At 75.8% G+C, this 93,869-nt stretch carries 76 protein-coding genes and 2 tRNA genes (1 of these 78 cut by a window edge); 54 read left to right on the plus strand and 24 right to left on the minus strand.

Translation table 11 applies throughout. The features are described from left to right. On the minus strand, positions 1-376 hold the 5' portion of the coding sequence (locus tag U5M74_RS10120; RefSeq protein WP_410908648.1) for a 5-formyltetrahydrofolate cyclo-ligase. 275 nt of this gene lie to the left of the window's left edge; the window shows 376 of its 651 coding nt (coding positions 1-376); it begins with the start codon at positions 374-376; its stop codon lies off the left edge, out of view. A 79-nt stretch (positions 377-455) separates the two neighbouring features. Between U5M74_RS10120 and U5M74_RS10125 the strand changes: the two genes are divergently transcribed. The 3 genes from U5M74_RS10125 to U5M74_RS10135 all read left to right on the plus strand — a co-directional run bounded on the left by U5M74_RS10125 (position 456) and on the right by U5M74_RS10135 (position 2,646). Beyond that, positions 456-1,088: a GNAT family N-acetyltransferase gene (locus U5M74_RS10125; RefSeq protein ID WP_410908800.1), complete on the plus strand. Its 633-nt coding sequence runs from the start codon at positions 456-458 to the stop codon at positions 1,086-1,088. 89 nt (positions 1,089-1,177) lie between these two features. Further along, complete coding sequence (locus U5M74_RS10130) at positions 1,178-2,494, plus strand: hypothetical protein (protein WP_410908650.1); 1,317 nt, start codon at positions 1,178-1,180, stop codon at positions 2,492-2,494. A 79-nt stretch (positions 2,495-2,573) separates the two neighbouring features. Continuing rightward, positions 2,574-2,646: transfer RNA gene (locus U5M74_RS10135), tRNA-Ala, on the plus strand. A gap of 245 nt (positions 2,647-2,891) precedes the next feature. Here U5M74_RS10135 and U5M74_RS10140 read toward each other — a convergent pair. Next, on the minus strand, positions 2,892-3,497 hold the full coding sequence (locus U5M74_RS10140) for a dihydrofolate reductase family protein (RefSeq protein ID WP_410908652.1): 606 nt from the start codon (positions 3,495-3,497) through the stop codon (positions 2,892-2,894). A gap of 209 nt (positions 3,498-3,706) precedes the next feature. Between U5M74_RS10140 and U5M74_RS10145 the strand changes: the two genes are divergently transcribed. Further along, positions 3,707-4,369, plus strand: coding sequence for an arginase family protein (locus tag U5M74_RS10145; protein ID WP_410908654.1), 663 nt, complete (start codon positions 3,707-3,709; stop codon positions 4,367-4,369). Between the two features lie 73 nt (positions 4,370-4,442). On the opposite strand, the gene U5M74_RS10150 is transcribed toward U5M74_RS10145, so the two are convergent. Then, positions 4,443-5,018 carry a CGNR zinc finger domain-containing protein gene (locus tag U5M74_RS10150; RefSeq protein WP_410908656.1) on the minus strand — a complete coding sequence of 192 codons (576 nt, stop codon included), beginning with the start codon at positions 5,016-5,018 and terminating at the stop codon, positions 4,443-4,445. 52 nt (positions 5,019-5,070) lie between these two features. On the opposite strand from U5M74_RS10150, the gene U5M74_RS10155 reads away from it, so the two are divergent. The 6 genes from U5M74_RS10155 (at position 5,071) to U5M74_RS10180 (ending at position 12,231) form a co-directional block, all read left to right on the plus strand. Further along, positions 5,071-6,636: an MFS transporter gene (locus U5M74_RS10155; protein ID WP_410908658.1), complete on the plus strand. Its 1,566-nt coding sequence runs from the start codon at positions 5,071-5,073 to the stop codon at positions 6,634-6,636. A 111-nt stretch (positions 6,637-6,747) separates the two neighbouring features. Further along, positions 6,748-7,833, plus strand: coding sequence for a LacI family DNA-binding transcriptional regulator (locus tag U5M74_RS10160; RefSeq protein ID WP_410908660.1), 1,086 nt, complete (start codon positions 6,748-6,750; stop codon positions 7,831-7,833). A 52-nt stretch (positions 7,834-7,885) separates the two neighbouring features. Then, the gene (locus tag U5M74_RS10165) at positions 7,886-9,256 is read left to right on the plus strand and encodes an ABC transporter substrate-binding protein (RefSeq protein WP_410908662.1); all 1,371 of its coding nucleotides are present in this window, start codon (positions 7,886-7,888) and stop codon (positions 9,254-9,256) included. Between the two features lie 68 nt (positions 9,257-9,324). Further along, positions 9,325-10,275 carry a carbohydrate ABC transporter permease gene (locus U5M74_RS10170; protein ID WP_410908664.1) on the plus strand — a complete coding sequence of 317 codons (951 nt, stop codon included), beginning with the start codon at positions 9,325-9,327 and terminating at the stop codon, positions 10,273-10,275. Then, the gene (locus tag U5M74_RS10175; RefSeq protein ID WP_410908666.1) at positions 10,272-11,228 is read left to right on the plus strand and encodes a carbohydrate ABC transporter permease; all 957 of its coding nucleotides are present in this window, start codon (positions 10,272-10,274) and stop codon (positions 11,226-11,228) included. Before U5M74_RS10170 ends, U5M74_RS10175 begins: the two co-directional genes overlap by 4 nt. Before the next feature lie 109 nt (positions 11,229-11,337). Continuing rightward, positions 11,338-12,231, plus strand: a complete 894-nt coding sequence (locus tag U5M74_RS10180; RefSeq protein ID WP_410908668.1) for an SDR family oxidoreductase — start codon at positions 11,338-11,340, stop codon at positions 12,229-12,231. Positions 12,232-12,334: 103 nt separating this feature from the next. On the opposite strand, the gene U5M74_RS10185 is transcribed toward U5M74_RS10180, so the two are convergent. Then, positions 12,335-13,105: an SDR family oxidoreductase gene (locus U5M74_RS10185; protein ID WP_410908670.1), complete on the minus strand. Its 771-nt coding sequence runs from the start codon at positions 13,103-13,105 to the stop codon at positions 12,335-12,337. Between the two features lie 93 nt (positions 13,106-13,198). Next, positions 13,199-13,465 (minus strand): hypothetical protein, encoded by a 267-nt coding sequence (locus U5M74_RS10190; RefSeq protein WP_410908672.1) that lies wholly within the window; start codon positions 13,463-13,465, stop codon positions 13,199-13,201. Between the two features lie 284 nt (positions 13,466-13,749). Here U5M74_RS10190 and U5M74_RS10195 point away from each other — a divergent pair, with 284 nt between their 5' ends. The 6 genes from U5M74_RS10195 (at position 13,750) to U5M74_RS10220 (ending at position 19,173) form a co-directional block, all read left to right on the plus strand. After that, on the plus strand, positions 13,750-14,850 hold the full coding sequence (locus U5M74_RS10195; RefSeq protein ID WP_410908674.1) for a ScyD/ScyE family protein: 1,101 nt from the start codon (positions 13,750-13,752) through the stop codon (positions 14,848-14,850). A gap of 138 nt (positions 14,851-14,988) precedes the next feature. Beyond that, entirely contained in the window at positions 14,989-15,654 is a 666-nt protein-coding gene (locus U5M74_RS10200; protein ID WP_410908676.1) for a DsbA family protein, read from the plus strand. Continuing rightward, positions 15,651-15,818 (plus strand): hypothetical protein, encoded by a 168-nt coding sequence (locus U5M74_RS10205; RefSeq protein ID WP_410908678.1) that lies wholly within the window; start codon positions 15,651-15,653, stop codon positions 15,816-15,818. The genes U5M74_RS10200 and U5M74_RS10205 overlap by 4 nt, the downstream gene beginning before the upstream one ends. 15 nt (positions 15,819-15,833) lie before the next feature. Next, a complete protein-coding gene (locus U5M74_RS10210) occupies positions 15,834-16,013 on the plus strand; it encodes a hypothetical protein (RefSeq protein ID WP_410908680.1) in 180 nt (59 codons plus the stop codon). 113 nt (positions 16,014-16,126) lie between these two features. Beyond that, entirely contained in the window at positions 16,127-17,611 is a 1,485-nt protein-coding gene (locus tag U5M74_RS10215; RefSeq protein ID WP_410908682.1) for a hypothetical protein, read from the plus strand. Then, positions 17,608-19,173: a family 20 glycosylhydrolase gene (locus U5M74_RS10220; RefSeq protein WP_410908684.1), complete on the plus strand. Its 1,566-nt coding sequence runs from the start codon at positions 17,608-17,610 to the stop codon at positions 19,171-19,173. Before U5M74_RS10215 ends, U5M74_RS10220 begins: the two co-directional genes overlap by 4 nt. 10 nt (positions 19,174-19,183) lie before the next feature. On the opposite strand, the gene U5M74_RS10225 is transcribed toward U5M74_RS10220, so the two are convergent. Continuing rightward, positions 19,184-20,842 (minus strand): dolichyl-phosphate-mannose--protein mannosyltransferase, encoded by a 1,659-nt coding sequence (locus U5M74_RS10225; RefSeq protein ID WP_410908686.1) that lies wholly within the window; start codon positions 20,840-20,842, stop codon positions 19,184-19,186. A gap of 32 nt (positions 20,843-20,874) precedes the next feature. Here U5M74_RS10225 and rsmI point away from each other — a divergent pair, with 32 nt between their 5' ends. Further along, positions 20,875-21,765, plus strand: coding sequence for a 16S rRNA (cytidine(1402)-2'-O)-methyltransferase (gene rsmI / locus U5M74_RS10230; protein ID WP_410908688.1), 891 nt, complete (start codon positions 20,875-20,877; stop codon positions 21,763-21,765). Between the two features lie 168 nt (positions 21,766-21,933). On the opposite strand, the gene U5M74_RS10235 is transcribed toward rsmI, so the two are convergent. Together U5M74_RS10235 and U5M74_RS10240 are read right to left on the minus strand one after the other, a co-directional pair. Then, the gene (locus tag U5M74_RS10235; protein ID WP_410908690.1) at positions 21,934-22,509 is read right to left on the minus strand and encodes an isochorismatase family protein; all 576 of its coding nucleotides are present in this window, start codon (positions 22,507-22,509) and stop codon (positions 21,934-21,936) included. Between the two features lie 77 nt (positions 22,510-22,586). Next, positions 22,587-22,838 carry a hypothetical protein gene (locus tag U5M74_RS10240; protein WP_410908692.1) on the minus strand — a complete coding sequence of 84 codons (252 nt, stop codon included), beginning with the start codon at positions 22,836-22,838 and terminating at the stop codon, positions 22,587-22,589. 186 nt (positions 22,839-23,024) lie between these two features. On the opposite strand from U5M74_RS10240, the gene U5M74_RS10245 reads away from it, so the two are divergent. The 8 genes from U5M74_RS10245 (at position 23,025) to U5M74_RS10280 (ending at position 33,685) form a co-directional block, all read left to right on the plus strand. Continuing rightward, positions 23,025-24,419: a PQQ-dependent sugar dehydrogenase gene (locus tag U5M74_RS10245; RefSeq protein ID WP_410908694.1), complete on the plus strand. Its 1,395-nt coding sequence runs from the start codon at positions 23,025-23,027 to the stop codon at positions 24,417-24,419. A 44-nt stretch (positions 24,420-24,463) separates the two neighbouring features. Then, on the plus strand, positions 24,464-26,086 hold the full coding sequence (gene metG / locus U5M74_RS10250; protein WP_410908696.1) for a methionine--tRNA ligase: 1,623 nt from the start codon (positions 24,464-24,466) through the stop codon (positions 26,084-26,086). A gap of 3 nt (positions 26,087-26,089) precedes the next feature. Continuing rightward, entirely contained in the window at positions 26,090-27,058 is a 969-nt protein-coding gene (locus U5M74_RS10255) for a TatD family hydrolase (RefSeq protein WP_410908698.1), read from the plus strand. Continuing rightward, on the plus strand, positions 27,055-28,458 hold the full coding sequence (locus U5M74_RS10260; RefSeq protein ID WP_410908700.1) for a ubiquitin-like domain-containing protein: 1,404 nt from the start codon (positions 27,055-27,057) through the stop codon (positions 28,456-28,458). The genes U5M74_RS10255 and U5M74_RS10260 overlap by 4 nt, the downstream gene beginning before the upstream one ends. Positions 28,459-28,685: 227 nt before the next feature. Next, the gene (locus tag U5M74_RS10265) at positions 28,686-29,957 is read left to right on the plus strand and encodes a transglycosylase family protein (protein ID WP_410908702.1); all 1,272 of its coding nucleotides are present in this window, start codon (positions 28,686-28,688) and stop codon (positions 29,955-29,957) included. Between the two features lie 402 nt (positions 29,958-30,359). Then, positions 30,360-31,718, plus strand: a complete 1,359-nt coding sequence (locus tag U5M74_RS10270) for a G5 domain-containing protein (protein WP_410908704.1) — start codon at positions 30,360-30,362, stop codon at positions 31,716-31,718. 64 nt (positions 31,719-31,782) lie between these two features. Beyond that, positions 31,783-32,739, plus strand: a complete 957-nt coding sequence (rsmA, locus tag U5M74_RS10275) for a 16S rRNA (adenine(1518)-N(6)/adenine(1519)-N(6))-dimethyltransferase RsmA (protein ID WP_410908706.1) — start codon at positions 31,783-31,785, stop codon at positions 32,737-32,739. Between the two features lie 7 nt (positions 32,740-32,746). Next, a complete protein-coding gene (locus tag U5M74_RS10280) occupies positions 32,747-33,685 on the plus strand; it encodes a 4-(cytidine 5'-diphospho)-2-C-methyl-D-erythritol kinase (protein WP_410908708.1) in 939 nt (312 codons plus the stop codon). Between the two features lie 4 nt (positions 33,686-33,689). On the opposite strand, the gene U5M74_RS10285 is transcribed toward U5M74_RS10280, so the two are convergent. After that, entirely contained in the window at positions 33,690-34,694 is a 1,005-nt protein-coding gene (locus U5M74_RS10285; protein WP_410908710.1) for an acetylxylan esterase, read from the minus strand. 179 nt (positions 34,695-34,873) lie between these two features. On the opposite strand from U5M74_RS10285, the gene U5M74_RS10290 reads away from it, so the two are divergent. From U5M74_RS10290 to lat, 9 genes are all read left to right on the plus strand, one after another. Continuing rightward, positions 34,874-36,070 (plus strand): ROK family protein, encoded by a 1,197-nt coding sequence (locus U5M74_RS10290; RefSeq protein ID WP_410908712.1) that lies wholly within the window; start codon positions 34,874-34,876, stop codon positions 36,068-36,070. 154 nt (positions 36,071-36,224) lie between these two features. Continuing rightward, positions 36,225-37,583 carry an extracellular solute-binding protein gene (locus U5M74_RS10295; RefSeq protein WP_410908714.1) on the plus strand — a complete coding sequence of 453 codons (1,359 nt, stop codon included), beginning with the start codon at positions 36,225-36,227 and terminating at the stop codon, positions 37,581-37,583. Positions 37,584-37,586: 3 nt separating this feature from the next. Further along, positions 37,587-38,525: a carbohydrate ABC transporter permease gene (locus U5M74_RS10300; RefSeq protein WP_410908716.1), complete on the plus strand. Its 939-nt coding sequence runs from the start codon at positions 37,587-37,589 to the stop codon at positions 38,523-38,525. Then, positions 38,525-39,385, plus strand: coding sequence for a carbohydrate ABC transporter permease (locus U5M74_RS10305; protein ID WP_410908718.1), 861 nt, complete (start codon positions 38,525-38,527; stop codon positions 39,383-39,385). Before U5M74_RS10300 ends, U5M74_RS10305 begins: the two co-directional genes overlap by 1 nt. A 77-nt stretch (positions 39,386-39,462) precedes the next feature. Further along, positions 39,463-42,519, plus strand: a complete 3,057-nt coding sequence (locus U5M74_RS10310; RefSeq protein ID WP_410908720.1) for an alpha-mannosidase — start codon at positions 39,463-39,465, stop codon at positions 42,517-42,519. A gap of 51 nt (positions 42,520-42,570) precedes the next feature. Continuing rightward, positions 42,571-43,755 (plus strand): glycoside hydrolase family 76 protein, encoded by a 1,185-nt coding sequence (locus U5M74_RS10315; protein WP_410908722.1) that lies wholly within the window; start codon positions 42,571-42,573, stop codon positions 43,753-43,755. 78 nt (positions 43,756-43,833) lie between these two features. Beyond that, positions 43,834-45,663: an ABC-F family ATP-binding cassette domain-containing protein gene (locus U5M74_RS10320; RefSeq protein WP_410908724.1), complete on the plus strand. Its 1,830-nt coding sequence runs from the start codon at positions 43,834-43,836 to the stop codon at positions 45,661-45,663. Further along, positions 45,660-46,157: an Lrp/AsnC family transcriptional regulator gene (locus U5M74_RS10325; protein ID WP_410908726.1), complete on the plus strand. Its 498-nt coding sequence runs from the start codon at positions 45,660-45,662 to the stop codon at positions 46,155-46,157. The genes U5M74_RS10320 and U5M74_RS10325 overlap by 4 nt, the downstream gene beginning before the upstream one ends. A gap of 83 nt (positions 46,158-46,240) precedes the next feature. After that, positions 46,241-47,578: an L-lysine 6-transaminase gene (lat, locus tag U5M74_RS10330; RefSeq protein ID WP_410908728.1), complete on the plus strand. Its 1,338-nt coding sequence runs from the start codon at positions 46,241-46,243 to the stop codon at positions 47,576-47,578. 33 nt (positions 47,579-47,611) lie between these two features. Here the strand turns inward: lat and U5M74_RS10335 are convergent, their stop codons facing one another. Continuing rightward, entirely contained in the window at positions 47,612-48,193 is a 582-nt protein-coding gene (locus U5M74_RS10335; protein ID WP_410908730.1) for a GNAT family N-acetyltransferase, read from the minus strand. A gap of 39 nt (positions 48,194-48,232) precedes the next feature. Between U5M74_RS10335 and U5M74_RS10340 the strand changes: the two genes are divergently transcribed. Further along, positions 48,233-48,826, plus strand: coding sequence for a hypothetical protein (locus tag U5M74_RS10340; protein WP_410908732.1), 594 nt, complete (start codon positions 48,233-48,235; stop codon positions 48,824-48,826). A gap of 83 nt (positions 48,827-48,909) precedes the next feature. Next, complete coding sequence (locus U5M74_RS10345; RefSeq protein ID WP_410908734.1) at positions 48,910-49,290, plus strand: hypothetical protein; 381 nt, start codon at positions 48,910-48,912, stop codon at positions 49,288-49,290. Positions 49,291-49,310: 20 nt separating this feature from the next. Here U5M74_RS10345 and U5M74_RS10350 read toward each other — a convergent pair whose 3' ends face one another. After that, on the minus strand, positions 49,311-50,414 hold the full coding sequence (locus U5M74_RS10350; protein WP_410908736.1) for an RDD family protein: 1,104 nt from the start codon (positions 50,412-50,414) through the stop codon (positions 49,311-49,313). Positions 50,415-50,542: 128 nt separating this feature from the next. Between U5M74_RS10350 and lepB the strand changes: the two genes are divergently transcribed. After that, entirely contained in the window at positions 50,543-51,265 is a 723-nt protein-coding gene (gene lepB, locus U5M74_RS10355) for a signal peptidase I (protein ID WP_410908738.1), read from the plus strand. A gap of 101 nt (positions 51,266-51,366) precedes the next feature. On the opposite strand, the gene U5M74_RS10360 is transcribed toward lepB, so the two are convergent. Together U5M74_RS10360 and U5M74_RS10365 are read right to left on the minus strand one after the other, a co-directional pair. Further along, the gene (locus U5M74_RS10360) at positions 51,367-52,332 is read right to left on the minus strand and encodes a hypothetical protein (RefSeq protein WP_410908740.1); all 966 of its coding nucleotides are present in this window, start codon (positions 52,330-52,332) and stop codon (positions 51,367-51,369) included. Between the two features lie 258 nt (positions 52,333-52,590). Then, positions 52,591-53,607: an LD-carboxypeptidase gene (locus tag U5M74_RS10365; RefSeq protein ID WP_410908742.1), complete on the minus strand. Its 1,017-nt coding sequence runs from the start codon at positions 53,605-53,607 to the stop codon at positions 52,591-52,593. Between the two features lie 132 nt (positions 53,608-53,739). Here U5M74_RS10365 and U5M74_RS10370 point away from each other — a divergent pair, with 132 nt between their 5' ends. Further along, on the plus strand, positions 53,740-54,636 hold the full coding sequence (locus U5M74_RS10370; RefSeq protein ID WP_410908744.1) for a type 1 glutamine amidotransferase: 897 nt from the start codon (positions 53,740-53,742) through the stop codon (positions 54,634-54,636). Here the strand turns inward: U5M74_RS10370 and U5M74_RS10375 are convergent. From U5M74_RS10375 to U5M74_RS10385, 3 genes are all read right to left on the minus strand, one after another. Then, positions 54,584-55,771, minus strand: coding sequence for a CynX/NimT family MFS transporter (locus tag U5M74_RS10375; RefSeq protein ID WP_410908746.1), 1,188 nt, complete (start codon positions 55,769-55,771; stop codon positions 54,584-54,586). The two genes, U5M74_RS10370 and U5M74_RS10375, sit on opposite strands and share 53 nt — an antisense overlap. A gap of 182 nt (positions 55,772-55,953) precedes the next feature. Further along, on the minus strand, positions 55,954-56,472 hold the full coding sequence (locus U5M74_RS10380) for a MarR family winged helix-turn-helix transcriptional regulator (protein WP_410908748.1): 519 nt from the start codon (positions 56,470-56,472) through the stop codon (positions 55,954-55,956). A gap of 64 nt (positions 56,473-56,536) precedes the next feature. After that, positions 56,537-58,006 carry a Wzz/FepE/Etk N-terminal domain-containing protein gene (locus U5M74_RS10385; protein ID WP_410908750.1) on the minus strand — a complete coding sequence of 490 codons (1,470 nt, stop codon included), beginning with the start codon at positions 58,004-58,006 and terminating at the stop codon, positions 56,537-56,539. A 218-nt stretch (positions 58,007-58,224) separates the two neighbouring features. On the opposite strand from U5M74_RS10385, the gene U5M74_RS10390 reads away from it, so the two are divergent. The 6 genes from U5M74_RS10390 (at position 58,225) to U5M74_RS10415 (ending at position 75,921) form a co-directional block, all read left to right on the plus strand. Next, complete coding sequence (locus tag U5M74_RS10390; RefSeq protein WP_410908752.1) at positions 58,225-59,412, plus strand: glycosyltransferase family 4 protein; 1,188 nt, start codon at positions 58,225-58,227, stop codon at positions 59,410-59,412. After that, positions 59,409-60,614, plus strand: coding sequence for a hypothetical protein (locus tag U5M74_RS10395; protein WP_410908754.1), 1,206 nt, complete (start codon positions 59,409-59,411; stop codon positions 60,612-60,614). The genes U5M74_RS10390 and U5M74_RS10395 overlap by 4 nt, the downstream gene beginning before the upstream one ends. After that, positions 60,602-61,687: a glycosyltransferase family 4 protein gene (locus tag U5M74_RS10400; protein WP_410908756.1), complete on the plus strand. Its 1,086-nt coding sequence runs from the start codon at positions 60,602-60,604 to the stop codon at positions 61,685-61,687. Before U5M74_RS10395 ends, U5M74_RS10400 begins: the two co-directional genes overlap by 13 nt. Then, complete coding sequence (locus U5M74_RS10405) at positions 61,684-62,955, plus strand: hypothetical protein (protein WP_410908758.1); 1,272 nt, start codon at positions 61,684-61,686, stop codon at positions 62,953-62,955. Before U5M74_RS10400 ends, U5M74_RS10405 begins: the two co-directional genes overlap by 4 nt. Positions 62,956-63,261: 306 nt before the next feature. Further along, complete coding sequence (locus tag U5M74_RS10410) at positions 63,262-74,463, plus strand: PA14 domain-containing protein (RefSeq protein ID WP_410908760.1); 11,202 nt, start codon at positions 63,262-63,264, stop codon at positions 74,461-74,463. Positions 74,464-74,850: 387 nt separating this feature from the next. After that, positions 74,851-75,921, plus strand: coding sequence for a maleylacetate reductase (locus tag U5M74_RS10415; RefSeq protein ID WP_410908762.1), 1,071 nt, complete (start codon positions 74,851-74,853; stop codon positions 75,919-75,921). 51 nt (positions 75,922-75,972) lie between these two features. Here the strand turns inward: U5M74_RS10415 and U5M74_RS10420 are convergent, their stop codons facing one another. Then, complete coding sequence (locus U5M74_RS10420) at positions 75,973-76,572, minus strand: TetR/AcrR family transcriptional regulator (RefSeq protein ID WP_410908802.1); 600 nt, start codon at positions 76,570-76,572, stop codon at positions 75,973-75,975. Between the two features lie 239 nt (positions 76,573-76,811). On the opposite strand from U5M74_RS10420, the gene U5M74_RS10425 reads away from it, so the two are divergent. The 9 genes from U5M74_RS10425 (at position 76,812) to U5M74_RS10465 (ending at position 85,677) form a co-directional block, all read left to right on the plus strand. Then, positions 76,812-76,883 (plus strand) — tRNA-Gln (locus U5M74_RS10425). 23 nt (positions 76,884-76,906) lie between these two features. Then, entirely contained in the window at positions 76,907-78,481 is a 1,575-nt protein-coding gene (gene glmU / locus U5M74_RS10430; RefSeq protein WP_410908764.1) for a bifunctional UDP-N-acetylglucosamine diphosphorylase/glucosamine-1-phosphate N-acetyltransferase GlmU, read from the plus strand. Then, complete coding sequence (locus tag U5M74_RS10435) at positions 78,481-79,464, plus strand: ribose-phosphate diphosphokinase (protein ID WP_410908766.1); 984 nt, start codon at positions 78,481-78,483, stop codon at positions 79,462-79,464. The genes glmU and U5M74_RS10435 overlap by 1 nt, the downstream gene beginning before the upstream one ends. Positions 79,465-79,775: 311 nt before the next feature. Beyond that, positions 79,776-80,378, plus strand: a complete 603-nt coding sequence (locus U5M74_RS10440) for a 50S ribosomal protein L25/general stress protein Ctc (protein ID WP_410908768.1) — start codon at positions 79,776-79,778, stop codon at positions 80,376-80,378. A gap of 142 nt (positions 80,379-80,520) precedes the next feature. Beyond that, complete coding sequence (gene pth / locus U5M74_RS10445) at positions 80,521-81,123, plus strand: aminoacyl-tRNA hydrolase (RefSeq protein ID WP_410908770.1); 603 nt, start codon at positions 80,521-80,523, stop codon at positions 81,121-81,123. Between the two features lie 71 nt (positions 81,124-81,194). After that, complete coding sequence (locus tag U5M74_RS10450; RefSeq protein WP_410908772.1) at positions 81,195-81,806, plus strand: DUF4190 domain-containing protein; 612 nt, start codon at positions 81,195-81,197, stop codon at positions 81,804-81,806. Positions 81,807-81,988: 182 nt separating this feature from the next. Next, positions 81,989-82,609, plus strand: a complete 621-nt coding sequence (locus tag U5M74_RS10455) for a DUF4190 domain-containing protein (protein ID WP_410908774.1) — start codon at positions 81,989-81,991, stop codon at positions 82,607-82,609. A 138-nt stretch (positions 82,610-82,747) separates the two neighbouring features. Beyond that, positions 82,748-84,370 carry a hypothetical protein gene (locus U5M74_RS10460; RefSeq protein WP_410908776.1) on the plus strand — a complete coding sequence of 541 codons (1,623 nt, stop codon included), beginning with the start codon at positions 82,748-82,750 and terminating at the stop codon, positions 84,368-84,370. Beyond that, the gene (locus tag U5M74_RS10465) at positions 84,367-85,677 is read left to right on the plus strand and encodes a glycosyltransferase (RefSeq protein WP_410908778.1); all 1,311 of its coding nucleotides are present in this window, start codon (positions 84,367-84,369) and stop codon (positions 85,675-85,677) included. The genes U5M74_RS10460 and U5M74_RS10465 overlap by 4 nt, the downstream gene beginning before the upstream one ends. Here U5M74_RS10465 and U5M74_RS10470 read toward each other — a convergent pair. Genes U5M74_RS10470 through U5M74_RS10495 form a run of 6 tightly spaced genes read right to left on the minus strand, consistent with a single transcriptional unit; the run spans position 85,559 to position 92,616 of the window. Continuing rightward, positions 85,559-86,809 (minus strand): glycosyltransferase, encoded by a 1,251-nt coding sequence (locus U5M74_RS10470; RefSeq protein WP_410908780.1) that lies wholly within the window; start codon positions 86,807-86,809, stop codon positions 85,559-85,561. The genes U5M74_RS10465 and U5M74_RS10470 overlap by 119 nt on opposite strands. Then, on the minus strand, positions 86,806-87,813 hold the full coding sequence (locus U5M74_RS10475) for a glycosyltransferase family 4 protein (protein ID WP_410908782.1): 1,008 nt from the start codon (positions 87,811-87,813) through the stop codon (positions 86,806-86,808). Before U5M74_RS10475 ends, U5M74_RS10470 begins: the two co-directional genes overlap by 4 nt. Next, positions 87,810-89,048: a glycosyltransferase family 4 protein gene (locus U5M74_RS10480; protein WP_410908784.1), complete on the minus strand. Its 1,239-nt coding sequence runs from the start codon at positions 89,046-89,048 to the stop codon at positions 87,810-87,812. The genes U5M74_RS10475 and U5M74_RS10480 overlap by 4 nt, the downstream gene beginning before the upstream one ends. Next, positions 89,045-90,457: an O-antigen ligase family protein gene (locus U5M74_RS10485; RefSeq protein ID WP_410908786.1), complete on the minus strand. Its 1,413-nt coding sequence runs from the start codon at positions 90,455-90,457 to the stop codon at positions 89,045-89,047. The genes U5M74_RS10480 and U5M74_RS10485 overlap by 4 nt, the downstream gene beginning before the upstream one ends. After that, entirely contained in the window at positions 90,454-91,401 is a 948-nt protein-coding gene (locus U5M74_RS10490) for a glycosyltransferase (RefSeq protein WP_410908788.1), read from the minus strand. The genes U5M74_RS10485 and U5M74_RS10490 overlap by 4 nt, the downstream gene beginning before the upstream one ends. Positions 91,402-91,452: 51 nt before the next feature. Further along, on the minus strand, positions 91,453-92,616 hold the full coding sequence (locus U5M74_RS10495; RefSeq protein WP_410908790.1) for a glycosyltransferase family 4 protein: 1,164 nt from the start codon (positions 92,614-92,616) through the stop codon (positions 91,453-91,455). A gap of 123 nt (positions 92,617-92,739) precedes the next feature. On the opposite strand from U5M74_RS10495, the gene U5M74_RS10500 reads away from it, so the two are divergent. Continuing rightward, positions 92,740-93,651 carry a glycosyltransferase family 2 protein gene (locus U5M74_RS10500; protein WP_410908792.1) on the plus strand — a complete coding sequence of 304 codons (912 nt, stop codon included), beginning with the start codon at positions 92,740-92,742 and terminating at the stop codon, positions 93,649-93,651. 10 nt (positions 93,652-93,661) lie between these two features. On the opposite strand, the gene U5M74_RS10505 is transcribed toward U5M74_RS10500, so the two are convergent. Beyond that, the coding region (locus U5M74_RS10505; RefSeq protein WP_410908794.1) for a hypothetical protein at positions 93,662-93,869 on the minus strand (208 nt) is incomplete at its 5' end.

Genomic DNA, 93,869 nt, shown 5'->3' on the forward strand with positions numbered 1-93,869 from the left:
CCGGCGGGCGGCCGGGCGCCCGCTCGCGCAGGTCGTCCGGGCCCTTGTACTCGGCCCAGTCGCGGGCGAGGCCCGCGCCGAGCACCGGCAGCAGCACGCGGGCGCCGCGGGCGGCGAGCCGCTCGAGCAGCACCTCGGTGCCCGGCTCCGTGGGGCGCGCCGCGTAGGTGGCCACGCAGCGGGCGTCGCGCACCTCGGGCAGCTCGGCGAGGGCGTCGGCGAGGGCGACGGCGGCCTCCGCGCGCAGGCGCGGCGGGCGGGCCTGACGCTGGGCACGGATGGCGCGGCGGAGCTCTTCCTTGGCGTCGGCAGGCTCCATGCCCGGCATCACGGGATACGGCTGGTTCCGTGGAGGGCTGTTGGAGTCGCGACGCATGGGCACATTGTGTCAGTGTCCGTCCGGAACGCCGGGCTGCCGTGCCCGGCCGCGGGAGGCACGGGTGGCGCAGGGACTGATGAAGGAGTGGGCGACGGTGAGCAGGTCGTGGCCGGTCACCCTGCGGGACGACTCCCCGCGCGGGTCGGTGGTGCTGCGGCCGCTGCGCCGCCGGGACTCCCAGGCGTGGCTGCGCCTGCGCCAGGACAACCGGGCGTGGCTCGAGCCGTGGGAGGCGACGTCGCCGGGGTACCGCGCCGAGCCGGCCGCGACGTTCGCCGAGTACGTGCGCGCCCTGACGCAGCAGGCGCGCGCCGGCACCGCCCTGCCGTTCGCCGTCGAGCTGGACGGGGCGCTGGTGGGCCAGCTGACGGTCTCGTCGATCGCCTACGGCTCGCTGTGCTCGGCGTCCATCGGGTACTGGGTCTCGCGCGAGGTGGCCGGCCGGGGCGTCATCCCCACCGCGGTCGCCATGGCCACCGACTACTGCTTCGCCGTGCTGGGTCTGCACCGCATCGAGGTGAACATCCGCCCGGAGAACGAGCGCAGCCTGCGCGTGGTGGAGAAGCTGGGGTTCCGCGACGAGGGCCTGCGGCGCCGCTACCTGCACATCCAGGGGGAGTGGCGCGACCACCGCACGTTCGCGCTGACCACGGAGGACGTGCCGGGTGGGCTGCTCGCCCGCTGGCAGGCGACCCGCGACGCCGTCTGACCACGACGGACGCCGTCCGGGGACGAATCTTGACGGACACGCCGCGAGTACTCCGCGCGTGGTGGCCCCGGCTCCCCTAACGTCGTGGCGTGGAATCGTCGGCAGCAGGTCTCGCAGCTCTCGCGCTGTTCGTCCTGTGGCTGGGTTACTGGGTGCCGCGGAAGGCCCGGCACCGTCAGCAGCTGGGCGAGGCCCGCGTCGAGGACAGGTTCTCCGGCGGGCTGCGCGTGCTGGCGGTGGCCGCCGGCCCCGTGACGGGGGGGCCGATCGAGCCCCGGTCGACCGTGCCGCTCCTGGCTCCCGGCCACGGGGGCGTCCGGGCGCGGCTGCTCGAGCGCACCGGTGCCTCCGACGACGCACTCGCACCCGCCCCCGGCAGCGGCGCCGGACGCGGGCTGACGACGGACACCACCGCCAGGACGGACACCCGACGAGGGGAGCATGCGATGCAGGACAGCCGCGAGTCCCGCCTGGCGGTCATCGAGGAGCGTGCCCGGCGGGCGCGTCGGCGGCTCGTCCTGACGCTCGTGCTGCTGGTCGCCACGGTGGCCGGCTGGGTCGCCGTCGCGACCGCGCTGGTGGTGTGGTGGGCGGCGCTGGTGCCGACCGCGCTGCTCGCCGTCGTGCTGGTGCTCGGCCGGCTCGCCGCGAGGTCCGCGCGCAGGGCCGACGAGCGCTGGGCCGCCGAGCGGCGCGCCGCCCAGCGCAAGGCCGTCCAGGCGCGGTCGCTGGCCGCCGGCGGCCCGCGCGCGCCGCGCAACCGGCCCCGGGTGACCGGCATCGCCGTGCGCGGCTCGGAGACCAGCACGCAGATGATCCCGCGCGTGGTGCAGGAGGCGAAGGGCGCCGACGGTGAGCGCGGGGGTGAGCGCGGTGGTGAGCGCGGCGGTGACCGTCCGGCGCGCGTCGCCGTCACGTCGATCGCGGGGGAGCCCGCGGTGAGCGCGCCCGTCACGGACGAGGGTGCCGCCGACGACAAGCCGGTGATCGAGGTCGCGGTCGTCGAGGTGGCCGAGGAGAAGGCGGCGGACGCTGCCGAGCCGTCGACGACGGAGGCGTCCGCGGACGGCGGCTCCTGGGACCCGCGCCCGCTGCCGCTGCCGACGTACGTGACCAAGCCGGCCGCACCGCGACGCGAGCCTCGGCCGCTGATTGACGCGACGCCCGTCGTCGCCTCGACCGGCTGGGCGGCGCGTCCGTGGCAGCGTGCCGAGGCGACGGGCGGGCGGTCGCTCGAGGTCGTGCAGGAGGTCGCGACGGTCACGGCCGGGGCCGTCACGGTCATCGAGGCCGTCGACGTCGTCGAGGTGGCCGAGGAGGCACCGGCCGACGCCGCGCAGCCCAGCACCGAGACGCTCGGCCTGCCGCTCGAGCAGATCCTGGCGCGCCGCCGCGCGGCGGGGTGACGTGCCTCTCTCCGTGCCCTGGGCGCCGAACCCGATTTGCCCTCCGGGCCCGGCGGGGTGCTAATCTAAGGCACGCCTTGGGGCTATGGCGCAGTTGGTAGCGCGTCTCGTTCGCAATGAGAAGGTCGGGGGTTCGAATCCCCCTAGCTCCACCTCCAGAAGGTCCCTGACCGGGTGAATGCCCAGGTCAGGGACCTTCGTCTTTCCGGGAAGTCCCTGCGCGGAAGCAGGTGAGCCCCGTGAGTCCTCGGATGCCATGGTGGCCGGGTTCTCCCCGGCGGAGCGGCGACGGCTGCAGTCGGGTCTCTCCGCGTGCGCCGACGCGCTGGGGCCCTAGGACGCCTGACGGCGCCGACGGACCGTTTCGGTGCCCGGTCTGCAGCGCTGCCGGGCGGCGTCACGCAGGGGCGCCGAGGGGCGGGTGCTCGAGCACGCGGGGCTCGTACTCGACCAGCTGGATGCGGCCGTCGAAGGTGCGGTGCTCGATCATCTCGAGGGCGACGTCCGGGTAGCCGTCGTAGATGCGTTCCTGGCCCGTGGCCCCGGTGATGACGGGGAACATGGCGACCCGGAAGCGGTCGACGAGCCCGGCCCGGAGCAGGGACCGGCACAGGCTGAGGCTGCCGATCGTGCTGAGGAGCCCCGAGCCGCTCGACTTCATGGCGCGGACCGCTTCGACGGCGTCGTCGCGGACGAGCGTGGAGTTGGCCCACGTCAGGGGCTCCTCGAGCGAGGAGGAGAACACCACCTTGGACGCTCGCGTGAGCCCGTCGACGGACGCTTCTTCCTCGGCCCTGAACTCGTCCTGGCCGCTCGGGACCTCGCCGGCGGCGAAGCCCGACATCAGGCGGTAGGTGTTCGCACCCATGAGGTAGGTGACCTCGGGCTGCTCGCCGAGCCAGGCGAGATACTCCGGGCCTTCGAGGCCCCAGAACCCGGGCCAGCCCTCTCCCGACGCGTATCCGTCGAGGGAGGTGATGAAGTCGACGAGAAGCTCCGACATGGCGGTGTCCTTTCCTGAGGCGTCAGGAGGGTGGACCGGCCGGGAGCCGTGACCTCATCGGCGGCGTCGTGGGGTGGTGAGGAACCGCGACGAGCCGGCAGCTGCGCGACGGAGCCGGGCCCAGCGCTCGGTCGTCACCGAGGCGGCGAGGCGCGCGCCGGCCGCGACCGCCCGTTCCGGCGCCGTGCCCACGTGGATACGTTCGACCCATGGCGCGCAGCACCGTTCGGACCGCCGCGGGGGATGAGCGGCCGGCTGACGCGGTGGCGGCCGCGGTGTCCGCGGGGCGGTTCCCGCTCGTCTTCGGCGGAGACTGCTCGGCCCTGCTCGGTTCGGTGCGCGGTGCGCGCGACGCGGCGGGATCCGTGGGGCTCGTCCATGTCGACGGTCACGAGGACACGACGCCGATCGACGCGTCCGAGGACGGCGAGGCCGCGAACTGCGAGATCGGCATCCTCCTCGGCATGGCCGGACGGAGCATGTCGGCCGCGGCACGTGCCGGGCTGCCCGCTCTTGCCATGCCCGCGCTCGCCCTGGTGGGTCAGCGCGACGACGCATGGCGTCGCGGCCTGAACCTCGGCTCGCTCGCGCAGCTGGGGGTGTGGAAGCGCGACGGCCTCGAGGTCGCGGCCGACCCCGAGGAGTTCCCGGCGCAGGGGCTCCCGGAGCATCCCGACGAGCCCGGTGGCCTGACCCGCGACGAGCTGCTGCGGCTGGTGCGCTCCGCCGCCGCCGAGCGCGGGTGCGTCGGCGCGAGCATCGCGATCTACGACCCGGAGCAGGACCCCGACGGATCGGGCGCCCGCTTCGTCGTCGACCTCGCCCGCGCGCTCGTCGAGCACCTGGGCGGCTGGCTCGGCAGCCAGGCGTAGGTCGGCCGTCTCGGACGCGACGGCGACCGTCGGCGGCCGGTGAGCCTGATCGTCGCGCGCCGCCGTTCCCGGCTCAGTCCCGAGCGTCCGCGGACGAGCCCTCCGCCCGCGCCCGGTGGGCGCGACGCATCTTGACGATGTTCCCGCAGCCCGCCATCGAGCACCAACGCCCGGAGCGGTTGCGCGACGCGTCGTAGAACGCCCACCGGCAGGTGTCGCGGGCGCACACCTTGAGCCGCGCCCACTCGTCCGGCGGCGCGGCGACGACGTCGCCGAGCACCGCGGCGACGGCGTGGTGCGCGGGACGGTCGTGGACGGCGCGCAGCGCGACCGGGCCGTCGCCGAGCCGAGCGGTCAGCGGCACCGTGCGCAGCAGGGTGTCGAGGTCGGGCGGCGGGGGAGAGTCCGGCCGGGGGTCGTCCTCGGCGTGGCCGGCGTGGCCGAGCAGCACGCACCGCAGGCCCTCGCGCACGCCCACGAGCAGCGCCAGGTCGTCGGTGTCGACGTCTTTCCCGGTTGCGACCAGGCCCAGCCGCTGCAGGACCTCGGCGGCCTCGCCCGCCACCAGCTGGTCGGTCCCGAGCTGTGGCTCGGCCGTGTTGACGAAGTCGCGCACCCGCAGCACCCGGGGAGACGGCTCGGTACTCATGACACCACCGTAACTGCTTGACTGGTGTCAGGCCAGGGTGCACGCTCGAGAGGTGGAGCCCTCACCGGAGAGCGTGGCGTCACCCCGGCCGGCCCGGCCGCGGGACTGGGCGGGCCTGGCGCTCCTGGCCGTGCCGTGCGCGCTGATCTCGGTCAACTCCAACCTGCTGAACCTCGCGATGCCGGCGCTGGCGGCCGAGCTGCGGCCGTCCACCGCGCAGCTGCTGTGGGTCTCCGACGTCTACGTCTTCCTGGTCGCCGGCCTGCTGCTGCCGATGGGGCTGCTGGCCGACCGGTTCGGCCGACGCCGGATGCTGCTCGCCGGCGCCGCCGTGTTCGGCCTCGCCTCGGTCGGTGCCGCGCTGGCATCCACCGCGGGGGTGCTGATCGCGTTCCGCGGGCTGATCGGGGTGGGGGCGGCGATGCTGGGGCCGTCGACCCTGTCGCTCATCCGCTCGATCTTCCAGGTCCCCGCCCAGCGGGCGACGGCGCTAAGCATCTGGACCGCCAGCTTCGCCGTGGGCGGGATCCTCGGCCCCCTCGTCGGCGGCCTGCTGATCGAGGTCGTCTCGTGGCGCGCCGTCTTCGCCGTCACCCCGCCCGTGATGGTCGTCCTCCTGATCTTCGGGCCCCTCCTCCTGCCCGAGCACCGCAGCGCCGACGTCCGCCGCATCGACGCGGTCGGGACCGGGACGGCGATCGCCGGGCTGCTGGCCACCGTCTACGCCGTCAAGCAGCTCAGCGCGCAGTCCACGCCGCTCGCGGCGGTCGCGGTCGGCGTCGCGGGCGTCGCGCTGCTCGTCGCCTTCCTGCGCCGCCAGGCCCGCGTGCCCGACCCGGTCCTGGACCTGTCGCTCTTCGCCGACCGGGCCTGCTCCGTCCCTCTCGCGGGCAACGCGCTCGCCTTCGCCGTGCTCTACGGCACCCAGCTCCTCGTCGGCCAGTACCTGCAGGCCGTCCTCGGCCTGACACCGCTGGCCGCGGGCCTGTGGACCGTCCCCGGCGCCGCCGCCTACGCCGCGGGCGGGCTGGTCGCGCCCCGGCTCGCGGCACGGCACGGCGCGCGCCGGGTCCTCGCCGCCGGCCTGGCCGTGTCGGCCGCGGGCTTCGCCGTCGTCGCCGCGGTCGGGACCGGCAGCGGGCTGCTCGCGTTCGTGGTCGGCAGCGTCGTCTACTCCGTCGGGCTCGCGCCGGTCTACCTCGTCACCACCGACGCGAGCGTCGCCGCCGTCCCGGCGGAGCGGGCCGGGGTCGCCGGCGCCACCCTCGAGACCGTCACCAACCTCGGCGGCGCCCTGGGCATCGCCCTCTTCGGCAGCCTCGCCGGGGCCGTCTACCGCGCCGGCGCCGCGAGCGCCGGCGTCGACACCCAGACCGTCGGCGACGCCGTCGGCCAGGCCGCGGCGCTCCCGGCGCCGCAGGCGGCCGACCTCCTCGCGAGCGCCCAGGCCGCCTTCGTCGCCGGCTTCCGTCTCGTGGAGGTCGTCGGCGCCGCGATCCTGCTGGTCAGCGCCGTGCTCACCGCGCGCCTGCTGCGTCGGACGGACCGCCGACGCGACGTCGCGGCGGCCGTCCGCGCGGACGACGCGGCCGCGGCGACCGAGCCCCGGCCGCGCTGACGGTCGGGGCGGCGGGGCGGTCCGGCGGGCCGGCGCAGGTCACCGCTGGGTGACGATCCGGCCGAACCCTTGACACCGCGACGGCCGACTCCTTGACTGCGTTGTCAACGCATGCATGCGGACGAGCTGTCGACGGAGATGGCTATGGCGGACGGTGTGCAGCAGGACGTCGGGCGTCAGCCCGTGATGGCCGACGTCGCGCGCCTGGCCGGGGTCTCGCAGAAGACGGTCTCTCGCGTCGTCAACGGCGCCCCCAACGTCCGGCAGGTGGTCCGCGAGCGGGTCCAGCGCACCATCGTGGAGCTCGGCTACCGCCCCAACGCCGCCGCCCGCGCGCTGGTCACCCAGCAGAGCCGGGTGCTGGGCGTCGCGATGCCGGGCACCACCGACTACGGACCCTCGGCGCAGCTGTTCGGCGTCGAGACCGCGGCGTGGGACCTCGGCTACTCGGTGGTCGTCGCCTCGGCGAGGCCGTCGGCCGAGAGCTTCGCGAGCGCCGTCGGGCGCCTCGTCGACCAGGGCGTCGACGGGCTGATCCTCAGCTACCCCTACGTCGACCACGGCCTGTCCGTGCGGGACCTGCGCCGCATCCCCGCGGTCACCGTCGGCGAGGCTCTCCTGGAGGACCTCGGCTGGCCGAGCGCCACCGTCGACCAGGAGGACGGGGCCCGCCAGGCCGTGGAGCACCTGCTGGGGCTGGGGCACCGCACCGTCCACCACCTCGCCGGGCCGGCGGACCAGGGGGCCGCCGTGCGCCGGGCCGCCGCGTGGCGCGAGGCGCTGGTCAGGGCGGGCGCCCCCGTGGTGGAGCCGTTGGCGGGGGACTGGTCGGCCCGGTCCGGCTACGAGGCCGGCCGGCGCCTCGCCGCCGACCCAGAGGTGACGGCGGTGTTCGCCGCCAACGACCAGATGGCCGTCGGCGCGATGCGGGCGTTCCTCGAGGCCGGCCGCGAGGTCCCGGCCGACGTCTCGCTGGTCGGGTTCGACGACGCCCCCGACTCGGCGTACCAGGTCATCCCGCTCACCACGGTGCGCCAGGACGTCGCGGCGGTCTCCCGCCGCGCGGTGACGGCGCTCGTGGCCTCGATCGAGGGCTGGACGGGCCTGCAGGGCACGCTCCGACATCCCGTCAGCCTGGTGGTCCGGGCCAGCTCCGGCCCGGCACCCGCCAGGCACACCGCCGGTCACGGTCCCTGACCGCCCCTCCCACAGCGAACCCATCCCACCCACCGTGAAAGTTGGTCCGACGATGCACCGATCCACACACCGGCCGGTCCTCCGGCTGGGCGCCGCCGTCGCCGCCGGCGCGCTGCTGCTGACCGCCTGCACGGGCGGGAACGGGGGTGGCGGGGCAGGCGGCGAGTCCCCGGCGCCCGAGGAGGTCTCCCAGGAGCAGGTCGACGAGGCGCTGTCCACGCCGACCAAGCTCGTCTTCTGGACCTGGGTGCCGGACATCCAGAACCAGGTCGACCTGTTCATGGAGGAGTACCCCGAGATCGACGTCGAGGTCGTCAACGTCGGCCAGGGGGCACCGCACTACCAGAAGCTGCGCACCGCGCTGGAGTCCGGCGAGGGCGCCCCCGACGTCGCGCAGGTGGAGTTCCAGTACCTGTCCTCGTTCCGCCTTGGCGACCACCTGCTCGACCTCGCCCCGTACGGCGCGGACGAGCTCCAGGACCAGTACGCCGACTGGATCTGGGACCAGGTCTCCGACGGCGAGGCCGTCTACGGCATCCCGCAGGACGTCGGCCCGCTCGGCAACCTCTACCGCGAGGACCTGCTCCAGGAGGCGGGCGTCGAGCCGCCGACGACCTGGGACGAGTTCGTCGAGGCGGCCCGCGCGTACCGCCAGGCCAAGCCCGACTCCTACCTGACGAACCTGCCCGGCAACGACCCCGGCCAGTTCACCAGCTTCCTGTGGCAGTCCGGCGCCCGGCCGTTCGCCTACGACGGCGCCGAGACGGTCACCATCGACCTCGACACCCCGGAGGTCACCCGGGTCGTCGACCTGTGGAACACCCTCATCCAGGAGGACCTGGTCGCGGTCGACCCCGACTTCACCGACCAGTGGTACCAGGGCCTGGCGAACGGCAAGTACGCGTCGTGGCAGACGGCGGCGTGGGGGCCGGTGTTCCTCCAGGGCACCGCGGCCAACACCTCGGGGCTGTGGCGCGCGACGACGATCCCGCAGTGGGAGGAGGGCGACGACGTCTCGAGCAACTGGGGCGGCTCGACCGACGCCGTCATGACGACCTCGCAGAACAAGATCGCCGCCGCCGAGCTGGCGACGTGGATCAACACGGCCGAGGAGCCGGCGCTCCGGCTGGCGACGGAGCAGTTCCTCTTCCCGGCCTACGACCCCGTCCTGGAGAACCCGGCCTTCATCGACCAGGAGTCGGAGTTCTACGGGGGCCAGCAGGTCAACCAGGTGTTCGCCGACATCTCCGAGACGGTCAGCACGGACTTCGGCTGGCTGCCGTTCATGGACTACGTGTACTCGTCCTTCAATGAGACCGTCGGCAAGGCGATCGCCGACAAGACCGAGCTCCAGCCGGCCCTCGAGGCGTGGGAGGCGGACGTCACCGCCTACGCGGAGGACCAGGGCTTCACGGTCGAGTGACGCCCGGGGCGGGCCGGCCGGGCGCCGGTCGGCCCGCCCCACCCCAACCGCGAAGGAGGCGGACGCCGATGTCCAGCACCACCACCGCGCCGCGGGAGGCCGCGCGACCGCCCGCCGCGGCGACCGCCGAGCACCGGCGCTCCCTCAGGCGCCACGAGAGAGCCGCGGGCTACCTCTTCGTGGCGCCGTTCTTCCTGGTGTTCCTCGCCATGATGGTCACGCCGCTCGCGTACTCCGGGTACCTGTCCCTGTTCCGCGAGCAGCTCATCGGCGGCAACGCGTTCGTCGGCCTGGCGAACTACCTCGACGCCCTGCAGGACGCCGCCTTCATCGAGGGCGTGCTGCGCGTGCTGCGGTTCTTCCTGCTGCAGGTGCCGCTCATGCTCGGCCTGGCGCTGCTGTTCGCGCTCGTGCTGGACAGCGGCCGGCTGCGCCTGAAGCGGTTCGTGCGGCTGAGCATCTTCGTGCCGTACGCGGTGCCGAGCGTCATCGCCGCCATCATGTGGGGCTACCTTTACGGGCCGGACTTCGGGCCGTTCACGCAGCTCGCCGAGGCGCTGGGGGCCCCGCCGCCCCAGTTCCTGAGCAACCAGTGGATGCTGGTCTCGATCGCCAACATCGTGACCTGGGGCTTCGTCGGCTACAACATGATCATCCTGTACGCCGCCCTGCGGTCCATTCCCACCGAGCTCTACGAGGCCGCCCGGCTCGACGGGGCCGGGGAGGCCCGCATCGCCTGGTCCATCAAGATCCCGGCCATCCGCCCGGCGCTGCTGCTCACCCTGATCTTCTCGATCATCGGGTCGCTCCAGCTCTTCAACGAGCCGCAGATCCTGCGCACGCTGGCGCCCAACGTCATCGGCCGCGACTACACCCCGAACCTGTACGCCTACAACCTCGCCTTCGTGAACCAGGAGATCGACTACGCCGCGGCGATCGCGTTCCTGCTCGGGTTCGTGATCATGATCCTGTCGTACGTGGTGCAGCTGAGCTCGCAGCGACGGGAGCGCCGGTCATGAGCACGCAACCCACCTCCCAGCCGCTGGCGGCCCGCCCCGAGGCGGGGGCCGACGTCGCGGGACCGCGTGACCCCGACACCCCGGACACCCGCCGCCGGCGCCCGGTCCACGGCCGGCCCAGCACCCTGCTGACGATTCTCATGCTGGTGTGCGTCGTCTACTTCCTGCTGCCCCTGTTCTGGCTCGTCGTGGCGTCGACGAAGTCCAACGCCGACCTCTTCTCCACCTTCGGGCTGTGGTTCTCCGGGGACTTCAACCTCGTGCAGAACCTCCAGGACGTGTTCACGGCGCAGGGGGGCGTCTACCTCTCCTGGCTGCGCAACTCCATCGTCTACGCGGTGGTGTCCGCCGTCGGCGCCGCGATCCTGGCCACCATGGCGGGCTACGCGTTCGCCAAGCTGCACTTCCCCGGCAGCACGCTGCTGTTCTCGGTCACCCTCGGCGCGATCATGATCCCGGCGACCGCGCTGTCCATCCCGACCTACCTGCTGTTCGCCCGGGTCAGCCTCGTCGACACGCCGTGGGCCGTGATCCTTCCGTCGCTGGTGAGCCCCTTCGGGGTCTTCCTCATGCGGGTCTACGCCGAGGGCGCCGTGGACGACACGCTGCTCGAGGCGGCACGGGTCGACGGCGCGGGCGAGGCGCGCATCTTCTGGCAGGTGGTGCTGCGGCTGCTCGCCCCCGGCTTCATCACGGTGCTGCTGTTCCAGCTCGTCGCGACGTGGAACAACTTCTTCCTGCCGCTGATCATGCTCAACAGCGCGGAGCTGTACCCGCTGACCGTGGGCCTGGCGCAGTGGCAGGCGACCTCCCAGGCCGGCTCGGGCGCCCAGGCGCTGTTCTCGACCGTGATCACCGGGTCGCTGGTCTCGATCATCCCGCTGGTCGTGGCGTTCCTGTTCCTCCAGCGGTACTGGCAGTCCGGCCTGACCACCGGCGGCGTCAAGCAGTGACGCGTGGCGCCGGCGAGGCCCGGTGCCACGGGACCCGGGCGGCTCCTGTGCGAGCCGCCCGGGTCCCCGTGATGCTGGTCGCGACCCGCACAGCTGAAGGGAGCACCGCATGTCCGACCAGACCACGCCGCAGGACCCGACGACGCAGGAGCCGCAGCCGGAGCAGCCCGCGGAGCAGATCGAGCACCCGGGCCGCACGGACGACATGTCCCAGGAGCCGGACCACGGCGAGTCGACGTACCAGGGCTCGGGCCGGCTCGAGGGCAAGCGGGCGCTGATCACGGGAGGCGACTCCGGGATCGGCCGCGCGGTCGCGATCGCCTTCGCGCGCGAGGGCGCCGACGTGGCCATCTCCTACCTGCCCGAGGAGGAGGACGACGCCCGGACGACCGCCCACTGGATCAAGGAGGCGGGGCGCACCGCCGTCCTGCTGCCGGGCGACATCCGCGACGAGTCCTTCTGCCAGCAGCTCGTCGCCGACGCGGTCGCCGGGCTGGGCGGCCTGGACGTCCTGGTCAACAACGCCGCCTACCAGATGTCGCAGGACGGCGGCCTGCGGGACATCACCACCGAGCAGCTCGACCGCGTGCTCAAGACGAACATCTACGCGCTGTTCTGGATCACCAAGGCGGCCCTCGAGCACCTCCCGCGCGGCGGCTCGATCATCAACACCACCTCCGTGCAGGCGTACCAGCCGAGCCCGCAGCTGCTCGACTACGCCACGACGAAGGCCGGGATCCTCAACTTCACGCGCGGCCTGGCGCAGCAGCTCGCCGAGGAGGGCATCCGCGTCAACGCGGTGGCGCCCGGCCCGATCTGGACCCCGCTGATCCCGGCGACCATGCCGGAGGAGAAGGTCGAGTCGTTCGGCGGCCAGACGCCGCTCGGCCGCGCCGGGCAGCCCGCCGAGCTGGCGCCCGCCTACGTCTTCTTCGCGTCGCAGGAGTCGAGCTACATCACCGGCGACCGCATCGGCGCCACCGGCGGGCAGATCCTGGGCTGACGCCGGCCCGGGCCCCGCGCGGCTCGACCACGCACGAGGCCGCCGCCCGGGGAGCGCCCCGGCCGGCGGCCTCGGCGGCGCTGCGCTCGCGGCCCCCGCGCCGTCAGCGCCCCGCGGCGTGCGGGTCGCGGGCGTTGAGCCGCGCCACCGTGGCGTCGTAGGCGCCGTCGACCTCGGCGAAGCGCAGGGGCCTGACGCGCTCGACGAGGATCTCGTGCAGGGTGCCGTCGTCCTCCTCGAGCAGCGTCACCACCTCGTCGGCGAACTCGTCGAGGGGCATCGCGACGGGGCTGTGCTCCTGCCCCGGCATGAGCGACGTGCGCACCGCCGGCGGCACGAGCTCCAGCACGCGCACGCCGACGGGCTCCAGCTGCAGCCGCAGGGTCTCGCTGAGCATGTGGATCGCCGCCTTGGTCGCGTTGTAGGTCGGCGTCACGCGCAGCGGCACGTGCGCCAGGCCCGACGAGACGGTCACGACCGCCGCGTCGGGGCGGGTGCGCAGGTGGTCCACGAACGCCGCCAGCAGGCGGATCGGCCCCAGGAGGTTGGTCATGACTGTCCGCTCGGCCGTGGCCAGGGACCCCGCCGTCGTCCAGTCCTCGGCCTGCATGACACCGGCCATCGTGACGAGCGTGTCGAGCGACGGGTGCTCACGCAACACCTGCTGCGCGGCGGCGTCGACCGAGGCGGGGTCGGCCACGTCGATGCGGACGGTCCGCAGGCCGGGGTGCTCGGCGGCGAGGTGCTCGAGCAGCTCGGTGCGGCGTCCGCCCACGACGACCGTGGCGCCGCGGGACCGGAGGCGGAGCGCGAGAGCGAGGCCGATGCCGCTCGTCGCGCCGGGGACGAAGACGGTGCGTCCGGAGATGTCCATGCCCTCACCGTGGACCGGACCGCAGGGGAGCGGGAGAGGTGCGCTCGTCCACGGACCGGCGGTCCCTGGACGAGCGCGGGGTCAGCGCCTGGGTCAGCGCCGGGCGACCGCCCCGACCCAGACCCAGGCGTCGTCGGGCCGGCCGTGCTTGTCGGTGAACCGCACGTGCACCGCCCGGCGCGTCCACGCGACGGCCTCGCCCTCCACCTCGAGGTCGTCGCCGGCGACCGTGACGAGCCACGCGCGCACCGGGAACGGCTGGGGTGCGGGCACCACCTGCTCGTCGGCGGTGCGGTACTGGCGCGGGGCGAGGGACCGCGCCCGCTGGGGCCACGGCGTGCGGTCGGTCGGTCTGCTCACAGGACCACGATATCGAACACGTGTTCGAGCACGCACGGTGTCGGCACAGCACTGAATTTTCATCCCCAGACTTCACCCGCTGAACCGTGCCGGCTGTCCCGGGAGGGGGTGGTGCGACCCTGGCGCACGGGTGCAGAGTGGGCGAGGGTGCTGCGTCACAGCAGACGTCCAGGCATCCCGGCACCGGCACTCATGCCGGCTCGCGCGGCCGGTCGGCCAGCGCACCGCGCCGATCACAGGGGGCGGCGCCCCGCGACCTCTCTCGCTCACCCCTGGAGCACACCATGAAACGTCTCCTCGCGGCCGGTGTCGCCGCGGTGGCGGCCACCGGCCTCGTCGCCGGTCCCGCGATCGCTGCGAGCGCCGAGACCCGGCCGCCGTCACCGACGGTCCTCGCCGACGACCTCGTCACCCCCCTGAGCACCGCGCAGGGCCCCCGGGGGACGACGTTCGTCACGCAGAACTTCGCCGGCCTCCTGACCGCCGTCCATCACGGCGGGCGCACGCACACCGTCTACTCGTCCCCCGGCGACGAGGCGGTCAGCGGCGTCAGCTACGACGACGGCGCCGTCACCTTCGCGCAGGTCGGAGCCAAGCAGGAGGTCTGGCGGCTCGCCGTCGACCGCAACGGCAGGGCGGACGGCAAGCCGCGCCTCGTCGCCGACACGGGGCGGTACGAGCGGCGGAACAACCCCGACCGTCGCGTGGTCTACGGCTTCCGCGACACGCCGCGGTCCTGCCTGCGCCAGCTGCCCAAGGACTTCCCGGGCCGCTACCACGGCAAGGTCGACTCGAACCCGTACGCCACCGCGCGCAGCGGCAGCACCACCTACATCGCGGACGCGGGCGGCAACGACATCCTCGCCGTGAACCGGGACGGCCGGATCCGGACGGTGGCCGTGCTGCCGGCGCAGCCGACCGTCGTCACCCGCGACGCGGCTCGCGAGCTGAAGCTGCCGCGCTGCGTCGTCGGCGAGACCTACTGGTTCGAGCCGGTCCCCACCGACGTCGAGGTCGGGCCGCGCGGCCACCTGTACGTCTCGACGCTCCCGGGCGGCCCGGAGGACGACTCGCTCGGCGCTCGCGGCGCCGTGTACCGCATCGACCCGCGGGACGGCGACACCGACCGGATCGCCCGCGGCTTCGCCGGTGCGTCGAACCTCGCGGTGTCGCCGCACGGCACCGTCTACGTCACCGAGCTGTTCGGCGACAAGATCACCCAGGTGACCCACCGGGGCAAGTCCACGTTCGTCCGGGCCGACGAGCCCGCGGCGGTGGAGTGGACCCACCGGGGGCTTCTGGCCACGATCAACGCCCTGACGGAGGAGCGGGGCCCGGCCGACGGCGAGCTCGTCTTCTACCGGTTCCCCTCGCACCACCGCTGAGGCACTCGCGCCGCACGGCGCACCGCGCGGCCCCCGTCCGTCGGGCGGGGGCCGCGCCCGTGCCCGCGGCCTGCCGGAGGGCGCCCGGGAACAGCCGCCCGATCCATGCGGTTGCACGGTCTCGTGAGCGAACCCGTGATGACCCCCGCGACCGACGCGCCCATCAAGGTCGACGTCTGGTCGGACGTCCAGTGCCCCTGGTGCTACATCGGCAAGCGCCGCTTCGAGCAGGCGCTCGAGAGCTTCGGCGGCGACGTCGAGATCGAGTACCACTCGTTCGAGCTCTCGCCCGACACACCCGTGGACTACGAGGGCACCCCGGTCCAGTTCCTCGCCGAGCGCAAGGGCCTGCCGCTGCCGCAGGTCGAGCAGATGATCGCGCAGGTCACGCAGATCGCCGCGGCCGTGGGGCTGCGCTACGACTACGACAGCATGCACCAGACGAACACGGTCAAGGCGCACGAGCTGCTGCACCTGGCCAAGGCGCACGGCCGCCAGGCCGAGACGAAGGAGGCGCTGCTCCGGGCCTACTTCGTCGACGGTGGGCACGTGGGCCGCCTCGAGGAGCTCGCGGACCTCGCGGCCGAGGTGGGCCTGGACCGCGACGAGGCCCTGGCGGCGCTCGAGTCCGGCCGCTACACGGCCGACGTCAAGGCCGACGTGGCGCAGGCCGCGGCGTACGGCATCCAGGGCGTGCCGTTCTACGTGTTCGACGGGCGCTACGGCGTCTCCGGCGCCCAGGAGCCGGGCACGTTCCTCCAGGTGCTGGAGCACGTCCGCTCCGAGCGCGAGGCCGTGGCGTGAGCGCCGCGGAGGGCGCCGCCGCGCCGCGGTTCGAGATGCTCGGCGCCGCGGGCCTGGCCTGCGACGGCGACGTGTGCACGGTCCCCGCGCCGGCCGCGGAGGCGTTGGCGGAGGCGCCCGCCGGGGCGCCCGACGGCGTTCGGCGGGTCGCCGCGGACGGCTGACCGTACGCTGCCGCCATGCGATACACGGTGCGGCTGACGCAGCTCGAGGGCCGGTGGCGCGCCGAGGTGGACGGCATGGAGGCCGCCGTCGAGGTCGCCGAGTGGGCGCAGATCGACACGGAGGTCCGGGCCCTGCTCGGCGACCTCACGGGCGCCTGGCCGGACGACCTCGAGCTGAGCTACGAGCACGGCTGACGGCGGGCCCGCCGGGGCGGTACCGGTCCCCGCTGGTGAGCGTTCCGTGGAGGTTGCATCCTCGGCTCGGTGAGCGCCGACCCGGGCGCGGCCCCTGCGGGAGGATGGCGCGCGTGGATCTCCGGAAGACCCGATCTGTCCCGAGTGCCCTGATCCTGCTGACCCTCGCCGGCTGCGGCGTCGGCCACGCCGCCACCCCGGCGCCGTCGACGTCCGCGGCGGCGGACGTGCGCGTCCGCGACGTGGAGCCCGGCACGCTCGCCCTCGAGGGGGACGACCCCGCCGGGCTGAGCGTCGCCGCGAGCCGGCTCGTCTTCGACGCCGCGCCCGTGGTCGTCGTCGCGGCGGCCGGCGACGACACCGCGCTGCCGGCCCTGTCGGCCGCCGCCGTCGCGCTGCGCGCACCGGCGCTGCTCGTGCCCGACGCGGGCGCCGAGGTCCTCGCCCGGGAGGCCGAGCGCCTCGGGGCGCGCGCCGCCGTCGTCGTGCAGGACGCGCCCGCGGAGATCGAGGTCCGGGACGCCACGGCGCCGTCCGCCGGCCCCGGAGCCGACCTCGCCGAGCGCGCCGCCCGGGACGCGGGGCTCGAGGTCGTGCGCCTGGACCCGGACGACGTCGGGCACGGCGGGGGAGGGTCCGCGGCCGCCCGCGACGCCGAGCCCGTCCTGCATCCGGACGACCTCGCGGACCTGCGGGACGAGCTCGGCCTGGCCGGCGACGAGCCGCCGCTGCTCACCGAGGTGCTCGTGCTGACCGACCCCGAGCCCGGCCAGGAGGCCGCGGTCGCCACGCTCCAGGCGGCGGGCGCCGTGCCGTTCGCCGTGCCGGGCGGGGACCTCGCCGCGGACGGCGACGCCCTGCGGCGGGTCGACGAGGCGCACGCGCTCACGGTCGTCGGCGTCGGCCGGCGGTTCGCGGACGCCGACCGTCTGGCCTGGCAGGTGCGGGCCGCGGAGACCGGTGCGCTGCTGCCCACCGGCTCGCAGCGCGCGCTGCCGGCGCGGTACGTGGCGACGACGGCGGTGCGGGGGCAGGACCCGGGCCGCGCCGTCGAGCGGGCCGCGGCCGCCGCCGGCGCGGCGGCCGAGACCCCGACGGCCGAGGCCCCGACGTCCGAAGGCGCGACGGCCGACGGCCCCGTCGTGCCGACGGTGGTGGTCGAGGCCGTCACGCGGCAGGTCTCCGCCGGGCCGGACGGCGACCACGTGCGGGCCGTGCCGGTCGCGGACCTCGAGCCGGTCGTGGACGCCGCGCGCGCCGCCGGCCAGCAGGTGCTGCTGGAGGTCGAGGGCGGCGGCGTGCGCCTCGACGACCAGCTGCGGGGGATCGAGCCGCTGCTGCGCCGCGCCGGCGTGGGCGTCGTCCTGCACCCGGAGCAGCGGCGCTCGGGCGCGGGGCTCGACCGCGGCGGCAGCGTGCCGGTCGGCGAGCTGCAGGCCGCGGTGGACTACCTTGCGAACGTGGTGACCGACGCCGATCTGCCTCAGACCCTGCTCGTGGTGCACGACCTCGACGACGCCGTCGGGGGTGCCGACGCGCTCGTCCCGCGGCCGCAGGTGGCCGTGCTCGACGCCGACGCGCTGGAGGGGGCCCGGTGACCGCCGGCGACGCGCTGTCGCTGGTGCCGTGGCCGACGGCGGTGGACCGCCTCGACGCGCCGCCGCTCGCCGTCGGGAGCGTCCGCGTCGCCGGCGAGGACGTGCCGGTGGAGCTGGTCGCCGAGCTGCTCGAGCCGGTCGGTGTCGCCGTCGCGCCGGCGAGCGACGCCGGCGCCGGGCCCGACGGCGCGGGGCCCGCCGGCGCCGGGCCCGACGGCGCGCGCGGCGCCGCGGGCGACGTCGTCCTGCTCGACCTGCGCCTCGACCCGGACGCCGGGCCGGCGGGCAGCGACAGCCCGGAGCGGTACACCCTCGCCGTCGGGCCGGACGGCCTCGAGGCGCGCGCCGCGGAGCCCGTCGGCCTGCTGCACGCCGTGCGCACCCTGCGCCAGCTCGTCACCCGTCCCGCGCTCGACGCCGGCACCGCCGCGGTGACCGGCGCGTCGCCCACGGTGCCCGCCGTCGTCGTCCGCGACGCGCCGCGCTACGCCTGGCGCGGGCTGTCCTTCGACGTCGTGCGGCACTGGTTCGGCCCGGCGGACGTGCGCGCGGTGGTCGACCTGCTCGGGGCGTACAAGCTGCGCGTGCTGCACCTGCACCTCACCGACGACCAGGGGTGGCGCGTCGAGATCCCGTCCCGCCCGGCGCTCACCGAGCGGTCCGGCGGCACGCAGGTGGGCGGCGCCGTGCCGGCGGGGCAGCGGGGCTACCTCACGGTCGAGGAGTACCGCGACCTGCAGGCGTACGCGGCCGCGCGGCACGTGACGATCGTGCCGGAGGTGGACCTGCCGGGGCACACGAACGCCGCCACCCACGCCTACGGCGAGCTCACGCCGGACGGCACCCCGACCGACACGTACGACGGCACCGAGGTCGGCTTCTCGCGGCTGTGGGCCGACGTGCCCGCCACCGAGCCGTTCCTGCGCGACGTGCTCGGCGACCTCGCGCGCATGACCGACGGGCCGTGGCTGCACGTCGGCGGCGACGAGGCCCCCAAGGTCGAGCCCGCGGAGTACGCGGCGATCATGGAGCTGGCCCAGCGGATCGTGCGCGAGGCGGGCAAGACGCCGGTGGCCTGGCAGGAGGCGGCGCGCGCCGCCGTCGAGCCCGGCACGGTGCTGCAGTTCTGGGACCCGCGGCCCGACGGCGGCGCGGCCGCGCCGTTCGAGCGCGCCGCGGCGGCGGGCGCGACGTTCGTCGCCTCGCCCGGCTCGCGGGCCTACCTCGACATGAAGTACGCGCCCGGCCACCCGCTCGGCCTGGAGTGGGCGGGCCACGTCGAGGTCCGCGACGCCTACGACTGGGACCCGGCGGGGTCGGTGCCCGGCGTGCCGGCCTCGGCGGTCGTCGGGGTCTCCGGCGCGGTGTGGACCGAGACGCTCACGACGCGCGACGAGCTGTTCTCGATGCTGCTGCCGCGCCTGCCCGCGCTGGCCGAGGTGGCGTGGAGCCCGGTCGAGGCGCGGGACTGGGACGGGTTCGCCGCGCGCCTGGCCGGCCAGGCGCCGGTGTGGCGCGCGCTCGGGTGGGCGTTCCACCCGTCGCCGCAGATCTCCTGGTGACCCCGGTGGCTCAGACCCAGGACCGCAGCCGGACGACCTCGCGCCAGTAGTCGTACGGCACCTGCATCGCCGTCCACAGCGGGTAGAAGATCGCGGACACCAGGCAGATCGCGGTCACGACGCCGACGATCGCCCCGACCACGGCGGCGCGCCGGCGAGGCCGCTGCTCGGTCCGCTCCAGCGCCACCACGCCCACGTAGACGAGCGTGAGCACCACCCACGGCGTGAACGCGATCGTGTAGAAGGTGAACACGGTCCGGCCGAGGTACTGGAACCACGGCAGCCAGCCGGCGATCGTGCCGGACAGCACGGCCAGCGCGCGCCAGTCCCGACGCGTGACGCCCAGGTACACCACGACGACGATCGCCAGGGCCGCGAGCCACCACAGCAGCGGGTTGCCGAGCGAGGTGATCGCCTGCACGCAGTCGCCGGCCGCGTCGGCCGGGCAGGTGCCCTCGCCCGGCGGGTGCTTCTCCCAGTAGAACGACGTGGGCCGCCACTGGATGATCCAGCCGAACGGGTTGGCCGCGTACGCGTGCGCCGAGTCCAGCCCGGTGTGGAACGTCCACATCTCCGCGTGGTAGTGCACGAACGAGCGCAGCGACTCGGGCAGCCACGTCACGCCCTGCCCAGGGTTGTCCGCGGCCCACTGGCGGAGGTACGCGCCCGGCGTGGCGAACCAGGACCACCAGCTCGCGACGTAGACGACGACGGCGGTGGGCACCATCTGCAGGAAGGCCGGCACGCCGTCGGCGAGCAGCCCGTCCTCCCACCAGCGGCCCACGCCGGCGGCGCGGCGCGCGGCGAGGTCCCACGCGACGGTGAGCAGGCCGAACGCGGCGAGGAAGTAGACGCCCGACCACTTGGTGCCGCAGGCCAGGCCGAGCGAGACGCCCGCGGCCAGCCGCCACCAGCGCAAGCCCAGGCGCGGGCCGTACCGGCCGACCGTCCCGCCGGCGTCGACGATCGCCCCCACCCGTGCGGCGAGGCGACGCCGCGCCCACTCCCGGTCGAGCAGCAGGCAGCCGAACGCCCCCAGGACGAACAGCATGAGGAACTGGTCGAGCAGCGCGGTGCGCGAGTGCACGATCGCCTCGCCGTCCACCGCCATGAGCAGGCCCGCGACCAGCCCCATCGCCGTCGAGGCGAACAGGCGCCGGGCGATGCGCGTCACCAGCAGCACGGCCAGCACGCCGACGACGCAGCTGGCCAGCCGCCAGGCGAAGGAGCTGGCGGCCCCGCCGCCGAGGTCCATGCCCAGCGCGATGAGCCACTTGCCCACCTGCGGGTGCACCACGTACGCGGCCCGCTCCAGGTAGGACGTGACGTCGCCGGCCACGAACGCGGGGTTCGGCTCGTCCGGCCACTGCGCCTCGAAGCCCAGGCGGCCCAGCGTCCAGGCGTCCTTGACGTAGTAGGTCTCGTCGAACACCAGGGCGTGCGGCCGGCCCAGGTCCCAGAACCGCAGCACCGCCGCGAGCGCCGCGACGGCGAGGGCGCCGACCCAGCCCCACCGGCGGTCGTGCAGCGTGGCGCCGAGCGCCAGGCGACGGGTCCCCAGCAGCGCGCGCAGCAGACGGTCGCGCGTCGGCGGCTCGGCGGCGGCCGGCGTGGTGGTGAGGGCGCCGCGCGCCAGGTCCTCGCCCGCGGGCCCGGGGACGTCGGTCACCGCCACATCGTAGGCGTGCGACCCTGGGAGCCATGACCTCCCCGCAGCCAGGAACGGCCACCGCCGGCGCGCCCGAGGCCGGGGCGCTCGTCCTGGCCGCCACCCCGATCGGCAACGCGGAGGACGCCTCGCCGCGCCTGCGCCGCCTGCTCGCGGAGGCCGACGTCGTCGCCGCCGAGGACACCCGCCGCCTGCACGCCCTCGCCGACCGGGTGGGTGTCGCCGTCGGCGGCCGCGTCGTCTCGTACCACGAGCACAACGAGACGGCGCGCGCCGACGAGCTGCTCGACGTCGTCGACGGCGGCGGCACCGTCGTCGTGGTCACCGACGCGGGCATGCCGTCCGTCTCCGACCCCGGCTACCGCGTCGTCGCCCGGGCCGTGGAGCGCGACCTGCGGGTGACCGCGGCGCCCGGCCCGTCGGCCGTGCTCACCGCGCTGGCGCTGAGCGGCCTGCCCACCGACCGGTTCACCTTCGAGGGCTTCGTGCCGCGCAAGCCGGGGGAGCGGTCGCGGGCGCTCGCGGCGCTCGCCGCCGAGCCGCGCACGATGGTGTTCTTCGAGGCCCCGCACCGCATCGCCGCGACGCTCGAGGCCATGGCGGACGGCTTCGGCGCCGAGCGCCCGGCCGCCGTCGCGCGCGAGCTGACCAAGACCTACGAGGAGGTGCTGCGCGCCCCGCTCGGCGAGCTCGCCGCGACGGTGGCGGCGCGCTCGGCCGACGGCGAGGGGCTGCGCGGGGAGATCTGCGTCGTCGTCGGCGGCGCGCCGGCGGCCCGCACGGCCAGCGTCGAGGAGCTCGTGGGGGAGGTGCTCGACCGCGTCGCGTCCGGCGAGCGGCTCAAGGACGCGGCCGGTGACGTCGCCGCGGCGGCGGGCGTCTCGCGCCGCGACCTCTACAACGCGGCCCTCGCCGCGAGATAGAGAGCCCTCCGGCCGAGATAGAGAGCCTCTCGGCCGAGATAGAGAGCCTCGCGGCCGAGATAGAGAGCCCTCCGGTCGAGATAGAGACTGACCTCTCTATCTCGGCGACGGAGTTCTCTATCTCGCGGACCGGGGTCTCTATCTCGGGAGCGTCTCTGTCTCGGCGGGTCAGAGGGCGGTGCTCGGCGTCAGGTCGACGCCCGCCGCGGCGAGCTCGCGCCGCGCGGCCTCGCCCTGCTCGGGGGAGACGGGGATCGTCAGGTCGGTCAGGACCCGGGCGCCGAACCCGGCCTTCACCGCGTCGAGCGCGGTGTGCTTGACGCAGTGCGACTCCACGAGCCCGACGACGTCCACGACCTCGACGTCCGCGTCCCGCAGGATCTGCTCGAGCGTGCGGCCGGCGTACTCCACGCCGTCGAACCCGGAGTAGCCGGGGTCGAACTGGCCCTTCTTCACCTGGGCGTCGAACGCGATGCCGGCCAGCGCCGGGTGCAGCTCGGCCCCGGGCGAGTCGGCGACGCCGTGCGGCGGCCAGGAGTCCACGAAGTCCGGCTCGTCCGAGAAGTGCGTGCCGGGGTCGACGTGCCAGTCCTGCGTCGTGACGACGGCGGCATAGCGGTCGCGGTGCGCCCGCACGTAGGCGGCGACGTCCTCGGCCACCTTGTTCCCGCCCTCGACGGCGAGCTCGCCGCCCTCGCAGAAGGTGGGCTGGACGTCGACGACGAGGAGCGCGCGCGTGGTCATGCGCCCACTCTGCCACCGGGCGCCGGCGTGCGGCAGCGTGCGGTCGTCGCCGGGTGGCCGGTCGGTGCTCGGCGGGGTCAGTGCACGGGCGGCGGGGGGATCTCCGGCAGCGTCGGCGGCGTCGCCTCGGCCTCGGACGGCGCCGCGACGGGCATGTCGTCGTCCGCCGCGCCGGCGTCGCCGTCCGCGGGGCGGCCGTCCGGCGCGATCGGCTCGCCGGCCTCGCCCTGGCGGACGTCGCCGTCGTGCGTCTCGCCCCCGCCGTGCCCGCCCAGCTGGTGGAGCCCTGCCGCCGCGGCGAGCACCACGCCCAGCACCGTCCTGTGCATCTCATCCTCTCCCGGGACGCCGGCGCGTCCCTCGGCCCCGAGTCTGGTGCGGGGTCGACGGGGTCGCACGACGGGGTCGCACGACGGAGTCGCACGACGGGGGTCGCACGACGGGCGACGGCGGTCCACGGCGCCATGGTGGCCCGGACGGCGGCGCGATCCCGCCGTCCGGGCCACGATGGAGCCGTGGACGCACGACGTCTCGGCGGGCTGGCCGCCGCCGCGCTGCTGCTCGCCGCCTGTGGCGGGGGCACGGCCACGCCCACCCCGGCGCCCACGACCGGCTCCACGACCGGCTCTGCGACCGGCTCCGCCTCGCCGTCGCCCGGTGGCCCGAGCCCGTCCGGCGCGCCCACCGCGAGCCCCACGCCGACCCCCACGCCGACCCCCACGGCGAGCGCCGCCGCCTGGCCCGCCCCCGCGCTGCCTGCCGGCGCCGTCACGGCCCGCGCCGAGACGGTCGCCGACGACCTCGACGTGCCGTGGGGCCTCGCGCCCCTGCCCGACGGCCGCCTGCTGGTGAGCCTGCGCGACGCCGCCCGGCTCGTCGTGGTCGACCCCGCCTCGGGCGACGTGGCCGACGTCGGCGGGCCGGGGGCCGAGCGCCTCGCCGCCGAGACCGTGCCGCTGGGCGAGGGCGGCCTGCTCGGCGTCGCCGTCGCGCCCACCGGTGCGGGGGCGGGCGGGGCGGCCACGCCGGACGCCGGCGTGGCGCCGGCCCGCGACGACGCCGTGACCGTCGTCGTCTACCGCACCGGCGCCGACGACAACGCCGTGCTGACCGGCGCCCTGCACCTCGGCGGCGCGGCCCCGCGGCTCGACCGCCTCGCCACCGTGCTCGACGGCATCCCGAGCGCGGCCAACCACGACGGCGGGCAGGTGGCGTTCGGCCCCGACGGGCACCTGTGGGTCACCACCGGCGACGCCGGCGAACGCGGCGCCGCGCAGGACCCGGGCTCGCTCGCGGGCAAGGTGCTGCGGGTGACGCTCGACGGCGACCCCGCCCCGGGCAACCCGACGGCCGGGTCACCCGTGTGGAGCCGCGGGCACCGCAACGTCCAGGGCATCGGCTGGGACCCGGCCGGCCGGGCGTTCGCCAGCGAGTTCGGGCAGGACACCTGGGACGAGCTCAACCTGCTCGTGCCCGGCGGCGACCACGGCTGGCCCGACGTCGAGGGCCGGGCCGGCGGCGGGGGGAGCCCGGCGGTGCCGGGCACCTCGCTCCCGGAGACGGTCGACGGGCGCGTGCAGCCGCTCGCCACGTGGGCCACGGACGAGGCGTCGCCGTCGGGCCTGGCGGTGACGCCCGACGCCGTCTACCTCGCCGGCCTGCGCGGCGAGCGGCTGTGGCGGGTGCCGTTCGACGTCGAGCCCGGCCGGGCGCCGTCGACGGACCCGGCGGCCGCGCCGGGCCTCGGCGAGCCGCAGGCGCTGCTCGACGGCGAGCACGGCCGGCTGCGCGCCGTCGCGGCGGCCGGCGAGGGCGCGCTGTGGGTGCTGACGAACAACACCGACGGGCGCGGCGACCCGCGCGCCGGGGACGACCGGCTGCTGCGGGTGACCCTCGGGCCGGCCGGCTGAGCGACGCCGTCGACGCGCCCCGCGACGTCACTACGATGGACCCCATGCCCGAGGCCGCGAAGTCCTTCTACCTGACGACCCCGATCTACTACGTCAACGACGCCCCGCACATCGGGCACGCGTACACGACGGTGGCCGCCGACGTCGTCACCCGCTGGCACCGCCAGCGCCAGGAGGACGTGTGGTTCCTCACGGGCACGGACGAGCACGGCGAGAAGGTGCTGCGCACCGCCGAGAAGAACGGCGTCTCGCCGCAGGAGTGGGCCGACCGGCTCGTGGGGTCGGCGTGGCAGCCGGTGCTCGAGACGATCGACGCCCGCAACGACGACTTCATCCGCACCACCCAGGAGCGCCACGTCGTCGCGGTGCAGAAGTTCCTGCAGGGCCTGTACGACGCCGGCGAGATCTACAAGGGCGCCTACGAGGGCCCGTACTGCGTGGGCTGCGAGGAGTACAAGCTCCCCGGTGAGCTGCTGGACGGCACCGGCGAGTACGAGGGCCAGAAGGTCTGCCCGATCCACCTGCGCCCCGTCGAGATGCTCGCGGAGGAGAACTACTTCTTCCGCATGAGCGCCTACGCCGACCGGCTGCTCGCCCTGTACGAGGAGCACCCGGAGTTCGTGCAGCCGGCCAGCGCCCGCAACGAGGTCGTCGGGTTCGTCAAGCAGGGCCTGCAGGACCTGTCGATCTCGCGGTCCACGTTCGACTGGGGCATCCCGATCCCGTGGGACGACAAGCACGTGCTGTACGTGTGGTTCGACGCGCTGCTCAACTACATGACCGCGGTGGGCTACGGGTCCGACGACGCGGCGGAGCGCGAGCGGTTCGCCCGCACGTGGCCGGCGGACGTGCACCTGGTGGGCAAGGACATCCTGCGCTTCCACGCCGTCATCTGGCCGGCCATGCTCATGGCGGCGGGGCTGCCGCTGCCGAAGCAGGTCTTCGCGCACGGCTGGCTGCTGGTCGGCGGCGAGAAGATGAGCAAGTCGCGCCTGACGGGCATCGCGCCGAGCGACATCATCGACACCTTCGGCTCGGACGCGTTCCGCTACTACTTCATGCGGACCATCGGGTTCGGCGGCGATGGCTCGTTCTCCTGGGAGGACATGGTCGCGCGGTACAACGGCGAGCTGGCGAACGGGTTCGGCAACCTCGCCTCGCGCACGGCCGCGATGATCGGCAAGTACTTCGGCGGCGCGCTGCCGGCGGCGGGCGCCCGCACCGAGCTGGAGACCGACCTCGAGGCCGTGGCGGCCAAGGCCGTGGCCGACGCCGAGGCCGCGATCGACCGCCTGGCGATCCACGACGCCGTCGCGGCGGTGTGGACGCTGGTCGACGCCACCAACGGGTACCTCACCGAGACCCAGCCGTGGAAGGTGGCCAAGGAGCCGGGCGAGACCGACGCCGACGGCAAGGGCGTGGACGGCGGCCGCCTGGCGACGTCGCTGGTCACCGCCGCCGAGGCGCTGCGCGCGCTGGCGGTGCTGCTGCACCCGGTGACGCCGAAGGCGGCGGCGCGGCTGTGGGAGGCGCTCGGCGCCGAGCCGGTCCTCGGCCCGGTCGCGGCCCAGCCGGTCGCCTCGGCGGCGTCGTTCGGCGTGCTGCCGGCCGGCACCCCCGTCACCAAGGGCGCCGCCCTGTTCCCGCGCCTGGACGAGGACGCCTGAGCGGTGGCCCGCACGCGCGAGCGCGGCTTCCCGGCCGACCCGGAGCCGCTGCCGGTCCCGGTCGCGGACAACCACACCCACCTGGACGCGATCGCCGCGGTCTACCTCGACCGGGCGGGCAGCCATCCCGGCCCGGACGGCGGCCCCGCCGTCGCGCCGACGGTGGCCGAGCACGTCGCCCGGGCGGCGCGGACCGGCGTCGACCGCATGGTCCAGGTCGGCTGCGACCTGGACGCCGTGCGCTGGACCGACGCCCTGCTGCGCGAGCGCGCCGCCGACGGCGCGCTCGCGCACCCCGGGCTGGTGGGGGCCGTGGCCGTCCACCCCAACGAGGCCACGCTGCACGCCGGCGTCGACGAGGTCGGCCCGGACGGGCTGGAGCCGGCGCCGGAGCCCCGGCACGCCAAGTCGCTCGACGAGGCGATCGCCGAGGTCGCGGCCGTGGCGCGGGCCAACGACCGGGTGCGCGCGATCGGCGAGACGGGCATGGACCTGTTCCGCACCGGCCCGCGCGGCGCGCAGGTGCAGCGCGAGTCGTTCCGCGCGCACGTCGCGCTGGCCAAGGAGCTCGGGCTGGCGCTGCAGATCCACGACCGCGACGCGCACGCCGAGGTCATCGAGGTGCTGCTCGCCGACGGCGCCCCCGAGCGCACGGTGTTCCACTGCTACTCCGGCGACGCGGAGATGGCGCGCGTGTGCGCCGAGCACGGGTGGTACCTGTCCTTCGCCGGGCCGGTCACCTACAAGGCCAACGAGCACCTGCGCGCCGCGCTGCGCGCCGTGCCGCTCGAGCTCGTCCTCGCCGAGACCGACGCGCCCTACCTCACCCCGCACCCGTACCGCGGGCAGCCCAACGCCCCGTTCGCCGTCGCGCACACCGTGCGCGCCATGGCCGCGGTGCTCGAGCGGCCCCTGGAGGAGGTGTGCGCCGCCGTGTCCGCGAGCACGGCGCGCGTGTACGGCACGTGGTGAGGCGCAGCCCGCGCAAGGGCCGGCACGCCGGCGCGCCCGCGCCCCGGCTGTCCACGCCCCGCCTGCCCGCCCTCCGCCTCCCGGTCCTCCGCCTGCCGGTCCCCCGCCTGCCGGGGTCCTCGCGCGCGTCCCGCGCCGGCGCGCCGTCGCCGCGCCGCGCCGCGCACGCCGCCACCCGGCCCGAGGACGTCGTCGGCCGCTCGACCGCCGTGCAGGCGCCGCCCGCGACGGGCGTCGCGGCCGACGCGCCCGCGCTGCGCCCCGGCGCGCGCCGCGCCCTGCACGTCGTGGTCGTGCTGGCCCTCGCCGGCTCCACCTACGCCGTGGCCGACGCGCACAGGACGGTGACGATCGACGACGACGGGCGCATCCGCACCGTGTCGGCCTACGGCCGCACGGTGGGGGACGTGCTGGCCTTCCAGGGCGTCGAGCTCGAGGACGACGACCACGTCCAGCCCGCCGTGGGCGCCCCGGCCGCCGACGGCGGCACGATCGTGGTGCGCTCCAGCCGGGTGGTCACCCTCGTGGTGGACGGCGAGAGCGAGACCTTCGAGACCACCGCGCTCACCGTCGGCGACCTCGTCGCCGCCCTCGGCGAGCGCGGCGACGGCGCGGTGGCGTCCGCGTCGCGCAGCACGCCGCTGGGGCGCGAGCCGGTGCGCGTGTCCACCCTCAAGACCGTCAGCGTGGCGGTGGACGGGACCGTGCTGCCGATCCGCACCACGCAGGCCACCGTGCGCGACGTCCTCGCCGACGCCGGCATCACCCTGGCCGAGGAGGACGCGACGTCGGTGCCGCTCGCCGCCGCGGCCACCGACGGGATGCTCGTGCTGGTCTCGCGCGGCGAGACCGGGTCGGACTCGACCACCGAGGTGCTGCCCTTCGAGACCACCACGATCGAGGACCCGAGCCTGCCCGAGGGCTACCGCCACGTGCGGACCGTCGGCCGGCCGGGGGAGGCGACGACGACGTACGCCGTGCGCACGCTGGACGGCGCGGAGGTGGAGCGCACCGTCGCCTCGCGCGTGGTCACCCGCGAGCCGCAGGACGAGGTCGTCGTCGTCGGCACCATGGACCCCGGCGCGGTGGTGGTCGACCCGGGATCGGCGAGGTCCGCCGCCCGGGCGCTGGCCGCCGAGCGCGGGTGGGGCGACACCCAGTTCGTCTGCCTCGACAAGCTGTGGACCAAGGAGTCGGGCTGGCGCGTCGACGCCGACAACCCGTCGTCGAGCGCCTACGGCATCCCGCAGGCGCTGCCCGGCTCCAAGATGGCCTCGGCGGGCGCGGACTGGCGCACCAACGCGGTGACCCAGATCGAGTGGGGGCTCGGCTACATCGCGGGCCGCTACGGCACGCCGTGCGGGGCGTGGGCCAAGTCGCAGGCGGCGGGCTGGTACTGACGGGCACGCTGACCGGCGCTCTGAGCCGGGACGATGACCGGGAGGCACCGGCACGGAGGCCGGTCGAGCCGGTCCGTGGCCGGGTTCACCCGGGGACATTTCGGACATCGAGGCATCAGACGGGGCATGTCGCCGCGCTTCCGCTTGGCGCTTGATAACGAACCGGTTACGGTCGCCGACAGTGCCTGCCGGATCCGCCGGCGGGCTCGGCAGAGAGCTTGGGACGCGTGACCGCTCCGAACACCGAGAACACCACCGCAGCACGCCGCCGTCGCTGGCCCCTCGTGGCCGGCCTCACCGCGGGCGCCCTCGCCGTCTCCGGCGGCGCGTTCGCCTACGCCGACGCGCGCAAGACGGTGACCCTCGACGTCGACGGCAACGTCACCACGGTGACCACCTTCGCCGGCTCGGTCGAGGGTCTCCTCGACGCCCAGGGGGTGCGCGTCGGCGAGCGCGACGCCGTCGCCCCCGCCGAGGCCGCCTCGCTGCGCGACGGCGCCGAGATCGTCGTGCGCTACGGCCGCGAGGTGACCCTGCAGACCGACGGCGAGCAGTCCGACGTGTGGGTCACCGCCCTCGACGCGGGGGAGGCGCTCGACCGCCTCGCCTCGCGCGGCGGTGACGTCCGCCTCGTCGCGTCGCGCTCCGGCGACCGCGCCTCGCTGGCCCTGCGGCTGGCGCACGGCGGCGGCCCGGTCGCCGTCGTGGCCGACGGCGAGACCCGCACGGCCAAGGACTCCGGCAAGGGCGTCGACGCGCTGCTGAGCAGCGTCGACGTGACGATCGACGGCGACGACCGCGTGAGCGTCGCGGCGCCCGAGGACGTCGGCGTGCCGCAGGGCGAGGCCGAGGTCGCCGTCGTCGTGCAGCGCGTGGAGACCAAGGACGTCTCCACCGAGAAGCCGATCCCGTTCAAGACCGTGACGAAGGAGGACCCCGAGCGGTACTCCGACCTCGACCCGGAGGTCACGCAGGAGGGCGTCGAGGGCGTGCACACCACGGTGGAGCGCGTCACCACGGTGGACGGCAAGGAGGAGTCCCGCGAGCTCGTCTCCGAGGGCGACACCACGCCGCCGGTCGACGAGGTCGTGGTGAAGGGCACCAAGGAGCGCCCGGAGCCGGAGCCGGAGCCCGAGCCGGCGCGGGAGTCGTCGTCCTCGTCGTCGTCCTCGTCCTCGTCGTCGTCCTCCTCGTCGTCCGGCGAGGGCTCGTCGGGCGGCGGCGGGTCGGACGGCTCCGCCGCGACGGGGTCGGCGCCGACCAGCGGCGTCTGGGCGAAGCTGGCCCAGTGCGAGTCGGGCGGCAACCCGTCGACCAACACCGGCAACGGCTACTACGGCCTCTACCAGTTCTCGCTGTCGACGTGGCAGGCGGTCGGCGGCAGCGGCCTGCCGTCCGAGGCCTCGGCGGCCGAGCAGACCAAGCGCGCGCAGATCCTCCAGCAGCGCGCCGGCTGGGGCCAGTGGCCGCACTGCGCGGCCAAGCTCGGGCTGCTGTGACGCATCCCTCGGCGGCGGCGCCGCGCGGCTGACGCGCGCAGCGCCGCCGCGGGGTCGAAGACCCGCCTGACGACGCCGGTCGCCCCAGCACGGAGCGGCCGGCGTCGTCGCGCCGGGACCGCCCGCCGGCGGCCGCAGGGCCGCCGCCGGCCCGGTTGCCCGGGTGCATGGTTTGGCTTTCAATAACGAATCGGTTACGGTCGAGTGTCTTCGCGCGCCGCCGGCTGTGACGTGGTGTAGCGCGCGACCCCCTCCCTTCGGCCCGGCACCGGGCCGTGACAGCCGGATCGGCCTGTCGAGCCCCGTATGCGTCGTGTGCGTACGAAGGCGTCCCGCGCCGCAGAGGTCCCCGACCTCGGCTCGACCCCGCCGTGCCCGGAAGGCACGTCCCCGAGGAACCGCGTGACTGACCACACCCAGACCCCCGCCCAGCCGGACGACCTCGCGACCGCGCAGATCCCCGCCGTCGCCGACCCGGCCACCTCCGACGCCACCCCCGGTGCCTCCCGCCGGGCGCTCCGCGCCGGCGCCCGCCGGCGCCGCCTGCCGTGGGTCGCCGGCCTCACCGCGGCCGCCCTCGCCGTCTCCGGCGGCGCCGTCGCCTACGGCAACGCCCGCAAGAGCGTGACGCTCGACGTGGACGGCAAGGTCACCACCGTGTCGACGTTCGCCGGCTCCGTCGAGGGCGTCCTCGAGGCGGAGGGCGTGCGCGTCGGCGAGCGCGACGTCGTCGCCCCCGCCACGGACGCCGCCCTCACCGAGGGCGCCGAGATCGTGGTGCGCTACGGCCGCCAGGTGACCCTGCAGACCGACGGCAAGCAGTCCGACGTATGGGTCACGGCCCTCGACGCGGACGAGGCGCTCACCTCGCTGCAGCACCGCGGCGGCGACGTGGCGCTCGTCGCCTCCCGCTCCGGCGAGCGCGCCGACCTCGGGCTGCGGCTCGACGCCGAGGGGCCCGTGGCGGTCGTCGCCGACGGGAAGACCAGCGTGGCCCCGGACGGGTCCGTGGGCCTGGCGGGTGTGCTCGAGGCCGCGAAGGTGACGATCGACGGCGACGACCGCGTGCGCGTGGTCGAGGCCGCGGACGCCGGCGTCGACACGTCCGCGGCGGACGCCCCGGGCGTCGCCGTCGTCGTGCAGCGCGTCGAGACCAAGGACGTCACCACCAGGACGGCGATCCCGTTCGAGACGCAGAAGAAGAAGGACGACGGCCTCTACACCGGCGAGTCCAAGGTGGCCCAGGAGGGCGCCGAGGGCGAGCGCACGCTCGTCGAGCGCGTCACCACGGTGGACGGCAAGGAGGAGTCGCGCACCAAGGTCTCGGAGAAGACCACCAAGGAGCCGACGGCGAAGGTGGTGCTCGAGGGCACCAAGGAGCGCCCGGCCCCGCGGCCCGAGACCGCGTCGCGCTCCGAGAGCCGGTCGTCCGGCTCCTCGTCCTCCGGCCCGTCGGTGTCCGGCTCGCCGCGGGCGATCGGCAAGCAGCTCGCCGCGGCGCGCGGCTGGACCGGCAGCCAGTGGACCTGCCTCGAGAGCCTGTTCGAGAAGGAGTCCGGCTGGAACCCCTCCGCCGACAACCCGTCGTCGAGCGCCTACGGCATCCCGCAGGCCCTGCCCGGCTCGAAGATGGCCTCGGCCGGCGCCGACTGGCGCACCAACCCGGCCACCCAGATCACCTGGGGCCTGGACTACATCGCCGGTCGCTACGGCACGCCGTGCGCCGCGTGGAGCCACTCCCAGTCGGTGAACTGGTACTGAGCCTCCTCCCTGCGGGGGCCGGCCAGAGCCGGCCCCGGCAGGCGCCTGGCATAGGCTCCTGCGCATGAACGACACCCCTGGCGCCCTGCTCGGTCCCGCGGACATCCGGGACCTGGCAGGGCGCCTCGGCGTCCGCCCCACCAAGACGCTCGGCCAGAACTTCGTGCACGACGCCGGCACGGTGCGCAAGATCGTGCGCGCCGCCGGCGTGGAGCCGGGCCAGCGCGTCGTCGAGGTGGGCCCCGGGCTGGGCTCGCTGACGCTCGGCTTGCTCGAGGCCGGCGCGTCCGTCGTCGCCGTCGAGATCGACCCGGTCCTCGCGGGCCAGATCGCCGCGACCGTGGCGCAGCGGGCGCCCGAGGCCGCCGGCCGGTTCGAGGTGGTGACCTCCGACGCGCTCGACGTCACGGAGCTGCCGGGCGAGCCGCCCACCGCGCTCGTGGCCAACCTGCCCTACAACGTCGCGGTCCCGGTGCTGCTCACCATGCTCGAGCGGTTCGGCTCGCTGCGACGGGTCCTGGTGATGGTGCAGGCCGAGGTCGCCGACCGGCTGGCCGCGGCCCCCGGCTCCAAGGTCTACGGCGTGCCGTCGGTCAAGGCCGCCTGGTACGCCCGCACGTGGCGCTCGCTGAACGTCAGCCGCAACGTCTTCTGGCCCGTGCCCAACGTCGACTCCGCGCTGGTGGCGATGGAGCGGCGCGAGCCGCCCGTCACCACCGCGACCCGTGAGCAGGTGTTCTCCGTCGTGGACGCCGCCTTCGCCCAGCGGCGCAAGACGCTGCGCGCGGCGCTCGCGGGCCGATTCGGCTCGGCCGCCGCCGCCGAGGCGGCGCTGCGGGCCGCGGGCGTCGACCCGTCGGCGCGCGGCGAGACCCTCGGCATCGCCGAGTTCGCCCGGGTCGCCGAGCAGCTGCCCGGCGCCGCCGTCGGGGGAGCGGCGGACGCGACGGGCGACGACGGGGGCGACGACGGGAGCGACGCCGTGCGCCCCGACCCCGCGGCTGGCACGGTGGAGCCGTGATGCCCCGATGAGCCGCCGACTCGCCGCCGCGCCGGCGCCGTCGGTCCGCGTCCGCGCGCCCGGGAAGGTCAACCTCTCGCTGCGCGTGGGCCCGCTCGACGACGACGGCTACCACCCGGTGGTGTCGGTGTTCCAGGCGGTGGCCCTCTACGAGGAGGTCGCCGCCACGCAGGTGGCGCCCGGCTCCGGGATCTCGCTCACCGTGTCGGGGCCCCAGGCCGACCGCGTGCCCACCGACGCCACCAACCTCGCCTGGCGCGCCGCCGAGCTGCTCGCCCGGCACGTGGGCGTCGACCCCGACGTCGCCCTGCACGTCACCAAGGGCGTGCCCGTGGCGGGCGGCATGGCCGGCGGGTCCGCCGACGCCGCCGCGGCCCTGGTCGCGTGCGACGCCCTGTGGGACCTCGGCGTGCCGCGCGCGGAGCTGGCGACGCTGGCCGCCGAGCTCGGCGCTGACGTCCCGTTCTGCCTGCTCGGCCACACCGCCGTCGGCACCGGCCGCGGCGACCTGCTCACCCCCGCGATGACCCGCGGGGAGTTCCACTGGGCGTTCGCGGCGTCCGACGAGGGGCTGTCGACGCCCAAGGTGTACGGCGCGTTCGACGACCTCACCGCCGGCCGGGCGCAGCCGGCGGCCCTGGTGGACGACAACCCGCTCATGCAGGCGCTGCGCGCCGGCGACGCCGTCGCGCTCGGGGCCGCGCTGCACAACGACCTGCAGGAGCCGGCGCTCTCGCTGCGCCCCGCCCTGCGCCGCACGCTCGACCTGGCGCAGGAGGCCGGCGCCCTCGGGTCGCTCGTCTCGGGCTCGGGGCCGACGGTGGCGGCGCTGGCCCGCAGCCGGCAGCACGCCCTCGCGATCGCCGCGACGTGGACGGCGGAGGGCGCCGCCGACTCGGTGTGGACCACCACGGCGCCCGCGCACGGGGCGCGCGTGGTGTCCTGACGCCTCACACGTGCTTGCGCAGCCACTCCAGTTGCGGCGCGAACCGGTACTCCTGGCCGCCCTCGTGGCCGTTGTAGGGGTAGACGTCGATCCGCTTCTCCACGGCCCCGGCGCGCTCGCCCCAGCGGTTGAACGCCGCGTACACCGTGGACGGCGGGCAGATGTCGTCCATGAGCGCCGTCGAGAACAGCGCCGGGGCGGCGGCGCGCTGGGCGAACGTCACGCCGTCCAGGTAGGAGAAGGTGCGCCACACGGCGTCCTCGTGCTCGCGGTGCACCGACAGGTACCGGGTGATCTCGCCGTACGGGAAGCCGTCGGTGATCTGCACCGCCCGGCGGAACTGGCACAGGAACGGCACGTCGGGCAGCGCGGCCGCGACCGGCTCGCCGGCCATCGCCAGCAGCGCGGTCACCGCGATGGTGCCGCCGCCGCCCTGGCTCGTGCCCTTGACCGCCACGCGCGCCGGGTCGACGCCCGGCAGCGCGCGCACCGCGTCGACCGCGCGCACGCCGTCGGTGTAGAAGCGCCGGTAGTAGTGGTCGTGCGGGTCCAGGACGCCGCGCGTCATGAAGCCCGGCGCCGCCGGGCCGTGCCCGACCGGGTCGGGGGTGTCCCCGCCGGACCCCCAGCCCGACCCCTGCCCGCGGGTGTCCATCACCAGGTGGGCGTACCCGGCCGCGGCCAGGCCGAGGCGCTCGTGCGGCAGCCCGCGGCCGCCGCCGTAGCCCAGCAGCTCCACGACGGCCGGCAGCGGGCCGTCCCGGTCGACGTCGTGCCGCGCGGGGCGCACCAGCCACGCCCTGACCGGGTGGCCGCCGAAGCCCGGGAACGTCACGTCGTCGACCACGAGCTCGCCCAGCCCGGCGTCCACCCGCTCCAGCAGGGGGGCGCCGCCCAGCGCGCGCGCCTCGGCGACGGTCCGCAGCCAGAACTCGTCGAAGTCGGACGGCTCGTCCACCGTGGGGGCGTACGCCTCGAGCTGTTCGCGGGGCATGTCGAACTGGGCCATGGGTGCTGGGCTCCTCCTGCCGGGGCGTCGTCGTCGACGCGGGTCGTCGAAGGCACTCTAGCGACGTCACTAGACTCCGAGCAGACCTCTCCCGCACGGTCCCGGCGCCGTGGCCGCAGCCGTCGCGCGGGACGTTCCGGACGGAGGCTGGTGTGCGACGCGGAACGAACCTCCCGCGCGTGGGGGACTTCAACCAGATGGTGGTGCTCGACCAGGTGCGCCGCGCGGTCGGCGGCTCCAGCCGGGTGGAGCTCGCCGCCGCCACGGGCCTGTCCCTGCAGGCGATCTCGAACATCGTCGGGCGCCTCATCGCCCTCGGGCTCGTGGTCGAGGGGGAGCGGCGCGCGGAGGGGCGCGGGAAGCCGCGCACCATGCTGCACCTGGACCCGCAGGGCGCCTACGCCCTCGGGGTGCACATCGACCCCGTGGTGGTGACGTCGGTGCTGGTGGACCTGAGCGGCGACGCGGTCGAGAAGACGGTGGTCGACACGCCCACCGGCCCCGAGGCGGTGGTCGAGGCGGTGGCCGCCGCGACCCGGGAGATGCTGCAGCGCGCCGGCGTGGAGCGCGCGAAGGTGCTGGGGCTCGGGGTCGCGGCGCCCGGGCCGGTCGACTTCCCGTCGGGCAGCGTGGTGCACCCGCCGCTGCTGACCGGCTGGGACCGCGTGCCTGTCCGTTCGATGGTCGCCGAGGCCACCGGCTTCGACGTGGTCCTGGAGAAGGACGTCTCGGCCGCGATGGTGGCCGAGCTCTGGCGGGGCGAGCGGATGTTGCACGGCACGTCGGTGTTCTTCTACACCGGCTTCGGCGTGGCCGCCGCCGTCGCGGTCGACGGCGAGCTGGTGCGCGGCTCGTCCCGCAACGCGGGGGAGATCGGGCACCTGGTCGTCGACGCCGACGGCCCGCCGTGCACCTGCGGCAGCCGCGGCTGCATCGGCGTGTCCGCCGCCGCGCAGACGCTCGTCGAGGAGGCGGTGGCGCGTGGCGTGCTCGCCTCCGGGACGCCCGCAGCATCGCCCCGCGAGCTGGACGCCGCGCTCACCGCCGTGGGGGAGGCCGCCACGGCCGGCGACACCGCCGCCGCCGAGATCCTCACCGTCTCCGCCCGCCGGGTCGCCCGCGGCATCACCACGGTCGTGGACCTGCTCGACGCCCGGGTCGTGGTCTTCGGCGGGCCGGCCTGGTCACGGCTCGCGCCGCACTACCTGCCCGTGGTCCGGGCGGAGCTGGCCGCCCACGCGACGCTGCGCGAGCTGCACGCCGTGGAGGTGCTCGGCTCGTCGCTGGGCGACCACGTCGGCGCTCTCGGCGCCGCGAGCCTCGTGCTGGACAGGCTGTTCACGCCCCGGACGTCCGACCTCGTCGTCCGGCAGTAGGCGTCCGCCGGCGCCGGACCCGGCCGACCCGAGGCGGGACCGGCCTCCCGAACTTCGCGGGACCCCTTGACACCGATTAAATCCACCGTATTGAGTTAATCCGTCGGTCCCGCCCGCGAATGATCCCGGGCGTCGCACGTGGCAAAGGAGCACCATGCGACCGGTACGACTCACGGCGGCTGCGGCCGCGGCCCTCCTCGTCCTCACCGCCGGAGCGTGCAGCTCCGGCGGCGCCGGGGGCGACGGCGGCGCGACGACGATCAAGATCGCCTACCAGAAGTTCGGCACCTTCACCCAGGCGGACGAGCTGTTCCGCGACGTCAAGGCCGAGTACGAGGAGGCCAACCCCGACGTCACCATCGAGCTGGTGCCCATCGAGGCCAGCCAGAACGACTACTTCACCAAGCTCGCCCTGATGAACCGCTCGCCCAGCACGGCGCCGGACCTCATGTACGAGGACACGTTCATGATCAAGTCCGACGTCGAGGCCGGGTACCTGCTGCCGCTCGACGAGCACCTCGCGGGCTGGGACGAGTGGGACCAGTACGTCGAGGGCGCCAAGGCGGCGGGCCTGGGCGACGACGGCAAGACCTACGGGGTGCCGATGGGCACCGACACCCGCGGCCTGTGGTTCAACACCGAGGTGCTGGCGAAGGCCGGCCTGCCGGCGGACTGGGCACCGAAGTCCTGGGACGAGCTGCTCGAGGCGGCGCGCGCCATCAAGGCGGCCGACCCCGAGGTCGTCCCGCTCAACGTCTACTCGGGCAAGCCGATGGGCGAGGCCTCCACGATGCAGGGCTTCGAGATGCTGCTCTACGGCACCGAGGACCGGCTGTACGACGAGGAGTCCGCCAAGTGGGTCGTGGGGTCGCAGGGCTTCCGCGACGCGCTCGAGTTCGTCCGGACCATCTACACCGAGGGCCTGGCCCCCACGCCGCAGCAGGCGCTGGACCCGAACCTCGGCAGCGTCGTGGCGGGCGAGTGGCTCCCGCAGGGCCGGCTCGGCATCGCGCTCGACGGGTCGTGGATGCCGGGGTCGTGGCTGGAGGAGGGCGAGGCGCCGTGGCCCGAGTGGTCGGAGGTGATGGGCACCGCGGCCATGCCGACCCAGGACGGCGGCGAGCCGGGCGCCGTGAGCATGTCCGGCGGCTGGACCCTCGCGGTCGGCGCCGGCACGCAGAACCCCGACGTCGCGTTCGACGTGCTCACCCACGCGCTGAGCAAGGACAACGCCCTGCGGTTCGCCGTCGAGAACAGCCAGATCGCCGTGCGCGAGGACGTCGCGGCCGAGCCGGAGTACCTCGAGGCGAACCCCACGACGAAGTTCTTCTCCGACCTCGTGGAGGTCACCCACTTCCGGCCCGCCACGTCGGACTACGCGCAGATCTCCAACGCCATCCAGGTCGCGATGGAGGCGGTCATGACCGGCCAGCAGTCGGTCGAGGAGGCGGCCGCCGCCTACGACGAGGCGGTCGTCGGCATCGTCGGCGAGCAGAACACCGTCGAGGGCTGACGCATGGCGACCACCCTCGCCCCGGCCCCGGCCGGGGCGAGGGGGAGCGCCCCGGAGCCGGGTCACCGGCCTCGGGCCCGGCGCACGCTGGTGCGCTACCTCCCCCTCGTCCCGTCCGTGGTGCTCCTCGGCGTGTTCATGCTGGGCCCGGTGGTCTGGTCGTTCTACGGCTCGTTCACCAACGCCGCCCTCACCGGCCGCAACGCCCTGGCACCGTCGTTCGTGGGGCTGCAGAACTACCAGGACCTGCTGGCCGACCCCGAGTTCCCCAAGTCCCTGTGGCTCACGGTGCTGTTCGTCCTCGCCTCCGCCGTGGTGGGGCAGAACGTGCTCGGCCTCGCCCTGGCGATGCTGCTGCGCACCGGCGCGCCGACGGTGCGCACCGTCGTCTCGACGCTCGTCGTGGTCGCATGGGTGCTGCCGGAGATCGTGGCGGCGTTCGCGCTGTACGCGTTCTTCCACGACGCCGGCACGCTCAACGCGCTGCTCGGCGCCGTGGGGATCGAGGGCCCTGCGTGGCTCTACGAGACGCCGATGCTCGCCGTCATCCTCGCCAACGTGTGGCGGGGCACGGCGTTCTCCATGCTCGTGTACTCGGCGGCCGTCGCGGAGGTGCCGCCGGAGCTCACCGAGGCCGCGCGCATGGACGGCGCGACGGCGCGCCAGCGGCTGGTGTGGGTCATCCTGCCGACCATCCGTCGCAGCGTGTCGACCAACCTCATGCTGACCACGCTGCAGACCCTGAGCGTCTTCACGCTCATCTACGTCATGACGGGCGGCGGCCCGGGGACCGACAGCTCGACGCTGCCGATCCTCGCCTACCAGGAGGCGTTCAAGTTCGCCCAGGTGGGGTACGGCACCGCCATCGCGACGGTGATGCTGCTCATCGGGGCGGTCTTCTCCGTCGTCTACATCCGCAGCCTGCGCCCGGAGGTGGACTGATGGCCCGCGACGCGACGCTCGCCCCCGCCCTCGCCGCCCCCGGCGGGCGGCGGCTGCGGGCCACGACCACGGCGGTGCTCGCGCTGATGGGCGTGTGCTTCCTGCTGCCGCTCGGCTGGATCCTGCTGGCGTCCTTCGACGCGCGCGGCACCCTCGTGGTGCGGCTGCCGGAGCAGTGGAGCCTGCAGAACTTCGCCGAGGTGCTCACCCCCGAGCTCGCGTGGCGCCCGCTGTGGAACTCGTTCCTGCTGTCCGCCGGGACCGGGCTGCTCACGGTGGTCGCCGCCGTGCTCGCCGCCTACCCGCTGTCGCGCTACCAGAGCCGGCTCAACAAGCCGTTCCTGTACACGGTGCTGTTCGGCACGTGCCTGCCCATCACGGCGATGATGGTGCCGGTCTACTCGCTGTTCGTCCGGCTCGGCCAGCTCGACTCGCTCGCCGGGACGATCGCCTTCATGGCGGCGACGTCGCTGCCCATGGCCATCTGGATGACCAAGAACTTCATGGACTCCGTGCCCGTGTCCCTCGAGGAGGCGGCGTGGACCGACGGCGCGACGGCGATGACCGCGCTGCGCCGGGTCGTCCTGCCGCTCATGCGACCGGGCGTGGCGGTGGTGTTCATCTTCGTGTTCGTCCAGGCGTGGGGGAACTTCTTCGTCCCCTTCGTGCTGCTCCTGTCGCCGGAGAAGCAGCCCGCCGCGGTGAGCATCTTCGCCTTCTTCGGCTCCTACGGCACCGTCGCCTACGGGCAGCTCGCCGCGTACTCCCTCGCGTACTCGGTGCCCGCGCTGGCGCTGTACGTGCTGGTGTCCCGGCTCACCGGCTCGTCCTTCGCGCTCGCCGGGGCGGTCAAGGGCTGACCGTCCCGCCGCGTCCCGCACCGTCCACCACGCTCGCCCACCACGCTCGTCCCACCACGCCCTCAGGAGGCACCCGCATGCACGACACCAGGGCTCGCACGCTCGGCCGGCTCGAGCGCTTCGTCCCCGAACGCCTCGAGCCCGCCGTCCACCGCGACCGGCGTCCCCTCGCCGTCGCGGCGTGGGAGGTGCCGGACGAGCCGGTGCCGTTCGCCGACGCGGCGCGCGCGGAGTACGCCCCCGTGGTGGCGGGCATGCCGTGGGGCAGGCCGTGGAGCACGGTGTGGTTCCGGGTCCGCGGCGAGGTGCCGGCCGCGTGGCGCGCCGCCGGCGCCGGGACGCACGCCGAGCTCGTGGTGGACCTCGGCTTCACCACGGCCCAGCCCGGCTTCCAGGCCGAGGGCACGGTGTGGACCCCGGCGGGCCGGATCGTCAAGGCCGTCGAGCCGCGCAACCAGCACGTGCCGCTCCCCGACCTGCTCGGCGCCGACGGGGGCGTCGAGGCGTACGTCGAGGCTGCGGCCAACCCCGACGTCCCCGGCGGGGCGTGGACGCGGCCGACGCCGTTGGGGCACAAGGCGACGGCAGGGGACGCACCGCTGTACGCCCTGCGCGCCGTGGACCTGGTGCTCGTCGACGAGACCGTCTGGGATCTGCTCCAGGACGTGCGCGTGCTCGCGGGGCTGGTCGGGGTGCTGCCGCCGGACAGCCCCCGCGGCGCCGCGGTGCTGCGCGCCCTGGAGGACATGATGGACGCCGTCGACCCTGACGACGTCGCCGGCACCGCCGCCGCCGGCCGCGCCGCGCTGGCCGACGTGCTGGCGCGGCCGGCGGCGGCGACGGCGCACACCGTGCACGCGGTGGGCCACGCCCACATCGACTCGGCGTGGCTGTGGCCCGTGCGCGAGACGGTGCGCAAGTGCGCGCGCACCTTCTCCAACGTGCTGTCGCTCATGGACTCCGACCCCGACGTGCGCTTCGCGTGCTCGTCGGCGCAGCAGTACGCCTGGGTGCAGGAGCACTACCCGGAGCTGTTCGAGCGCATCCGCAAGCGCGTCGCCGAGGGCCGGTTCGTCCCGGTGGGCGGCATGTGGGTCGAGTCGGACACCAACATGCCCGGCGGCGAGGCCCTCGCCCGCCAGCTCGTGGCGGGCAAGCGGTACTTCATCGAGGAGCTCGGCGTGGAGCCGCACGAGGTGTGGCTGCCGGACTCGTTCGGCTACACGGCGGCGCTGCCGCAGCTGGCCCGGCTCGCCGGCAGCGAGAACTTCCTCACCCAGAAGATCTCGTGGAACGACACCAACACGATGCCGCACCACACCTTCTGGTGGGAGGGCCTGGACGGCAGCCGGGTCTTCACCCACTTCCCCCCGGTGGACACGTACAACTCGGACCTGTCCGCCACGGACCTGGCCCGTGCCGAGCGGCAGTTCGCCGAGAAGGGGCGGGCCAACACCTCGCTCGTGCCGTTCGGGTACGGCGACGGCGGCGGCGGACCCACCCGGGAGATGGTCGCCGCCGCCCGCCGCGAGGCCGACCTCGAGGGCTCGCCGCGCGTGGTGCTGTCCGACCCGCAGGCCTTCTTCGACGCCGCCCGCGCCGAGTACGCCGACCCGCCGGCCTGGGTGGGGGAGATGTACCTCGAGTACCACCGCGGCACGTACACCTCGCAGTCGCGCACCAAGCGCGGCAACCGCCGCAACGAGCACCTGCTGCGCGAGGCCGAGCTGTGGGCGGCCACCGCGACGGTGCGCACCGGTGCGCCGTATCCCGCGGAGCGGCTGGAGCGGCTGTGGCGGCGCGTGCTGCTGCACCAGTTCCACGACATCCTGCCCGGCTCGTCGATCGCCTGGGTGCACCGGGAGGCCGAGCGGGCGCACGAGGAGATCACCGCCGAGCTGCAGGAGGTGGTCGCGGCGGCGCTCGCGGCCCTCACCGGCCCGGGCGACCGTGACGTCGTCGTCAACGCCTCCCCGCTCGCCCGCCACGGCGTGCCGGGGGCCGGCGCGGCGGTGCGCGACGGGCGCCCGGCCGCCGGGGCGACGCTCGTCGAGGAGGTGGACGGCTGGGTGCTGCAGAACGCCGCCGTGCGCGTCGTCGTCGACCGCGACGGCCTGGTGACCTCGGCCGTGCACCGGCCGACCGGCCGGGACGCGGTGCTGCCCGGCGCCCGCGCCAACCTGCTGCAGCTGCACCGCGACATCCCCAACGAGTGGGAGGCGTGGGACATCGACGAGCACTACCGCCGCTCGGTCACCGACCTCACCCGGGCCGAGTCGGTCGAGGCGGTCGACGGCGAGCACGGCCCCGCGCTGCGCGTGGTGCGTGCCGTCGGGTCCTCGCGCGTGGAGCAGCTGCTCGAGCTGCCCGACGACGCCCCGGCGCTGCGCATCACCACGCAGGTGGACTGGCACGAGACGCACAAGCTGCTCAAGCTCGCGTTCCCGCTCGACGTGCACGCCGACCGGGCGGCCTCCGAGATCCAGTTCGGGCACGTGCACCGCGCCACGCACGCCAACACCTCCTGGGACGCCGCCCGCTTCGAGACCGTCGCGCACCGCTGGGTGCACGTCGGTGAGCCGGGCTTCGGCGTCGCCGTCGCCAACGACTCGGTCTACGGGCACGACATCACCCGGGCGCACCTGGACACCGCCGCGCCCGGCGGGCGGGCCGGCACGGTCGTGCGGCTGTCGCTGCTGCGGGCCCCGCGGTTCCCCGACCCCGACGCAGACCAGGGCACCCACACCTTCCGGTGCGAGCTCGTGGTGGGCGCCGACGTCGCCGACGCGGTCCGTCACGGGTACGCGCTCAACCTCCCCGAGCGGGTGGTGCGCGGTGACCACGGGGTCGAGCCGCTGCTGACGTCGGACGACGACGCGGTGGTGGTCGAGACGGTCAAGCTCGCCGAGGACGGCAGCGGCGACGTCGTCGCCCGCCTCTACGAGAGCCGCGGGGGCCGGGCGACGGCGCGGGTGCGGGCCGCGTTCGCGCACGACGACGTCGTGGTGACCGACCTGCTCGAGCGCGCCGCGGCGCCGGCCGAGCGCGACGGCGGCGACGTCGTCGTCCGCCTCACGCCGTTCCAGGTGCTGACGCTGCGCTTCCGGCGCGGCGGGACGGCACGCCGGGACTGAGGGGACCAGCACGGCAGGGACCAGCACATCACCGAGAACCCAGGGGGAACCATGAGACGCACCCGATCGGCCGCCCTCGCCGCGGCCGCCGTCCTGCTCGCCACGGCGGCCCCGCCGACCGCCGCCGCGGCGCAGGGACCGGCCGAGGAACGCTCCCGCGCCGTGCAGGTGGAGCGGGCCGTGGCCTCGTACGAGGCGATGCAGCGCCACCTGTACGCCGACGACGGGTCGAGCCTGTACCTCGAGCACTTCCCGCGGGCGCCCGAGGACCGCGCCTACTCGTTCGAGTGGCCCTTCTCGCAGGCGCACGTGGCCACGCTCGACCTGACCGGGCTGCCCGGCCGGCTCGGTCGCCGGTTCGCCGACGACCTCGCCGACCGCGAGGTGGGGCAGGAGCGGTACTGGAACGCCGACGGCGGCACCACCGGCCTGCCGGGGTACGACTCGTACCCCCGGGCGCCGTACGGCGACGGCGGCGACATGTTCTACGACGACAACGAGTGGGTCGCGCTCGCCGACGTCCAGCAGCACCTGGCCACCGGCGACCCCGCCGCGCTCGAGCGGGCCGAGGAGATCTTCGAGCTCGTCGTGTCGGGCTGGGACGACGACCCGTCGCACGCCGCGCCCGGCGGGGTGTTCTGGACGCAGGCGCCGTGGAGCACCGACCGCAACACGGTGTCGACGATGCCGGGCGCGCAGCTCGGCGTGCGGCTGTACCTGATCACGGGCGAGCAGCGCTACCTCGACCAGGCGCTGCGCATGGTCGCCTGGACGGACGAGCACCTGCTCGCGCCGAACGGCCTGTACTGGGACAACATCAAGCTCGACGGCACGGTGGACACCCGGCACTACTCCTACAACCAGGGCGTGCCGGTCGGCGTGTACACGCTGCTCTACCAGGCCACCGGCGAGGAGCGGTACCTCGACCGGGCCCGCGCGGTGGCCGAGGCGTCCTACCGGTACTTCGTCGAGGAGGGCCGCCTGGACGACCACGAGGTGTTCTTCAACTCCATCTGGTTCAAGAACCTGCTGCTGTTCGAGTCCGTGGCCGGCGGCACCCGGTACCGGTCCGCCATGGCGGCGTACGCGGACCGGCAGTGGGACGAGGTGCGCGACCCGCGCACCGGGCTGTTCCCGGTGGACGGCACCCGCACCGCCCTGCTGGACCAGGCGGCGATGGTGCAGATCTACGCGACGCTCGCGTGGCCGCGGGGGCGCGCGGCGATCCTGTACTGACGGGCAGCACGGGCGCCGGGTCCGCCCGGCGCCCGTGCTCGCGCGGGGAGCGCGCCCGGACGTCCGTACCCTTGACGGGTGGCACATCTTCTCGGCGCGGACGGCATCACGCTCGCGATCGGCACCCGCACGCTCCTGTCCGACGTCTCCCTCGGCCTCGACGACGGCGACCGCGTCGGCGTGGTCGGCCCCAACGGCGCGGGCAAGTCGACCCTGCTGCGGATCCTCGGCGGCGCCGCGGAGCCCGACGGCGGCCGCGTGACCCGGGTGGGCGGGTCCACGGTGGGCATGCTGCGACAGCGCGACGACGCCGAGGAGGGCGCCACGGTGCTCGACCTCGTGCACGGCTCGGCCGCCACGCACGAGTGGGCGTCCGACGCGCGCGTGCGCGCCGTGCACGACGGGCTGCTGGCCGACCTCGACCTCGAGCAGCCCGCGTCGACCCTGTCCGGCGGCCAGCGCCGGCGCGTGGCGCTCGCGGGCCTGCTCGTGGCGGACCCCGACGTGCTGCTGCTCGACGAGCCCACCAACCACCTCGACGTCGAGGGCGTGGCCTGGCTCGCCGAGCACCTGCAGCAGCGCTACGGCCGGCCGGGCGCGCGCGGCGCGCTCGTCGTCGTCACCCACGACCGCTGGTTCCTCGACGCCGTGTGCACCCGCACCTGGGAGGTGGTGGGCGACGGGGACGTCGAGGGCTACGACGGCGGGTACGCCGCCTACGTGCTGGCCCGCGCCGAGCGCGCCCGCCAGGCCGCCGCCGCGGCCGAGAAGCGCGACAACCTGCTGCGCAAGGAGCTGGCCTGGCTGCGCCGCGGCGCCCCGGCCCGCACCTCCAAGCCGAAGTTCCGCATCGACGCCGCGCAGGCGCTGATCGCCGACGAGCCGCCGCCGCGCGACCCCATGGAGCTCACGCGCATGGCCACGCGCCGGCTCGGCAAGGACGTGCTCGACCTCGAGGACGTCACGGTCGCGGTCGGCGAGGACGGGGCGCGGCGCACGCTGCTCGAGCACGTGACCTGGCGGCTGGGACCCGGCGACCGGTTCGGCCTGGTCGGCGTCAACGGCGCGGGCAAGACGACGCTGCTGTCCCTGCTGGCCGGCCGTCGGTTGCCCGACGGCGGGCGGGTCAAGCGCGGCAAGACGATCCACGTCGCGGAGCTGAGCCAGGACGTCGGCGAGCTCGACGACGTCGGGCACCTCACCCCGGTGCAGGTGGTCGAGCGGGAGAAGTCGACGACCGTCGTGGGCGGCAAGGAGCTCACCGCCGGCCAGCTCACCGAGCGGCTCGGGTTCACCCGCGAGCGGGCGCACACCCCGGTGCGCGACCTGTCCGGCGGCGAGCGGCGCCGCCTGCAGCTGCTGCGCCTGCTGGTCGGCGAGCCCAACGTGCTGCTGCTCGACGAGCCCACCAACGACCTCGACACCGACACCCTGGCCGCGCTGGAGGACCTGCTCGACGGCTGGCCCGGCACGCTCGTCGTCGTCTCGCACGACCGCTACCTGCTCGAGCGCGTCTGCGACCGGCAGTGGGCGCTGCTCGGCGACGGCACGGTGCGCGACCTGCCCGGCGGCGTCGAGCAGTACCTCGAGCTGCGGCGCCAGGGCGTCGGGCGGCCGGTGCGCGCCGACGACGGCGGGGCGGCGCCCGCCGAGGCGGCCGGCGGCGGGTCCGCCGCGGCGCCCGCGGCGTCCGCCGCCGAGGTGCGCGCGGCCCGCAAGGAGCTGGCGCGCGTGGAGCGCCGCCTGACGCGGATCGCCGAGGCCGAGCAGCGCCTGCACGAGGCGATCGCCGCCGACCCGACCGACGTCGCGGGGGTGACCCGGGCCGACGCCGAGCTCAAGGAGCTGGCGGCGGAGAAGGAGGAGCTCGAGATGGTGTGGCTCGAGGCGGCCGAGGTGGCGGGATGAGCGCCGAGACCCCCGCGCGCGGCGACGGCCGCGGGCGCGGCGGGCCGCCCGCCGGGGACGGGCCCGTGCGGCTCGACGACGTCGACGCCCGCCTGGTGGCGGCCCTGCGCGAGGACGGGCGCGCGACGCTCGCGACGCTGGCCGGCGTCACCGGGCTCTCGCAGTCGGCGGTGCAGGCGCGCGTGCGCAAGCTCGAGGCGCGCGGGGTCGTGACCGGCTACCGCGCCGTCGTCGACCCCGCGGCGCTGGGACTGCCGCTCATGGCGTTCGTCGAGGTGCGCCCGTTCGACCAGGCGCAGGAGGACGACGTGCCGCAGCGGGTGCGCGCGGTGGCCGGCGTCGAGGCCTGCTACTCGGTGGCCGGCGAGGCCAACTACGTGCTCGTCGTGCGCGTCGCCTCGCCGCAGGCGCTCGAGGAGCTGCTGGGGGAGATCCGCCGCGAGGCGCGCGTCTCGACGCACTCCACGATCGTGCTGCAGACCTACTTCGAGTGAAACCTCCCGTCCGGCCGCCCTCGCGTCGGAGAAGTTCCGCCGGAAGTCTCGTCAGGCCGGAGGATCTCCCCTAGCGTGACGTCATGACCGCGATCATGCCTTCGGTCGAGGCCGACGCCGTCCTCGACACCCTCCGGGAGCACCTGCAGGTCGACGGGTTCGACCTGGTGCTCGACCTGGCCCGGTCCCACGGCTCCGTGCTCGTCGACGCGCGCGACGGCCGCCAGTGGACGGACCTCTTCACGTTCTTCGCCTCCAGCCCGCTCGGCATGAACCACCCCGCGCTCGCCGAGGACGAGCGGTTCCGCGCCGAGCTGCTCGCCGCCGCGCTCAACAAGCCGTCGAACTCCGACGTCTACTCCGTCGAGATGGCGCGGTTCGTCGCCGCCTTCGCCCGGGTGCTCGGCGACCCGGCGCTGCCGCACCTGTTCTTCATCGACGGCGGCGCGCTGGCGGTGGAGAACGCCCTCAAGGTGGCGTTCGACTGGAAGTCGCGGTGGAACGAGGCGCACGGCATCGACCCGGGGCTGGGCACCCGCGTGCTGCACCTGCGGCACGCCTTCCACGGGCGCACCGGCTACACGATGTCCCTGACCAACACCGAGCCGGTCAAGGTGGCGCGCTACCCCAAGCTCGACTGGCCGCGCATCACCTGCCCCTGGGTGGGCCACGAGGCCGACGGCACGCCGCGCGACGTCGAGGCGCTCGAGGCCCGTGCGCTCGCCGAGGCGCGCGCCGCCTTCGCCGCCCACCCGCACGACGTCGCGTGCTTCGTCGCCGAGCCGATCCAGGGCGAGGGCGGCGACCACCACCTGCGGCCGGAGTTCTTCCGGGCGATGCAGGCGCTGTGCCGCGAGCACGACGCGCTGTTCGTCATGGACGAGGTGCAGACCGGCGCCGGTCTCACCGGCACCGCCTGGGCCTACCAGCAGCTGGGCGTGGCGCCCGACGTCGTCGCGTTCGGCAAGAAGACGCAGGTGTGCGGGATCATGGCCGGCGGCCGCGTCGACGAGGTGCCCGACAACGTGTTCCACGTGCCCTCGCGGCTCAACTCCACCTGGGGCGGCAACCTCACGGACATGGTGCGGGCGCGGCGCATCCTCGAGGTCTACGAGGCCGACGGGCTCGTCGAGCGGGCCGGCGTGCTGGGTGCGCACCTGCTCGGCCGGCTCGAGGAGCTGGCCGCGCGGTTCCCGGGCGTCGTCACCGACCCGCGCGGGCGCGGGCTGATGTGCGCGGTCTCGCTGCCCGACACCCGGCTGCGCGACCGCGTGCTCGCCGGGCTGCGCGACGAGGGCGTTCTCATGCTCGGCTCCGGCGAGCGGTCGGTGCGGTTCCGGCCCGCGCTCACGGTCGAGCGCGAGACGCTCGACGCGGGCGTCGACGCCCTGGGGCGGGTGGTCGGGCGGCTGGTGGGCTGACCGAGCCGACGGTCGTGCCCCGGCTCGGGGCGCTCAGAACCACCGCCCGAGCACCGTCGTCTGCTGGTCGCCGTAGCCGAGGCGCTCGTAGAACCCCAGCACCTGCGTGTTGGTGCTGCGCACCATGAGCTGGACCTTCCGCGCGCCCGCGGCGCGCAGCCACGCCTCGCCGGCCGCGACGGCGGCGCGGCCCAGGCCGGAGCCCTGGCGGTCCGGTGCCACGGCGACGTAGTAGAGCCAGCCGCGGTGCCCGTCGAGGCCGGCCATCACGGTCGCGACGACGGCGCCGTCGCCGGCGGCGCCGCCGGTGTCGTCGCCGGTGTCGTCCCCGGTGTCGTCGCTGCCCGCGGCGGGGTCGCGGAGCACCAGCACCGTCGACGTCGGCCCGCGGCGGGCGTCGGCGACGTCGACGTACGGGTCGTTCCACGGCCGCGTCAGCCCGCACGCCTCCCACAGCGCGACGACCCCGGCGACGTCGTCGTCCACGACCTCCCGGAACGCGCCGACGACGGCGTCGTGCGCGGGGTCGGCTCCGGCGTCGTGGGCGGGGCCGGGCGCGGCGTCGTCGAGCGGGGTGTCGGGGGAGGCGTGGAGGGCAGGCGTCGATCCGGTCACGGTGCTGACGGTAGCGCCGGCCGGGGGCATGCTGGATCCATGACGGCCTTCGAGCTGTGGGTGGACGACGGTGACCACGACCGGGTGGCGACGATCCTGCCGGGGCAGGGGTACACCGCCCAGGGGCCGCTGCTCCACTACGCGGCGACGGTGCTGCGGGACGCCGGCTGGACCATCCGCACGCTGGTCTGGGACGGCGAGTGCCGCGGGCGGTCCGAGGCGCGGGAGGTGTACGGCCACGTCGTGCGCGACGGCGTCACGTCGCTGCCGGGGTCGAGGCACCTCGTGGTCGGCAAGTCGCTCGGGACGCTCGCGATGCCCGTCGCGGCCCGGATGGGCGTGCCCGGCGTGTGGCTCACGCCCCTGATCTCCGAGCACGGCACGCTCGACGTGCGCGAGGCGACGCTCGGGCTCGGCGTGCACCAGGTGCCCGCGCTGCTCGTGGGCGGCACCGCCGACGCCCTGTGGGACACGCACGTGGCCAAGGCGTCCGGCGTGCGCGTGCTCGAGGTCGAGGGAGCCAACCACTCGATGGAGGTGCGCGGCGACTGGCGCCGGTCGCTCGAGGTGCTCGACCAGGTCACGGCGGCCGTCGCCGACCTGGTCGCGGAGGTGGAGGCGCGCGAGACCTGACGGCCGGCGCGCCGGTCCCGGCGACCAGCCCGCGCCCCGGCCGTTGCCCTCTCGTGGCCCTCTCGTGGCGGAGAATGGTGCCCATGAGGCCGGCCGTGCTGTACCCCGTCGGGACCGTCGCCGTGGTGGCGCTGACCGTGCTCCTGTTCACCGTGGACCTGCCCGGAGCGCCGAGCGCCGTGGCCCAGGTCGCGTGGGTCGTGCTGGTCGCGGCGCTGTGCTGGGCGGGCGCCCGCGACATCGGCCGCCGCCTCGAGGCCGAGGGCCGGCTGCCCGCGCGCCGGCGTGGCCTGCTGCGGCCCGCGCCGCGCGTCGAGGAGGGCGGCGACGCCGCGGGCGGTGCGCCGGGTGTCGCCGGTGACGGCGCGGCGCGGCCCGGCGGGCCGACCCGCGCGGACGACCCCGTGCTGCAGATGCTCGACGCGCTGACCCCGGACGAGGAGCGGCGCCGGCGCCCGGAGTGAAGCGGGAAGCGGCGCGCGGCTCAGGAGGCGCCGTCGAAGGTGACGGAGGGGACCGCGCAGGAGGCGACCTCCCGGCCGCCGACGGTCAGCGCGGTCTCGACCCGGACGGCGTCGCCCAGGTCGGCGTAGTCGTCGCCGGCGAGCCGCACGGTGGCGCTCGTGGACGCCCATCCCGTGCCTCGGCCGCGCTGGGCCTGCACCTCGTCGTCGGTCGCCGGGCCGTCGACCACCCGCACCGTGCGGGCCGTGCCCTCCGCACCCGGGCGGGTCACGAGCGTCGTGATCGCGACGTCGCCGGGCGGCAGCGTCGACGGGTCCCAGCGCCAGGCGAGCTCGAAGGAGTGCTCCACCGGCTCGGGCGCGACCAGCCACAGGCGCTGGACCAGCCGGGACGCGTCGGTCCGCGACACCGCGGCGTCGCCGCGCACGTCCTCGTCGCCCTCGACGCCCACCGGCGCGCCGAACGAGCACAGCGGCACCGGCCCCGTCGTGCCGGAGCTCGCGTGCGTGGCGCCGGGGAAGGCGAACCCGGCGCCGAGCAGGCACGCTCCCGCCGCGGCGGCGGTCAGCGCGTGCCCGCGCGACGGCCGGCCCGACGCGGGCCGGGCGAGGACCACCACCGTGCCCAGCGCGGAGTCGGCGAACGTGCGGCCCTTGACGTCCCACAGCGGGCGCAGGTAGCCGATCATCAGCAGGGAGTCGACGAGGTGCACCGGGACGCGGGCGAGCGTGCGCAGGAAGCCCGCCGGCCGCAGGTCGGCCTCGCGCAGCACCCGGATCCCCGCCACGAGCTTGCCCGGCGTCCAGCCGGTGCCCGCCTGCAGGCCGAGCATGACCGCCACGACGAGCACGAGCCACGCCGAGTGCCACCACCCCGGCCCGGTCATCTCCTGGCCGCCGGCGGCGGTGCCGAACGGCAGGCCGGGCAGCGACAGCGAGGGCGGGGCGACGTCGTCCCGGCGCAGCAGGACCCAGGTCGCGCCCGTCAGGAGCAGCGCGTCGAGGACGGCGGCGACGACGCGTCGCAGCCAGGGCGCGGGAGCCAGGCCGTCGGGAAGGACGGGCGGCGCCGCGACCGGCGGGCCGGGCGTCGGTGCCGGTGGTGCCGTCGGGGCGGTGGTCACCGGGCCGATGGTGCCAGCAGCGTGCGGCCGGCGGAAGGGTGCGCGACGGCGCGCCGCCTCCGCCTTCGCCCGGGTGAATGGCGGCCGCCCGCGGGCGGCGCCGGGCCGCCGTCTGGCACAGTGCGACCGTGAGGACGCCCGCGCACGCCGGCCGGCGCAGGGACCGCGACGCTGCGGGGCACGCCGTCCTGCGCGCGGCCGGCGGCGTCGTCCTGGTGCTGGCTGCGGCCCTGCTGGCCTCCTGGGTGGTCAAGGCGCTGCTGGTGCAGGTGTTCGGCATCCCGAGCGGCTCGATGCGGGACACGCTCGTCGAGGGCGACCGCATCGTCGTCTCGCGGATCGCGCCCCGGTTCGCGGACGTCGAGCGCGGCGACGTCGTCGTCTTCCACGACCCCGGCGGATGGCTCGAGCCGCGAGCGGTGCCTTCCCACGGGCCGGCGCTCGACGCCGGCAGGCGGCTGCTGCAGGGCACCGGGCTGCTGCCCGAGGACGACGGCGAGTTCCTGGTCAAGCGGGTCGTCGGCGTCGGCGGCGACCACGTCACCTGCTGCGACGCCGAGGGGTACGTCCAGGTCGACGGCGTCGCCGTCGACGAGTCGCCCTACCTGCCGCCCGGCGTGGCGCCGAGCGACGTCGCGTTCGACGTCACCGTCCCGGCTGGGACCCTGTTCGTCCTCGGCGACAACCGGTCCGACAGCAGCGACTCGCGCGTCCACGGCGACGCCGCCGGCGGGCCGTTCGTCCCCGTCGACGACGTCGTGGGCACGGTGGTGGCCAAGGTCTGGCCGCGGCTGGAGCGGGTGCCCGACGGCGCCGAGGTCTTCGCCGGCGTGCCGGCGCCCACGGGCTGAGCCCCGGGCCGGGCGTGCGTCGCCGCCCCTCGCCGCACCCCTCGGTCAGTTCGGTGATTCGTCGGCTGATCGGCGATCCGGATCACCGATCAGCCGACGAATCACCGAACAGACGGCGCTGGCCCGCGGCCTGGCTCGGGTGCGGCAAGTCGAGGGTCGACCCGCGCCGCACGGCGTACGTCGGCCGGGAAGCGTCGCAGCAGGCGCTCGGCCGTCTCGGCCGGTCGGACGGCGTCGCGGGCCGTGAACCGCAGCAGCCGGATGCCGGTGGCCTCGGTGATGGCGTCCTCGCGGCGCTTCTCGTCGAACAGCGTCGACTCCGCGCCGTGCCGCCGCCCGCTGGTCCCGGCGGCGTACTTGACCCTGCCGTCGAACTCGGCGAGCACGCCGTGCTCCGGCCAGCCGATGTCGACGTGGAACGGGCCGAGCCGGGTCCGGACGAGCACCTGCGTCCGCGGCCGCGGGAGCCCCAGGCGCAGCGCCGAGTACCGCAGCCACGACTCCCACGGCGACTCCGCACCGCCGTCGGCGAGGCTCAGGACCGTGCGGGCGCGCGCCCGGCCGTTGGGCCGGCGGCGGCGCTCCAGCGCCTCCAGCACGGCGGCGGCCGAGACGTTCCGGCGCAGCGCCGAGTCGGCCAGCACCAGGCCGGCGAGCGGCGGCATCGTCGTCAGGCAGTCGACGACGGTCCGCGTGAGGTCGGTGGCCGGGATGCCGTCCAGCTCGACGACCTGACCGATCCGGTCGTGGTGACGGGCGATGTCCTGCGCGGCGGACGCGCCGGCCCGGTACTCCTGGACCACGTGGACGCGGTCCGGCTCGCGCCACAGCGAGAGGCCCCACAGGACCGCCGCGCTGTCGTGGCTGAACACGTGCTCGGCGCGCAGCTGGCGGTGGACGGCGAGGATGTGGTCGCGGTGGCCGGTGGACGTGCGGCCCGGGCGCGCGTCGTCCGCCGCGGCGACGTAGGCGCCGCGGCGCACGCGGTGGACGTCGCCCGCCCGGTGCGCCGTCCGCAGGGCGAACCGGTCGTGCTCGCGGGCCACCAGGATCTCGCGCCGTCCCATGCCGTCACGGTGCCGGACGGTCGGACGTGCCGGCCGGCGCCCGATGCCCGCCTGTGGACGACGGCGGCGTCCACAAGGGCTCGCGCGAGCGGCTGCCGGAACCCGCACGTGCGGACCGTGTCGCGGCTCGGAGTCTGTTCGGTGATTCGTGGGCTGATCGGCGATCCGGATCACCGATCAGCCGACGAATCACCGAACAGTCGGGCAGATGCGCACCGAGGCGGCCCGGGTGCGGGGCAAGCCCGGGCCGGGCGTCCGTCACGCCAGCGCCGGCTCCTCCAGCGTCAGCCGGCCGGCGTCGGCGTCCAGGTGGGCCAGCACGCCCAGCGGCACCGTGCGCGGGTCGGGGCCGTGCCCGAACCCGAGCTCGCCGAGCACCGGCACGCCGAGCCCGTCGAGCCGCTCGGCCACCACGTCCTCGACGTCGGGGTCGCAGCCCTGCCAGGAGCCGAGGGCCACGCCGGCGGCCCCGTCGAACCAGCCGGACCGGCGCAGGTGCGTCAGGAACGAGTCGACCCGGTAGGCCCTCTCGTCGACGTCCTCGAGCAGCACGATCCCGCCGCGCGCCGTGCCGAGCGTGGCCGGCGTGCCCACCGACGTCGTGAGCAGCGACAGGCAGCCGCCGGTGGTCACGCCCGTGGCCGTCCCGCCCCGCAGCGCGTGGGCGCGCCGGCGGGCGATGACGCGTACCGACTCCGGGGCGCACAGGGTGGCCCGCAGGTGGCGCTGCGCCGCCCGCGAGTCGAGGAACGACACCGCCCCGGCCATCGGCCCGTACAGGGTCACCAGCCCGAGCCTGGCCGCGACCGCCTGGTGCAGCGCCGTGACGTCGCTGAAGCCCACCAGCACGGTGGGGTCCGCGCCACGCAGCGCGTCCCAGTCCACGAGGTCGACCATCCGCTGCGCGCCGTAGCCGCCGCGGGCGCAGACGACGGCGCGCACGTCGGGGTCGAGCCACGCGGCGGCGAAGTCGGCGGCGCGCTCCTCGTCGGTCCCGGCGAGGTACCCGCGCTCGGCGTGCCGCCCGCGGGCGTGCGGCATGACCCGCACCTCGAGCCCCCACGAGCGCAGCACCGCGACGCCCCGGTCGACGCGGGCCTCCGGCACCGGCCCGGAGGGGGACACGACGGCGACGACGTCGCCCGCGCGCAGGCGGGGCGGCCGGAAGGCCGGCGCCAGCGGCGCGGGCCGTGGCGCCGGAGGCTCCCCGTCGGTGTCGGTGTCGGCGTCCAGGAAGGGCCGCCGCGCGTCGGCCTCGGCGGCGGGCGTGGTCATACCGACATCCTCGCGCGGGGCCTTCGCGTCCGCGACGGCGCCGGCCCGGCCGGCCGTCGCTAGGCGGGAAGGTGGTTCGATGGAGACGGTGTGCCGGGCGGCCGACCGCCCGGGCCGACCGAGGGAGCCCCCATGACCCGCCCGCGCGTCCTGCTCGTCCAGAACACGGCACGCTCGCGGCCCGGCCGGCTCCCCGGCTGGCTCGCCGACGAGCAGGTCGACGCCCCGGTGGTCCAGGGCTCGGACCTCCCCGGCCGTCTCGCCGACCTGCCGGGGCCGGTGGACGGGATCGTGCTGCTGGGCGGAGGGCTCATGCCCGACGAGGACGGGCGGGCGCCGTTCCTGGCGCGCGAGCGCGCGCTCGCCCGCGAGGCGATGGCGGCCGGGGTGCCGCTGCTGGGCATCTGCCTGGGAGCGCAGCTCGTCGCGCACGTGGCGGGCGGCCGGGTGACCCCGCGGTCGGGGGAGACGGAGCGCGGGTCGTGCGCGATCACGCTGCTCGAGGCCGCGGCCGACGACGCGCTGTTCGGCGGCCTGGTCTCCCACCCCGCCGACCTCACCGCCGCCCCTGCCGCCGCCCCTGCCGGCGGCCCGGAGCTGCGGATGATCGAGAACCACCACGACTCGATCACCGCGCTGCCGCCCGGCGCCGTGCACCTGGCCACGTCGGCCGCCTGCCGCGTGCAGGCGTTCCGGCTGGGCGCCACGACGTGGGGCGTGCAGTTCCACCCGGAGGTGTCGGCCGAGCGCCTCGCCACGTGGGACGAGTCCGACCTCGCCCACGGCGGGTTCGACCGGGCGGCGCTGCTGGCCGAGGCGCGGGCGGACGCGCCGGTCAACGCGGTGCAGGCCCGCGCGCTCGTCGGCGCGTTCGCCGCCGTCGTGCGTGCCGCGGCCGCAGCGCGCGGCACCGCGGCCGCAACCCGTGGGACCGTGGCAGAGGGAGCTGCTGGGGAGCCTGCGCCGGCGGACGGGCTCAGCGCCCGGCGCGCGGCGAGCGCGTCGCCAGCTGCAGCATCACGCCCATGAACAGCAGCGTGACCAGCAGGACGAGCAGCGGCACGTCCCACCCGCCGGTGGCGGTGTGCACGGCGCCCAGCAGCGTGGGCGCGAGCGCGGCGCACGCGTAGCCGACCGTCTGCACCACCGCGGAGGCGCGGCGCGCGGCCGCCACGGTCGGCGCCCGCTGGGTGATCAGCGTGAACACGAGCGTGAAGTTGGCGCCCTGCGCCGCACCGGCGATCGACACCCACACCACGGCGAGGTCCGGCGCCGCCAGCATGCCCGCCGGCAGGGCCAGCCAGGCGAGCGTGGTGCCCACCGCCGCGGCGCGGAACGAGGCGCCGCGGCCGAGGGCGAAGGGGATCGCGAAGGACCCGGCGATCGCGGCGAGCTGGAACGGGGCCGACAGGTTCCCCGCCGCCGCCGGCTCGAGGCCCAGGCGCGTGTGGAGGATCTCGGGCAGCCACGCGGTGGCACCGTAGTAGGAGAACGCCTGCCCGCTGAACGCCACGCACAGCAGCACCGTCAGCCGGCGCGGGGAGCGCGTGGGCGCCACGGCGCCCGACGCCGGGGCGACCCGCGGCGCGCCGTGCGGCAGCCCGCGCATCGCGGCCCCCCACGCCACGACCGCCACCGCGGCCAGGACGCCCCAGCCGGCCAGCGCCCACTGCCAGCCGAGCGCGGCGGCGAGCGGCACGGTGAGGGTCGTGGTCAGCGTGGACCCGAGGTTCATCGTGGCCGAGTACATGCCCGTCACGACGGCGGAGCGGGCCAGGAAGTCGCGGGCGATCACCACCGGGACGGCCACGTTGCCCACGGTGATGCCGGCGCCCAGCACGGCGGTGCCGGCGAGCGCGGCGGGCACGGAGCCCGCCGAGCGCAGGACCTCGCCCGCCAGCACGCCGAGCACGGCGATCAGCACGGCCCGCTCCGGGCCGATGCGGGCCACGAGGAGCGACGACGGCGGGGTGAGCAGCGCGAAGCACAGCACCGGCACGGAGGTGAGCAGCCCGGCCTGGGCGGGCGTCAGCGCGAGGGCGTCGGACACCTGGGCGACGACGGGCGGCAGCGACGTCAGCGGGGCGCGCAGGTTGAGCGCCACCAGCATCAGCGCGACGAGGAGGAACCCTGCGCCGCGCGATCGGGTCCCGGGTGTCGTCACGGGCCCCCACGGTACCCGGCCGGAGGGCCGCGCCGGCCCGGCGCCCACCTGCGGGAGGCCGACTGTGGCGCGGGCCACGCGCCGCGAACGGCGCGGACCCCGCCGGGTCGCGGTCGGCGATCGGTCGGCGATCGGTCGGCGATCGGTCGGCGATCGGGCATCGCGCCGCGCCGGTCGCGACGTCAGTCGTCGAACTGGGCGGCCACGGTGCGCAGCAGGTCCGCCAGCTGCGGGCGCTCCTCGGGCGCGAGCGCGTCGAGCACGCGGCCCTCGACGTCGAGCAGGTCGGTCATCGCGGCGTCGACCCGCTCGCGGCCCTCGGCGGTGAGCTGCACGAGCACGCCGCGCCGGTCGCCGGGGGAGCGGTGCCGCTCCACGAGCCCGCGCGCCTCGAGCCGGTCGATGCGGTTGGTCATGGTGCCGCTCGTGACGAGCGTGGCCGTGACCAGCGCTCCGGGGGAGAGGCTGTACGGCTCGCCGGCGCGCCGCAGCGCGGACAGCACGTCGAACTCCCACGGCTCCAGGCTGTGGCGCGCGAAGGCGCCGCGGCGGGCGCGGTCGAGGTGCCGGGCCAGCCGCGAGACGCGGGAGAACACGGCGAGCGGCTCGACCACGAGGTCGGGCCGCTCGCGGTGCCAGGCCGCGACGATCCGGTCGACCTCGTCGGTGCCGGGCGTGGTCGCCCGCGGTGCGCTCACCATGCGGACGAGCCTACCGCCGGTGTCTCGACGTCAAGACTCTTGATCGCCCGCGTGCCGGGCGGCGTCAGGCGGGGAGGGTCCGCGCGCGCGTCGGGACCGCGCCGGTGCCGGACGGCGCTACCGCCGCCGTGCCCGGCGACAGGGCGCCCTCCGTCACCGGCGCCCGGTCCGCGGGGACGGACCGGCCGGGCGCCGTCGCGCGCCGGTCGGCGTGCAGCACGACGGGCGTGACGTCGCCGGCCCCGGCGTCCTCGAGCGCGTCGAGCGCCCCCGCGACGGCGTCCCGGGAGGTCCCGGAGCGCACCACCAGCAGCACGCCGCCCGCGTGGGCGGCCAGGCCGGCCGCGTCCCAGGCCGCGGGCAGCGGGGCACAGCTCACCACGACGGCGCCGTAGCCCGCGGCGCGGTCGGTGAGCAGGCGGCGCATCGCCTCCGAGGGCACGAGGTCGCCCGCGACGGCGGGGAGCTCTCCGGGCGTCGCGGCCAGCACCTCCAGACCCGGCGCCACCGCCACCGTGGCGTCGGCGACCGGCACGCCGTCGCGCAGCACGTCGACGAGCCCGTGCCCGGGGCGGGCATCGAAGAGCCCGGCGACCGCAGGGCGGCGCAGGTCGGCGTCGACCAGCAGGGTCCGCGAGCCCGCGGCCGCCAGGCTGAGCGCGAGGTTCGCCGCGACGGTCGCCGCGTCGGCGGTCGCCGCGTCGTCGGGTGCGGAGCGGCGCTCGTCCGCGACAGCGGCGACGACGAGCGTGGGCACCGGCCCCCGGTGGGGCCCGGCGACGATCGTGCGCAGCCGCCGGTAGGCCTCGGCCCGCGCCCCGTCCGGGGCGTCGCGCACCGCGAGCGGCCGCCGTCCGCCGACGAGCTCCGCCGCGGCACGCACGTGCGCCAGCCGCTCGAGGTCGGCGGCCGTGCGCACCCGTCCGTCACGGGCGTCGCGCAGGGCCGCGGCCGCCACGCCGGCCACCAGCCCGCTCACGAGCCCGACGGCGACGGCCAGCCAGGCCACGGGGGAGACCGGGCCGTCGCCGGTCGAGGGCGGCACCGCGACCGACACCCGCACCGGGGAGCCGGTGCCCGCGTCCTCGAGGTCGGCGACCGCTGCGATGAGCTGGTCCGCCGTCGCCTGCGCGATGCCGACAGCCCGTGCCGCGTCGGTGTCGCGCACGGTGAGCTCCACGAACGACGTGCCGGGCGGCGTGCTGGCCCGCACCCGGTCGGCCAGCGCCGTGGGGGCGACGCCGAGGCCGAGCTCGTCGACCACGGGGCCGAGGACCGCCGGGCTGCCCGCCAGGTGCGCGTAGGAGGCGATCTGCCGCTGTGCGAACTCCGAGCCCTGGACGAGCTCACCCGCCGAGCCGGCTCCCTCGGCTGCCCCGGCCGCCGGCACGGAGACGTACAGCTGGGTGGTGGCCTCGTACGCGGGCGGGGTCGACAGCCAGTACGCCGTGCCGGCGGCCACCCCGGCCGCGGCGATGCCGACGACGGTGCGCCACCGGCGGCGGAGGGTGGCGGGAAAGGCGGCCGAGTCCATGTCAGCTCCGTGACGCTCGGGGACGGTTCTGCGACATCGTCGCAGTGCCGGAAAAGAGAGAGAAGGGAACCCGGGGTGAAAGTGCGGATGAGAAAAGGACGGCCTGCGGAATGGGCGGAGAAACGATGTTCCGCCCGGGTGAAATAACGTCCGCTCTCCTTGGCTCGCACGAATTCTCGGTGATAGCAAGAACGCGCGCTCCGACGGAGGGACACGGAATGGACTTCACACCGCCGACGACGTTCGCCCCACAGCTCGACGCGCCCTTCGCCGCGTCGCTGGAGCTGTTGGGCGAGGTGCCGGAGGAGCGCCCCGTCGTGCTGCACGTCACCGAGTGCTATGACGGCGGGGTGCGGAGCGTCGTCGACCAGGTCGCGGCGTCCGTGCCCACGGCCGAGCACCACCTGCTGTACGGCGGCGGGCCGCAGCCCGGCCCGCAGGCGGGGTACGCCTCGGTGCACCGGATCCGCGGTGGCCGGCTGGCGGCCCGCCGGGACTACACGTCGGCGCTGCGCCGGGTGCGGCCCACCGTGGTGCACGCCCACTCCAGCTGGGCCGGGCTCACCGTGCGTGGCTTCACCGGGCCGCGCGTGCCGGTGGTCTACCAGCCGCACTGCTTCGCGTTCGAGGACGGGGAGCGCGCGCTGTGGTTCCGGCTCGCCACCCGCTCGGTGGAGCGTGCCCTGACCGGCCGCACCGACGTCGTCGTGGCCGTGAGCGAGCACGAGCGGCGCCTCAGCGTGGACGTGGTGGGCCATCGTCGCGCGGTGCTGGTGCCGAACGTGCCCTCCGTGCGCCGCGGGCCGTCCACCGCGCCGGGCGCGGCGCCCGGACCGGAGTCCCCGGCCGTCCGGCCGCGGGGTGGGGCGCCGCACGTCGTCATGCTCGGGCGGGTCTGCGCGCAGAAGGACCCGGCGTGGTTCGCCGAGGCCGCGCGCCGCACCGCCGCGCAGGTGCCCGGCGCGCGCTTCACCTGGGTGGGCGACGGAGAGCCGGCGGCGACGGTGGTCCTCGCCGCCGCCGGGGTGCACGTGACCGGCTGGCTCACCGGGGAACCGCTGGAGCGGGTGCTCGACTCCGCCGACGTCTACCTCCACTCCGCCCGGTACGAGGGCTTCCCGGTGGCCGTGCTCGACGCGGCGAGCCGCGACCTGCCGGTGCTCGTGCGGCCCATCCACGCGTTCGACGGCACGGGGCTCGCTCGGGTGAGCACCCCGGCGCAGGTGCCGGACGCCGTCGTCCGGCTCCACCGCGACGAGGCGCACCGCGCGGCGGCCCTCGCACAGGGGCGCCGGGTCCTCGAGGCCATGGACGGTGTGCTCGCCGCCCGGCGGCTCGAAGAGCTGTACGCCGGCATGCGGGCCGCGCCCGCGCGACGCGCGGCCGCCCGCCCGGTCGGCCGGTGACCGTGCCGCACGCCGTCGCGGTCGGGTCGGCGACGCGCCCGGCGGGCGTGGCGCCGCGTCCTGCGCCTCCCGGCGCCGCGCCGCCGCCCGGCCGGGCGCTGCGTGCCGGTGCCGAGCGCACCCGTCGGACGCGCCTGCGCAACGGCTCGGTGCTCGCCGCCGCGGCCGCGCTCGGCGTGCTGCTCACGCTCCTGCACGACGCCCTGCCCGACCGGTTCGCCTACGACGAGAGCAAGATCCAGCGGATCGCGCAGGGCTACGCCGCGTTCCCCGAGGACAAGGCGTTCCAGACCACCGGAGACCTGTACCGGCTCCTCGGCCTCGCCGACGCCCCGCTCCTGGCCGGGCTGCTGGGGATGGCCGGGCTCGGGCTGTGCACCGCGCTCGCCCTGCGCGGCCCGGCGCACCCGGGCGCGTCCGCCCTGCGCACGGTCCCTCTCGTCCTGGCGGCGGGGACGCTCGTGCTGGGCGGGCTCTACCTCGGGCAGTACTCGAAGGAGGCCCTGCTCCTGCCGGTGGTCGCGCTCGCCCTCGTGCGCGGGCGCCGGGTGGAGCCGGCGTTCCTCGTCGCGGTGCTCGCCTACGGCGCGTTCCTGCGCACGTACTGGCTGCTCGTGCTGGTCCTCTACGTGGTGCTGCGCCTGGCGCTGGCGCGCCGCGCGGGATGGTGGGCGCTAGGCGGCACCGCGGTGGTCGCCTACGTGGCGCTGGCGGTGGGGTTCGTCGCGTGGGACGGGCTGGCGCTCGACCACTTCCGCACGGCCGTCAACGCGGTGCGGGCCGACGGCGTGGACGCCGCCACGATGATCCGGCCCCTGCTGCCCGGCGACGGCGTCGCGGTGGGCGTGGTCAACTGCCTGGCGGTGCTCGTGTCGTTCGCCGTGCCCGTGCCGCTGCTGGCCCTGGCCGCGCCCCAGCACCTGGCCGCCGCCGCGTTCCAGGCCCTGCTGTGGTGGTCCGTGCTCGCGGCGGCGCACCGCCGCATCGTGCCCGCCCGCCACGGCTCGCCCGGCCGGGACGGGCCGCACGACCCGGCGGCGGCGCGCGCCCTCGCCCTGCTGCTGGCGTTCGTGCTGGTGCAGGCGCTGTTCGAGCCCGACTACGGGTCCGCGCTGCGCCACCTGACGCCGCTGCTGCCCCTGGCGCTGCTCGTGGTCCGCACCCCCTCCTCCCGCGCGACGGGTCCGGCATGGGCGCCGTGATGGTCACGCACTGGGGGCGCAACGGCGGCGGTCCCCGGTTCACGGCCGAGCTCGCGCGCGCCCTCGCCGGGCGCCGGGACGACGTCGTCGTGCAGCACCACCGCGACGCCGAGGCCGCGCGCGACCTGGCCACGGCCGGCGCCGCCGCCGAGCAGGTACGCACCTACGGGACGACGGCGCGGTCCGTGCCGCTCGCCCTGTGGCGCCTGCCGCTCAACGCCCTGCGCACCCGCCGGGCCGTTCGCCGTCACGGCGTGACGCACGTGGTCAGTGCGATGGAGGGCCCCTTCCAGTCGCTCGTGGTCCCGACGTCGCTGCCCCGGCACGTGCGGTACGTGACCGTGGTGCACGACGCGGCGGAGCACCCCGGTGACGAGCACCTGCTCAAGCGGGTGGGGCGCCGCCTCGAGCTGGCCCGTGCCGACGTCGTCGTGACGCTCTCGGCGGACGTCACCGCACGCCTCGTCGCCTCGGGCCAGGTGGACCCCCAGCGCGTGCTCACCCTGTTCCACCCCGCCTCGGGCGCGCCCTCGGCCCCGCGGCCCGCTCCGAGCGGCACCGTGCGCGTCGGGTTCGTCGGGCGGCTCCTGCCTTACAAGGGCCTGGACCTGCTCGTCGAGGCGGCCGTCATCGCCCACCGCCGCCGCCCCGAGCTGCGGTTCGAGGTCTGGGGCGACGGCCCCTCGGCGGACGCCCGCGAGCTGCCCGGCGCCGAGCACGTGCGGTGGCACGTCGGCTGGGTCCCCGAGTCGCGACTCGAGGCGACCGTCGCGGCGCTGGACGTGGTGGTGCTGCCGTACGTCGAGGCGAGCCAGTCAGGCGTCGTGGCGCTCGCCGCCGCAGCAGGAGTGCCGTGCGTCGCCACACCGGTCGGCGGGCTGGGCGACCAGGTCCGTGGGCACGGCGGCGTGCTGGCCGACCGCGTCGACGCGGCGGCGGTCGCCGAGGCCGTCCTGCAGGTCGCGGACCGGCCGGAGCTGTACGAGGAGCTCTCGCGACAGGGCGTGAAGTCCGCCGCCGGCGACCGGAGCTGGGACGTCCTCGCCGAGCGGCTCGAGGACGTGCTCCGGTGACCCGGGCGTTCGCGGTCGGCATCGGGTCGATGTTGCTGACCTTCCTGGCCGCCCTCCTGCCTGCCCTCGCGGGGCGTGCCGACGCCCTGGTCCTGCTCGTGCAGGCAGGCGCCGTCACGTCGGTGCTGGTGCACCCCGCGACGCTCGGTGCGGCGGTTCGCGCCCCCGCCGCGCCGGCCGCCCGGCGGGGGCCGCTGCGCGCAGGCGCCGTCGCCCTGGCGGCAGTCGTGGTGCTCGGCGCCCTCGCCGCGCTCGGGCTGCGCGCGGGCCTCGGTGCCGCCGCCGCGGACGTCGCCGGCCTCGGGCCCCGCGGCGAGGCGTGGCTCGGGCCCGACGTCGCGGTCCCTGCGGCGGTGACCGTCGTCCTCCTCGCGGGCAACGGGGCGTACGTGCTGCAGCAGGCGCGGCTCACGGCCGTCGGGTCCTACCCGGCGCTCATGTCCCTGCGGCTCACCTACGCCCTCGCGGTCGTGGCCGGCACCGGCGCGTGCCTGCTGGCACACGCGCCTGCGCCCGCGTTCGTCGTCGCGGCCGCAGGCGCCTACGGCATCGCGGTGCTGGCAGCGGCGGCGTGGCGCCGCGGCGCCGCGGGCGCCGGGCCGTCGGCCGTCGCGCCGTGGCGCGCCGAGCTGCGGGCGGGGGTCGTCGTCGGTGGCGCGCTGGCGCTGACCGCGGCGGCGGGCGCGGTCGGGGCGCTCGCCACCGGGCACCTCGGTGCCGGGGCCGCCGCCTGGGCGGTGCTCACCCGGGTGGCCAACGGGTTCGAGACGCTCGGCGGCCACGTGGTCGCGCCGGCGGGCGAGGTGCGGCTCACCGGGGCGCTCGCGCGGGACGACCGGTCGGCCGTACGGGACGCGGTCCGCGGCGCTGTGCGGCGCAGCCTGCTGCTGGCGCTCGGGTTCGGCGTCGCCGGCCTCGTGGTGCTGCGCCTGACGCCGGTCGGGGACCCGCCGGCGGTGGTGCTCGCCGGCGCCCTCCTCTTCTACGGCGCCCAGGTGGTCCACGCCCCCGTCGCCCGCCTCTGGGGGCTGGTCGGGGCCCGGCGTGCGCGCCTCGCCTGGGACGCCGCACGCACGGGCGCGCTCGTCGCCGCGCTGCTGGGCGCCGGCGGGACGAGCGCTGCGGCGCCGGCGCTCGCCGTCGTCGGCGTGGCGGGCGTCGCCGTCTACGTGGGTGTGGTGCTGCGTGCGGCCGGACCCGCTCCGGTCGCGTCGCCTGCGCCGGCCCGCCGTACTGGCCTCGCGGAGGCGGCCGGCCGGCAGCGGTGACGAGGTCGCGCAGCGGTCCAGGGCGGGGCGTCCTGGACCGCCGACCGCTGCCCGGAAAGGGTCGAGAACAGCGTCGCGTCCCCCCGCGGAATGGGTGAAGAAATCCGCGCACGACGTGCGGAATGCGCGTTCCAGCAAGGGGAGGTCCGGCGGCCAATTCACCCGCGGAATGCACTTCGTTCACCCGCCGGAACAATTGTCGAGCGCTCACCGCTGTTGAATCCTGGTCGCGCGAGCGTGGCCGACGAAGGTGCCGGCGACACCCGCAAGGGGGGATCCACCGCACCGTCGGAACGGGGACCTGCCGTGAGTACTGACAGCTCGACCCATCGCCCCCCTCGCTCGTCGCGCAACCGCCGCAGCATCGCGCTCGGCGTCGTCGCCGGCCTCCTGGTCCCCACGGGAGCGCTCGTCGCCCCCGCGGCCGCGATCGAGCCGGGGGACATCCCGGCCGACGCGACGCAGTGGGCGACCACACCGTGGTCGCCGTTGCCGCCGGACGACGTGGCGGCCGCACAGCCGCTCAGCCTCACGTTCGAGGGCGAGGCCGGTGGCCTCCCGGACGCCGCGGGCGTCGGGACGGGGTTCACCGCCGTCCAGCCCTCGACGTCGGACGCGACGTACTACGTGCCGCAGAACCTCCAGACGTCCGGGGGCCGGCTGGCGATCACCGCCACCAAGGGCATCGCGTATCTGCAGCAGGACACGGCGGTGACGAACGGTGCCACGCGCAACCAGCAGGACAACACCCTGGGCGTCGGGCTCGACGCCGCGGCCACCCCGCTGCGGCTGAGCACGGCCGTGACCGTGCCCTCGAACGCCAACCAGTCCGCCCAGGGTGGCCTGTGGTTCGGCGCGGGCGACGACGACTACGTCAAGCTCGCCGTCATCGGCAACGCCTCCAACCAGCGTCAGGTCCAGCTGTCGCGGGAGATCGCGGGCGTGACGGCCGCCACGACGCCGAGCCCCGACCAGAGGACCGTCACGCTGACCACCGCCCAGGTGGGCAGCGGCCCGGTGCGCCTGACGCTCGACCTCGACCCGGAGGCCGCGACCGCCACGGCACGGTTCCAGACGGCGACGGGGGTCGTGACGGACGTCGGTCAGCTGCCGCTGCCGGCGTCGTTCTTCGACGGGTCGCTGGTCGAGGAGGAGGTCCCGGGCGTCACGGCGTTCGGCGGCATCTTCGCGACCAAGCGGAACCAGCCCGAGGCCACCGCGCAGGTGTTCACCTTCGACGACTTCTCCGCCCAGGTGCTGGACACGCAGGCGCCCGCGGCACCGGGCGACCTCGCCGCCGAGGCCGGCACCGACGTGGACCTCACGTGGTCCGCGCCCGCGGACGACGACGTGGCGGGCTACCGCGTCTACCGCGGTGCGGCGGCGCCCGTCGCCACGACCGGGACGCCGGTCTCCGGGTCGGCGCTCGTCACGGGCACCGAGCTCACCGACACCACGACGTTCTCGGGCGGCTCGTACGCCTACGCCGTCGTGGCCGTCGACGCGGCGGGCAACGCCTCCCCGGCGGCCGTCGTGGAGGGGGTGCAGCGCCACGCGCCCCCGGGCGACCCCGTCGCGGCCGTCGACTTCACGACCACGGCCGGACCGGCCGTCCCGGGCTACACCAAGGACACCGGCCTGCCCTTCGACGAGGAGCGTGGCTCCGGCTGGGTGACGGCCGACGACGCGACCCCGTTCGACTTCTCGCTCAACGGCCGCGTGCGCACCAACACCGGGGTGACCACGGACCCGCGCCTGGCGTCCGTCATCCACATGCAGTACGGCGACGTCGCGAGCGGCACGCCGCAGCAGGGCGTCCAGACGGAGGAGGGCGTCTGGCAGCTCGCGGTGCCGGACGGCACCTACACCGTGGTGGCCGCGGCCGGCGACTCCTCGGCGGGCAACTACGACAGCACGCACGTGCTCAACGCCGAGGGCGCGGCGCTGCTGCCCGCCTTCCCGGGCACCGCGGCGCGCGAGTACGACGAGGGCGCGGCGACCGTCGAGGTCACCGACGGCCACCTGACGATCGACGCCGAGGGTGGCAGGAACACGAAGATCGCCTACGTCGAGGTCTACGCCGTGGACGTCACGCAGGAGCCGGAGGAGCCGGAGGAGCCGGAGGCTCCCGCTGCCCCGACGGGCCTGACCGCGGAGGTCGGCGAGGCCGGCGTCAGCCTGGCGTGGGAGCCGGTCGACGGCGCCACGGGCTACGACGTCTTCCGTTCCACCGCCCTGCCGGTGGCCACGGACGGCGACCCGCTCAACGACGCCCCGCTCACGGCGGCGGCGTTCGAGGACACCGCCGTGACGGCGGGCACCACCTACCACTACGCCGTCGTGGCGCGCGGCGAGGGCGACGCCGTCTCGGCCGCCTCGCAGCCCGTCGAGGCCGTGGTGCCGGCCGACGAGCCGGAGGACCCGGAGGACCCGGAGGACCCGGGCGACCCGGAGGACCCGGGCGACCCGGAGGAGCCCGTCGAGTGCACCACCTGGGCGGCGGAGTACCACGTCGGCTCGGAGCTCGCCGGCGCCCCGGCGGCGACCGACTGCCTCACCGCGGTGGACGTGGACTGGGGCTGGGACACCCCGGTCGCGGCGCACAACGACGGCTTCTCGGCCCGCTTCACGCGCTCGGTCGAGCTGCCGGTCGACGGCACCTACCGCTTCACGGCCCGGGCCGACGACGGCGTGCGGGTGCTCGTGGACGGCCAGGCCGTGATCGACGAGTGGCACGCGTCGTCGGCGACGGAGGACTACGTGGCCGACGCCGTGCTGACCGCCGGTGACCACCAGGTGGTCGTCGAGTACTACGAGGACGGCGGCCAGGCGTCCGTGCGGGCCGGCTTCGAGCTCGTGACCGGGACCTGCACCGGCTGGACGGCGAGCCACTACGCCGGGCGGGACCTGGCGGGCGAGGCGGTCTCGACCGAGTGCGTCGACACGGTCGGCGCCGACTGGGGCTGGGGCACGCCGGTGCCAGGCTCGAACAACGACTTCTCGGTCCGGTACTCGGGCACCATCGACGAGGGGGCGGGCACCTACCTGTTCACCGCCCGTGCCGACGACGGCGTGCGAGTCCTGGTGGACGGCGTGGCCGTGATCGACGAGTGGGCCGACTCCTCGGGCGACACCGACCACGTGGGCCAGCTCGCGCTGGGTGACGGCCCGCACCAGGTCGTGGTCGAGTACTACGAGGCCGGCGGCACCGCGTCGCTGTCCTTCGGCTACGAGAAGAAGCTGCTCGACGTGTGCACGTCGGCGCAGTGGTCGGCCGAGTACTTCGCGAACAAGGACGCCTCGGGCGCCCCGGTCTCGACGGAGTGCACGGACGTGGTGGACACCGACTGGGGCTGGGGCACGCCGGTGGAGGGTCGCAACGACGACTTCTCGGCCCGGTTCACCCGGACGGTGACCGCCGCCGAGACCGGCACGTACCGCTTCACCGCGCGGGCCGACGACGGCGTGCGGGTGCTCGTGGACGGCCGTGCCGTGATCGACCAGTGGCGCGACTCGTCGGGCGAGACCGACCACGTGGTGGAGACGGTGCTGGTCGCCGGTGACCACCAGGTGGTCGTCGAGTACTACGAGGCGGGCGGCCAGGCCCGGGTCGAGGCCGGCGTCGAGCTGGTCGAGACCGAGACCTGCACCGGCTGGACGGCGTCGTTCTACCGCGGCGAGGACCTGACCGGCGGGTCGGTGTCGACCGAGTGCGTCGACACGGTCGGTGCCGACTGGGGCTGGGGCACGCCGGTGCCGGGCTCGAACGACCACTTCTCGGCGCGGTACTCCCGCACCATCGACGAGGGGGCGGGCACCTACCGGTTCACCGCGCGGGCCGACGACGGCGTGCGGGTCCTGGTCGACGGCGTGGCCGTGATCGACGAGTGGGCCGACTCCTCGGGCGACACCGACCACGTGGGCCAGCTCGCGCTGGGCGACGGCCCGCACCAGGTCGTGGTCGAGTACTACGAGGCCGGCGGCACGGCGTCCCTGTCCTTCGGCCACGAGAAGACCGGCGCCGACACCACGGCCCCGGAGGCGCCGACCGGCGTCGCGGCCTCGGTGGCCGACGGCGCGGTGACGATCACGTGGGCGCCGAGCGTCTCGACCGACGTCGCCGGCTACCGCGTCTACCGCGGCACCGCGGCGGGCGTCACCCCCGCGACCGGCACGCTCGTCTCCGGCAGCCAGCCGGTGACGGGCACCGAGCTCGTGGACGACGACGTCGAGCCGGACGTCACCTACCACTACGTCGTGGTGGCGGTGGACGAGGCGGGCAACGCGTCGCAGCCCTCGGCCGAGGTGGTCGGCATCGTCACCTCCACCCCGGACACCGAGGCGCCCGCGGCGGCCACCGCGCTGACGGCCGACGCCGGGGACGAGGAGGTCACGCTCACCTGGACCGCCTCGAGCTCGTCCGACGTCGCCGGCTACCGCGTGTACCGGAGCGTCAACCGCAACCCGCTCGACCCGGGCACGGGCCAGCCGGCCGTGCCGATCAGCGGCGACGGACTGGTGACGGGCACGTCGTACACCGACGCCCCCCTCCAGAACGGCACCTACTACTACGTGGTGGTGGCCGTCGACCTCGCGGGGAACGCCTCGGGGGCCTCCAACGAGGTGCTGGCCCGCCCGCAGTGGGACAACACCACGAGCATCAAGGTGGACTTCACCAAGACGGACGGCGTGCCCGTCCCGGGCTACCTGGCCGACTGGGGCCAGCCCTACGGCGTGCGCAGCAGCGCGGGCCAGGGCAGCGGGCTCAGCTACGGCTGGGTCGACGTCGACGGGCACGAGCTGAGCCTCGTGGGCAACGGCCGCGAGCGGCTGCGCACGGGCATCGACCCGAGGCTCGACTCGATCATCCACATGCAGTACGGGACGTCGCTCCAGCCCAACCCCGCCACCGGGGTGCTCACCGAGGGCAAGTGGGAGATCGGGCTGCCGGAGGGTCTGTACGAGGTCACGGTCGCGGTGGGCGACCAGGGCGGCGGGGCCAACGGCTACGACTCGACCCACGCCGTCAACGTCGAGGGCACGGCCGCCCTGGAGAGCTTCAAGGGCACCACGGCCGCCGAGTACAAGACGGTGACGGCGAAGGTCGGCGTGTGGGACGGCCGGCTGACGATCGACGCGGCGGGCGGCACCAACACCAAGCTCGGCTACCTCGAGATCAAGGGCGTGCCGTGGGTGTCGCACGTCGACACGGTCAACCCGCTCAACCGCTCCACCGGCGCCGACCCGCACGGCGGCATCGCCGCGACGATCAAGGTGCCGGAGGCCGGCTACGGCGTCGACGACACCACGATGCCCGGCAACGTGCTGCTGTTCGAGCTGCCCTCGGGCGCTGCCGTCGCCGGCTCGGTCAACACGAGCGGCGGCAACGACACGATCAACTTCGACCCGGACGCCGACCTCAAGCCGAACACGCAGTACCGGTTCGTGGTCACCTCCGGGGTCAAGGACCACCTCGGCCACGAGTTCCTGCCGTTCACCTCGGTGTTCACCACCGGGTCGGGCGCGGTCGAGGCACCCGACGAGTTCACGCCGCTGACCAACATCGCGTTCCAGAAGGTCGAGCTGCCGATCGGTGCCGGCAAGTACTGGGCGTCGTTCGTCTTCGGGCCCGACCACCGGCTCTACGGATCGACCATCGGCCAGGGCCTGTACCGGTTCGACGTCGCGGCCGACGGGTCGCTGTCGAACATGCAGAACCTCGGCTACGCCGGCGAGGCGATCATCGGCCTCACGTTCGACAAGTCGTCGACGGCGGACGACCTCAGGCTGTGGATCACCAACACCACCGCCAACGTCAGCGGCGAGTCCAACCAGTGGGCGAGCGGCATCAGCCTGCTCAGCGGCGCGGACCTGCAGAACCGGGCCCGGGTCTTCACCGGCCTGCCCCGGTCGCAGAACGACCACCTCACGAACTCGATGACCTACGGCCCCGACGGGCGCCTGTACCTCATGCAGGGCTCGAACCAGGCCTCTGGCGACAACGACGGCTCGTGGGGCAACCGCGGCGAGCAGCTGCTCACCGCCGCCGTGCTGACCTTCGACCCGAACGGCGCGGCGGTGCGGAGCGCCATCACCTCCGGCACTCCGATCCACGTCCAGACGGCCGGTGTCGCCACGCCGTACGACCCGTTCGCCGCGAACGCCCCGCTGCAGATCTACGCCACGGGCATCCGCAACGCGTACGACCTCGTCTGGCACAGCAACGGCCACCTCTACACGGCCACCAACGGCACCGCCGGCGGCGCCAACGTGCCAGGTGTCACCGCGAACCCCGACGGCACCTTCACGCGGACCGGCCAGGTCAACGGCCAGGACGTCACCGCTCAGTGCCGGCGCCGCGACTACACCGGCGGCACCGTGCCGGCGCTGACCAACATCGGCACCCAGCGCGACCTGCTGTTCGACATCTCCCAGGGCGGCTACTACGGCCACCCGAACCCGACGCGGTGCGAGTGGGTGCTCAACGAGGGCAACCCGGCGGGCAACCCGCCGAAGTCGCCCGGCCAGGGGCAGAAGTACCCGGTGGGCGTCGCTCCCGACCCGAACTACCGGGGCATCGCCTACGACCTCGGGTTCAACATCTCGCCCAACGGCACGATCGAGTACCAGAGCAGCACGTTCGGCGGGCAGCTCAAGGGGCGGATCATCATCACCCGCTTCTCCAACAACAACGACCTGGTCTTCCTGCAGCCGGACTCGGCGACGGGCAAGATCCTGGGCGCCCAGACGGAGGTGGGCATCACCGGCGTGCCGAACACGACGATGCAGGGCGTGGGCGGCTTCAACGACCCGCTCGAGGTCGTCGAGGACCCGGCCAACGGCAACCTGTACGTCAACCAGTACGACCGGGCCGGCAACCAGCAGAAGCTGTACCTGCTGCGGGTGCCCGCGAACCAGCAGGCCGCCAAGGTCACCACGTCGGCCGACGAGCTCGTCCTGTCGGCCGCCAAGAGCAACGCCACCAACGCGTCGGCGGCGCAGAAGACCGACGTCGAGAGCATCACGGTGACCAACACCTCGACGGGCACCGTGGACCTGGCCGCGGCGGTCGGCGGGGCCAACGCCGGCGAGTTCGCCGTCCAGGGCACGGTCCCGGCCACCCTGGCGGCCGGTGCGTCGGCCACCTTCCAGGTCCGGTTCTCCCCGGGCACCACGGCGGGGCAGCGCTCCGCGGTGCTCACCGTCACCGGCGGCGACAGCACCGTGCAGGTGCGGCTCTTCGGCCTGGCGACGAACGGCATCGAGGGCGGCAACGAGCCGCCGCTCAACGACGTGCTGAAGACGCTCGGCCATGACGTCGAGGTCGGCTGGACGAACCTCGAGGGCGGCGTGCAGCCGACCGCGAAGGGCGACGAGGTGCTCGAGCCCCTCTTCGTGAGGTCCGGGACGGCGGCGCCGACGTGGAAGCCGCTCGCCTTCTACGCGCCGAACGAGAACGTCCCGTTCGGCTGGTACACGGGTGACGGCACCGCGTCGGAGCGGCACCAGGTCGGGGCGATCTCGAGCGCCGGCTACCAGTCGCTCCTGCCGCCCGCGACGTCGAGCAGCACGATGTCGTTCGACCCGGGCGACGCCACCTTCGGGTTCTTCTACCAGTCGATGGTGTTCAACCGGGTCGGCTACACCGAGGACCGGCTCAACACCGGCGTCGCGCACCGTGCTCGCGTCTACCCGGCCAAGAACCGCGCGGGGACGCTGATCCCCAACAGCTACCTCGTCGCCTTCGAGGACGCCTCGAACGGCGACTACCAGGACTACGTGTTCCTGGTGACGGGCGTGAAGCCCGTGACGGACACGGGCAGCGACGACGGCGCGGTCCGGGTCGACTTCACCACGGCCACGGGCCGGCTCGCGGCGGGCTACCTGCGCGACCACGGGCAGGCCTTCGGACCGCGCACCGGGGCCGACCAGGGCAGCGGGCTCAGCTACGGCTGGAAGGACCAGGCCACCGAGGTCGACGCCAACATCTCGGTCGGCGGCTCGACACCGGGCAACGGGCGCGACCGGCTGACCAGCCAGCCCGACGTGCGGCTCGACACGATCATGCACATGCAGCCGGCGGACGTGCCCGGCTTCAACGGCACGAACGGGAGGTTCTACTGGGAGCTCGCCGTCCCGGACGGCGACTACCGGGTCACGGTGGGGGTCGGCGAGTCCTTCCCCGGCACGACCGCGGAGTCGCACCGGATCAACGTGGAGCACACGAACCTCGTCGCCGGGTTCGTGCCCACGGGGGCCGAGGGGTCCGCGAGCCGGCACGCCACGGCGACCGGGACGTTCACCGTCACCGACGGGTTCCTCACGGTGGACGCCATCGGGGGCACCAACACGAAGATCGCCTTCGTGGACGTCGTGCCCGTCGACGGCGGCGGCGAGGTGCCGGGCGACGACCCGAGCGACGGCGCCCAGGTGAAGGTCGTGTTCCGCACGCCGACCGCCCCCGCGGTCGACGGGTGGACCTCCGACACCGGGCTGGCCTGGTCGGCACAGCGGGGCTACGGGTGGCTCGACGCCGCCACGGGCCAGCCGGTGGACCGGTCCGCGGCGACCCGGTACCGCACCGCGCCGTCGGGCGGCATCACCTTCCCGACCGACGAGCGGCTCAAGGGCTTCGCGTTCCTCGACAACGCGAGCCAGCCGACGTACACCGACGGCGTCTGGGAGTACGCCGTCCCCGACGGCGAGTACGACGTGGCCCTGTCCGTGGGCGACGCCGGGTTCACCGACTCCACGCACGGCGTGCAGGTGGAGGGCCAGCCGATCGTCCAGAGCTTCGGCCCGACGTCCACCACGCCGTTCCAGACGGGCGTGCGGCACGTGACCGTGACGGACGGCCGGCTGACGATCTCCAACAGCGGCACCAACACCAAGGTCAACTGGGTGTCGATCAAGGGCGACGGGCTCGGCGAGCCGGAGCCGGCGCCGGTGACCCGCATCAACTTCCAGACCGCGGACGCCGTGGCGCCCGCGGGCTGGACGGCGGACACCGGCGCGGCGTTCTCGACGGCGACCGGCTTCGGCTGGCTCGACGCGGGGACGCGCCAGCCCGTGGACCGCACGAACGCCACGCGCTACCGCACCGCGGCGACGTCGGGCATCGCCTACCCGGCCGGGGACGTGACGCGTCAGACGCTCGCGCTGATGCAGAACACGACGACTGCCGGCGGCACGGTCACCGGCATCACCAACGGCACGTGGGAGCACGTCGTGCCGAACGGCGTCTACACGGTGGGCGTCTCGGTCGGTGACCCCGGGTACCTCGACTCGGTGCACGGGGTGGCGGCGGAGGGCACGCCGGTCGTGTCCGGCTACACCCCGACGGGGTCGGCGCCGTTCACCAGCGGCACGGCCCAGGTGGCGGTCACGGACGGCCGGCTCACGCTGACGGCGACGGGCACCAACACCAAGATCAACTGGGTCACGATCCAGGGGGCCACGGTGGCGGCGCCGGTGGTCACGATCGCGGCGAACGGGCAGGCGGTGACCGGCAGCTCCTACACCGGCGGCGACACCACGGTGACGCTGCAGGCGGTGGCCGGCTCCGGCGCGCAGATCAGCTCGCTGACCTACGCGCTCGACGGCGCCCAGCCCGTCGCCTACACCGCACCCCTCACGTTCACGCGGCCGGGTGAGCACACGCTCCAGGTCACGGCCACGGACGGCGCCGGGCGCACCACGAGCCGCACGCTCGAGCTCGAGATCCTGAACCTGGGCGGCACGCTGACCCTGCGCAACCAGCAGGCGACGCGGGTCGGGAACCAGGCGACGGCCGCGCCGATCCCCGGCTTCAGCGAGGACACGCTCGTGCTGCACCGGATCGCCTCGGGCACCACCACCCACACCACCACGGAGCAGGCGACCGTCAACCTGGTCAACACCGGCTCCAAGGACCTGCGGATCTCGGCGCTCACGCTGAGCGGGCCGCAGGCGGCGCAGTTCGAGCTCGTGAACCCGCCCGCGCTGCCGGCCACCGTGGCACCGGGGGGCACGCTGGGGCTCACGGCGAAGTTCGTGGGCACCGGCGGGTCGAAGGGGGTGCGCACAGCGGACGTGGTGATCGCCTCGAGCGACCCGGCCTCGCCCAGCACGGCGGTCCACCTGCGCGGCGGCTACATGGGCGCGCCCGAGGGCAACAGCGAGCTGACGCTGCCGCAGATCGTGAGCCTGTTCGACCTGCGCACGAACGTCGGGCCCCTCACGACCCAGAGCGGCGGCATGTCGCTCGGGTACGGCTCCGAGAACCAGGGCTCGCCGCTCAACGGTGAGGAGGTGCGCTCCATGCAGTGGAAGCGCATGGACGCCTCCCGCCCGGTCCAGGCCCGTCAGCTCGCCGCGTTCCACGGCTGCTGCGGGCAGACCGAGACGATCAGCATCAACGGCGCATCGTCCACGCAGGCCGTCGCGTACGGCCAGGCGGTGCTCCCGCTGACGTCGACCGGTGGCCCGGTCGCGGTCTCCACCAACCCGACGGGGAGCTTCACGATCACCGTCAACGGGCAGAGCACCAACAACGTGTCGTACATGGCGGTCAAGACATGGCCGCTGCGCGACCGGACCGGCGCGGTGGTGCCGGGCGCGTGGGTGGTGGGACACGACTACATCTCCGGCGCCAACCAGTGCGGCATCGGCGCCACCAACTGCGACTACCAGGACAACGTCTACGTGGTGACCAACATGCTGCCGGTCGCCCCGTCCGACACCGCGGCCCCCGCGGCCGTGACCGGGCTGGCCGGCGCGGCGGACACCGGCGGGGTCGACCTCTCCTGGACCGCGGCGACCGCCACGGACCTCGCGGGGTACCGCGTGGAGCGGGCGACGTCGGCGTCCGGGCCCTGGTCGTCGGTCACCGGCGCCACGCCCGTGCGGGGGACGACGTTCCGCGACACGGCGGTGCCGTTCGCGACCACCGTGCACTACCGGGTGGTGGCGATCGACGCGGCAGGCAACGTCGCGGCACCGTCCGCGGCGGTGGCGGTGAACGTCTCCTCGGTGGCGGGCCGCGCCATCCGCATCAACGCGGGCGGCGGGGCGGTGACGACGCCGGACGGCAGGGAGTGGCTCGCCGACCAGCTGTTCACGGCGGCGGGCACGAAGGCCTACACCAACGCGTCGGTGACACAGATCGCGGGCACGACCAACGACGCGATCTACCTCTCCGAGCGCAGCACCACCGCGGACCTGCAGCCCTTCGGGTACGACATCCCGGTCCCGGCCGGGCAGTACCTGGTGCGCCTGCACTTCGCGGAGATCTACTTCGGCGCCACCGGTGGCGGCGCAGGAGGCAACGGCAGGCGCGTGTTCAGCGTCAACCTCGAGGGCGGGGCGGTCGAGGTGCCCAACCTCGACCTGAACGCGGTCGCCGGCCCGATGACGGCGCACGAGCGCCAGCTCGTCGTCCCGGTCACCGACGGCAACCTCGACATCGACCTCTCGGCCACGGTGAACCAGGCCAAGATCTCGGCGATCGAGGTGCTGCCGGCTCCCTGACGGGCAGCTCGGGGGCGGACCGGCCCGTCGGCGCAGCGCGCCGGCGGGCCGGTCCGCGTCCCGTTGCTGGTGCCGGTCACCGTGCCGGTCACCGTGCCGGTCACCGTGCCGGTCACCGTGCCGGTCACCGTGTCGGTCCCGTGTCGGCCTCGTGTCACGTCGGTGTCGGGTCCCGCGCCGCGCCGCCGGCAGGGTGCCGGCGGCCGCGGGTGCCGCCTACGCTCGGGCATGTCCGCGCTCGACTCCCACCCGGAGCCCCGTGCCGGCCGTGCTGCGCCTCACCCGGGCCGCGGCGGCCGCCCGGCGAGCGCGGGGGCGCGCGCCACGACGGCGTCGCGCACGCCCGCCCCTGCGCACCGCCGCGCACGCACCGAGGAGGAGACGACGGTGACCCAGCCTGCGACGAGCGGCGGGGGGACGTCCCCCGTCATGGTCCACGAGATGCTCCCCGGCCGCGTGCTGCTCGGCCGCGGCGCCCTGCGCGAGGTCCCGGCGCAGGCCGACCGGCTCGGCGCGCGGCGCGTGCTGGTCGTCGCCGCGCCGTCGGCCAAGGTCGTGGCCGACGACCTCGTCGAGGCGCTCGGCGACCGCGTGGCGGCGGTGTTCGACCAGCCGCGCCAGCACACGCCTGCCGAGGTGACCGCCGAGGCGCTGGCGCTCGGGCGGGCCCACGGCGCCGACGGCGTGGTCACGCTGGGCGGCGGCTCCGCGATCGGCCTCGGCAAGGCGATCGTCGCCCGCACCGGGATGCCGCACGTGGCCATCCCGACGACCTACGCGGGCACGGAGGCCTCGCCGGTGCTCGAGGAGACCGTGGACGGCGTGGACACCGTCCGCCGGGACCCCGCCCTGGTGCCCGACGCCGTGGTCTACGACCCGCTCGTCACGCTCACCATGCCCCACGGCCTGACGCTCACCAGCGCCCTGCACGCCTTCGCGCACGCCGTGGAGGCGCTGTACGACGCCGACGGCACGCCGGTCACCCGCGCGTACGCGCTCGAGGCGGCCGAGTGCATCCTCAACGCGCTGCCGGTGGTGCTCGACGACCCGGGCGACGTGGTGTCCCGCGAGCGCCTGCAGGGCGCGGCGTGGCTGGCGGGGCTGTGCCAGGCGTACGGGCGGATGGGCCTGCACCACCAGCTCGCGCACGCGCTGGCCGACGCGTTCGACCTGCCGCACGCCGAGCTGCACGCGCTGCTGCTGCCGCACGTCATGGCGTTCAACCTGCGCGCGGCCCCCGACGCCGCCGCCCGGCTCGCGCGGGTGTGCGGCGGCAGCGCGGTGGCCGAGGTGATGCAGCTGGTGCGCAGCCACGGCGGCCCGACGGCGCTGTCCGAGCTCGGCGTGCCCGCCGCCGGCCTGCGCGCCGTGGCCGAGGCGGTGGCCGCCGACCCGGCGCCCAACCCCCGCCCGCTCGACGCCGAGTCGGTGCTGCACCTGCTCGAGGAGGCGTGGTGACGGGGACGTCGTGACGGGGACGTGGTGACGGGGACGTGGTGACGGCTCGGTTCAGTGCTCGCTGGTGAGCGCCGGCTTCTTCTCCATGCCCTTGAGGCCGTTCCAGGCCAGGTTCACCAGGTGCGCCGCGACCTCGTCCTTCTTGGGCCGTCGGGCGTCCAGCCAGTACTGACCGGTCAGCGCGATCATGCCGACGAGCATCTGGGCGTACAGCGGCGCGACGCGCGGCTCCAGGCCGTTGGAGCGGAACTGCGCGACGAGGATGTGCTCCACCTGCGTGGCGACGTCGCCGATCAGCGAGGAGAAGGTGCCGGTCGCCTGCGCCACGGGGGAGTCGCGCACCAGGATGCGGAAGCCGTCCTCGTGCGCCTCGATGTAGTCGAGCAGCGCCAGGGCCGTGCGCTCCACCATCACCTTGGGGTGGCCGCCGGCGGCCAGCGCCCCGGTCAGCGCCGTGGTGAGCGCCTGCACCTCCCGGTCGACGACGACGGCGTAGACGCCCTCCTTCCCGCCGAAGTGCTCGTAGACCACGGGCTTGGACACCTCGGCGCGCGCCGCGATCTCCTCGACGCTCGTGCCCTCGAAGCCCTTCTCCGCGAACAGCCCGCGGCCGATCGTCAGCAGCTGCTCACGGCGCTGGCTCGCCGTCATGCGGGCGCGCGTGGCTCGGGCGGGCGCGCGGCGGGGCTCGCGAGGCTCGGAGGGCATGCGAGCCATTGTGCCCGTCGCCACGCTCCGGGCGCCCCCGGGCGCCCCCGGGCGCCGCCGGGGGCGCCGGGCGGCGGTCGCCGGGGGCGGGCCCGTACGGGGGCAGCCCCGCGGACCTGGCAGACTGTCGCAGGGACGTGCGGCGGTGCGCGCGGGGCGGCGCCCACCGCTGAACCGTCCGTTCCGCCTTGGTGTAATCGGCAGCACAGGGGTTTTTGGTGCCCTTGGTCCAGGTTCGAGTCCTGGGGGCGGAGCTGGTGCCAGCACCCGAGGAGAGATGGGAGCACTCGTGGTCTCGACAGGCTCGACCACACCGGCGGGGCAGCCCGCCGACGACGCGGCGTCGTCCGCACCCCGGCCCGCTGCGGTCGTCGTCCTGGCGGCCGGCCAGGGCACTCGCATGCGGTCGGCGCGGCCCAAGGTGCTGCACGCCGTCGGCGGGCGCAGCCTGCTGGGCCACGCCATGGTCGCCGGGCGGGCCCTGGACCCGCAGACGCTCGCCGTCGTCGTGCGCCACGGCCGCGACCTGGTCGCGGCGGAGGTCGAGCGGGTCGACGCCGCGGCGCTCGTCGTCGACCAGGACGAGGTGCCCGGCACCGGCCGTGCCGCGCAGTGCGCGGTCGAGGCGCTCGACGCCCGCGGCCCGCTCGACGGGCCGGTCGTGGTCACCGCGAGCGACGTGCCGCTGCTCGACGGGGAGACGCTGGCCCAGCTCGTGGCCGCGCACGTCACCGACGGCAACGCCGTGACGATCCTGACCACCGTCGTCGAGGACGCCACCGGCTACGGCCGGATCGTGCGCGAGGAGGGCAGCGGCGACGTGCTGGCCATCGTGGAGCACAAGGACGCCACCGACGCCCAGCGCGAGATCCGCGAGATCAACACCTCGATCTTCGTGTTCGACGCCGACGTGCTGCGCCGCGGCCTCGCCTCGCTGGGCACGGACAACGCCCAGGGCGAGATGTACCTCACCGACGTCGTGGCGTTCGCCCGCGCCGAGGGCCGCACGGTCCGCGCGGTCATCACCGACGACCCCGTCGCGGTGGAGGGCACGAACGACCGCCTCGCGCTGTCGGTGCTCGGCAAGGAGATGAACCGCCGCATCCTCGAGCGCTGGATGCTCGACGGCGTCACGGTCGTCGACCCGGAGACCACGTGGGTGGACGTCGACGTCGAGCTCGCGCCCGACGTCACCCTCCTGCCGGGCACGCAGCTGCACGGCGCCACCGCGGTCGCCGAGGGCGCCACGGTGGGCCCGGACACCACGCTCACCGACGTCGAGGTCGGCCCCGGCGCCACGGTGGTGCGCACGCACGGGTCGCTGGCGGTGATCGGCGCCGGCGCGAGCGTCGGGCCGTTCGCCTACCTGCGCCCGGGCACCGTGCTCGGCGAGCGCGGCAAGATCGGCACGTTCGTCGAGACCAAGAACGCCGAGATCGGCGCGGGCGCCAAGGTGCCCCACCTGTCGTACATCGGCGACGCCACGATCGGCGAGGGCTCGAACGTGGGCGCCGCGACGGTGACGCTCAACTACGACGGCGTGGCCAAGCACCGGACCGTCGTCGGCGCGCACGCCAAGGTCGGCGGCGACAACATGCTCGTCGCGCCCGTGACGGTCGGCGACGGCGCGTACACGGCCGCGGGCTCCGTGATCACCCGCGACGTGCCCGCGGGCGCGCTCGGGGTGAGCCGTGCCCAGCAGCGCAACGTCGAGGGCTGGGTGGAGCGCAAGCGCCCCGGCACCCCCGCCGCCGAGGCCGCCGCGCGCGCCCGCGCCGACGGCGGCCCCGACCCCGCCGACCCCGCCTCCGCCCCTGCCGCCGACGCCGCCCCCGAAGGAACCTCGCACTGATGAACAACTCGATCCACGGCTCCGGCGAGCGCAACCTCGTCCTGGCGAGCGGGCGCGCCCACCCGGACCTGTCCCAGGCGGTCGCCGACGAGCTCGGCATCGCCCTGCTCCCGGTCTCGGCGTACGACTTTGCGAACAGCGAGACCTACGTGCGGTTCGGGGAGTCGGTGCGCGGCACGGACATCTTCCTGCTGCAGTCGCACACCGCGCCGGTCAACCAGTGGCTCATGGAGCAGCTGCTCATGGTCGACGCCGCCAAGCGCGCCTCGGCCAAGAGCGTCACCGTGGTGGCACCGTTCTTCGCCTACGCCCGCCAGGACAAGAAGAGCCGCGGCCGCGAGCCGATCTCGGCGCGCCTGGTGGCCGACATGCTCAAGACCGCCGGCGCGGACCGCATCATGAGCGTCGACCTGCACACCCCGCAGATCCAGGGCTTCTTCGACGGCCCCGTGGACCACCTGTGGGCCATGCCGGTGCTCACCGACTACGTGCGCACCCGCGTGGACACCTCCAACGTCACCGTGGTCTCGCCCGACGCCGGCCGCATCCGCGTGGCCGAGCAGTGGGCGGCCAAGCTCGGCGGCGGGCCGCTGGCCTTCGTGCACAAGACCCGCGACGTCACGCGCCCCAACAAGTCGGTCGCCAACCGCGTCGTCGGCGACGTCGCCGGCCGGGAGTGCGTGCTGGTCGACGACCTCATCGACACCGGCGGCACGATCGCCGAGGCGGTCAAGGTGATCATGGACGCCGGCGCGAAGTCGGTCGTCGTGGCCGCCACGCACGGCGTGCTCTCCCACCCGGCGGCGCAGCGCCTGTCCGAGTGCGGCGCCTCGGAGGTCGTGATCACCGACACCCTGCCGATCGCGGCCGACCGGCGGTTTGACCAGCTCACCGTGCTGTCGATCGCGCCGCTGCTGGCCCGCGCGATCCGCGAGGTGTTCGACGACGGCTCGGTCACCTCGCTGTTCGACGGCAACAGCTGACCCGGGCGCGACGCGCGACGAGGGGCCCGACGGCGGTGCGCCGGCGGGCCCCTCGTGCTCGGCGCGGTGCCCCGCGTTCCCCGGAGCCCGCGGAGCCGGGTACAGTAGTCCGGTTGCCTCGGCGAGGGACGTAGGACGGGCCTCGTGGTTCCGTCGAGATCCGTGATCGACTGGGCGGTCGTGACGCGCGTGAGCGCGCGTCCCCGTGAGTCGTGCGCGTCCGTCATGGGTCCCACGCCGACGCAGCCGCCCCCGAGACCTCCCGCTGGTGCTGCCAGCGGCACACCACGCGAACCCGTAGGAGTTGTTCCATGGCCGAGATCAAGCTTGTCGCCGAGGCCCGCACCCAGTTCGGCAAGGGTGCCGCCCGCCGCATCCGCCGCGAGGACAAGATCCCCGCCGTCCTGTACGGCCACGGCACGCAGCCGGTGCACATCACCCTGCCGGGCCACGAGTCGATGCTGGCGCTGCGCCACTCGAACGCGCTCTTCGCGATCGAGCTCGAGGGCGAGTCGCACCTGGCCATCGCCAAGGACGTCCAGCGCGACCCGATCCGCGGCTTCATCGAGCACATCGACCTGCTCGCCGTGCAGCAGGGCGAGAAGGTCGCCGTCGACGTGACGGTGAACGTCGTGGGCGAGTCGGCCCCCGGCACGATCCACCTGGTCGAGGCGCAGACGCTCTCCGTCGAGGCCGAGGCCACGCACCTGCCCGAGTCGGTCGACGTGGACATCACCGGCCTCGAGGCCGGCGCCACCGTCACCGCCGGCGAGGTCAAGCTCCCGGAGGGCGCGACGCTCGTCGTCGAGCCGGAGCACATCGTCGTCACCATCGCCGAGCCGCGCGGCGAGGCCGCCGAGGCCGAGGGCGAGACCGAGGGCACGGTCGAGGAGACCGCGACCGCCGCGGAGTGACCTCCCCGCGGCGGGCACGCCCCGCCGCAGGCCCGGCGTCTCGCCGGACCACCAGCACCCTGGCCGAGGCGCCCGGTACCGTGACGGACCGGGCGCCTCGCCGCGTCCCGCGCTCTTCCCCGCACCTCGACCGAGGAGACCCATGACCGACACGCCCTGGCTCGTCGTCGGGCTCGGCAACCCCGGCGCCCAGTACGCGGGCAACCGGCACAACGTGGGCCAGATGGTGCTCGACCTGCTCGCCGAGCGCGCCGGCGTGCGGTTCTCGCGGCACGCCCGGGCCCAGGCGGTGGTGGGCGAGGGACGCCTCGGCGTGCTGCCGGGCGGGCGCCCGGGCCCGCGGGTGGTGCTGGCCAAGCCCACCACCTACATGAACACCTCCGGCGGCCCGGTGTCCGGGCTGGCGAAGTACTACGGCGTGGAGCCGGAGCGGGTCGTCGTGGTGCACGACGAGGTGGACATCCCGTTCGACACGATCAAGCTCAAGGTCGGCGGCGGCGAGGGCGGGCACAACGGCCTGCGGGACGTCTCCAAGGCGCTGGGCACCAAGGACTACGTGCGCGTGCGGGTCGGGGTCGGGCGCCCGCCGGGGCGCATGGACACCGCCGACTTCGTGCTCAAGGACTTCAGCGCGACGGAGAAGAAGGACCTGCCGATCCTGGTCGACGACGCCGCCGACGCCGTCGAGATGGTGCTCACCGCGGGCCTGCTCGCCGCGCAGGGCCGCTTCCACACGAAGGCCTGACGGCGGCCGCCGGGGGACGACCACCCGCGCCCACCGATGACGCCGGCGCGCGACGCGCCTACTGTGCCCTCATGAGCCGTGAGGACCCGTACACCGTGCCGGACCAGCCCGAGGGGGCGGGCCGGCAGCGCCCGGACGGCGGCCAGGCGGCCGCGGGCGGGCCGGAGCCCGCCGCCCACGAGGCGCCGCCGCCGGGCCCGCCGGGCCCGCCGGGCTATGGGCAGCAGCCGCCCTACGGCGCCCCGCCCGGCCCGTCGCCGTACGAGCAGCCTCCGTACGACCAGCCTCCGTACGACCAGCCTCCGTACGGCCAGCAGGCCGGCCAGCCCCCGTACGGCCAGCCGCCCGCGGCGCCCCCGGCCGGCGCGTACGGCGCCGGGCCCTACGGGTCGCCGTACGGCGGGTACCCGCAGTCCCGGGGCACCGACGGCTTCGCGATCGCGTCGCTCGTCACCGGCATCCTCGGCCTCGGGGTCGTGGCGATCGTCCTGGGCATCGTGGCCCTGAACCGCATCAAGCAGTCGGGCCAGGAGGGCCGGGGGCTCGCGATCGCCGGCATCGTCCTCGGTGCCATCGGCGTCGTCCTCGCGGTGCTCGCGGTGGTGCTGGTGCTCACGGCCATCCAGTTCGGCGGCATGAGCTACCAGTACGACTACGGCGCCCTGGCGGCGCTCGGCGGCTGAGGACCCCGGAGAGCCGGCGGCACGGTGCCGCCGGCTCTCGGTCTCTCCCTGGAATCCCCACAGAACCTCGAGAGCTCCCAGGGGAGCTCCCAGGGACGGCGGCTACCATCGACGCTCCGTCGAGACGGACCCGAGACAGACCGCCCGTCGCGCCCCTGCGCGACGCACGATCCAGGAGCCCCATGAGCCTCGCGCCCGACCGCCGTCCCGCCTCCCCGCCGGCCGTGCCGGTGCCGGCCGCCCGGCAGCCTGCGACCGCCCTCCCGCCCGAGCGCGGGTACGCGGCCCCGCCCGCACTCCGCCGCACGGAGCCCACCGCGGTGGGCGCGCTCCTGACCGGCCTGCTGGGGATCCTCGTGCCGCTGGTCGGCGTCGTGGCGGTCGTGCTCGGCGGGATCGGGCTCGACCGCACCCGCCGGCGGGGCACCCGGGGCCGCGGCATGGCCGCCACCGGGCTCACGCTGGGCTCGCTCCAGGTGATCCTCACCGCGCTCGTGGTCGTGGCGGGGATCGCGCTGTGGAACGCGGTGGGAGACGACGTCGAGCGCGGCCTCGCCCAGGCGAACGAGCTGGCGCAGACCGACTACTCGCTCTCGGACGTGCTCCTGGCGCCCCTCGCCGACGGCGTCTCCCTGGGCGAGATCTCCGAGTGGCTCGGCACCGCGTCCCAGGTGCAGGAGCTCGGCGGCCTCGGCGAGCAGTGCCGGTCGGGCGACCTGGCGGCCTGCCAGAGCGTCGTCGACAGCCTCCCGCAGGACCTGGTGCCCGAGCAGCTGCGGCAGGGCCTGCCTTCCGCCGGCTGAAGTTCCCGCGCGGAACCGCTCGTCACCGACCCTTTCACCCGGGTGAGTTGTCCCCGGCCCCCTTCCCGCGGCGGTGTCCCGGCGCCCTACTGTGGCGAATCCGCGTCGTCAGGTGGCGCGGGACCGGGGGAGGGCCGGATGACGCTTCGCGAGCTCCTTCAGGTGCTCTGGTCGGGCCGGTGGTACGCGCTGGGCGCGCTGCTCCTCGTGGTGGCGGTCGCGTGGGTGTACACGGACCGGCAGACCGTCGAGCACCGCGCCGCGGCCGTGGTCGAGCTGGGCGAGGTCACCTACGGCGAGGAGACCGTCACGCCTGACGGGTCGCCGGACACCGTGACCTCCGCGCCGGTGCTCGAGCGCGCGGCGGAGCTGGTCGGCGGCGAGGAGAACCTGGCCACCGACGGCGTCTCCGCCACGTACGACGAGGCCGCCCGGCGCATGACGGTGACGGTGGTCAGCCCCGACGCCCGCGCCTCGGTGGAGACCGCGAACGCCGTCGCGCAGGCCTACCAGGAGCACCTGCCCGCGCTCATCGACGAGCAGGTCGAGCTCCTCGACGCGCAGATCGACGCCGTGAGCCAGCAGGTCGGCTCGGCCCGCGCCACGCTGCGCGGCCGGGAGGACGACCCGGTGGCCGTGGCCCTCGACGAGGCCGGCATCACCCAGCTCACCGCGCTGACCGGCACCCGCACGGCCTACCTGTCGCTGGTGACCCCGGGCACGGTCGTGGAGACCGCCCGGACCGCCGAGCCGCAGACACCCGCCCGCCTCACGGTGCTCGGCGCGGCGCTCCTGGCCGGGCTGCTCGTGGGCGTGGGCGCCGCCCTGCTGCGCCACGGCCTCGACACGCGGGTGCGCACCTCGGCCCAGGCGGCCGGGCTCGTCCAGGCGCCCGCGCTCGCCGAGCTGACGGGCGTGCGGCGGGCGATGCGCGGCGCGCGCGACGGGCGCATGCCCGTCGCGACCCGGATCGCCACCCCGTTCACGGAGTCGGTGCGCGAGCTGCGCACCGCCGTGCAGGTGGGTCTCGGCCACCGGCACCACGTGGCCATCGTGGTCTCCGCCGCGGACCCGCGCGCCCCGCGCGCGTTCGTCGCGGCGAACCTCGCCGTGTCGTTCGCCCTGTCGGGGCGGCGCACCGTGGTGCTGGCCGGTGACATGCGCCGCCCCCAGATCGAGGCGATGCTCCCGGCGCCGGAGGGCTGGTCCGGGCTGCGGGACGGGCTGCGGCCCACGCGCGTGCCGCACCTCGAGGTCTGTCCCGCGCCGGACGTCGAGCTGGACCCGGCGGACTACCTCGCCACCGAGGAGGCGCAGGAGCTCGTCGCGCGGCTGCAACGGGACGCCGACATCGTCGTCGTCGACGCTCCGCCCGTGCTGGCCGCCGCGGACGCCGCCATCCTCGGCGCCTACACCGACGGCGTCGTGCTGGTGGCCGACAGCGCGACCACCGACCGGACCGTGCTCACGCTGGCCGCCGAGCGGCTGCGCACCACCGGCGTCCCCCTCCTCGGCGTGACGCTCGCGGGCCGGTCCACGAGCCTGCGCACCGACTACGCCACGACCTACGGTGACGCGGACAGCGCGCCGGCGCGGTCGCGGCACGCGGCAGAGGCGGCGACGGTGGGCCGCGTCGCCGACGGCGGCGGTGCCGCCGGTGCCGATGGTGCGGACGCTGCCGAGGGCGCCGGCGCGGAGGCACCGGAGCAGCCGGGCGCCGCGCTGCCGACGCCCCTGCACCCGGCGCGCCGCACGGCGTGACCGTGGGCCGCCCGCTGCGCGTCCTCGTCGTCGGGCACTCCGCCCAGGCCTCCGGCGCCGAGCTGGCGCTCGAGCGGCTGCTCGCCGCCGTCGACCCGGCGCGGGCGCGGGTGCGGGTGCTGCTGCTCGAGCACGGCCCGCTCGCGGCGCGCCTCGCCGCGGCCGGCGTGCCCGTGGACGTGCTGCCGCTGGACCCCGACGCCGCGCGCACGGCGCGCACCGCGGTGGTCGGCGGGGCCGGGGCCCGCCAGGCCCTGCGGCTGGTGCCGTTCGTGGCACGGCTCGCGCGGCACGTGCGGCGGCAGGCGCCCGACGTCGTGGTGACCACGACGCTCAAGTCCCACGTGCTCGGCACGCCCGCCGCGCTGCTGGCCCGCCGGCCGGTCGCGTGGCACGTGCACGACCGCGTCGCCGACGACTACCTGCCGCCGCCGGTGGTGCGCGCGCTGCGGGCGGCGGCGCGGCGGCTGCCCCGCGCGGTCGTCGCCAACTCCGCCGCGACGGCGGCCACGCTGCCGGGCGCGCGCGGCCTGGTGGTCGCCTACCCGGGCTTCGCGCCCGGGCAGGCGCTCACCGCGCCGGAGCAGCACGTCGAGCCGGCGCCGCCGGTGGTGCTGCTGCTCGGCCGGGTGAGCCCCACCAAGGGGCAGCTCGAGCTCGTCCGCGCCGCCGCGCGCGTGCTGCGGGCGCGTCCCGACGCCCGCTTCCGGCTCGTGGGCGCCCCGCTGTTCGGCGCCGCCGACTACGCCGCCGCGGTGGACGACGAGATCGAGCGGCTCGGCCTGGCCGGCCGGGTGGTGCGCGTGCCGCCCGTCGACGACCCGGCCGCGGAGCTCGACGCGGCGACCGTGCTGGTGCACGCCTCGCCCGTGCCGGAGCCGTTCGGCCAGGTGGTGGTCGAGGCCGTGGTGCGGGGGGTGCCCGTGGTGGCGACGGACGCCGGCGGCGTGCCGGAGATCCTCGCCCCCGGCGCGGTCCTCGGCCCGGACGACCACGACGACGCGGACCCGGGCGCCGGCACAGAGGCGCTCGGGCCGCTCGGGCTGCTCGTGCCGCCCGGGGACGTCGACGCGCTGGCCGCGGCCGTCGCAGAGGTGCTCGCCGACCCCGCGGCCGCGCGCCGGCGCGCGGCCGCCGCGCACGCGGACGCGCTGCGGCGCTTCCCCGTGGCGGTGACCGCCGCCGTCGTCACGAGCGCGTGGGAGCGTGCCGCGGCGGGGCGGACGGCGGAGCCGCCGGCGGCTCCGACGGCGGGGCCGCCGACGGGGCGGGCCGGCCTGCGGCGCCGGCGAGCACCGCGGCCATGAGCGCCGCCTGCTGCTCCCAGGTGGGCAGGTCGTCCGGCGGCTCGCGACGCGGCGCCCCCGCGCGCGTCGCGGCGACGACCGCGGCGGGGAAGTAGCGGGCGGGCAGCGCCCGCACCGTCGGGTCCGCCGTGTCGCGGAAGCCGGCCACCGGCGTGGAGACGACCGGCCGGCCCGCGGCCCGGTACTCGTAGAGCTTGAGCGGGTCGAGGCTGTCGGTGAACGCGTCGACCACGTGCGGCACCACCAGCACGTCGGCGTGCGCCAGGTACGCCGGGACCGTGTCGAACGGCCGGGCGCCCAGCAGCACCACGCCCGCGGTGGTCAGGCGCCGTCGCTCGTCCTCCTCGAGCGCGTCGGGGCCGAGCAGCACGAGGCGCCCGCGCACCGCGGCGAGCGCCCCGGCGGTGCGGGCGCACAGCTCGACGTCGAGCCGGTCGGCGTGCAGCGTGCCCACGTAGAGCGCCACGGGGCCCTCCGGCAGGTCGGCGGGCCGCGGCGCCGGGCGCCGGTACGCGGCGACGTCGACGCCGTTGGTGATCAGCTCGACCGTGCGGCCCCGCCCCTTGGCGCGCCGCAGCGCCGGCGAGCAGACCGTGACGGCGGCGGCCTCGCGCAGCAGCCGCCCCTCGGCCTCGGCCAGGCGGGCGGTCTCGACGGGCGGGCGGCGGGCGGCCAGCCAGTCGTCGGTGACGTCGTAGACCACGGGCACGGACGTGACGTCGAGGAGGCTCGCGTAGGCGAGGTCGTTGACCCACAGCACCGCCGGCGGCGCGCCGACGCCGCGCGCAGCGCGCAGCGCCGCCCGTGCCCGGCGGCGGTCGCCGCCGTCGGCCACCTTGCGGGGCACCCACTTGGTGGGCTCGTAGAGCCACAGCCGGTCGGCGCCGGGGAACTCGTTCGCCTCGTAGGGCAGCCGGCGCAGGCCGCGGCCCAGACGCGGCACCGCGCCGCGGCGCAGGGCGTGCAGGGGGTCGACGGGCGGCTCGACGAACAGCACCCGCAGGCCCGGGTCGGCCAGCAGCCGCGAGACGAGGTGCTGGTTGCGCCGCCAGACGCTGTCCCACGGCTCGAGCGAGCAGACCACGAGCCCCCACGGCGGGTGCGGCACCGGGGCGGGGCCGGCGGCGCTCACGCGAGCACGCCCTGGTAGACGGCGCCGGTCGCGGCGACCTGGTCGGCCAGGGTGAAGCGCGTGCGCTGGCGGTGGGCCGCCGCCGCGCCGTACGCCCAGCGCCCGACCTCGTCGTCGGCCAGCGCGCGCAGGTGGTGCGCGGCGGCGTCGGAGTCGCCCGCGGGGAACAGGGCGCGCGGGTCCAGGCCGGCCAGCAGCTCGGTGTGCCCGCCGGCGTCCGCGGCCACCACCGGCAGCCCGTGCGCCATGGCCTCCAGGACGCTGAGGCCCAGCCCCTCCACGGGGCACGGCGCCAGCAGGATCCCCGCGGTGCGCAGCAGCGCCGGGGCGTCGCGGTGGTGGCCCAGGAACTCGACGTCGAGGCCGAGCCGCTCGGCCAGCCGGCGCAGCGCCGGCTCGCGGCTGCCCGCCCCGGCGACCCGCAGCCGCCAGCCCTCGGCGGCGACCCCCGAGGCCGCGAACGCGCGCAGGGCCACGTCGGTGGCCTTCTCCGGCTCCAGCCGCTGCAGCACGAGCACCACCGGCTCGCGCGCCTCGGCGTCCTGCTCGGCGACGTCGACGCCGGGGTGCACCACCGTCGTCGGCCCGTCGACGTGCCGGGCGACGTAGTGCGAGATCGCGATCTGGGCGCGCAGCGGCCGGCGGGCGGTGGCCGCGACGAGCGGGCCGGTGGGCCCGCTGCCGCGCGGCCGCGCGAAGTGGCGGGTGGCGACGACGGCCGGGTGCGGGGACCACAGGGCCAGCCCCGCGGCGACCTCGGCGGCGGTCATGTGCACGTGCACCACGTCGGCGCGCCGGCCGTGGCGGCGCAGCGCGGCCGCGACGTCGGGCATCGACGCGGCCGGCAGGTGCGCCACCCCGTCGAGCTCGCGCGCCATCGCCGCGGGCTCCCCGCCCACCACGACCACCGTCTCGCCGGCGGCGGCCTGGCCCCGGGCCAGCCGTGCCACGTGCCGCTCGACGCCGGCGAACCCGTCCGAGCGGACGGCGTGCAGGATCCTCATCGCATCTCCTCGGCCGGCACCGTCGCCGGTGCCTCCCCCTGGGCCGCGCCCCCTGGCGCACCCTCCCGCGCACCCCCGTGCGCGTCCCCGTGCACATCCTGCCGTGCGTCCCGGGCCGCGTCGGGCCGCACCCGCCGCAACGCCTCGAGGTAGCGGGCCGCCACGGCGTCCCACGTGTGCTCGAGCGCCACGGCGCGGGCACCGGCGCGCAGGCGCTCGCGGCCGGCGTCGTCGAGCGCCGCGAGCGCCCGCACGCCGCGCAGCACCCCGGCCTCCGAGCGCTCGACGAGGTAGCCCGTGACGCCGTCGCGCACCACGGCGGGCGCGTGGCCCACGGGCGTGGCCACCACCGGCACGCCGCAGGCGAGCGCCTCGAGCACCACGAGCGCGTTGGCCTCGTAGGCGCTGGGCAGCACCAGCGCGTCGGCCGCGGCCAGGTACGGCAGCGGGTCGGCCACGCCGGGCGTGGCCACGCGGTCGGCCACGCCGAGGGCGGCGGCCCGGCGCCGGACCGTGGCGACGACGTCGGCCGTGCCGCCGACCGCCGTCAGCCGCGCGCCAGGCAGCCGCGCCAGCGCGCCCAGCGCCAGGTACAGGCCCTTGCGGTCGGGCTCGTGCCCCACGAACACCAGGTGCAGCGCGCCGTCGGGCACGCCCGCGCGCTCGCGCGCCGCGGCCCGCTCGGCGGGCGTGGGCGGGCGGAACCGGTCGGTGTCGACGCCGTTGGGCACGACGACGGTGCGGTCCCGCGTGCGCGGGTGCAGGCGGTGCAGCGCGGCGGCCTCGCCGGCGGTGAGGCACACGATCGCGGCGGGCGGCCACAGGCGGTACCGCACGGCGTCGCGCGCGGTGGTGAACAGGTGCAGCGGGTTGCGCAGCAGGCGGCCCGCGGCGCCCCCGCGGGCGCGCATCGCCACGAGCAGCAGCCCGTGGTTGACGTAGACGTCGCCGCCGAGCACGTCGTTGTGCACGACGACGACGTCGTCCGGGCGCCGCCCGGGCCGCCGGGCGCAGCGGAGGCTGCCGGCGGTCGAGAACCACACGACCCGGGCGGCCAGCGCGAGCCGGCCCCGCAGCCCCGGGCCGGGAGCGGGCAGCCGCCGGCCGCCCGCGTCGTCGAGCGTGAACCGGGCCGTCTCGACGCCGGCGCGCCGCCACGCGGCCTCGAGGTGGTGGGCCACCCCGCCCACCCCGCTGCCCGGCCCGATCTCCGGAGCCACCTGCACGATCCTCACGGCGCCACCTCCGCCGGCCGGGGGCGCGGCGCCGGGACCCGCGCCGGGACGAGCGCCGGGACGCGCCCGAGGGCGCGGTCCGGTGCGCGCCCGCCGACCTCGTCGGGCGTGCCCGACGCGGCGGCGCGCGCGTGCTCCTCGGCGCCCAGGCACACGCCGATCAGCAGGAACGGCACCGACACCTGCACCGCCACCCAGAACAGGTCGAACTGGCCGGAGACGAACCGCACCAGCAGCAGCGTGACCGCGAGGTTGCCGAACCGCGGGTCCATCCGCCACAGCGGCACCAGCCCGCCGACGAACAGCAGGAGGAACCCGGCCAGGCCCACGACCCCGGCGGCCGACAGCATCTCCAGCTCGGCGTTGGGCGGCTGGAAGACGAACTCGGTGCGCTCGCTGGACCACCAGCGCAGCCCCATCCCGAACCACGGGTTGCGCTGCCACACCTCGATCGCGTCGGCGTACCACTCCAGGCGCTGGTTGGCGGAGTTGAACCGGTTGCCCGACTCGAGCTGCTCGCGCACCGCCAGGTAGACGACGTACAGCGCCGGCAGGGCGGCCAGCAGGATGAGCCGGGACCGGCGGCGGTGGGGCTCGCGGCGCAGCGACAGCACGATGACCCCCACGGCCAGCCCGACCAGCGCCTGGCGGGCCTGGGCGCCGAACGCCCCGGCGGTGCACAGCCAGAACGACCCCAGCGCGAACCACCGCGGCCAGCGCACCCACGACGGGCGGGCGTACGCGACGAGCGCCGCGACCGCCAGCAGCATGCCGACGAAGTTCTTGTGCATCGGGTACGGCGTCTCCAGGTACACCGGCCCCGTGTCGCCCGCGGCGAGCTGGCTCGCGGCCTTCGCCAGCGTCAGCAGGGCGATGCCGAGGCAGGGCAGCAGGAACAGCGTCAGCCCGAGCCCCGCGCGCCCGCTGCGGCCCACGGCCCACCCGACCACCAGCGCGCCGCCGACGGACAGCCACGCGTGGAACCACTCCACGGTGTTGGCCAGGTACGGGTTGACCAGCACGGTGAACGCGGTGGCGGCCTGGTAGGCCGCCGACAGCCACAGCAGGGTCCGCATCGGCCGGCTGAAGGGACGCTTCGCGAGCAGGAGCGCCGCCCAGAACGCGGCGAACAGCGCGAAGTCGCTGAGGGACAGGTCGATCCCGCCGCCCCCGACCCGCTCGACCACCACGGACGCCGGCATCGCGAGCACCGGCACGGCGGCCGGCTCGTGCACGCTCAGCGCGACCACGACGAACACCAGCGCGACCACCAGGGCGAGGGTCAGGGACGTCGGCGCGAGCACGCCCACCGCGGCGACCGCGACGGCGCCGAGCAGCAGCACGGCCGCGGTCCCGGTCGCGCGGGGCAGGGCGTGCGCGGCGTGCCGCACCAGGGCGGGCACGCTCACGCGGCCGCCCCGGAGCCCTGCGGCGCGAGCGCGCGCTCCGCCGCGACCGGCCCGCGCAGCACGAGCACGAGCCGCACGCGCGCCGCCGCGCGGTCGGGCCCGAGCACGCAGCGCACCGCCGCGCCCACGACGCCGGCCGCGCGCGCGGCCGCCCAGCCGGCGACGCCGAAGTGCTTGCGCAGGTACCGCTCCTGCGAGGCGCGCACCACGGTCTCGCGCCGCACCGGGTCGCTGCTCGTGGCGGCGCCGACGTGGGTGGCCACGACCTCGGGCACCAGCAGGTGGGCCCAGCCGCGGCGGTGCGCGCGGTAGGCCCAGTCGGTCTCCTCGGCGTACAGGAAGAACCGCTCGTCGAGCCCGCCGACGTCGGCCAGCGCGTCCGCGCGCAGCAGCAGCACCGAGCCGATGACGTACGTGGCCCGGGCGCGCAGCGCGGGCGCCACGCGCCGCAGGACCGCGTCGATCCCGAGCGCCTCGGTCCACGCCGCCAGCGGCGACGGGAACGGCCACTCCACCCGGGCGGGGTGCCCGGCGTCGTCGACCTGCGCGGGGCCGGCGCTCGCGGCCCGCGGGTGCGCGTGCAGCGCGTCCTGCAGCGCGCGCACCCCGTCGGCGGTGACGACGGCGTCGGGGTTGAGCAGCAGCACGTCCCGGCCGGGCAGCTGCCGGTGGGCCAGGCCGTGGTTGACGCCCGCGGCGAACCCGCCGTTGCGGCCCGGGTCCAGGTACGCCGCGCCGGCCGCCTCCGCGACCGCCCGCACCGCGGGCGAGGACGAGTTGTCCACCACGGTCAGCGGCAGGACGCCGGCCAGCGGCTCGAGCGCCCGGCGCAGGAGGTCCGGCGTGCCGTACGCGACCACCAGCACCTCCGGTGCCGGTGCCGCGCCGCGCGGCCCACGGGCCGGGCCGGCCGCGGGGACGGTGTGCGGTGCGCCCACTCCCATGCAGCGATTGTGGTCCAGGTCTCCGGCGGGGCCGAGGCCCGCGCCGCAGGTTCACCCCGGGGCGCCGCCCAGTTCACCCGCCGGGGCGCGGCGCGGTCCGCCCGCCGGCGCCACGGCCCGGGCGTACAGCCGGGCGTACCGCTCGGCGACGGCGTCCCAGGTGCACGCGGCGGCGCGCCGCAGGCCGTCGGCCCGCATCGTCGCCGCCAGGTCCGGGTCGTCGGCGACCCGGCGCAGCGCCGCGCCGAGGGCCGCGGGGTCGTCGGCCGGGACGAGCAGGCCGGCGCCTCCCACGACGTCGGGCAGGGCCCCGGTCGCGCTGGCCACCACCGGCACCCCGCACGCCATCGCCTCGACGGCCACCCGGCCGAACTGCTCGACCCAGCCCGGGGTCTCGAGCGACGGCACGGCCAGCACGTCGACGGACCGGTAGAAGGCCGCCAGGTCCGCGCCGTCGAGCGTGCCGAGGAACCGCACCCGCTCCCCGGCGGGCGCGGCGCGGCGGCGCAGCTCGCCCTCGAGGGGGCCGGCGCCGGCGAGGTCGAGCCGCAGCCGGTCGTCGGCGAGCACGGCGTCCAGCAGCGTGCCGACCCCCTTGTGCGCCGCGAGCCGGCCGGCGTAGCCCACCCGGAACCGGTCCGGGTCGGGCCGCCGCCCGGCGTCGGGGGCGGCCGGGCGGAAGACGGCGGGGTCCACGCCGAGCGGGACGGTCTCCACGGCGCCGGTGGCGCCCTTGTCCCGCACGATGCGGCCGGCGGCGTCGTTGCAGGTGTGCACGCCGGCCGCGCCGCGCAGCGCCGCGCGCTCGAGCCAGCGGAACGGCGGCGGGTAGCGCTTGGGCAGGTTCTGCGCCGAGTACAGCAGGTAGGGCGGCGCGGGCCGGCGCCCCAGCCAGGCGCGCAGCCGCCGCAGCAGCAGCACCTCGGCGGTCGCCAGCGCGAACGGCTCCTCGTGGACGTCCACGACGTCCCACTCCTCGCCCAGCGCGCGCCACAGCGGGCCGGGGGCGTAGACGAACAGCGCCGGGTGCGTGCCGAGCGTGGGCACGCCGCGCACCTCCTCGCCGGGGTCCGGCTCGAGCGGCACGCTGCGCCCGAACTCGTCCCACCGCCGCGCGCTGAGCAGCAGCACCTCGTGGCCGCGGCGCCGCAGGGCGCGCTCGCGCTCGCGCCACTCGCGCACCACCGCGCTGTGCGACACCCGCAGCACCCGCATGCGGTCATTCCCGCACGGCGGGCCGGTGGCGCGGAAGGCGCGCCCGCCAGAATCACCCGCCGCAAGATCACCCGCCGCAAGATCACCCGCCCCGCCGCGCGGGCCGCCGCTAGCGTGGGCGCCGTGGCCACCGAGAGCCCCACCGTGAGCGTCGTCGTCGCGACCAACCGGGGCGGACCGTTCCTCGCCGAGGCGCTGGCGTCCGTAGTCGCCCAGACCGAGCCGGCGCACGAGCTGGTGGTCGTGGACGACGGCTCGCCCGACCCGGGCGCGCTGCGCGCGATCGTCGACGCCGTGCCCGCCCCGCCCGGCCTGCCCGTGCGGGTCGTGCGCACCGCGCCGGCGGGGGTGTCGGCGGCCCGCAACCGGGGCGTCGCGGAGACCGGCGGGGACCTCCTGGCGTTCCTCGACGACGACGACCGCTGGCACCCGCAGCGGCTGCGGCGCCACGTGGAGGCGATGGCCGCGCGGCCCGACGCCGTCGCCAGCTACTGCGCGATGCGCACGATCGACCCCGCCGGCGCCGAGCTCGTCGCCGCCGACCAGTGGGCGGCGGCCGACCGGTGCGACGTCGTGCGCGGGCCGGGCGTGATGCTGCCCAACCTCGTCGTGCGGCGCGACGCGTTCGACGCCGTCGGCGGCTTCGACCCCGCGTACCGCCAGGGGGAGGACCTCGACCTCGTGCTCTCGCTGGCCGCGCGGGGCCCATTCGTGTTCGTCGACGAGGTGCTCGTCGACTACCGCCACCACGCCACCAACACGACGCGCTCCTACCGCGACCTCGCCGCCGGGGTCCGCACGATCCTGCGCGCGCACCGCGCCCGCGCGGTCGCCGAGGGGGCGGTGCCGCTCGTCGCCGCCTACGACGAGCGGCTGCGCGCCAACGACCGGTTCGCGTGGTGGAGCGCGGCGCGGGCCGCGCGGGCGGCGCTGCAGGAGCGCCGGGTGGGCGTGGCGCTGGGCGACGCGTCGTGGGCGGTGCGGTTCGCCCCGACGGCGCCGGTGACGGCGCGCCGCCGCCCGGCCGCCCGGTAGCGCCGGCGGCTCAGCGCGCCGCGTCGGCGCGCAGCGTGCGCGGGTCGGACCGGCTCACGCGCGGCAGGTCCGGGTCGACGCGGGTCAGGCGCCAGCCGAGCGACCAGCTCACGCGCCAGCCGACGTCGGCCAGGTCACCGAGGCGGCGCACCTTCACCGCCTTGCTCGTGACCCGCCCGAGCCTCGCCGCGACGCGCCCGGCGCGCGCGCCGGCACGC

Source organism: Puerhibacterium sp. TATVAM-FAB25 (assembly GCF_046535855.1).
GTDB classification, from domain to species: domain Bacteria; phylum Actinomycetota; class Actinomycetes; order Actinomycetales; family Cellulomonadaceae; genus Puerhibacterium; species Puerhibacterium variabilis_A.

Coding starts and splice junctions, on each gene's coding strand:
- U5M74_RS10125 (WP_410908800.1), top strand. CDS start 456: ATGAAGGAGTGGGCGACGGTGAGCAGGTCGTGGCCGGTCACCCTGCGG.
- U5M74_RS10140 (WP_410908652.1), bottom strand. CDS start 3,497: ATGTCGGAGCTTCTCGTCGACTTCATCACCTCCCTCGACGGATACGCG.
- U5M74_RS10145 (WP_410908654.1), top strand. CDS start 3,707: ATGGCGCGCAGCACCGTTCGGACCGCCGCGGGGGATGAGCGGCCGGCT.
- U5M74_RS10150 (WP_410908656.1), bottom strand. CDS start 5,018: ATGAGTACCGAGCCGTCTCCCCGGGTGCTGCGGGTGCGCGACTTCGTC.
- U5M74_RS10160 (WP_410908660.1), top strand. CDS start 6,748: ATGCATGCGGACGAGCTGTCGACGGAGATGGCTATGGCGGACGGTGTG.
- U5M74_RS10165 (WP_410908662.1), top strand. CDS start 7,886: ATGCACCGATCCACACACCGGCCGGTCCTCCGGCTGGGCGCCGCCGTC.
- U5M74_RS10170 (WP_410908664.1), top strand. CDS start 9,325: ATGTCCAGCACCACCACCGCGCCGCGGGAGGCCGCGCGACCGCCCGCC.
- U5M74_RS10175 (WP_410908666.1), top strand. CDS start 10,272: ATGAGCACGCAACCCACCTCCCAGCCGCTGGCGGCCCGCCCCGAGGCG.
- U5M74_RS10180 (WP_410908668.1), top strand. CDS start 11,338: ATGTCCGACCAGACCACGCCGCAGGACCCGACGACGCAGGAGCCGCAG.
- U5M74_RS10185 (WP_410908670.1), bottom strand. CDS start 13,105: ATGGACATCTCCGGACGCACCGTCTTCGTCCCCGGCGCGACGAGCGGC.
- U5M74_RS10195 (WP_410908674.1), top strand. CDS start 13,750: ATGAAACGTCTCCTCGCGGCCGGTGTCGCCGCGGTGGCGGCCACCGGC.
- U5M74_RS10200 (WP_410908676.1), top strand. CDS start 14,989: ATGACCCCCGCGACCGACGCGCCCATCAAGGTCGACGTCTGGTCGGAC.
- U5M74_RS10210 (WP_410908680.1), top strand. CDS start 15,834: ATGCGATACACGGTGCGGCTGACGCAGCTCGAGGGCCGGTGGCGCGCC.
- rsmI (WP_410908688.1), top strand. CDS start 20,875: ATGACCTCCCCGCAGCCAGGAACGGCCACCGCCGGCGCGCCCGAGGCC.
- U5M74_RS10235 (WP_410908690.1), bottom strand. CDS start 22,509: ATGACCACGCGCGCGCTCCTCGTCGTCGACGTCCAGCCCACCTTCTGC.
- U5M74_RS10240 (WP_410908692.1), bottom strand. CDS start 22,838: ATGCACAGGACGGTGCTGGGCGTGGTGCTCGCCGCGGCGGCAGGGCTC.
- metG (WP_410908696.1), top strand. CDS start 24,464: ATGCCCGAGGCCGCGAAGTCCTTCTACCTGACGACCCCGATCTACTAC.
- rsmA (WP_410908706.1), top strand. CDS start 31,783: ATGAACGACACCCCTGGCGCCCTGCTCGGTCCCGCGGACATCCGGGAC.
- U5M74_RS10280 (WP_410908708.1), top strand. CDS start 32,747: ATGAGCCGCCGACTCGCCGCCGCGCCGGCGCCGTCGGTCCGCGTCCGC.
- U5M74_RS10285 (WP_410908710.1), bottom strand. CDS start 34,694: ATGGCCCAGTTCGACATGCCCCGCGAACAGCTCGAGGCGTACGCCCCC.
- U5M74_RS10295 (WP_410908714.1), top strand. CDS start 36,225: ATGCGACCGGTACGACTCACGGCGGCTGCGGCCGCGGCCCTCCTCGTC.
- U5M74_RS10300 (WP_410908716.1), top strand. CDS start 37,587: ATGGCGACCACCCTCGCCCCGGCCCCGGCCGGGGCGAGGGGGAGCGCC.
- U5M74_RS10305 (WP_410908718.1), top strand. CDS start 38,525: ATGGCCCGCGACGCGACGCTCGCCCCCGCCCTCGCCGCCCCCGGCGGG.
- U5M74_RS10310 (WP_410908720.1), top strand. CDS start 39,463: ATGCACGACACCAGGGCTCGCACGCTCGGCCGGCTCGAGCGCTTCGTC.
- U5M74_RS10315 (WP_410908722.1), top strand. CDS start 42,571: ATGAGACGCACCCGATCGGCCGCCCTCGCCGCGGCCGCCGTCCTGCTC.
- U5M74_RS10325 (WP_410908726.1), top strand. CDS start 45,660: ATGAGCGCCGAGACCCCCGCGCGCGGCGACGGCCGCGGGCGCGGCGGG.
- lat (WP_410908728.1), top strand. CDS start 46,241: ATGACCGCGATCATGCCTTCGGTCGAGGCCGACGCCGTCCTCGACACC.
- U5M74_RS10340 (WP_410908732.1), top strand. CDS start 48,233: ATGACGGCCTTCGAGCTGTGGGTGGACGACGGTGACCACGACCGGGTG.
- U5M74_RS10345 (WP_410908734.1), top strand. CDS start 48,910: ATGAGGCCGGCCGTGCTGTACCCCGTCGGGACCGTCGCCGTGGTGGCG.
- U5M74_RS10360 (WP_410908740.1), bottom strand. CDS start 52,332: ATGGGACGGCGCGAGATCCTGGTGGCCCGCGAGCACGACCGGTTCGCC.
- U5M74_RS10365 (WP_410908742.1), bottom strand. CDS start 53,607: ATGACCACGCCCGCCGCCGAGGCCGACGCGCGGCGGCCCTTCCTGGAC.
- U5M74_RS10370 (WP_410908744.1), top strand. CDS start 53,740: ATGACCCGCCCGCGCGTCCTGCTCGTCCAGAACACGGCACGCTCGCGG.
- U5M74_RS10380 (WP_410908748.1), bottom strand. CDS start 56,472: ATGGTGAGCGCACCGCGGGCGACCACGCCCGGCACCGACGAGGTCGAC.
- U5M74_RS10385 (WP_410908750.1), bottom strand. CDS start 58,006: ATGGACTCGGCCGCCTTTCCCGCCACCCTCCGCCGCCGGTGGCGCACC.
- U5M74_RS10390 (WP_410908752.1), top strand. CDS start 58,225: ATGGACTTCACACCGCCGACGACGTTCGCCCCACAGCTCGACGCGCCC.
- U5M74_RS10400 (WP_410908756.1), top strand. CDS start 60,602: ATGGGCGCCGTGATGGTCACGCACTGGGGGCGCAACGGCGGCGGTCCC.
- U5M74_RS10420 (WP_410908802.1), bottom strand. CDS start 76,572: ATGACGGCGAGCCAGCGCCGTGAGCAGCTGCTGACGATCGGCCGCGGG.
- glmU (WP_410908764.1), top strand. CDS start 76,907: ATGGGAGCACTCGTGGTCTCGACAGGCTCGACCACACCGGCGGGGCAG.
- U5M74_RS10435 (WP_410908766.1), top strand. CDS start 78,481: ATGAACAACTCGATCCACGGCTCCGGCGAGCGCAACCTCGTCCTGGCG.
- U5M74_RS10440 (WP_410908768.1), top strand. CDS start 79,776: ATGGCCGAGATCAAGCTTGTCGCCGAGGCCCGCACCCAGTTCGGCAAG.
- pth (WP_410908770.1), top strand. CDS start 80,521: ATGACCGACACGCCCTGGCTCGTCGTCGGGCTCGGCAACCCCGGCGCC.
- U5M74_RS10450 (WP_410908772.1), top strand. CDS start 81,195: ATGAGCCGTGAGGACCCGTACACCGTGCCGGACCAGCCCGAGGGGGCG.
- U5M74_RS10455 (WP_410908774.1), top strand. CDS start 81,989: ATGAGCCTCGCGCCCGACCGCCGTCCCGCCTCCCCGCCGGCCGTGCCG.
- U5M74_RS10460 (WP_410908776.1), top strand. CDS start 82,748: ATGACGCTTCGCGAGCTCCTTCAGGTGCTCTGGTCGGGCCGGTGGTAC.
- U5M74_RS10475 (WP_410908782.1), bottom strand. CDS start 87,813: ATGAGGATCCTGCACGCCGTCCGCTCGGACGGGTTCGCCGGCGTCGAG.
- U5M74_RS10490 (WP_410908788.1), bottom strand. CDS start 91,401: ATGGGAGTGGGCGCACCGCACACCGTCCCCGCGGCCGGCCCGGCCCGT.
- U5M74_RS10495 (WP_410908790.1), bottom strand. CDS start 92,616: ATGCGGGTGCTGCGGGTGTCGCACAGCGCGGTGGTGCGCGAGTGGCGC.